The 114,435-nt window shown below is 71.1% G+C and carries 102 protein-coding genes, 1 tRNA gene, 1 pseudogene and 1 CRISPR repeat array (1 of these 105 only partly in view); of the genes and pseudogenes, 31 read left to right on the top strand and 73 right to left on the bottom strand.

The features are described from left to right. Positions 1-759: 759 nt before the first annotated feature. The 6 genes from rdgB to ACFW3L_RS14880 all read right to left on the bottom strand — a co-directional run bounded on the left by rdgB (position 760) and on the right by ACFW3L_RS14880 (position 5,260). Entirely contained in the window at positions 760-1,365 is a 606-nt protein-coding gene (gene rdgB, locus ACFW3L_RS14855; RefSeq protein ID WP_378740514.1) for an RdgB/HAM1 family non-canonical purine NTP pyrophosphatase, read from the bottom strand. An 85-nt stretch (positions 1,366-1,450) separates the two neighbouring features. Then, positions 1,451-2,176 (bottom strand): ribonuclease PH, encoded by a 726-nt coding sequence (gene rph / locus ACFW3L_RS14860; protein ID WP_378740516.1) that lies wholly within the window; start codon positions 2,174-2,176, stop codon positions 1,451-1,453. Between the two features lie 195 nt (positions 2,177-2,371). After that, on the bottom strand, positions 2,372-3,124 hold the full coding sequence (locus tag ACFW3L_RS14865; RefSeq protein ID WP_378740518.1) for an MBL fold metallo-hydrolase: 753 nt from the start codon (positions 3,122-3,124) through the stop codon (positions 2,372-2,374). A gap of 370 nt (positions 3,125-3,494) precedes the next feature. Continuing rightward, complete coding sequence (locus ACFW3L_RS14870; RefSeq protein WP_378740520.1) at positions 3,495-4,442, bottom strand: PLP-dependent cysteine synthase family protein; 948 nt, start codon at positions 4,440-4,442, stop codon at positions 3,495-3,497. 7 nt (positions 4,443-4,449) lie between these two features. Beyond that, positions 4,450-4,728, bottom strand: a complete 279-nt coding sequence (locus ACFW3L_RS14875; RefSeq protein WP_378740522.1) for a MoaD family protein — start codon at positions 4,726-4,728, stop codon at positions 4,450-4,452. A 100-nt stretch (positions 4,729-4,828) separates the two neighbouring features. Beyond that, positions 4,829-5,260 (bottom strand): M67 family metallopeptidase, encoded by a 432-nt coding sequence (locus tag ACFW3L_RS14880; protein WP_352388708.1) that lies wholly within the window; start codon positions 5,258-5,260, stop codon positions 4,829-4,831. Between the two features lie 133 nt (positions 5,261-5,393). On the opposite strand from ACFW3L_RS14880, the gene ACFW3L_RS14885 reads away from it, so the two are divergent. Both ACFW3L_RS14885 and ACFW3L_RS14890 read left to right on the top strand, forming a co-directional pair. After that, a complete protein-coding gene (locus ACFW3L_RS14885) occupies positions 5,394-6,695 on the top strand; it encodes a nicotinate phosphoribosyltransferase (protein WP_378740524.1) in 1,302 nt (433 codons plus the stop codon). A 59-nt stretch (positions 6,696-6,754) separates the two neighbouring features. Further along, positions 6,755-7,327 carry a nicotinamidase gene (locus tag ACFW3L_RS14890; protein WP_378740526.1) on the top strand — a complete coding sequence of 191 codons (573 nt, stop codon included), beginning with the start codon at positions 6,755-6,757 and terminating at the stop codon, positions 7,325-7,327. A 173-nt stretch (positions 7,328-7,500) separates the two neighbouring features. On the opposite strand, the gene ACFW3L_RS14895 is transcribed toward ACFW3L_RS14890, so the two are convergent. The 8 genes from ACFW3L_RS14895 to ACFW3L_RS14930 all read right to left on the bottom strand — a co-directional run bounded on the left by ACFW3L_RS14895 (position 7,501) and on the right by ACFW3L_RS14930 (position 15,976). Then, positions 7,501-8,508 (bottom strand): tryptophan--tRNA ligase, encoded by a 1,008-nt coding sequence (locus tag ACFW3L_RS14895; RefSeq protein WP_378740528.1) that lies wholly within the window; start codon positions 8,506-8,508, stop codon positions 7,501-7,503. A 98-nt stretch (positions 8,509-8,606) separates the two neighbouring features. Beyond that, on the bottom strand, positions 8,607-9,644 hold the full coding sequence (locus ACFW3L_RS14900; protein WP_378740530.1) for a zinc metalloprotease: 1,038 nt from the start codon (positions 9,642-9,644) through the stop codon (positions 8,607-8,609). A gap of 137 nt (positions 9,645-9,781) precedes the next feature. Further along, entirely contained in the window at positions 9,782-11,506 is a 1,725-nt protein-coding gene (locus ACFW3L_RS14905; RefSeq protein ID WP_378740532.1) for a DEAD/DEAH box helicase, read from the bottom strand. A gap of 244 nt (positions 11,507-11,750) precedes the next feature. Further along, positions 11,751-12,005, bottom strand: a complete 255-nt coding sequence (locus ACFW3L_RS14910) for a hypothetical protein (RefSeq protein ID WP_378740534.1) — start codon at positions 12,003-12,005, stop codon at positions 11,751-11,753. A 16-nt stretch (positions 12,006-12,021) separates the two neighbouring features. Continuing rightward, positions 12,022-12,804: a class E sortase gene (locus ACFW3L_RS14915; protein WP_378740536.1), complete on the bottom strand. Its 783-nt coding sequence runs from the start codon at positions 12,802-12,804 to the stop codon at positions 12,022-12,024. A gap of 6 nt (positions 12,805-12,810) precedes the next feature. Next, positions 12,811-13,674 (bottom strand): heme ABC transporter ATP-binding protein, encoded by an 864-nt coding sequence (locus tag ACFW3L_RS14920; protein WP_378741011.1) that lies wholly within the window; start codon positions 13,672-13,674, stop codon positions 12,811-12,813. Between the two features lie 113 nt (positions 13,675-13,787). Further along, complete coding sequence (locus ACFW3L_RS14925) at positions 13,788-14,888, bottom strand: FecCD family ABC transporter permease (protein ID WP_378740539.1); 1,101 nt, start codon at positions 14,886-14,888, stop codon at positions 13,788-13,790. Beyond that, a complete protein-coding gene (locus tag ACFW3L_RS14930) occupies positions 14,885-15,976 on the bottom strand; it encodes a hemin ABC transporter substrate-binding protein (RefSeq protein ID WP_378740541.1) in 1,092 nt (363 codons plus the stop codon). The genes ACFW3L_RS14925 and ACFW3L_RS14930 overlap by 4 nt, the downstream gene beginning before the upstream one ends. 246 nt (positions 15,977-16,222) lie before the next feature. Between ACFW3L_RS14930 and ACFW3L_RS14935 the strand changes: the two genes are divergently transcribed. Beyond that, positions 16,223-17,698 (top strand): cell wall protein, encoded by a 1,476-nt coding sequence (locus tag ACFW3L_RS14935; protein ID WP_378740543.1) that lies wholly within the window; start codon positions 16,223-16,225, stop codon positions 17,696-17,698. A 181-nt stretch (positions 17,699-17,879) separates the two neighbouring features. Continuing rightward, the gene (locus tag ACFW3L_RS14940) at positions 17,880-19,766 is read left to right on the top strand and encodes an HtaA domain-containing protein (RefSeq protein ID WP_378740545.1); all 1,887 of its coding nucleotides are present in this window, start codon (positions 17,880-17,882) and stop codon (positions 19,764-19,766) included. A gap of 94 nt (positions 19,767-19,860) precedes the next feature. Here ACFW3L_RS14940 and ACFW3L_RS14945 read toward each other — a convergent pair whose 3' ends face one another. From ACFW3L_RS14945 to ACFW3L_RS14975, 7 genes are all read right to left on the bottom strand, one after another. Continuing rightward, entirely contained in the window at positions 19,861-20,103 is a 243-nt protein-coding gene (locus ACFW3L_RS14945) for a DUF3039 domain-containing protein (protein ID WP_357758318.1), read from the bottom strand. Between the two features lie 76 nt (positions 20,104-20,179). Continuing rightward, positions 20,180-20,761, bottom strand: a complete 582-nt coding sequence (locus ACFW3L_RS14950; RefSeq protein ID WP_378740547.1) for a YqgE/AlgH family protein — start codon at positions 20,759-20,761, stop codon at positions 20,180-20,182. Positions 20,762-20,825: 64 nt separating this feature from the next. Next, positions 20,826-22,223, bottom strand: coding sequence for an NAD-dependent malic enzyme (locus ACFW3L_RS14955; RefSeq protein WP_378740549.1), 1,398 nt, complete (start codon positions 22,221-22,223; stop codon positions 20,826-20,828). Positions 22,224-22,603: 380 nt separating this feature from the next. After that, complete coding sequence (locus ACFW3L_RS14960) at positions 22,604-23,305, bottom strand: AAA family ATPase (RefSeq protein WP_378740551.1); 702 nt, start codon at positions 23,303-23,305, stop codon at positions 22,604-22,606. 180 nt (positions 23,306-23,485) lie between these two features. After that, positions 23,486-24,430, bottom strand: coding sequence for a tetratricopeptide repeat protein (locus ACFW3L_RS14965; RefSeq protein WP_378740553.1), 945 nt, complete (start codon positions 24,428-24,430; stop codon positions 23,486-23,488). An 80-nt stretch (positions 24,431-24,510) separates the two neighbouring features. Then, positions 24,511-26,238 (bottom strand): methylmalonyl-CoA mutase, encoded by a 1,728-nt coding sequence (locus tag ACFW3L_RS14970; protein ID WP_378740555.1) that lies wholly within the window; start codon positions 26,236-26,238, stop codon positions 24,511-24,513. Between the two features lie 77 nt (positions 26,239-26,315). After that, on the bottom strand, positions 26,316-26,837 hold the full coding sequence (locus tag ACFW3L_RS14975; protein ID WP_378741013.1) for a MarR family winged helix-turn-helix transcriptional regulator: 522 nt from the start codon (positions 26,835-26,837) through the stop codon (positions 26,316-26,318). 468 nt (positions 26,838-27,305) lie between these two features. Here ACFW3L_RS14975 and ACFW3L_RS14980 point away from each other — a divergent pair, with 468 nt between their 5' ends. Together ACFW3L_RS14980 and ACFW3L_RS14985 are read left to right on the top strand one after the other, a co-directional pair. Next, positions 27,306-29,255 carry a glycosyl hydrolase family 18 protein gene (locus ACFW3L_RS14980; RefSeq protein ID WP_378740557.1) on the top strand — a complete coding sequence of 650 codons (1,950 nt, stop codon included), beginning with the start codon at positions 27,306-27,308 and terminating at the stop codon, positions 29,253-29,255. Positions 29,256-29,582: 327 nt separating this feature from the next. Continuing rightward, positions 29,583-31,253, top strand: a complete 1,671-nt coding sequence (locus tag ACFW3L_RS14985) for a glycosyl hydrolase family 18 protein (RefSeq protein ID WP_378740559.1) — start codon at positions 29,583-29,585, stop codon at positions 31,251-31,253. A 150-nt stretch (positions 31,254-31,403) separates the two neighbouring features. Here the strand turns inward: ACFW3L_RS14985 and meaB are convergent, their stop codons facing one another. Next, a complete protein-coding gene (meaB, locus tag ACFW3L_RS14990; protein WP_378740561.1) occupies positions 31,404-32,363 on the bottom strand; it encodes a methylmalonyl Co-A mutase-associated GTPase MeaB in 960 nt (319 codons plus the stop codon). A 106-nt stretch (positions 32,364-32,469) separates the two neighbouring features. Beyond that, positions 32,470-33,657 carry an acetyl-CoA C-acetyltransferase gene (locus ACFW3L_RS14995; RefSeq protein WP_378740563.1) on the bottom strand — a complete coding sequence of 396 codons (1,188 nt, stop codon included), beginning with the start codon at positions 33,655-33,657 and terminating at the stop codon, positions 32,470-32,472. 84 nt (positions 33,658-33,741) lie between these two features. Between ACFW3L_RS14995 and mce the strand changes: the two genes are divergently transcribed. Both mce and ACFW3L_RS15005 read left to right on the top strand, forming a co-directional pair. Beyond that, positions 33,742-34,200 carry a methylmalonyl-CoA epimerase gene (gene mce, locus ACFW3L_RS15000; protein ID WP_378740565.1) on the top strand — a complete coding sequence of 153 codons (459 nt, stop codon included), beginning with the start codon at positions 33,742-33,744 and terminating at the stop codon, positions 34,198-34,200. A gap of 409 nt (positions 34,201-34,609) precedes the next feature. After that, entirely contained in the window at positions 34,610-35,893 is a 1,284-nt protein-coding gene (locus tag ACFW3L_RS15005) for a DivIVA domain-containing protein (RefSeq protein ID WP_378740567.1), read from the top strand. Between the two features lie 561 nt (positions 35,894-36,454). Here the strand turns inward: ACFW3L_RS15005 and ACFW3L_RS15010 are convergent. The 4 genes from ACFW3L_RS15010 to ACFW3L_RS15025 form a co-directional block, all read right to left on the bottom strand. Beyond that, complete coding sequence (locus ACFW3L_RS15010; RefSeq protein ID WP_378740569.1) at positions 36,455-37,186, bottom strand: alpha/beta hydrolase; 732 nt, start codon at positions 37,184-37,186, stop codon at positions 36,455-36,457. Positions 37,187-37,203: 17 nt separating this feature from the next. Continuing rightward, positions 37,204-37,533, bottom strand: coding sequence for an ATP/GTP-binding protein (locus ACFW3L_RS15015; protein WP_378740571.1), 330 nt, complete (start codon positions 37,531-37,533; stop codon positions 37,204-37,206). 106 nt (positions 37,534-37,639) lie between these two features. Then, a complete protein-coding gene (locus ACFW3L_RS15020; protein ID WP_378740574.1) occupies positions 37,640-38,848 on the bottom strand; it encodes a 3-hydroxybutyryl-CoA dehydrogenase in 1,209 nt (402 codons plus the stop codon). A gap of 56 nt (positions 38,849-38,904) precedes the next feature. Then, positions 38,905-40,098 carry an MFS transporter gene (locus tag ACFW3L_RS15025; RefSeq protein ID WP_378740576.1) on the bottom strand — a complete coding sequence of 398 codons (1,194 nt, stop codon included), beginning with the start codon at positions 40,096-40,098 and terminating at the stop codon, positions 38,905-38,907. A 105-nt stretch (positions 40,099-40,203) separates the two neighbouring features. Between ACFW3L_RS15025 and nucS the strand changes: the two genes are divergently transcribed. The 9 genes from nucS (at position 40,204) to ACFW3L_RS15070 (ending at position 48,752) form a co-directional block, all read left to right on the top strand. Next, the gene (gene nucS, locus ACFW3L_RS15030; RefSeq protein ID WP_378740578.1) at positions 40,204-40,881 is read left to right on the top strand and encodes an endonuclease NucS; all 678 of its coding nucleotides are present in this window, start codon (positions 40,204-40,206) and stop codon (positions 40,879-40,881) included. 139 nt (positions 40,882-41,020) lie between these two features. Beyond that, on the top strand, positions 41,021-41,887 hold the full coding sequence (locus ACFW3L_RS15035; RefSeq protein ID WP_378740581.1) for an ABC transporter ATP-binding protein: 867 nt from the start codon (positions 41,021-41,023) through the stop codon (positions 41,885-41,887). Further along, a complete protein-coding gene (locus ACFW3L_RS15040; protein ID WP_378740583.1) occupies positions 41,884-42,738 on the top strand; it encodes an ABC transporter permease in 855 nt (284 codons plus the stop codon). The genes ACFW3L_RS15035 and ACFW3L_RS15040 overlap by 4 nt, the downstream gene beginning before the upstream one ends. A gap of 9 nt (positions 42,739-42,747) precedes the next feature. Next, positions 42,748-44,052 carry a sensor histidine kinase gene (locus tag ACFW3L_RS15045; protein WP_378740585.1) on the top strand — a complete coding sequence of 435 codons (1,305 nt, stop codon included), beginning with the start codon at positions 42,748-42,750 and terminating at the stop codon, positions 44,050-44,052. Between the two features lie 25 nt (positions 44,053-44,077). Then, on the top strand, positions 44,078-44,713 hold the full coding sequence (locus tag ACFW3L_RS15050; protein ID WP_378740587.1) for a response regulator: 636 nt from the start codon (positions 44,078-44,080) through the stop codon (positions 44,711-44,713). Positions 44,714-44,791: 78 nt separating this feature from the next. Continuing rightward, a complete protein-coding gene (locus tag ACFW3L_RS15055) occupies positions 44,792-45,472 on the top strand; it encodes a DUF1707 domain-containing protein (RefSeq protein ID WP_378740589.1) in 681 nt (226 codons plus the stop codon). Between the two features lie 338 nt (positions 45,473-45,810). Then, complete coding sequence (locus ACFW3L_RS15060; RefSeq protein ID WP_378741016.1) at positions 45,811-47,235, top strand: M28 family peptidase; 1,425 nt, start codon at positions 45,811-45,813, stop codon at positions 47,233-47,235. Between the two features lie 307 nt (positions 47,236-47,542). Further along, complete coding sequence (locus ACFW3L_RS15065; protein WP_378740592.1) at positions 47,543-48,139, top strand: cob(I)yrinic acid a,c-diamide adenosyltransferase; 597 nt, start codon at positions 47,543-47,545, stop codon at positions 48,137-48,139. 151 nt (positions 48,140-48,290) lie between these two features. Continuing rightward, positions 48,291-48,752 carry a hypothetical protein gene (locus ACFW3L_RS15070; RefSeq protein WP_378740594.1) on the top strand — a complete coding sequence of 154 codons (462 nt, stop codon included), beginning with the start codon at positions 48,291-48,293 and terminating at the stop codon, positions 48,750-48,752. A gap of 38 nt (positions 48,753-48,790) precedes the next feature. On the opposite strand, the gene ACFW3L_RS15075 is transcribed toward ACFW3L_RS15070, so the two are convergent. From ACFW3L_RS15075 to ACFW3L_RS15195, 25 genes are all read right to left on the bottom strand, one after another. Next, positions 48,791-49,096 (bottom strand): MTH1187 family thiamine-binding protein, encoded by a 306-nt coding sequence (locus ACFW3L_RS15075; protein WP_378740596.1) that lies wholly within the window; start codon positions 49,094-49,096, stop codon positions 48,791-48,793. Positions 49,097-49,156: 60 nt separating this feature from the next. Continuing rightward, positions 49,157-49,612 (bottom strand): DUF2550 domain-containing protein, encoded by a 456-nt coding sequence (locus tag ACFW3L_RS15080; RefSeq protein ID WP_378740598.1) that lies wholly within the window; start codon positions 49,610-49,612, stop codon positions 49,157-49,159. Positions 49,613-49,667: 55 nt separating this feature from the next. Further along, the gene (locus ACFW3L_RS15085) at positions 49,668-50,057 is read right to left on the bottom strand and encodes a F0F1 ATP synthase subunit epsilon (RefSeq protein ID WP_378740600.1); all 390 of its coding nucleotides are present in this window, start codon (positions 50,055-50,057) and stop codon (positions 49,668-49,670) included. 129 nt (positions 50,058-50,186) lie between these two features. Then, positions 50,187-51,632 carry a F0F1 ATP synthase subunit beta gene (atpD, locus tag ACFW3L_RS15090; RefSeq protein ID WP_017546083.1) on the bottom strand — a complete coding sequence of 482 codons (1,446 nt, stop codon included), beginning with the start codon at positions 51,630-51,632 and terminating at the stop codon, positions 50,187-50,189. A gap of 5 nt (positions 51,633-51,637) precedes the next feature. Beyond that, positions 51,638-52,558 carry a F0F1 ATP synthase subunit gamma gene (locus tag ACFW3L_RS15095; RefSeq protein ID WP_378740602.1) on the bottom strand — a complete coding sequence of 307 codons (921 nt, stop codon included), beginning with the start codon at positions 52,556-52,558 and terminating at the stop codon, positions 51,638-51,640. Between the two features lie 3 nt (positions 52,559-52,561). After that, positions 52,562-54,202 (bottom strand): F0F1 ATP synthase subunit alpha, encoded by a 1,641-nt coding sequence (gene atpA / locus ACFW3L_RS15100; protein ID WP_378740604.1) that lies wholly within the window; start codon positions 54,200-54,202, stop codon positions 52,562-52,564. Positions 54,203-54,267: 65 nt separating this feature from the next. Further along, positions 54,268-55,086, bottom strand: coding sequence for a F0F1 ATP synthase subunit delta (locus tag ACFW3L_RS15105; RefSeq protein WP_378740606.1), 819 nt, complete (start codon positions 55,084-55,086; stop codon positions 54,268-54,270). Further along, the gene (locus ACFW3L_RS15110; RefSeq protein WP_378741019.1) at positions 55,086-55,628 is read right to left on the bottom strand and encodes a F0F1 ATP synthase subunit B; all 543 of its coding nucleotides are present in this window, start codon (positions 55,626-55,628) and stop codon (positions 55,086-55,088) included. The genes ACFW3L_RS15105 and ACFW3L_RS15110 overlap by 1 nt, the downstream gene beginning before the upstream one ends. A 56-nt stretch (positions 55,629-55,684) precedes the next feature. Further along, positions 55,685-55,906 (bottom strand): ATP synthase F0 subunit C, encoded by a 222-nt coding sequence (gene atpE, locus ACFW3L_RS15115; RefSeq protein ID WP_378740608.1) that lies wholly within the window; start codon positions 55,904-55,906, stop codon positions 55,685-55,687. Positions 55,907-56,032: 126 nt separating this feature from the next. After that, on the bottom strand, positions 56,033-56,860 hold the full coding sequence (gene atpB / locus ACFW3L_RS15120) for a F0F1 ATP synthase subunit A (RefSeq protein ID WP_378741022.1): 828 nt from the start codon (positions 56,858-56,860) through the stop codon (positions 56,033-56,035). 105 nt (positions 56,861-56,965) lie between these two features. Next, entirely contained in the window at positions 56,966-57,196 is a 231-nt protein-coding gene (locus tag ACFW3L_RS15125; RefSeq protein WP_378740610.1) for a hypothetical protein, read from the bottom strand. A gap of 105 nt (positions 57,197-57,301) precedes the next feature. Then, entirely contained in the window at positions 57,302-57,724 is a 423-nt protein-coding gene (locus ACFW3L_RS15130) for a hypothetical protein (protein ID WP_378740612.1), read from the bottom strand. A gap of 224 nt (positions 57,725-57,948) precedes the next feature. Further along, a complete protein-coding gene (locus tag ACFW3L_RS15135; protein ID WP_378740614.1) occupies positions 57,949-59,115 on the bottom strand; it encodes an MraY family glycosyltransferase in 1,167 nt (388 codons plus the stop codon). Between the two features lie 12 nt (positions 59,116-59,127). After that, complete coding sequence (locus ACFW3L_RS15140) at positions 59,128-59,925, bottom strand: L-threonylcarbamoyladenylate synthase (RefSeq protein ID WP_378740616.1); 798 nt, start codon at positions 59,923-59,925, stop codon at positions 59,128-59,130. Between the two features lie 86 nt (positions 59,926-60,011). Beyond that, positions 60,012-60,875, bottom strand: coding sequence for a peptide chain release factor N(5)-glutamine methyltransferase (prmC, locus tag ACFW3L_RS15145; protein WP_378740618.1), 864 nt, complete (start codon positions 60,873-60,875; stop codon positions 60,012-60,014). Beyond that, on the bottom strand, positions 60,872-61,939 hold the full coding sequence (gene prfA, locus ACFW3L_RS15150; RefSeq protein ID WP_378740620.1) for a peptide chain release factor 1: 1,068 nt from the start codon (positions 61,937-61,939) through the stop codon (positions 60,872-60,874). The genes prmC and prfA overlap by 4 nt, the downstream gene beginning before the upstream one ends. Before the next feature lie 119 nt (positions 61,940-62,058). Further along, the gene (gene rpmE, locus ACFW3L_RS15155) at positions 62,059-62,268 is read right to left on the bottom strand and encodes a 50S ribosomal protein L31 (RefSeq protein ID WP_378740622.1); all 210 of its coding nucleotides are present in this window, start codon (positions 62,266-62,268) and stop codon (positions 62,059-62,061) included. A 197-nt stretch (positions 62,269-62,465) separates the two neighbouring features. Then, the gene (locus ACFW3L_RS15160) at positions 62,466-64,292 is read right to left on the bottom strand and encodes an L-lactate permease (protein ID WP_378740624.1); all 1,827 of its coding nucleotides are present in this window, start codon (positions 64,290-64,292) and stop codon (positions 62,466-62,468) included. Positions 64,293-64,507: 215 nt separating this feature from the next. Then, positions 64,508-66,511: a transcription termination factor Rho gene (gene rho, locus ACFW3L_RS15165; RefSeq protein WP_378740626.1), complete on the bottom strand. Its 2,004-nt coding sequence runs from the start codon at positions 66,509-66,511 to the stop codon at positions 64,508-64,510. Between the two features lie 438 nt (positions 66,512-66,949). Continuing rightward, positions 66,950-67,888: a homoserine kinase gene (thrB, locus tag ACFW3L_RS15170; RefSeq protein WP_378741024.1), complete on the bottom strand. Its 939-nt coding sequence runs from the start codon at positions 67,886-67,888 to the stop codon at positions 66,950-66,952. Between the two features lie 516 nt (positions 67,889-68,404). After that, on the bottom strand, positions 68,405-69,463 hold the full coding sequence (gene thrC / locus ACFW3L_RS15175) for a threonine synthase (protein WP_378741026.1): 1,059 nt from the start codon (positions 69,461-69,463) through the stop codon (positions 68,405-68,407). A 233-nt stretch (positions 69,464-69,696) separates the two neighbouring features. Then, complete coding sequence (locus ACFW3L_RS15180) at positions 69,697-70,983, bottom strand: homoserine dehydrogenase (protein WP_378740628.1); 1,287 nt, start codon at positions 70,981-70,983, stop codon at positions 69,697-69,699. 71 nt (positions 70,984-71,054) lie between these two features. Next, a complete protein-coding gene (gene lysA, locus ACFW3L_RS15185) occupies positions 71,055-72,440 on the bottom strand; it encodes a diaminopimelate decarboxylase (RefSeq protein WP_378740630.1) in 1,386 nt (461 codons plus the stop codon). 149 nt (positions 72,441-72,589) lie between these two features. Continuing rightward, positions 72,590-73,720 (bottom strand): DALR anticodon-binding domain-containing protein, encoded by a 1,131-nt coding sequence (locus ACFW3L_RS15190; RefSeq protein ID WP_378740632.1) that lies wholly within the window; start codon positions 73,718-73,720, stop codon positions 72,590-72,592. Then, positions 73,717-74,115 (bottom strand): response regulator transcription factor, encoded by a 399-nt coding sequence (locus ACFW3L_RS15195; protein WP_378740634.1) that lies wholly within the window; start codon positions 74,113-74,115, stop codon positions 73,717-73,719. Before ACFW3L_RS15195 ends, ACFW3L_RS15190 begins: the two co-directional genes overlap by 4 nt. A 131-nt stretch (positions 74,116-74,246) precedes the next feature. On the opposite strand from ACFW3L_RS15195, the gene ACFW3L_RS15200 reads away from it, so the two are divergent. Beyond that, positions 74,247-74,318, top strand: a tRNA-Arg gene (locus ACFW3L_RS15200). Position 74,319: 1 nt separating this feature from the next. Here the strand turns inward: ACFW3L_RS15200 and ACFW3L_RS15205 are convergent. The 3 genes from ACFW3L_RS15205 to ACFW3L_RS15215 form a co-directional block, all read right to left on the bottom strand. After that, the gene (locus ACFW3L_RS15205) at positions 74,320-74,568 is read right to left on the bottom strand and encodes a hypothetical protein (protein ID WP_378740636.1); all 249 of its coding nucleotides are present in this window, start codon (positions 74,566-74,568) and stop codon (positions 74,320-74,322) included. An 83-nt stretch (positions 74,569-74,651) separates the two neighbouring features. Then, positions 74,652-75,594: direct repeats of the CRISPR family, unit length 28 nt; unit sequence GGTCCATCCCCGCGTCTGCGGGGCTCAC. Between the two features lie 791 nt (positions 75,595-76,385). Then, positions 76,386-77,090 carry an exonuclease domain-containing protein gene (locus tag ACFW3L_RS15210; protein WP_378740638.1) on the bottom strand — a complete coding sequence of 235 codons (705 nt, stop codon included), beginning with the start codon at positions 77,088-77,090 and terminating at the stop codon, positions 76,386-76,388. Beyond that, entirely contained in the window at positions 77,087-78,022 is a 936-nt protein-coding gene (locus tag ACFW3L_RS15215; RefSeq protein WP_378740640.1) for a LysR family transcriptional regulator, read from the bottom strand. Before ACFW3L_RS15215 ends, ACFW3L_RS15210 begins: the two co-directional genes overlap by 4 nt. 121 nt (positions 78,023-78,143) lie before the next feature. Between ACFW3L_RS15215 and ACFW3L_RS15220 the strand changes: the two genes are divergently transcribed. Further along, entirely contained in the window at positions 78,144-79,073 is a 930-nt protein-coding gene (locus tag ACFW3L_RS15220; RefSeq protein WP_378740642.1) for a DMT family transporter, read from the top strand. A gap of 186 nt (positions 79,074-79,259) precedes the next feature. Further along, positions 79,260-79,766 carry an LURP-one-related/scramblase family protein gene (locus ACFW3L_RS15225; protein WP_378740644.1) on the top strand — a complete coding sequence of 169 codons (507 nt, stop codon included), beginning with the start codon at positions 79,260-79,262 and terminating at the stop codon, positions 79,764-79,766. Between the two features lie 94 nt (positions 79,767-79,860). Here the strand turns inward: ACFW3L_RS15225 and ACFW3L_RS15230 are convergent, their stop codons facing one another. From ACFW3L_RS15230 to ACFW3L_RS15245, 4 genes are all read right to left on the bottom strand, one after another. Then, positions 79,861-80,619 carry an ABC transporter permease gene (locus ACFW3L_RS15230; RefSeq protein ID WP_378740646.1) on the bottom strand — a complete coding sequence of 253 codons (759 nt, stop codon included), beginning with the start codon at positions 80,617-80,619 and terminating at the stop codon, positions 79,861-79,863. After that, a complete protein-coding gene (locus tag ACFW3L_RS15235; RefSeq protein WP_378740648.1) occupies positions 80,619-81,332 on the bottom strand; it encodes an ABC transporter ATP-binding protein in 714 nt (237 codons plus the stop codon). Before ACFW3L_RS15235 ends, ACFW3L_RS15230 begins: the two co-directional genes overlap by 1 nt. 108 nt (positions 81,333-81,440) lie before the next feature. Then, positions 81,441-82,124 (bottom strand): response regulator, encoded by a 684-nt coding sequence (locus ACFW3L_RS15240; protein WP_378740650.1) that lies wholly within the window; start codon positions 82,122-82,124, stop codon positions 81,441-81,443. Continuing rightward, the gene (locus tag ACFW3L_RS15245; RefSeq protein ID WP_378740653.1) at positions 82,121-83,332 is read right to left on the bottom strand and encodes an ATP-binding protein; all 1,212 of its coding nucleotides are present in this window, start codon (positions 83,330-83,332) and stop codon (positions 82,121-82,123) included. The genes ACFW3L_RS15240 and ACFW3L_RS15245 overlap by 4 nt, the downstream gene beginning before the upstream one ends. Before the next feature lie 249 nt (positions 83,333-83,581). Here ACFW3L_RS15245 and ACFW3L_RS15250 point away from each other — a divergent pair, with 249 nt between their 5' ends. Both ACFW3L_RS15250 and ACFW3L_RS15255 read left to right on the top strand, forming a co-directional pair. Further along, positions 83,582-84,799, top strand: coding sequence for a sensor histidine kinase (locus ACFW3L_RS15250; protein WP_378740656.1), 1,218 nt, complete (start codon positions 83,582-83,584; stop codon positions 84,797-84,799). Then, on the top strand, positions 84,787-85,434 hold the full coding sequence (locus ACFW3L_RS15255) for a LuxR C-terminal-related transcriptional regulator (protein ID WP_378740658.1): 648 nt from the start codon (positions 84,787-84,789) through the stop codon (positions 85,432-85,434). The genes ACFW3L_RS15250 and ACFW3L_RS15255 overlap by 13 nt, the downstream gene beginning before the upstream one ends. Positions 85,435-85,471: 37 nt before the next feature. On the opposite strand, the gene ACFW3L_RS15260 is transcribed toward ACFW3L_RS15255, so the two are convergent. The 4 genes from ACFW3L_RS15260 to ACFW3L_RS15275 all read right to left on the bottom strand — a co-directional run bounded on the left by ACFW3L_RS15260 (position 85,472) and on the right by ACFW3L_RS15275 (position 89,404). Next, positions 85,472-86,362: a bile acid:sodium symporter family protein gene (locus tag ACFW3L_RS15260; RefSeq protein WP_378740660.1), complete on the bottom strand. Its 891-nt coding sequence runs from the start codon at positions 86,360-86,362 to the stop codon at positions 85,472-85,474. Positions 86,363-86,504: 142 nt separating this feature from the next. Beyond that, positions 86,505-87,056: an ATP-binding protein gene (locus tag ACFW3L_RS15265; RefSeq protein WP_378740662.1), complete on the bottom strand. Its 552-nt coding sequence runs from the start codon at positions 87,054-87,056 to the stop codon at positions 86,505-86,507. Positions 87,057-87,236: 180 nt separating this feature from the next. Then, positions 87,237-88,769 (bottom strand): glycerol-3-phosphate dehydrogenase/oxidase, encoded by a 1,533-nt coding sequence (locus tag ACFW3L_RS15270; protein WP_378741028.1) that lies wholly within the window; start codon positions 88,767-88,769, stop codon positions 87,237-87,239. A 56-nt stretch (positions 88,770-88,825) separates the two neighbouring features. Further along, positions 88,826-89,404, bottom strand: a complete 579-nt coding sequence (locus ACFW3L_RS15275) for a TetR/AcrR family transcriptional regulator (RefSeq protein ID WP_378740665.1) — start codon at positions 89,402-89,404, stop codon at positions 88,826-88,828. 17 nt (positions 89,405-89,421) lie between these two features. Between ACFW3L_RS15275 and ACFW3L_RS15280 the strand changes: the two genes are divergently transcribed. After that, positions 89,422-91,062: an FAD-binding oxidoreductase gene (locus ACFW3L_RS15280; RefSeq protein ID WP_378740667.1), complete on the top strand. Its 1,641-nt coding sequence runs from the start codon at positions 89,422-89,424 to the stop codon at positions 91,060-91,062. Between the two features lie 60 nt (positions 91,063-91,122). Here ACFW3L_RS15280 and ACFW3L_RS15285 read toward each other — a convergent pair whose 3' ends face one another. Beyond that, positions 91,123-92,091, bottom strand: a complete 969-nt coding sequence (locus ACFW3L_RS15285) for a hypothetical protein (RefSeq protein WP_378740669.1) — start codon at positions 92,089-92,091, stop codon at positions 91,123-91,125. A 151-nt stretch (positions 92,092-92,242) separates the two neighbouring features. On the opposite strand from ACFW3L_RS15285, the pseudogene ACFW3L_RS15290 reads away from it, so the two are divergent. Both ACFW3L_RS15290 and ACFW3L_RS15295 read left to right on the top strand, forming a co-directional pair. Then, positions 92,243-94,775, top strand: a pseudogene (locus ACFW3L_RS15290) (ATP-binding protein); the annotation flags it as partial. Next, complete coding sequence (locus ACFW3L_RS15295; RefSeq protein WP_378740671.1) at positions 94,759-95,436, top strand: response regulator; 678 nt, start codon at positions 94,759-94,761, stop codon at positions 95,434-95,436. The pseudogene ACFW3L_RS15290 and the gene ACFW3L_RS15295, both read left to right, overlap by 17 nt. 197 nt (positions 95,437-95,633) lie before the next feature. On the opposite strand, the gene ACFW3L_RS15300 is transcribed toward ACFW3L_RS15295, so the two are convergent. After that, entirely contained in the window at positions 95,634-96,557 is a 924-nt protein-coding gene (locus ACFW3L_RS15300) for an aminoglycoside phosphotransferase family protein (RefSeq protein ID WP_378740673.1), read from the bottom strand. Positions 96,558-96,777: 220 nt separating this feature from the next. Further along, entirely contained in the window at positions 96,778-97,455 is a 678-nt protein-coding gene (locus tag ACFW3L_RS15305; RefSeq protein WP_378740675.1) for a sirohydrochlorin chelatase, read from the bottom strand. Positions 97,456-98,205: 750 nt separating this feature from the next. Between ACFW3L_RS15305 and ACFW3L_RS15310 the strand changes: the two genes are divergently transcribed. The 3 genes from ACFW3L_RS15310 (at position 98,206) to ACFW3L_RS15320 (ending at position 100,787) form a co-directional block, all read left to right on the top strand. Next, entirely contained in the window at positions 98,206-99,018 is an 813-nt protein-coding gene (locus ACFW3L_RS15310) for an aminoglycoside adenylyltransferase domain-containing protein (protein WP_378740678.1), read from the top strand. Between the two features lie 43 nt (positions 99,019-99,061). Beyond that, positions 99,062-99,619, top strand: a complete 558-nt coding sequence (def, locus tag ACFW3L_RS15315; protein WP_378740681.1) for a peptide deformylase — start codon at positions 99,062-99,064, stop codon at positions 99,617-99,619. A 196-nt stretch (positions 99,620-99,815) separates the two neighbouring features. Then, positions 99,816-100,787, top strand: coding sequence for a coiled-coil domain-containing protein (locus ACFW3L_RS15320; RefSeq protein ID WP_378740684.1), 972 nt, complete (start codon positions 99,816-99,818; stop codon positions 100,785-100,787). Here ACFW3L_RS15320 and ACFW3L_RS15325 read toward each other — a convergent pair. From ACFW3L_RS15325 to ACFW3L_RS15335, 3 genes are read right to left on the bottom strand one after another with little or no spacing between them, the layout of a single operon-like run. Then, positions 100,774-102,060, bottom strand: a complete 1,287-nt coding sequence (locus ACFW3L_RS15325; protein WP_378740686.1) for an MFS transporter — start codon at positions 102,058-102,060, stop codon at positions 100,774-100,776. The genes ACFW3L_RS15320 and ACFW3L_RS15325 overlap by 14 nt on opposite strands. A gap of 49 nt (positions 102,061-102,109) precedes the next feature. Continuing rightward, the gene (locus ACFW3L_RS15330) at positions 102,110-102,907 is read right to left on the bottom strand and encodes an alpha/beta hydrolase (RefSeq protein WP_378740688.1); all 798 of its coding nucleotides are present in this window, start codon (positions 102,905-102,907) and stop codon (positions 102,110-102,112) included. A gap of 17 nt (positions 102,908-102,924) precedes the next feature. Next, complete coding sequence (locus ACFW3L_RS15335; protein ID WP_378740690.1) at positions 102,925-104,235, bottom strand: CPBP family intramembrane glutamic endopeptidase; 1,311 nt, start codon at positions 104,233-104,235, stop codon at positions 102,925-102,927. A gap of 176 nt (positions 104,236-104,411) precedes the next feature. Here ACFW3L_RS15335 and ACFW3L_RS15340 point away from each other — a divergent pair, with 176 nt between their 5' ends. Next, positions 104,412-106,505: an elongation factor G-like protein EF-G2 gene (locus ACFW3L_RS15340; protein ID WP_378740692.1), complete on the top strand. Its 2,094-nt coding sequence runs from the start codon at positions 104,412-104,414 to the stop codon at positions 106,503-106,505. Between the two features lie 428 nt (positions 106,506-106,933). Here ACFW3L_RS15340 and ACFW3L_RS15345 read toward each other — a convergent pair whose 3' ends face one another. Both ACFW3L_RS15345 and ACFW3L_RS15350 read right to left on the bottom strand, forming a co-directional pair. Further along, the gene (locus tag ACFW3L_RS15345; protein ID WP_378741031.1) at positions 106,934-107,659 is read right to left on the bottom strand and encodes a M48 family metallopeptidase; all 726 of its coding nucleotides are present in this window, start codon (positions 107,657-107,659) and stop codon (positions 106,934-106,936) included. 84 nt (positions 107,660-107,743) lie between these two features. Continuing rightward, complete coding sequence (locus ACFW3L_RS15350) at positions 107,744-109,612, bottom strand: amidohydrolase (protein ID WP_378740695.1); 1,869 nt, start codon at positions 109,610-109,612, stop codon at positions 107,744-107,746. A gap of 464 nt (positions 109,613-110,076) precedes the next feature. Between ACFW3L_RS15350 and ACFW3L_RS15355 the strand changes: the two genes are divergently transcribed. Continuing rightward, the gene (locus tag ACFW3L_RS15355; RefSeq protein ID WP_378740697.1) at positions 110,077-111,234 is read left to right on the top strand and encodes an acyltransferase family protein; all 1,158 of its coding nucleotides are present in this window, start codon (positions 110,077-110,079) and stop codon (positions 111,232-111,234) included. 96 nt (positions 111,235-111,330) lie between these two features. On the opposite strand, the gene ACFW3L_RS15360 is transcribed toward ACFW3L_RS15355, so the two are convergent. Continuing rightward, complete coding sequence (locus ACFW3L_RS15360) at positions 111,331-112,257, bottom strand: CDP-alcohol phosphatidyltransferase family protein (RefSeq protein WP_378740699.1); 927 nt, start codon at positions 112,255-112,257, stop codon at positions 111,331-111,333. Between the two features lie 244 nt (positions 112,258-112,501). Here ACFW3L_RS15360 and ACFW3L_RS15365 point away from each other — a divergent pair, with 244 nt between their 5' ends. Continuing rightward, a complete protein-coding gene (locus ACFW3L_RS15365) occupies positions 112,502-113,941 on the top strand; it encodes a GuaB1 family IMP dehydrogenase-related protein (protein ID WP_378741033.1) in 1,440 nt (479 codons plus the stop codon). Positions 113,942-114,017: 76 nt separating this feature from the next. On the opposite strand, the gene ACFW3L_RS15370 is transcribed toward ACFW3L_RS15365, so the two are convergent. After that, positions 114,018-114,435 carry the 3' portion of an endonuclease V gene (locus tag ACFW3L_RS15370; protein WP_378740702.1) on the bottom strand. Its footprint extends 362 nt past the window's final position, so 418 of the gene's 780 nt are visible here — the last part of the coding sequence; its start codon lies off the right edge, out of view; it ends in the stop codon at positions 114,018-114,020.

Genomic DNA, 114,435 nt, shown 5'->3' on the forward strand with positions numbered 1-114,435 from the left:
GTGCGTCGGGGCCAAAACAAACATGGCTTAAAGAAAATCAAACACGCGCTGTTGAGTTCTCAAGAAACAATCGCTCTTCCCGTACAAGCGCCAGAGTCCGAGACTCTGTCTGCTCTTCCGGAGAAGGCTTTCTGCGTTTCCACCGCCTGAGCGGCTTCTACGCTTTGTTGTGTCTTTACTTTATCAGGTGTTCCGCGCCCCGCCAAATCGGCGGTTTCGCTTTCAAACCTGATCCGGAGAAAGAATTCCCGGTGCTTCTTCCGCCTCGCGTTTCCGCTGGGCTTTCGAAGCAACTCCCCGAGCCTACATGCCCCGAGCGACTGCTCGAACCACTCTGTTTCGGGAGGACGTCGTGATCGCGGCCCGGTGCCGAGCCGAAACCGTGAAGGTTCCGCTCGCCGTCCCGCAGCGACTCGCTGAGTCTAGGTAACTGCTCCGGAGACGTCAAATCCGCCCGGACTAGGGGAACCCCGGTCTGCCCGGACCTTCCGCGTGGACCCGAAAGTCCCCGTGATCCAGGGTCCTTCGCCGGTCCGCGGAGCGACGCCCCTTCGGCTCGGCCCCCACGGACGGAGACCGGCGCTTGGCGTGGCTTGCTTGTCAGACACCAACCGTCATGCCCAACCCGGAGTCCGGTCAAACACCGGTCAGGGATTCGTTTCCCCGCCATGGCCCGGACCGGCTGAGGGCGGGTGCGGGACCCCTCCGGATCCCGCACCCGCCCTCACCCTCGCCGACGCGACCGGCCGGCCTTCGGGCTCAGACGATCTCGGCCAGTTCACGGGCGAGCTGCCGGAAGGCGATCCCCCGGTGGCTGATCGCGTTCTTCTCCTCCGGCGACAGTTCCGCCGCGGTGCGGGTCTCCCCCTCGGGAACGAAGACCGGGTCGTAGCCGAACCCGTTGACCCCCCGACGTTCTCCGACCAGACGTCCGCGCAGCACGCCCTCCGCCACGGCCTCGGTACCGTCCGGCATCACCAGGACCGCCGCGCAGACGAACTCCGCTCCCCGACGGTCCGCCGGGGTGTCCGCGAGCTGGTCCAACACCAGGTCCAGGTTGGCCCTGTCCTGGTCCCCCTCACCGAAGCGCCCGGCCCAGCGCGCGGACAGCACTCCGGGCATCCCCCGGAGTTCGTCCACGCTCAGGCCCGAGTCGTCCGCGACGGCGGGGAGACCCGTGTGCGCCGCGATCGCCCGTGCCTTGAGCAGAGCGTTGCCGATGAAGGAGGGTTCGGTCTCGGGGACCTCGGGTGCGTCCGGGAACGCGTCCAGGGCCAGGACCTCCGCCGCCACCCCGGCCTCCGCCAGGATGGCGCACATCTCCGGCACCTTCTTCGCGTTGCGCGTCGCCAGGACGAGCTTCACCGTGCCTCCTCCGCTCTCACCGTTGCACTTCCCGGGGAGCTCCCCCGGGGAGCGGTACCGGTTCGGTCCGGTCCGCTCACGACAGTCACTCCGACAGCGCCTTCTTCTGGATGGCGGTCAGCTCCTCGCACCCGCCGGAGGCGAGGTCGAGGAGCTTGTTCAGCAGTTCGCGGTCGAAGGCGGCTCCCTGGCCCTCGGCGGTGCCCTGCACCTCCACGAACTTCCCGTCACCGGTGAGCACGACGTTCATGTCGGTGTCGGCGACCGAGTCCTCCAGGTAGTTCAGGTCCAGCCGGGGCTGCCCCTGCACCACACCGACGCTGACAGCGGCCACCGAGCCGGTCAGCGGGTTGTTCTTGAGCTTGCGCCGCTTGCGCAGGTGCTTCATCGCGTCGGCCAGGGCCACGTAGGCGCCGGTCACCGCGGCGGTGCGGGTGCCGCCGTCGGCCTGGAGCACGTCGCAGTCCAGGGTGATGGTGTGTTCGCCCATCGCCTTGAAATCGACGACGGCGCGCAGGGAGCGGCCGATGAGGCGGGAGATCTCGTGGGTGCGCCCGCCGATCTTGCCGCGCACCGACTCACGGGCGCCTCGGGTGTCCGTGGAGCGCGGGAGCATCGCGTACTCGGCCGTGACCCAGCCCTCGCCGGTACCCCGGCGCCAGCGGGGCACACCGTCCTCGACGGTGGCCGCGCAGAGCACGCGCGTGTCCCCGAACTCGATGAGGGCGGAGCCCTCCGCGTGGCGGAGCCAGTTGCGGTGGATGTTCACAGGGCGAAGTTGGGTCGGAACGCGTCCGTCAGGTCGAGCCATGGACACGAGCGTATATCGGCACGGTGTTCCACGGTGTTGGGGCCGGGCGCTACCGGTCGGGTGGGACCCGCGCCACACGGGCCCCACCCGTCTCCCCTTTCACTGTCACGGTCCCGCCCCAGGGGTGAACCGGCGTGTCCGTGACCCTCCGTGTTTCGGTCGGGTCCGAGTACCGGTCTCGCGGAACGGTCAGGCTCAGGCGCCGACCTCGCGGACCTCGCCGCCCCGGGCCAGTTCGATGGGGCCCTCATACGTACCGCGCGCCTCGGCCAGCGTGACGTCGTCGTCGTTCCACGGCACCAGGTGGGTCAGCAGCAGCTTGCGCGCCCCGGCCCTGGTGGCGTGGTCGCCGGCCTCGCTGCCGGTGAGGTGCATGTCCTTCGGGTGTTCCACGTGGTCGTGGAAGGCGGCCTCGCAGAGGAACAGGTCGGTGTCGCGGGCGAGGTCGACCAGGGAGTCACAGGAACCGGTGTCGCCGGAGTAGACGAGGCTGACGCCGTCGTGTTCCAGGCGGATACCGAAGGCGTCGACGGGGTGGTTGACGCGGGCGACACGGGCGGTCATGGGACCGATCCGGAACTCACCCGGGGTGAGTTCGTGGAAGTCGAAGACCTCGGTCATACCGGGGTCGGGGTCCAGCCCGTAGATCTCCGCGAGGCGGTCCGCGACGCCCTCGGGCCCGTACACGGGGATCGGGGGCTTGGCGCCGCCGGGGGAGTACATCCGGGCGACCCAGTAGGCACACATGTCCGCGCAGTGGTCCGTGTGCAGGTGGCTGAGGTAGACGGCGTCGACGGAGTACAGGTCGGCGTGGCGCTGGAGGGCGCCGAGGGCGCCGTTGCCCAGGTCGAGCAGGAGCCGGAAGCCGTCGGCCTCCACCAGGTAACAGGAGGCCGGACTGTCCGGCCCGGGGAAGCTCCCGGAGGACCCGATAATCGTGAGTCGCACGTCGTCGTCGCCTTTTCGATCGGCCGCACTGCTTCCGTGGCCCCTTGGTGACGTGTGCGGGGAGAGCGGTGGGCGGCTGGTTCTGCGGATGTCCCGTTGTTACGGGTGTACCCCAATGGCCGCCTGGGTGGTACAAAATGTGGCCCGCATCTCAGGCGACGTGCATCACGTGTGAATTTTTCACACCGATTGACCAGATATGACCGGTTCACCGTTCCCGAGTTCAGGACAGGAACCGACCTGTGGGGGAACGTACCGGAGGCCGGTTCCCCGTGGGAAACCGGCCTCCGTGACACTGCGGCGGTCCCGGGACGGGCACCGGACGCGTCCACCCCGGACACCGCCCGGTCCGCGCCGTCCCGGCCCCCGGTCAGGCCCAGAGCTGGCCCTCCAGGCGCTCCTCCGCCTCCTCGACGGTGCCCTCGTAGGCGCCGGTGGAGAGGTACTTCCACCCGGCGTCCGCGATGACGAACGCGATGTCGGCGCTCTCCCCCGCCTGTTCGGCCTTGCGGGCCATGCCCAGGGCCGCGTGGAGGGCTCCGCCCGTGGAGATGCCCGCGAAGATCCCCTCCTTGTGCAGGAGGTCGCGGGTCCGACGGAGCGCCGCGTCCGAGGGGACGGAGAAACGGGTGGTGAGCACGGACTCGTCGTAGAGCTCCGGAACGAAACCCTCGTCGAGGTTGCGCAGCCCGTAGACCAGCTCCCCGTACCTCGGCTCGGCGGCCACGATCCGCACGTCCGGCTTGTGTTCGCGCAGGTACCTACCGACCCCCATGAGGGTTCCGGTGGTACCGAGCCCCGCCACGAAGTGCGTGATCTCCGGCAGGTCGGCCAGCAGCTCGGGCCCGGTCGTCTCGTAGTGGGCCCGCGCGTTGGCCTGGTTGCCGTACTGGTAGAGCATCACCCAGTCGGGGTTCTCCTCGGCCATCCTCCTGGCGACCCGGACGGCCTCGTTCGAACCGCCCGCGGCGTCGGAGTAGTGGACCTCGGCGCCCCACATGGCCAGCAGCGTCTTGCGTTCGTCCGAGGTGTTCTCCGGCATGACGCAGACCATGCGGTAGCCGCGCAGCTTGGCGACCATGGCCAGCGAGATCCCGGTGTTCCCCGACGTCGGCTCCAGGATGGTGCATCCCGGGGAGAGCAGCCCGTCCTTCTCGGCCTGCTCGATCATGAAGAACGCGGCGCGGTCCTTGATCGAGCCGGTGGGGTTGCGATCCTCCAGCTTCGCCCACAGCCGGACCTCCGGCGAGGGCGAGAGCCGAGGCAGGCCGACCAGCGGCGTGCCTCCGAGGGAGTCGAGCAGGGAGTCGTAGCGCATTACTTCCTCAGCGAGAGCCGCCCGCGACGGCGGGCAGGACGGTCACGTTGTCGCCGTCGGAGAGCTTGGCCTCCAGACCGCCGACGAAGCGGACGTCCTCGTCGTTCAGGTAGACGTTGATGAACCGGCGCAGCTTGCCGCCGTCCACCAGGCGCTCGGCGATGCCGGGGTACTGCTGGTCCAGGTCGGTGACCAGGTCACTGAGGGTGTCGCCGGACCCCTTGACGACCTTCTCGTCGTTGGTCAGGTTGCGCAGGATGGTGGGGATGCGGACCTCGATGGCCATGAAGGTGACTCCGTAAACGGTCGTTGTTGTGCGTTCAGGTCCAACAGGCGGCCCGCCGGTGGCATTCCGTGGGCCGTCGGGGCGTCCAGTGGACGCGTACCTACCGGTCCGCGCCGGAGCCGCCGCCGTCGACGATCTCGACGGGCTCCTCGGTGACCTCACCGTCGATGATCCGGAAGGAACGGAACTCGGCGGTGTCCGGCTCGCGGGTGGACACGAGGACGTAGTGGGCCTGGGGCCACTGCGCGTACGTGATGTCGGTGCGCGAGGGGTAGGCCTCGGTCGCGGTGTGGGAGTGGTAGATCACGACGAACTCCTCGTCGCGGTCCCACAGTTCGTCGTAGACCTTCTTGTACTCGGTCGAGTCGAACTCGTAGAACGTCGGGGAGCGTGCCGCGTTCAGCATCTCGATGATCCGCTCCGGGCGGTCGGAGCCCTCGGGCCCCGCGACGACACCGCACGCCTCGTCGGGGTGGTCGCGTCGCGCGTGGGCGACGATCTGGTCGTGGATGGAGCGGTCGATCCTCAGCATGGCTCCAGGGTACCCACATCCGCTTCTCTACCAACCAAGTGGGTATTAATGGGTGCGAGGTCACCCCGCGCACCGCCCCGACGCAGGTGGGGCGCGCGTACCCGCCCAGACCGGAACACGTAGGCTCGCCCCTATGAGCGAGGACAGCAGCAGCGCGCTGCTCACCGACCACTACGAACTGACGATGCTCCAGGGAGCCCTGCACAGCGGGGCCGCCGCACGCCGGTCGGTGTTCGAGATGTTCGGCCGACGCCTGCCGGAGGGCCGACGCTACGGCGTCGTGGCGGGGACCGGCCGGTTCCTGGACCTGCTGGAGCGCTTCCGCTTCGGGCGGGAGGAACTGGACTTCCTGTCCGACCACGGCGTCGTGGACGAGACCACACTGAACTGGCTCTCGGAGTACCGCTTCTCCGGGGACGTGTGGGGATACGGCGAGGGCGAGGCCTACTTCCCGGGGTCACCGATCCTGGTCGTGGAGGGCACGTTCGCCGAGGCCGTGATCCTGGAGACCCTCGCGCTGTCCGTGTACAACCACGACAGCGCCATCGCCTCCGCGGCCACCCGGATGCGCGTGGCCGCCGGAGACCGGCCCCTGATCGAGATGGGTTCCCGGCGCACCCACGAGCGCTCGGCCGTCGCCGCGGCCCGCGCCGCCTACGTCGCCGGGTTCTCGACCTCCTCCAACCTGGAGGCGGGACGCAGCTTCGGGGTGCCGACCGGCGGCACGGCGGCGCACGCGTTCACCCTGCTGCACGACAGCGAACGGCACGCCTTCAGGGCCCAGCTGGAGTCCATGGGTACCGGGACCACACTCCTCGTCGACACCTACGACGTCGAACGCGCGGTCCGGCACGCGGTGGACCTGGCCGGGCCCGAACTCGGCGCCATCCGGATCGACTCCGGGGACCTGGGCACGACCGCCTCCCGGGTCCGCAGGCAGCTGGACGACCTCGGCGCGACCGGGACCCGCATCGTGGTCACCGGAGACCTGGACGAGCACTCGATCCAGGCGCTGGCGGTGGCCCCGGTGGACGGCTACGGAGTGGGTACGTCCCTGGTGACGGGGTCGGGCGCGCCGACCGTGTCCCTGGTGTACAAGCTGGTGGCGCGGGCGCGCGGTCTGGAGCCGGACGCTCCACTGGAGCCGGTCGCCAAGCGCTCCGTCGGCAAGCCGAGCCGGGGCGGCCGCAAGTGGGCGGTCCGGCGGCTGGACGACAAGGGGATCGCCGTGGCCGAGGAGGTGTACCCGCACGAGCCGTCCGACCAGGTCGGCACCCGTCCGCTGCTGCGTCCGCTGGTCGCCGGCGGCGAGGTCGTGGGTCACGAGAGCGTGCACGACGCGCGGGAACGCCACCGCGCGACGGTGGCCGAGCTCCCCGAACAGGCGTTGAGGATGTCCCGGGGGGACGTCGCTCTGGCGACCGTCTTCCACTGATCCGGGCCACCCCGCCGATCCCCACCGGTTTCTCGACGACAAGGAAGTGAGGTGCCGACATGACCAGGGCACTCATCGTGGTGGACCTGCAGAACGACTTCTGTGAGGGCGGGAGCCTGGGTGTGACGGGGGCGGCCCGTACCGCGGCCGCCGTCACCGAGCTCGCTCGGACCGGCGACTACGACCACGTGGTCGCCACCCGTGACCACCACATCGACCCGGGGGCGCACTTCTCGGACGACCCCGACTTCGTGGACAGCTGGCCCCGGCACTGCGTGGTGGGAACCCCCGGCGCGGAGTTCCACGCCGACTTCGACGCCTCGGTGGCCGAGGAGGTCTTCAGCAAGGGCCAGTACGAGGCGGCCTACAGCGGCTTCGAGGGCACGGCCGGGGACGGCGAGACGACTCTGGCGGACTGGCTGCGTGAGCGCGCCGTGGACGAGGTGGACGTGGTGGGTGTGGCCACCGACCACTGCGTGCGCGCGACCGCTGTGGACGCCGCGGGTGAGGGGATCCGGACCCGGGTCCTGCTCGGTCTGACCGCGGGCGTCTCCCGGCCCACGGTGGACGCGGCGCTGGAGCGGCTGCGGGAGGCCGGTGTGGAGCTGGAGGGCGAGCCGCTGGTGGGCTGAGCCCGGTGGCGGTCCCGTCCGGGGCCCGTGACGACCGCGGGGGGCGGTGGTGACCGGGTCACCGCCGCCCCCCGGTGTCCGGCCAGGGAGAGTTTTCTCGGATGCTTTCGCCGGTGGCGGCGGAGCCGCCATCGATGCGAGCGGCCGCGAGCGCGGAACTAGAAGGACACGGTCTAGTCGATGCCGATGGCGGCGCGGACGTCGCCCAGGACGCGGCGGGCGCGTGAACGGGCGCGTTCGAGACCCGAGTCGAGGATCTCGTCGAGTTCGGTCTCCGAGGCCATGAGCTCCTCGTACCGCTCGCGCTTGGGGCCGAGCTCGGTGTTGACGGCCTCGAAGAGCTCCTTCTTGAGGTCGCCCCAGCCCATGCCGCCCGCTTCCAGGCGCTGCCGCACGTCGGCCACCTTCTCCGCGTCGGCGAAGTGCGTGAGCAGCTGGAACGGGATCGAGGTGTCCGGGTCCTTGGGGTCCTCGACGGGGGTGGAGTCCGTGGGGATGCGGTTGATGGCCTTGCGGAGCTTCTTCTCCGGCAGGAAGAGCGGGATGTGGTTGTCGTAGGACTTGCTCATCTTGCGGCCGTCGGTCCCCGGCAGGATGCTCGCTTCGCTGTCGTCGATGACGCCCTTGGGGACGGGGAAGCTGTAGCTGTCGCCGTACCGGTGGTTGAAGTACCCGGCGATGTCGGCGGTGTACTCGATGTGCTGGGACTGGTCCCGCCCGACGGGGACGCGCTCGCCCTCCATGATGAGGATGTCGGCGGCCATGAGCACCGGGTAGTTGTACAGCCCCATGTTGATGCCGGAGTCGAGCTCGGCGATGCCCGCCTCGGTGTTGCGGTCGCGCGCGGCCTTGTAGGCGTGCGCGCGGTTCATGAGGCCCTTGGGGGTGAGGGTGCTCAGGATCGTGGTGAGCTCGAAGGTCTCGGGGATGCTGGACTGGCGGTAGAAGACCGTGCGCTCGGGGTCCAGGCCGCAGGCCAGCCAGGTGGCAGCGCCCGACCGGATGCTCTGGCGGAGCTCGTCCGCGTCCTTGATGATGTTGAGCGCGTGGTAGTCCGCGATGAAGTAGAAGGTGTCGTAGCCCTCGGCCGCCGCGAGGGCGGGCTTGATCGCGCCGACGTAGTTGCCCAGGTGGAAGTCGCCGGTGGGCTTGATCCCGGTCAGATAGGTGTTCGCTGCCATGTCTCCAGCCTATCGACGCCGCCCAGCGACCCGGCCGCCCCGGACACGCCTGCGGCGCCCCGCCGGGCGGGGCGCCGCAGGCGCGGGAACCGGACCGGTCAGACCCGGGCGGGCCCGCTTCGGAAGGCCGCCCAGTGTTCGGCCATACGTTCGGTCTGGCCCTGCGTGAAGTGGGTCATGCAGGCGTCGTCGCTGTAGTTCATGAAGTTGGTGACGGGGTCGAGTCCCGGGAGTTCGGGGCAGCTGTCCCGGCCCTCCGGGCAGCCCGCCGCCGCCTCGCGCTCGTACGGGGTGTCGTCCACGTAGTCCCCCGGGCTCTGGCAGCCGTTCTGGAACGTGTGGAACAGGCCCAGCCAGTGGCCGACCTCGTGGGTGCCGGTGTGCCCCTCGTTGAAGCGGTCGCGCGTCCCGCCCGGGAGGGTGTCGTGGGCGATGACGACGCCGTCCGCGTCGGGGGCCTCGGCGTAGTCCTGGGGGAAGGTGGAGTAGCCGAGCAGACCGGAGCCGAGCTGCGTGGTGTAGACGTTGAGCGTCTCGGGGCCGCCCTGGCGCAGCTCGGACCGGATGGTGTCGCGGTGGCGGTCGAAGTCACTGAACCAGGCGTCGTTCACGGTGCGGGTGACGTCCGAGAGCTCGAAGCGGAAACCCGTGTCGGTGCCCTCGGATCCGAGCGCGTAGCCGCCTTCGTAGGCCTTGTTGAGGACGTCGACCTGTTCCTGGATCCGCTGGTCGGTGACGTCGCCCCGGCCGTCCTCGGCGGAGATCACGTGCACGGCCACCGGCACCGTGGTCTGCTCGACGATCTCGCGGTCGTGCTCGGCCGCCAGGGCGTCGCGCAGCCGCTCCTCGTACTCGGCCGCCTTCTCCGGGGTGATCTCCACCTCGGAGCCCTCCCCCGCCCCGGGGTCGGAGACCCTGGTGGAGGCCGCGCGGGCGGCGGTGTCGACGGCGTCGGTGTCCCGGTCCCCCTCGGGGGGACAGTACTGGTCCGAGGCGAGCGGCCCCCCGGCCCGCTGTGGTTCGGGGTGGGCGGGTTCTGGCAGCGAGCTCGCCACCAGACCGGTCAGCGCGAGTGCGCACAGGGACAGGCCGGTCCAGGTCGCGGCTGAGCCTCCGCGTGGGCTTCGTCCAATCACCTCACGGACTGTAGTGGTCCGATTGCTGAGCGTTTGGTGAACTTGCCCGACCTTGCGAAGTGTTTGCCGTCCGACCTTCGGGCGGGGCCCGGGCCACAGCGACCGGGGCCGTCCCCGCGCCCCTCTCCCGCCGTGGGCTACTTCTGGCCCACGGCCCAGGCTCTGAGCTTGGCGATGCGCTCACGGATCTGCGGCGGTGTGGCCTGCGCGACCGGCGGTCCCCCGCAGGCGCGGCGCAGCTCGTTGTGGATGACGCCGTGCGGCTTGCCGGTGCGATGGTGCCACGCGCCGACCAGGTTGCTCAGGTCCTTGCGCAGCTCGGCCAGGACCTCGTGCGTGGGCCCCGACTCCTCCTCCGGCTCCGTCGTCCCCCGGGCCTTGAGCTGGCTCGCGTGGATCTCCGCCTTGCGCTTGCGCAGCAGCTGGGAGACCTGGTCCGGCTCCAGCAGCCCGGGCAGTCCGAGGAAGTCCTCCTCCTCACTCGACCCGGCGGCCCCTCCCCCGTACTCCAGACCGTCGTACAGCGCGCGGTCGAACTCGGCGGCGGACTCCATGGTCTCGAAGGGGAGCTCCTCCCCCGCGTCCGGAGAGTCCTTCTTCTTGTTGGCCTCCTTGAGGAGGTCCTCCTCGGGGTACTCGTCGTCCGAGGGCTGCTTGTCCAGGACGTGGTCCCGCTCGCGCTCCATCTCCCCCGCGTACTCCAGCAGGGTCGGCACCGAGGGCAGGAACACCGACGCCACCTCGCCGCGCTGGCGGACCCGCACGAAACGGCCGATGGCCTGGGCGAAGAACAGCGCGGTACTGGTGGATGTGGCGTACACGCCCACCATCAGCCGGGGGACGTCCACCCCCTCCGAGACCATGCGGACCGCGACCATCCAGCGGTCGTCGCTCTTCGAGAACCGGGTGATCTTCTTCGAGGCGGTGGGGTCGTCGGACAGGACCACCGTGGCGCCCTTGCCGGTGATCTGCCGCAGGATGCGCGAGTAGGCGCGGGCGTTCTCGTGGTCGCTGGCGATCACCAGCCCGCCCGCGTCCGCGTGGGTCTTGCGGACCTCGGTCAGCCTGCGGTCCGCGGCCTGGAGGACCTTCTTGATCCAGTCGCCCTTGGGATCGAGCGCGGCCCGCCACGCCTGGGACAGCGCGTCCTTCGTGAGGGGTTCGCCGAGTCGGGCGGCGAGTTCGTCACCCGCCCGGGTCCGCCACCGCATCTCGCCGGAGTAGGCCATGAAGATGACCGGGCGGACGACCCCGTCCTCCAGGGCGGGCGCGTACCCGTAGCTGTAGTCCCACGAGCAGCGGCGCACCCCCGCCCCGTCCTGGACGTAGTCCACGAAAGGGATGGGGTTGATGTCGGACCGGAACGGGGTCCCGGTGAGCGAGAGCCGCCGTGTGGCCGGGTCGAAGGCCTCCCGGACGGCGTCGCCCCAGGAGAGGGCGTCGCCCGCGTGGTGGACCTCGTCGAAGATGACCAGGGTCTTGCGCGCCTCGGTGCGGTTGCGGTGCAGCATCGGGTGGGCGGCGATCTGGGCGTAGGTGACGGCCACGCCGACGTACTGGCGGCCGAGGGCGCCCTGCCCGTTCCTGAAGTCGGGGTCGATGGCGATCCCGAACCGGGCCGCCGCCTCCGCCCACTGCTTCTTGAGGTGCTCGGTGGGGCAGACGATGGTGATCGCGCGTACGGCGTGCCGCTGGAGGAGCTCGCTCGCCAGCGTGAGGGCGAAGGTGGTCTTGCCCGCCCCGGGCGTGGCCACGGCGAGGAAGTCGCGTGGCTGCCTGCGGAAGTACTCCTCGAAGGCCTCCCGCTGCCAGGCCCGAAGGCCGCTCAGGCGGCTCTCCGTCGTGGTCTGCGTCACCGTCATTCGTTCCGTCCCCCGTTACTCACCTGCTTGAGGTTAGCGGCCGCCGGAGACCGTATCGGGAGCTCCGGCGGTGGCGCCGGGCACAGCGGTCACCCCGGGCGTGTCCGGCGATCGGGGCGCGGGGTCGGCCCCCGTGCCCGCCGCACCCCCCACGACGAGGCGGCACGGTGCCTGCCGCACCGCGCCGCGCCGTCGTTCGGGATCCGTGCCGGGCCCCCTCTCGGGAAGGCCCCCGTTCCCTGGTTCAGTCCGCCCCCTCGCCGGAGACCTCCGTCCCCTCGGGGTCCGCCTCACCGGTCGCCGGGTCGGTCTCCCCGGCGGGGGCCTCGCCCCCGACCCCGGACATGTCGACGGCACCGTCGTTGAACGGCATGTGCGGGGAGAGCGCCGGGAAGGCGAAGAACCACAGCAGGGCGGCCGCGCCCGCCAGGAGGCCCACCGACATGATGAACTTCGAGGCCCAGGGGCCGGGCAGGATACGCCAGATCAGACCGTACATTCGTGCGTCCCTTCCCCTAGGCGTCCGGTGCCATGTGGGCGATGCTGTCGGGCATGCCCTCGGACTTGGGTGTGGTCTCGGTGAGTTCGGCCCAGACGATGAGCCGGTGCGTGTTGTTGAGCTTGGGCGCGCACGTGGTGAGGGTGAGCAGGGCCCGTTCGGGGTCCTCCTCGGAGGCCTCCTCGAAGGGGTCCGGGTTCACCACCCAGAAGTCCTCGGGCAGCACGGTCTCCTCACGGAAGACCTCGTAGGTGTAGAAGTTCTCGCCGTCCTCCAACACCATGACGTCGCCGTCGTCGAGCAGGTCCAGGTCCCAGAAGAGACCGGGCGTGCGGTGCGCGGCGACGCCGTAGTTGCCGAGCTGGCCGGGCGCGCTGTCGAACTCCGTGTAGCGGCCGGGGCTGTACCGGATGTCGTCGGGGGTGGTGCCGTTGACCACCACCCAGTCCAGGTCCAGGCTCGGGACGTACAGGCGGCTGTCGGCGCTGCCCGGGAGGGGTTCGGAGTCCGGGCCGCGCTCGTCGGCGGCGGCCCAGGCCTCGTCCAGTCCGTCGGCCAGCCCCTGCTGCTCCCGGTCGGTCTCCCACTGGGAGCCGTACACCTCGTAGGAGGCGTAGAAGAGCATCAGCAGACCCACGGTCAGGAGAACCTCGCCGAAGAAGCGGACGACGCCCCGGACGACGTCGCCGGGGGTGGCTCGTGGTTTGGGACGGCGCCGACGGCCCCGTGGGGGCCGCTCGCGCCCTTCGCCCGAGGGGTGGGGCTCATCATGGGACTGCCGTTCAGTTGTGGACACCAATACGACCTACTCCTGTGGACGCTTTCGTGTGCACCCGGGCGGCCGGAGGGGGACGACGAGCGGGACCCCCGTACGCGGATGCGGCAGAACTTCGACCTCGTGTCGGTACACAGCGCTGAGGAGTGACGAGCTGAACACGTCGGTGGGGGTTCCCCGCGCGGCGACCTGTCCTCCGGAGAGTACCGCCACACGATGGGCGTACGCGGCCGCAAGCCCCAAATCGTGCAGGACCACGATAACCGCCCCACCGCGGGCCGCGAGGTCGCGCGCGACGGAGAGTACGAGTTCCTGGTGGCGGATGTCCAGCGCGGCGGTGGGCTCGTCGAGGAGGAGCAGGTGGGTGTCCTGGGCCAGGACCCGGGCGAACATCACGCGGGCCCGTTCTCCCCCCGAGAGCGTGGGGAACCGGCGGTCGGCGAGGTGGGTGACACCGACCTCCGCCATGGCGGACCGGACCAGTGCGTCGTCCCGGTCCGGGGAGCTCAGCCCGGCCCAGGGCGCGCGGCCCATGGCGACGAGTTCGGTGACGGAGAACGGGAAGCTGACCGCCGCCTCCTGCGGCAGGACGGCCCGGCGCAGAGCGAGTTCGGGCGGGCTCCACTCCGGCAGCGGGCGGCCGAGCAGGCGCACCGTCCCGAAGTCGCGCTCACCCCGGGTCGGGCCTCCGGTGACGTCGCCCGACAGCGCGGACAGCAGGGTGGACTTGCCCGCGCCGTTCGGTCCGACCAGGGCGAGGAGCTCACCGGCGCGGACGGTGAGGTCGACCCCGTCGAGCAGGGCGCGCCCGCCCCGGCGGACGGTGAGGCCCTCCGCGCGCACGACCACGGAGCCGGGTTCGGATGGTGCGGGTGGGGCCGGTGCGCGGGTCAGGGGGGCGACGGCCGCCGCCCAGCCCCGCGCGAGGGCCGAACGCCGTGGGGCGCCCCCGGAGGGGGTGTCGGGGCTGGGGCCGGTGGTGTCGGGGGTACGCGTGGTGTCGGCGGTCACGACCACCCTCCCTGCTTGGCGCGGGTGCGGTAGAGGAGGAAGAAGAAGAACGGTCCGCCCAGGGCGGCGGTGACCACACCGAGCGGGATCTCGGCGGGCGCGGCGACCGTGCGGGCCAGCAGGTCGGCGGCGAGCAGCAGCAGTCCGCCGCCGAGCGCGGAGGCGGGCAGGAGCACCCGGTGGCCGGGTCCGGTCACCATGCGGATGATGTGCGGGACCACGAGCCCCACGAAGGCGACGACACCGGCGAAGGCGACCGCCGCCGACGTGAGCAGGGCCATGGCGCCGATGAGCACCAGGCGCATGCGTTCGACGTCCACGCCCAGGTGGCGGGCGGGCCCCTCCCCGAGGGCGAGCAGGTCCAGGCGGCGGGCGTAGACGGGGATCACCGACAGCCCGAGGAGCAGGCAGGGCGTGATCGCCGCGACCTTGGACCAGGTGGCGGTGGAGACGCTGCCCAGCTGCCAGAACGTGATGGTCTGGATCTCGGAGTCCTGCGAGAAGTTGGTCATCAGGCCGATCGCGGCACCGGCGATGGCGTTGACCGCGATACCGGTGAGCAGGAGGGTGACCACCTCGGTCCGGCCGCGTGAGCGGGCGAAGACGTACACGAACAGGGTCGTGGCCAGGCCGAACACGAAGGACGAGGCGATGACGGTCCAGTGGCCGAGCACCGTGATCCCCGTGAAGATGACGACGATCGCGCCGACCGCCGCTCCGGCGGAGACGCCGATCACCCCCGGTTCCGCGAGGGGGTTGCCGAAGACGCCCTGCATGATGGCGCCCGCGCTGCCCAGGGCCGCGCCGACCATGACGGCGAGGACGACGCGGGGCAGTCGTACGTCCCACAGGACGGTGCGGGCGATCTGGTCGGGTTCGGGGCCGACGTCGAGACCGGCCTCCTGGAGGAGTGACGCCGCCACCTGGACCGCCGGGATGGGGTAGGCGCCGGTCCCGGCGGCCACGACGGCGACGGTCACGAGGGTGGCGGCGAGCCCGCCGAGGAGAAGCCCGGCGCGCAGGCGGCGCGGGGCGCGGCCGTCGCCGTCCGGCGGGCTCGCGGTCGCGGTGGCGGGTCGTCGGCCGAGCGCGGTCACGCGGTGCCCCCGTCGTCGGGGATCGCCGCCAGCTCCTCGGCCAGGGCCACGATGACCTGGGGGGTGCGTGGCCCGAAGTTGAGCAGGACGCCGTCCTCGAAGTCGATGACGGCACCGTTCCGTCCGGCCGGGGTCTGGGCGACGCCGGGGATCTCGACCAGGCCCTCCACACCGCCCACCGACTCCAGGCCCTTGGTCATGACGAGGAGGACGTCCGGCTGGGCCTCGATGAGCGCCTCGGTCGTGATCGGTGTGAAGGGTGTGGTCAGACCCATCTCGACCCCGGCGTCACGGGCGCCGATCTCGGAGAGCATGGCGTCCGCGCCCGATCCGGGCCCGCCGAGGAGGTAGACCCCGGCGGTGCCGCGCAGGTAGAGGAAGGCGACGAGGGGGTCGCCGCTGGCCTCCAGGGAGGTCTCGCGCACCCCGGCCATCTGCTCCCGGGTGCGTTCGACCAGGCGGGAACCCGCGGCGGGGACGCCGAGCGCCTCCGCGACCCGCTCGAAGCGGGGGTACATCTCGTCGAAGGACCAGGCCTCCTCGACGATGACGACGGGGACGCCGCTGCGCTGGACCTGTTCGATCACCTCGGGCGGTCCGGTCTGGGTGTCGGCCAGGACCACCGTGGGCCTCAGCGCGAGGACGGACTCGGCGGAGACGTCGTGGCCCTCGCTGACCACGGGCAGGTCGGCGGCCTCGTCGAAGGTGGCGGCGACGTCGCGGCCGACCACCCGGTCGCCGAGGCCGAGGGTGAAGACGATCTCCGCGAGCCCGCCGGTGAGCGGGAGGACGCGGCTGGCGTCGGTGACCTCGACCTCCTCGTACTCCAGGGGGTCGGTGCTGGTGCGGTAGGGGTCGAGGACGACCGAGTCGACGGTGACGGGGAGTTCGGGGTCGGGGACGTCCGCCAGGATCTGGAGCCGGTTCTCGGCGAGTGCGGGGATGTCCTCGCCCGCCGACGCGTCCTCGGGGGCGGGGGATCCGGTGCAGGAGGTCAGGGCGAGGGCGCAGGCCACGGCGAGCAGGACGGCGGCCGGTCCTGTTCCTGGGTGTCCACGCAGGGGGGATCGGGGGACGGCGTGAGGCATGGCGGTCGCTTTCGATGTGGTCCGTGTGCCGGGGTGTCGCCGGGGAGCGGGGGCGCGACACGGCACTTTTCACGACAGGTCGTCATCTTCTTGACAACCGTGGCGGTGTGGTGTTCCACTGTTCCAGCGCGGGATCAAGTTAGGTAAGGCTCACTTTGCCAAGGTAAGCATAACCTCAACTCCATTCCCCAGGTCCCGCGGGTGCCGGACACCGTCCGACCGCCCGCACGAACGCGAAGGCCCCCGATGCAAGCAGCGGTATCCCTCCGTGGGTTCCTCCCCTCCCTGGCCGCCGTCGCCGCAGCGACGGTCCTGTCCACCGCCCTGCCCGAGACGGCGCTCGCCGCCCCGACCGAAGAACCCGTCCCGCCCCGGACCACCTCCGTCGACCGCACCGAGGGGCTCGATCCCCGGGGTGACACCGTCACGGTGACCGGGACCGGGCACGACCCCGGCAGCCGGATCGAGATCACCACCCGGGCCGTGCCCGCCGAGGCCGCACCGGCCGCGGACCCTGGAGCGACCGCCGTCCTGGACGACGAGAACGCCGTCCTGGTCGAGGTCGACGAGCACGGCCGGTTCGGCACGGATCTCTCCCTCGCGGCCGCGTTCGCGGCCGAGGCCGGACTCGACTCCGCCGAGGACGTCTTCGAGATCGTCCTGACCGAGGTCGCCGGGGCTCCGACCCCCGAGGCGACCGTCCCGGAGACACCCGAACCCTCCGCTCCCGGCTCCCCGGAGCCCGGGGACGACACCGGGCCGGACGCCCGGGACGGGGAGACGACCGAGGTCGTCTCGGCCCCCGGCCCCGGGCGGAGTGCGCCGGTGACCGCCCCGGCGCGGCCCCGGAGCGCCCCCGTCGTCGGCGTGGTCCCCGTGAGCTTCGCCGCGCCCGCCGCACCGGCGGCACCGCGCGCCCAGCCCCAGGCCCCGGCGTCCGTCCCGGCGCCCGCCGCCCCCCGGCCCCAGTCCGCGCCGCAGACCCTGCCCCGGACCCCGGGCGCACCGACCCTCACGGTCTCCAGGACCAGCGGGCTCGATCCCTCCGGCGAGAGGGTGACCGTGACCGGAACGGGCTACGACACCGCCAAGGGCGTCTACGTCGCCCTCTGCGACACCGCTAACGCCAGCTCCACCCAGGCGCCCAGCCCGTGTATCGGCGGCGTGGACATGGAGGGCGAGGGCGGCGCCTCCGTCTGGGTCTCCAGCAACCCGCCGCCCTACGGCGAGGGCCTGGCCACCCCCTACACCGGTAGCGGTACCGACGGCGGGTTCACCGTCGAACTCACGGTCAAGGGGTCCGACGAGCACACCGACTGCCTCTCCGCCGCCACGGACTGCGCCGTCGTGACCCGCAACGACCACACCCGCTCCAGCGACCGGGGCCAGGACGTGTTCGTCCCGGTGACGTTCAGCGGGCAGACCGGTGATCCCGGAGCGACCAGCGGGAACGGCGGGAACGGCGGCGCGTCCGGGAACGGCGGCGCGTCCGGGGACGGGGCGACCGGTTCCGGGAACACCGGCGGAACCGCGGCCTCCGGCTCGGGCGGCGCGGGTTCCGGTGGGGCCTCGGGAGGCGGCGCCGGTCCGCTCGCCACGACCGGCTCCTCCCTGGCCGGCCTGGTCCTGGCCGCGGCCGTGGCCGTCCTGGCCGGTGCGGTGGCGCTGTTCGCCGCGCGCCGCCGTGGCTCCACCCCGACCCCGCTCCCGACGACCACCTAGGCACGCTCCGGGCCGGGATCGACCCCCCGGTCTCCTCGGCCCGACTGACCACGTTCTCCCTCAGCGGTCCCACCAGCACCCGCTCAGCCCTCGGGTCCGCTGCCCCACTGCCCGCCCGGAACCGGTGCGCGACCGGAACCGGCACCCGTCCATCCCCCGAGTCGACAGGAACAGTCACCCCATGAGCACCACATCCACGAGAGCGGGAGGGGCGGACGCACTCCGTCGCCCCCTGCGCTCCCTCCTCTCCCTCACCGGAGCGGCCGCCCTCGGCGCCTCGCTCACCCTGGCCGCCGCACCGGCGCTGGCCGACGAGGCCCCCGTCTCCGTCACCCAGGGTTCCGCCACCTGGGGCGTCAAGCAGTCCTTCCGCAACTACGTCTCCAGTCCCATCGCCCACGGCGGCTACGAGGCGGTCGACGGCGCCACCCGCAACACCGACGGCACCCTGGACTTCCCCACCGCCAGCGGCACCGTCTCCAAGGAGGACTCCTCCGGCGAGGTGAGCTTCTCCGGCGGGGCGGTCTTCACCGGCCACGACTACGGCCGGGGCCCCGTCCTGGAGATCCGCGTGGCTGACCCCCGCGTGGAGTTCGACGGCCAGGGCGCGGCCACCGTCCACGCGGACGTCACCAGCCGCGAGTTCGCGGGCGCCGACCCGTCACTGCCCCCGGGCGACCTCGTCGAGTACGGGGAGGTCGCGGTCGCGGAGCTGACCGGCGCCGAGATCGGTGTCGACGGTGACGTGGTCACCTTCACCTCCGAGGCCGGGACCCTGCACGCCGACGCCGTGGAGCCCTTCGCCAGCTTCTACGCGGCGGGCGACCCCATGGACCCGCTGTCCTTCACCACGGAGGTGGTCGAAACCACCGACCCGACCGATCCCGAGGGCCCCGAGGAGCCCGTCCTCGACCCCGAGGTACGGGTCAGCCCGACCAGTGACCTCGACCCCGAGGGTCAGACCGTCCGGGTGGACGGCACCGGATTCCGCCCCGGGGCGGGCGTGTACGTGGCGCTGACCGGCATCGCCCGGTCGGACACCGCGTATCCGCAGCACTGGTACGGGAGCGGCGTGTGGCTGCGTGAGGGCACCGCGCCCGACGCGGACGGCGCGTTCGGCACCGACCTCGACGTCGTCGGCGCCTTCGAGAAGGGCGGCACCGCCTACGACTGCCTGGAGGTCCAGTGCTACGTGGCGGTGTTCAACGACCGCAACGACCTGGACAACCGCGACCAGGACGTGTGGACCCCCGTCTCCTTCGCCACCGCCGACGACGGCGGGGACGATGACGGGGACGACGGCGGCGAGACCCCCCAGGGCGACCTGACCGTGTACAACGGCCGCGCCGACTGGGGTGTGAAGGAGTCCTTCCGCACCTACATCGAGGGGAACATCGCCAAGGGCACCATCCGCACCGAGGACGGCGCCAGCCGCAACGAGGACGGCACGTTCGCCTTCACCGACGGCACGGGCAGCGTGAACCTGGAGGAGGAGGTCGCGGAGATCGACTTCGCCGGGACCGTGCTGTTCGAGGGCCACGTCCACGGTGGCGCCGATCCCCTGCTGCACATGACGGTCTCCGACCCCCGGGTCGAGATCGACGGTGACACGGGCACACTCTACGCGGACGTGGTCAGCAAGTCCCTCACCGACGAGGAGCTCGTCACCTACGACGACGTGGCCTTCGCCGAGCTGGACCTGACCGGCGTCGGGCACGAGCTGGACGAGGGCGTCCTGTCCTGGGACCCGATCCCGGCCACCCTGACCGCCGACGGCGTCCCCGCCTTCGCTGACTTCTACGGCGCGGGCGAGGCGCTCGACCCGATCACCCTCACCGTGAGCGTGGACGAGGACGTCCAGGTACCCGGCGGCGGTACCGGCGGTGGCGACGGCGGGACCGCGCCGACCCCCGGACCGACGCCCGGTCCCGGTGAGGGCGGCGGCAAGCCGGGCCTGCCCAACACCGGTGTGGCCCTGACCGGCCTCCTGGTCGCCGCGGGGGTCGCGGTGGCCGCGGGCGGCACCGCGCTGGTCGCCACCCGCCGACGGGCGGGCGCCGCGGCCTGATCCCCGGGGGCTCCCACCCCGGACTGCACGAAGGGCCCCGGCTCACCCCGTGGGGTGGGTCAGGGCCCTTCCGCGTACCGGCCACGAGGGGCCGTCACTTCATCATGTCCTCGTACGCCTTCTTGCAGTCGGGGCACACGGGGAACTTCTTCGGGTCCCGGTTGGGCACCCAGACCTTGCCGCACAGCGCGATCACCGGGTCGCCGGTCACCGCGCTCTGGGTGATCTTGTCCTTCTGCACGTAGTGGGCGAACCGTTCCCGGTCGCCGTCGTCGTGCGAGATGTCCGGCCTGGTCTCGCTGTCCGGAAGAACCTTGTTCAGGACATCCATCGACATCGTCCTCACACCTTTCAACGTCCGTCTACCACGGTATAGGGTGACGCGCCCCACTTCGAAGCCCGCGGCAAACCGCTCAGTTCATGGTGGGATCGTCAGGATAGGTGGACAACAGGGCCATCTCGCCACCTTGGCGGCGCAGCACCCGCGACCACAGTGTCTCCGGGGAGCCCCCGAAGAGGTCGTCGGCGAGGGTGTCCACCACGTACCAGGCACCCTCCGCGACCTCCCCCGCCAGCTGCCCCGCACCCCATCCGGCGTACCCGGCGAACACCCGCAGGGAAACCAGGGCCGCGCCCAGGACCTCGGTGGGGGCCTCCAGGTCCACCAGGCCCACGCCGGCCAGCTCCGGGCCCGGCCCGACCCCCTCCAACGGGGCCCAGCCCGGTGGCGCCTCGTCCGGGGACGCGGTGCCGAGGGCGATCCCCGAGTCGGTGCCGACCGGCCCGCCCGAGAACATCACCCGGGGCGCGCTCGCGTAGGCGCCCCAGTCGGTCACCACCTCGTCCACCGGCAGCTCCAGCGGACGGTTGAGGATGACCCCGAGGCTGCCGTCCTCGGCGTCGTCCACGACGAAGACCACCGATCGGCGGAAGGAGTCCTCCTGGAGGAGGGGGGCGGCCACCAGCAGGCGCCCGGTCAGTGTCGACTGGTCCATGCTCCACACCTACCCGGAAAACCGGCCCGGTGGTCGCCCTTCGCCCGGGCCGGTCGCCGAACGGCTACTCGGCCTGGCCGCGCTGGGCCACCTCGCGCACGGCGGTGGCCACGTGGGTGGACAGGTCCGCGTGGAACACGCTCGGAATGATGTAGTTCGGGCCCAGCTCGTCCTCGGTGACGACGTCGGCCAGGGCCTCGGCGGCGGCGACCATCATGTCGGAGGTGACGTGGTGGCTCTGGGCGTCCAGCAGGCCCCGGAAGAAACCGGGGAAGACCAGGACGTTGTTGATCTGGTTGGGGTAGTCGCTGCGGCCGGTGGCGACCACGCCCGCGTGCAGGTGGGCGACCTCGGGGTCGACCTCGGGGTCGGGGTTGGCCAGCGCGAAGATGATCGAGTCCTCGTTCATCTCCGCGATGTCGTCGCCGCCCAGCAGGTTCGGTGCGGAGACGCCGATGAAGACGTCGGCCCCGGCCACGGAACCCTTGAGGTCGCCGCTGTAGCCCTCGGGGTTGGTGTTCTCCGCGATCCAGCGCAGGTTGTCGTCCAGGTTGTCGCGGCCCGCGTGCACGGCGCCGTGGACGTCGCTGACGATGATGTCGCGCGCACCGGCGTGCATGAGCAGCTTGAGGATGGCGGTACCGGCCGCGCCCGCGCCGGACATGGCGATGCGGACCTCGGAGAGCTTCTTGTTGACCACGCGCAGGGCGTTGCGCAGGGCGGCGAGCACGACGATCGCGGTGCCGTGCTGGTCGTCGTGGAAGACGGGGATGTCGAGGAGCTCACGCAGCCGGGCCTCGACCTCGAAGCAGCGCGGGGCGGAGATGTCCTCCAGGTTGATCCCGCCGAAGCCGGGGGCCAGCAGCTGGACGGTGCGGACGATCTCGTCGACGTCCTGGGTGTCCAGGGCGATGGGCCACGCGTCGATGTCAGCGAAGCGTTTGAACAGGGCGGCCTTGCCCTCCATGACGGGCATGGCGGCCTCGGGGCCGATGTTCCCCAGGCCGAGGACGGCCGAGCCGTCCGTGACCACGGCGACGCTGTTGCGCTTGATGGTCAGGCGGCGGGCGTCGTCCTTGTTGGCGGCGATGGCCTGGGAGACGCGCGCGACACCGGGGGTGTAGGCCATCGAGAGCTCGTCGCGGTTGCGCAGCGGCACCTTGGACTTCATCTCGATCTTGCCGCCGAGGTGCATGAGGAAGGTGCGGTCGCTGACCTTGTGGACCACGACCCCCTCGACCCCGCCGAGGGCGTCGACGATGGCCTGGGCGTGATCGGTGTCGCGGGCGGCGCAGGTGACGTCGATACGGATGCGCTCGTGCCCAGCGGCCGCCACGTCCAGGGCGGTGATCATGCCGCCGACCTGCTCCACCGCGTTGGTGAGGCTGCCGACCGCGCTGCCTCCGGCGTCCAGTTCGAGGCGGACGGTGATGGAGTACGAAACGCTGGGAAGGGTGGCCACGTATTGCTCCTTGGCTTTTGCTGATGTCATGCGTCCGCGGGGCACACCGGCGGCCCCTCCCGTGGACGTACGGACCGACGTCGGGACTCCTCCACCGGGGGATCGGGCGCACGGCCTGCACTCCGTGGCCGGACCCGGTGGAGCCTCGTCGGCGCCTGCGCGCCGATCGGACCCGGGTCCGTGACGGTTGCGCTTCCCGCCGTGGAACACCCGGTCATCGGGCGTCCGGCGCGGGCCTCGGTTGCCGGGCGGGGGCGGTACTTGGGATCCCACAACCGAGTCGCCTCACCTTACCCGAGTCAAGCGGGTAACGTCAGCACAAGGTGACAATTAACGCCTTCGGAAAAAATCGCATTAATTCCGAGGATTTCCCGGGGGTCTCAGGCCCGCGCGCGGTCGGTGGCGGCGCGCACCACCACGTCCGCGCAGGCGTCCGTGGAGAGCGCCGTGGAGTCGACCACCAGGTGGTAGAGGCCGGGGTCGGCCGCGTCGGTGCGGTAGAAGCGGCGCACGTAGGCCGCGCGGGCGCGGTCGTTGTCGTCCAACAGCCGGAGCGTGGGCGGGTTCGCGCCCCAGGCCTCTCCACCGAACCCCTCCGGGTCGCCCCTCTCCCACAGGCTCCGCGCCCTGCGCAGGCGGGCCTGCCGGTCCCCGTCGAGGCGTACGTGCAGCGCGCCGGGGTGGTCGGCCAGGACCACGGCCGCGGCCCGCCCCAGGACCACACCGCCGGTCCCGGCGACGTCGCGGATCACCCGTTCGGTCTGCTCGACGAACTCGTGGTCGTAGAGGAGGCGCCCCTCGTCGTCGGTGGTGCCGATGAATCCGGTGTCCACACTGCCGAGGGTGACCGTGGGCAGGCGGGCGGCGCTGGCGAGCAGCCGCTCGAACCCGCCGGGGGCGCGGTCGTCGCGTTGGAGCACCTCGTCCAGGGAGCAGCCAATCTCGGCCGCCACCGCGCTGGGGACCGCGCGGTCGAGGAAGGGGACGTGGAGGCGGGCGGCGACGGCGGGGCCGACCACACTGCCGCCCGCGCCGAAGGTCGCGGAGATCGTGACCACGGGCACCGCCGCGTTGTTCGTCATGGAACACCTGCCGGGTTCGCCGAACGGAACTTCTCCCCAGCTTCTACCCTGCGACGGGGTCGCTATCCCCCCATCTTCAAATCGGTAAATACGCACCGATTTACCACCCTTAGTGACACAGAGGGAGGAAAACCCCATAAAGAAACCGGCCCCGGGACTCCCGGGGCCGGTCGCGACGTCCTAGAACAGGGCCGAGGTGAGCTTGCGGCGGGCCGCGTTCACCCTCGGGTCACCCGCGGGCAGCAGGTCGAAGAGGGAGATCAGGTGCCCGCGCACCCGGTCGCGGTCGTCGTCCGACGTCCGCCGGACCGTCTCGACGAGCCGGTCGAAGGCGGCCTCGTACTCCCCGCCGTAGACCTCGATGTCCGCGACGGTGATCTGCGCGTCCACGTTCGCGGGGTCCTCGTCCGCGGTCCGCCGCACGGCGGGGCCGTCCACGTCCTGGAGTCGGCCGACGAGGCGGACCTGGGCGAGGTTGGCCCTGAGGTCGACGTTCCTGGGGTCGTCCTCCAGGGCCTTCTCGAAGACCGCCGCCGCGGCCTCGAAGTCCCCGCTCTCCAGGGCGGCCTGGGCCCGCGCGGCCACCGGGTCCTCCTGGGGGACGGGCTCGGACTCCTCGGGGAGGTCGGAGGGGTCGCCGTCCACCGTGCCGGGGTGACCGGGGGGCAGCATGCCCTGCTGGGCGAGCGCGCCGAACACCTGGGTGAGGGCGTCGCGCAGCTGCTCCTCGTTGGCGGGACCCTGCATCAGGGGCATCACCTGCCCCTGGACCGCGATGATGATCGTGGGGGTCCCGGACACGCGCAGCGCCTGCACCAGCTGCGGGCTCGCGTCACCGTCGATCTTGGCCAGGAGCCAGTTGCCGCCGGAGCCCTGGGAGAGCTTGTCGAGGGCCGCCTCGACCTGCTTGGACTGCTCGGACCAGCTCGCCAGAACCGCCATCACGACCGGGGCGGCCATCGACCGTTCCAGCACCTGCTGGAAGTTGGACTCGTCGGCGTTGACGGAGTAGGGGTTGGTTCGACCGGCCGACACCTCGGCACGCTGCTTGGCCTCACGCTCCAAGGCCGCCTTGCGCGCCCCGAGGTCAACCGCACTGTTCGGTGAAAAGTCCGAAGGCTGCATGTTCCCTATCCTGCCGCATCCCGGAGCGGTCCGAGGACCGCCCCGGGATCTCTCAGCCACGAGCGGAGAGGAGGCCCGATTCAGAACTGCGGGTCCTCCGTGTAGGTGCCGAACTCCTCGCCCATCGTGGCGCAGATCTCTCCGAGGGTGGCCTCGGCGCGGGCGGCGTCCATGATGAGCGGGATGAGGTTGCCGTCGTCGGCCCGGACCCCCTCCAGGAGACGGGCCAGGGCGCGGTCCACGGCGTCCCTGTCGCGGTGGGCGCGGCGCTCGGTGAGGGCGCGCTTCTGTTCGTGCTCGACCTCGTGGCTGATCTTGAGGATGTCGAGTTCGCCGGAGACGGTGTTGGTGTGGCAGTTGACACCGACGATGCGCTTGTCGCCCTTCTCCAGGGCCTGCTGGTACTGGAAGGCGGACTCCGCGATCTCGGAGCTGAAGTAGCCGTTCCCGATTCCGGCGAGGATGCCCGAGGTCATCGGGCCGATGGCGTGTTCGGCGTCCTCTCCCCCGCCCATGCGGAGGATCTGCTCGAAGATCCGCTCCGCCTCGGCCTCGATCTCGTCGGTGAGGGCCTCCACGTACCAGGAGCCGCCGAGCGGGTCGGCGACGTTGACCACGCCCGTCTCCTCCATGAGGACCTGCTGGGTGCGCAGGGCGATCTCGGCGGACTGCTCGGTGGGCAGGGCCAGGGTCTCGTCGAGCGCGTTGGTGTGCAGCGAGTTGGTGCCGCCGAGCACGGCGGAGAGCGCCTCGACGGCGGTGCGCACCACGTTGTTGTAGGGCTGCTGCGCGGTGAGGGAGACACCGGCGGTCTGGGTGTGGAACCGCAGCCACTGGGCCTTCTCGGTCTTCGCGCCGTAGGTGTCGCGGATCCAGCGGGCCCAGATGCGGCGGGCGGCGCGGAACTTGGCGATCTCCTCGAAGAAGTCGATGTGGGCGTCGAAGAAGAAGGAGAGCCCGGGGGCGAAGCGGTCGATGTCCAGGCCCCGGGACAGACCGAGCTCCACGTAGCCGAACCCGTCGGCCAGGGTGTAGGCGAGCTCCTGCGCGGCCGTGGCCCCCGCCTCACGGATGTGGTAACCGGAGACGGAGAGCGGTTTGAAGGCCGGGATGTGCTCCGCGCAGTACTCCATCAGGTCACCGATGAGGCGCAGGTGGGGCTCGGGCGGGTACAGCCACTCCTTCTGGGCGATGTACTCCTTGAAGATGTCGGTCTGGAGCGTGCCGTTGAGGCCGCCGATGTCGACGCCCTGGCGTTCGGCCGCGACCAGGTACATGCAGAAGGCCGGGATGGCCGGCCCGCTGATGGTCATGGACGTGGTGGTCTCACCGAGCGGGATCCCGTCGAAGAGCAGGTCCATGTCGGAGACCGAGTCGATGGCGACCCCGCAGTGCCCGACCTCTCCGAGGGCGTGGGGCGAGTCGGAGTCGTGGCCCATGAGGGTGGGCATGTCGAAGGCGACCGAGAGCCCCCCGCCGCCCTGGGCGAGGATCATCTTGTAGCGCTCGTTGGTCTGCGTGGCGTTGCCGAACCCGGCGAACTGGCGGATGGTCCAGGCGCGCCCCCGGTAGCCGGTGGGGTACAGGCCGCGGGTGTAGGGGTACTCGCCGGGCCAGCCGACGCGCTCGAACCCGGGGACCTCCGCACCGGGCCGGGGCCCGTAGACGGGCGCGAGGGGGCGGCCGGACAGCGAGGTGAAGTCGGCGTCGCGCTTGCGCGCCGCGTCGTACCGGCGCTGCCAGCGGTCGCGTCCGGCCTCGATCTCCTGGGCCCCGCCGCCGCTGGGCTCTCCTGTGGTGTTCGCCATAGGAAGATAGTAGGACGTCCAACTATATATGTACAGACACGGAGCCCCCGGCGCGCGAACGCCGGCGAACGGCCCGGTCAGCCCCGGTCGGCGGCCCCGGCCACGGGGGCGGGGAAGTCACCGAAGTCCACCCGGAGCCGGGTGAGCGCCTCGTGCATGCCCCACAGCTCCTCACCGGAGTAGCAGCCCAGGCCGAAGTCCATGCCGAGGAGCGCCTGGGTGGCCTCCTCCGTGACCTCGCGCCCGGCCTCGGTGATCTCCGCCAGGACTCCGCGCCCGTCGCTCGGGTTGGGGAGGCGGACCACCAGGCCCTGCCCCTCCAGCCGGTCGATGGTGTTGGTGACGCTGGTGGGGTGCACCATCAGGCGCTCACCGATCTTGCCCAACGGCAACGAACCGGAGGAGCTGAAGGTGAGCAGGACCAGCGCCTCGTACCGGGCGAAGGTCAGGCCGAACGGCTTGAGAGTGCCGTCCAGCTCACCGATGAGGATCTGCTGCGCGCGCATGAGGGAGGTGACCGCCGCCATGGCGGGCGAGGCACCCCATCTCTCACTCCAGTTGTCGTGAGCGCGTTCGATCGGGTCGAACGGAAGGTTCAAAGGGTTTCCCACGCCGTCACTCTAACGGCGCTCCCCCGCCCTCCGACCCCGAGCGGAAGGCGGTCCGCCCGCCCTCGTCCGGCACCGCACGCCTCGGACCCACCCGGCTGCACGATCGACCGGGGAGGGCAAGGGGGTTCCTCTGGCCGGAAGGGGACAGGCGGGCCATTCGGTACTGGTCCGGTACCCCAACTCGGAAAAGCCGTTCCGGGGCGGGGCGGACGCCTTCCCCGCGTAGGAAAGGCGAAGAAATCCGGCGTACGCTCATTGACTCCGGGAAAACTATTAGTTAACTTTCCTAAAAATTGGTTTCCCCACTTCAGAGGCGCTATGGCTCGCTCGCCACCGTCCTTGGAACCCCTCACTCGGATTCGACGCACCTCCACTCCGCAAGGACTCCTTCCGCCGCCGGAGCTCCCACTCCCCCGCGGTTCCCTCCCCCACTCCTCCCCCAATGGAGACCCCTCCGTGAGAGCACGCCATCTGAGAAACCGGCTCGCCGCGTTGGCCGCCGCACTGCTGGTCGCACCCCTTCTGTCCGCCGCCCCGGCTGCCGCCGCACCGGGCGAGCTGTCCGTCACCTACGTCGAGACGTCCCGGTGGGACAGCGGCTACGGCGGACAGATCACCATCCGGAACGAGACCACCACCGACCTCACCGACTGGTCGGTCAGCTTCGAGACCCCCGCCGGGGTCCGGATCACCAGCCTGTGGAACGCCGTCCACACCACGAGCGGCGCCACCCACACCCTCACCCCGCCGTCGTGGGGCGCCACGGTCCCCGCGAACGGCTCGTACCAGATCGGCTTCAACGGCACCCACGGCGGCGGGGAGACCACGCCCGTCAACTGCACGGTGAACGGCGCCTCCTGTTCCGGCGGAACCACCGAGCCCGACACGGAGGCCCCCTCCACGCCCGGTGGACTGACCGTCGGAGAGATCACCTCGAACACCGTCGCCCTGACCTGGGACGCGGCCACGGACAACGTCGCCGTCGCGGGTTACGAGATCGTCTCCGACGGCCAGGTCGTGCGTTCCGTCGGCGCGGACACGCTGACCGCCACGGTCGGCGGCCTGGCGCCCCTGACGCGGTACGACTTCACGGTCCGGGCGTTCGACACCTCCAACAACCGAGGCGTCGAGAGCACGGCGGTCACCGCCACCACTCTGGAGGGGGCAGGCACCTCACCGACCGGCGAGCGCCGCGTCGCCTACTTCACCCAGTGGGGCATCTACGACCGCGGCTACCTGGTGCGCGACCTGGAGACCTCCGGCACGGCCGCGAAACTCACCCACATCAACTACTCGTTCGGCAACGTCAACGCCAACGGCGAGTGCTTCATGGCGAACCAGCTCGGCCAGGGCGACGCCTGGGCCGACTACGGCCGCTCGTTCCGCGCGGACGAGAGCGTGGACGGGGTCGCGGACACCTGGAACCAGGACCTGCGCGGGAACTTCAACCAGCTGCGCAAGCTCAAGGAGACGTACCCAGACCTCAAGGTCCACATCTCCCTCGGCGGCTGGACGTGGTCCGAGCACTTCTCGGACGCGGCCCTGACCCCCGAGTCACGCCAGCGGATGGTCAGCTCGTGCGTGGACCAGTTCCTGCGCGGCAACCTGCCCCTGTTCGACGGCGCGGGCGGCCCGGGCGCGGCGGCGGGCGTCTTCGACGGCGTCGACCTCGACTGGGAGTGGCCCGGAAGCGCCGGGCACGAGCACAACGTCGTCCGTCCCGAGGACCGGGAGAACTTCACCGCCCTCGTCCAGGAGTTCCGCACCCAACTGGACGCCCTGGGTGCCGAGACCGGTCGGCCCTACGAGCTGACCGCGTTCCTGCCCGCCGACCCGGAGAAGGTCGAGGCCGGCTTCCAGATGGACCGGCTCATGCCCCACTTCGACTTCGTCACGGTGCAGGGGTACGACTTCCACGGCGCCTGGGAGAACGCCACCGCCCACCAGTCCAACACGGTGTTCGACGTCGACGACCCCAGCCCGCGACGGTTCTCCAGCGAGATCGCCGTCCAGGAGTACGTCAGCCGGGGCGTCGACCCCGCCGACATGGTCCTCGGGCTGCCCTTCTACAGCCGCGGATGGACGGGGGTCGCCCCCGGGCCGAACGGGAACGGCCTCTTCCAGAGCGCGACGGGCCCGGCTCCGGGCACCTACGAGCAGGGCATCGACGACTGGAAGGTGGTCAGGGACCTGCCGGGCTTCACCCTGCACAGGGACGACGCCCTGGGCACGGCCTGGCTCTACGACGGCACCACCTTCTGGACCTTCGACGACGAGATCGCGCTGACCCAGAAGACCGACTGGGCGCAGACCCAGGGCCTGGGCGGGGTGATGATCTGGTCGATCGACGGTGACGACGCGAACGGCACCCTGATGGCCGCCGTGGACGCCGCGCTGGCCTCGTAGCCCCACTCCACCCACCTCAGAAGCAGGAGTCCCGACTCACCGAGTCGGGGCTCCTACCTTTTCGTGGCACACGGCGTCAAGAGCTGTCCGTGGCCACAAGGGGACACTTCTCCTCGCACCGAACTGGTCCGGCCCGTCAACTCGGCAGACTCGTCGAACCGACCGGTCGGCGCCCAGGGAATCCGACGAGGTCGGGGAAAACTTCGCGGCGGGGCGTTGACGGGGGCCGTAATTATTAGTTAAGTTTCCTAAAAATTTATCCCCCCACGTCAGGGACGCGGACAGCACCCAAAGCCCTGGCACCCTCCCCCCAGGAGAACTCGCGACGTGAGCTCACGACGACTCAGAAACCACCTCTCGGTGGCGGCCGCCGCCGCGCTGGTGGCGCCACTCGCCCTCTTCGCCCCGCCCGTGGCCGCCGAGAGCGCCGAGCCCTCCGACCTCCGGGTGACCTACGTCGAGTCGGCCCGGTGGGACAGCGGCTACACCGGCGAGATCACCGTCCACAACACCTCCGGGGCGGACCTGACCGACTGGACACTGGAGTTCGACCTCCCCGACGGCAGCCGCGTCCACGAGCTGTGGAACGCCTCCCTCTCCGGCACCGCCCAGGACGGCTACACCGTGACCCCGCCGCGCTGGGGCGCCGCGATCCCCGCCGGTGGCAGCTACCGGTTCGGGTTCAACGGCGTCCACACCGGCGGCAACAGCCACCTCCTCGGCTGCACCGTCAACGGCGCCCCCTGCGCGGGAGAGCCCGACCAGGGGCCCGAGCACGGCAGCCGCAGCATCGCCTACTTCACCCAGTGGGGCGTCGAGGAGCGCGGCTACACCGTCCGCGACCTCGTCGACTCGGGCAGCGCCGAGAAGCTCACGCACATCAACTACGCGTTCGGCAACGTGGGCCCCGACGGCGAGTGCTTCATGACCAACGAGCCCGAACAGGGCGACGCCCGCGCCGACTACGGCCGGGCCGTCCCCGCCTCGGAGAGCGTCGACGGCGCCGCCGACGGCCCCGGCCAGCCCCTGCGGGGCAACTTCAACCAGATCCGCAAGCTGAAGGAGCAGTACCCCAACCTGATCGTCAACATCTCGTTGGGCGGCTGGAACTGGTCGAAGCACTTCTCCGACGCCGCGCTCACCCCCGAGTCCCGTGAGCGGCTGGTCAGCTCCTGTGTCGACCTGTACCTGAAGGGCGACCTGCCGGTCATCGACGGGGCCGGCGGCGAGGGCGTCGGTTACGGCGTCTTCGACGGCATCGACCTCGACTGGGAGTGGCCCGCCTCCGACGGCAACCCGCACAACGTGGTCCGCCCCGAGGACCGGGAGAACTTCACCGCCCTGGTCCAGGAGTTCCGCGACCAGCTGGACGAGCTCGGCGCGGAGACCGACCGCCACTACGAGATCAGCTCGTTCATGCCCGCCGGTCCGTGGCGCATCGACACCGGCTTCGAGCTGGACGAGATCATGCCCAACATGGACTTCGTGACCGTCCAGGGCTACGACTACCACGGCACCTGGGAGTCGGTCACCAACCACCAGTCGAACCTGGCGCCGGACCCGCGCGACCCGGGCGACGTCATCTCCACGCAGACCACCATCCAGGCCTACCTCGACCGCGGCGTCGACCCGGACAAGCTGGTCCTGGGTGTGCCCTTCTACGGTCAGGGCTGGACCGGTGTGGAACCGGGCCCCGACGGCGACGGGCTCTTCCAGCCCGCGACGGGCCCAGCCCCCGGCACCTACGCCGACGGCAGCGAGGAGTACCGCAACCTCAAGGAGCTCTCCGGCTACGAGCTGTTCCGTGACAACGACCTCGGCACGGCCTGGCTCTACGACGGCGAGACCTTCTGGACCTACGACGACGAGACCGCCATGACCCAGAAGACCGACTGGGTGACGGAGAACGGCCTCGGCGGCGTCATGATCTGGTCCATCGACGGCGACGACGGCGACGGCAGCCTCATGGCCGCCATCGACTCGGCGCTCGGCGGATAGGACCGAGGACCCCCGCCTCCGGTCCAGGCCGGTGGCGGGAACCAGCGGCGTCGGTGCTCTGATCCGGGGAGCACCGCCGCCAGGCCGGGGTGGACCGACGTGCGACGGTCCACCCCGGCCGCCCCCTTTTCCGGGGCGTCGCCCCAGGGGCTACTCCCCCGTGGTGGCGCCGAGCTCCTTCAGGAGCAGGTCGGCGGCGGCGTACGGATCGCGCTCACCCGTCGCGACCTCCCCGGCCAGCTCGTCCAGGCCGTGCTCCGAGCCCACACCGCCCATCCGGGCGCGCAGCAGGTCCAGCACGATCGCCTCCACCTCGTCGCGGGCTCGCCGGCGGCGCCGCGACACGAGCTCGCCGGAGGCCTCCAGGTGGGCGTGGTGCTCCTCCACCCGCGCCCAGAGCTCGTCGATCCCCTCGTCCTTCGCCGCCACCGTCATGACGATCGGCGGCTTCCACTCGTCGTCCGAACGGTCCTTCATCGCGATCATCTGGCGCAGCTCCCGCAGGGTCGCCTTGGCGCCGTCGCGGTCCGCCTTGTTCACCGCGAACACGTCGGCCACCTCCAGGACCCCGGCCTTGGCGGCCTGGACCCCGTCGCCCATCCCGGGGGCGCTCAGCACCACCGTGGTGTCGGCCAGACCGGCGATCTCCACCTCGGCCTGGCCCACTCCGACCGTCTCCACGAGGATCACGTCGAACCCGGCCGCGTCCAGGACCCGCAGCGCGTGCGGGGTCGCCCAGGTCAGCCCGCCCAGGTGCCCCCGGTTGGCCACCGACCTGATGTACACGCCCGCGTCCGTGGCGTGTTCCTGCATCCGCACCCGGTCCCCGAGCAGCGCGCCGCCGGTGAAGGGCGAGGAGGGGTCCACCGCCAGGACCGCGGCCGACAGGCCCCGGGCGCGCACCGCGCGCACCACGGCGTTGGTGGTGGTGGACTTCCCCACCCCGGGCGAACCGGTGAACCCGACCACGCGGGCCCGGCCGGTGTGGGGCGCCAGCCCCGCCATGATCTCGCGCAGTTCGGCGGCACCGTTCTCGACCAGGGTGATGGCGCGGGCCAGCGCCCGGCGGTCACCCCCGCGAACCCGATCGACCAACTGGGGGGCGTTCATGCGACTCCTCGACTTCGACCCGCGGACATGTGTCGGGGCGGGGGCCCAGTGCCCCCGCCCCGTACGATCTCACCCCGGACCGGCCCGCGCACGGACCGGGTCGGTACTACTCCCCGGGCACCGTGAACAGCAGGGCGTCGCCCTGGCCACCGCCGCCGCACAGGGCGGCCGCGCCGAGCCCGCCGCCGCGACGGCGCAGCTCGTGGATCAGGTGCAGGGCGATGCGCGCCCCGGAGGCGCCGATCGGGTGACCGATCGCGATGGCGCCGCCGTCGACGTTGACGATGTCCTCCGAGACGCCGAGGTCCTTGGTGGACTGGATACCGACCGCCGCGAAGGCCTCGTTGATCTCGATGAGGTCCAGGTCCCCGACCTCCTTGCCCGCCTTGGTGAGCGCGTGCCTGATGGCGTTGGAGGGCTGGGAGTGCAGGGAGTTGTCCGGACCGGCGACGTTCCCGTGCGCGCCGATCTCGGCGAGGATCGGGACACCCAGCTCGTCGGCCTTCTCCCGGCTCATCACGACCACGGCGGCGGCGCCGTCGGAGATCTGCGAGGAGGATCCGGCGGTGATGGTGCCGTCGCTGTCGAAGGCGGGACGCAGCCGGGCCAGGCTCTCGACGGTGGTGTCGGGTCGGACCCCCTCGTCGTGCGCGAACACGACCGGGTCGCCCTTGCGCTGCGGGATCTCCACGGGGACGATCTCCGCGTCGAACCGGCCCTGCTCGGCGGCGGCCGCCGCGCGCTGGTGGGACCGGGCCGCGAAGGCGTCCTGCTCGGGGCGCTCGATACCGAGCTTGCCGTTGTGGCGCTCGGTGGAGGCCCCCATCGAGTCACCCTCGAAGGCGTCGGTGAGCCCGTCGTGCGCGGTGGCGTCCAGGACCTCGACGGAGCCGTACTTGTAGCCCTTACGGGACTTGGGGAGCAGGTGGGGGGCGTTGGTCATGGACTCCATGCCGCCCGCGACGACGACGTCGAACTCGCCCGCCCGGACGAGCTGGTCGGCCAGGGCGATGGCGTCCAGGCCGGAGAGGCAGACCTTGTTGATGGTCACGGACGGGACGTCCATGGGGATGCCCGCCTTGACGGCGGCCTGACGGGAGGGGATCTGACCGGCGCCCGCCTGGAGCACCTGTCCCATGACCACGTATCCGACCTGGTCACCACTGATCCCGGCGCGCTCCAGGGCGGCCTTGATCGCGAAGCCCCCCAGGTCGGCGGCGGAGAAACCGGCGAGGGAGCCGAGGAGACGGCCGGTCGGGGTGCGGGCCCCACCGACGATGACGGAACCGGGCATCTGACTGGCCTCCAGGTGATGAGTGTCGCAGTTGGTCTGCAACGATACCCACACAGGTCCCAGCGACGTTCGGGAGGTTCGCCAGTGAGTGACACACCCATCCCCACCGGCCCATTCGGCGGTCTGACCCGGTTGGACCACGTGGGGATCGCCTGCCGCGACCTCGACGCGTCCGTCGAGTTCTACCGGAGCACCTACGGCTTCGAGGTGGAGCACGAGGAGGTCAACGAGGAACAGGGCGTCCGTGAGGCCATGCTCCGAATCAACGGCACGGACGACGGCGGCGCGACGTATCTGCAACTCCTGGAGCCCACACGGGAGGACTCCCCCGTGGCGAAGTTTCTGGCCCGCAACGGCGAGGGCGTGCACCACATCGCCTTCGGCACCGGCGACGTGGCCGCCAGCGCGGCGGGTATCGGGGAGCGCGGCGTGCGTGTGCTGGACGACGAGCCCCGGTCGGGCACGGCGGGCTCCCGGATCGTGTTCCTGCACCCGAAGGACTGCGGCGGCGTCCTCACCGAGTTGGTGCAGAGCGCCCACTAGCGCCATGCTGAGGGAAGCGGCCGACCGATTCACGTCACGGGGACGTTCCGGACTCATCACAGCTTGAGCTCCCGAGGTGCGGTTGACCACCCACCCCGCCGGAAGTTACCCGAAACCCCCTTCCCAGGGGTGTCACGCTTGATAAAGTCGGCTAGCTGCCGGATCCGCTTTCCGGCGTTGGTCCATGTCTTGCAGTCCGGTCAGTGAGCCGGGACGGTCGCACCCGGGTGTCCACCAGCGCCCAGGCGTCCGTCGGAGGCGGTCAGGGTCATTTCTGGAACCCCACCAATCCGCCCGCGCCCCGGCCACCCCGGCGACAACCCCGTCCACCGGGGGCACAGCAGCCGCCCTCCCGTCGCCCCCGGCGGTTCGCACGTAGCCGTCTCGTACCCGTTCAGGATTCCGCCACATGTCGTCAAACAACATTGACACCCAGCTCAACAACATCTTCGACGAGGACAACACCCCGCCAGAGTTCGACGTGGTGCTGCGTGGCTTTGACCGCACCCAGGTGCAGGACTACCTGGACGGGCTGCGCAACGAGGTCAAGCAGTCCAACAAGCAGCTCGAGAAGGCCAAGTCCGAGCTGAACGCCAAGAACCGCCAGCTCCAGGAGCGCGAGCGCCCCTCCTACTCCGGTCTGGGCTCGCGCATCGAGGAACTGCTCCGCCTCGCCGAGGAGCAGGCCAACGAACTGGTGCAGAGCGCCCAGATCGACGCCAACGACATCCGGTCGGCCGCCCAGATCGAGGCCGCCGAGATGCGTGCCGCCGCCGAATCGGAGGCCACCGAGGTCCGCACGCTGGCCCAGCGTGAGGCCGACGAGCAGCGCCAGGCCGCCGAGACCGAGGCGGAGGAGATCAGCACCACCGCCCGCCGCGAGGCCGACGAGCTGGCCTCGACCACCGAGCGCGAGGTGCAGAAGAAGCGCTCGGCCGTCGACCACGAGATCGCGGAGAAGCGCGCCACCTTCGAGGGCGAGATCGCGAAGCTGCGCACCACCACCGAGCGCGAGTGCGCCCAGGCCCGGGCCGCCGCCAAGCGTGAGCGCGACGAGACGATCCAGTCGGCCAAGAGCCAGGCCGAGGAGCTGCGCAAGAACGCCGAGCGGGCCTACGCCGAGTCCGAGGCGCGCCGCACCGAGACCGAGGACCAGTTCGAGCTTCAGCTGGCCGACCGCCGCGCCGAGGCCGAGCGTCAGGACGCGGAGCGTCTGGCCGCCGCCCAGGCCGCCACGCAGAAGATGGTCAACGAGGCCGAGGAGCGCGCCTCCAGCGCCGAGCAGCGGGCCACCAAGGCCAGCCAGCAGGCCGAGCAGACCCGCCGCGACGCCGAGAACCACGCCAAGCAGCTGGTCAGCAACGCCAAGAAGAACGCCGGTCAGATCGAGACCGAGGCCAAGTCCAAGGCCGACCACCAGCTGAGCGACGCCAAGTCCGAGGCCAACCGGATCATGACGGCCGCCAAGAAGGAGGTCGACGAGCTCAACCGCCAGCGGGACAGCATCCAGTCGCACCTCCAGCAGCTGCGTCAGCTGCTCGGTGGTGGCGGTGGCGCCCCCGCCGCTCCGGCCGCTCCCGCCGCGATCCAGCAGGAGGCCCCGGCCGCTCCCGCCGCCCCCGTGGCGGAGGAGCCGAAGCAGCCCGCGCACTCCGGCAAGGGCTCCGACGACGAGGACTGGTGGCAGGAGTAACGACCGGCCTCGGCTGAGTCGTCCTGACATGACGAAGGGCCCGGCCCCGGGGGTTCACCCCGGGACCGGGCCCTTCGTCATGCCCCTCAACCACAGCCGTGAGTCCCGCCCTGGCACCCTCACCACAGGCGTGAGCCCCGCCCACCCGTCCCCTCAACCACAGCCGTGAGTGCTGCCCTCACACCCCCTCCACAAGGGGGTGCCCGTTCGGGCGCCGCCAGGGTTCTGCAAGACGAGTCAAGCCGCCAGCGAGGAACGAGCCAGGCACAGACGAGGATGAAGAATCCCTGGCTTCTTGGGCGCCCGAACACGGGCCGAAGCGAAGCGGAGGCCCCAAGCAAACACGTCTGAACCCCAACCACAACCACGAGCCCCACCCACACACCCGCACCACAAGGGGGTGCCCGTTCGGGCGCCGGGGCGCCGGGGCGTCCGGCGTTCAGCGGACACCGTGCAGAGGGAACCGAGCCGCCGGCCTCAGCCACAGGCGTGAGCGCTACCTGCACGCCTCACCACAGGAGGGCGCCCGAACACGGGCCGAAGCGAAGCGGAGGCCCAGGACTACGGAGTGTCCTTCTCCCACGGCCCGTCCCACTCCGTCGGCAGCGGGTACGCCTCCGGGTTGACCCGCTTCACGACCTCGTCGAGGACACGGCGCACGTAGGGTTCGCCCACCCACAGGTGCTTGGCTCCGTCGACACCGATGATCTCGGCCTGGGTGAGGGGCGCGAAGCGTTCGCGGGCCTCGTCGGGCCTCAGGTAGTCGTCGTGTTCGGGGACCAGGGCCACCACGGGCTTGCCGGAGTCGGCCCACACCCGCATGTCGGACTCGTCGGCGCGGTGGAGCGGCGGGGAGAGCAGCAGCGCGCCCCTGATCTGCGGGTCGCAGCCCCACTTGAGGGCCAGTTCGGTGCCGAACGACCAACCCAGCAGCCAGGGTGCGGGCAGGTCCTCGAACTCGGTGAACTCGATGGCGGCCATGACGTCGTGCTGTTCGGTCTCGCCCTCTCCGAACTCGCCCTGGCTGGTGCCGTGGCGGGAGGTGGTGCCGCGGGTGTTGAAGCGCAGCACGGCGACGTTGGCGAGCGCGGGGAGCCGGAAGGACGCCTTGCGCAGGACGTGGCTGTCCATCATGCCCTCGGCGGTGGGCAGCGGGTGCAGACAGACGAGGGTGGCGACGGGCCTGCGCCCTTCGGGCAGGGCCAGTTCCCCGACCAGCTCCAGCCCGTCGGCGGTGTGCAGGGTGATGGGCCGTCGGACGGCGGGCAGCACCGTGGTGGCGCGGATCTCCATGGGTCCTCTTCGTCAGGTCAGTGTCTGGGGGCCCTGGGCGAGCGGTGGGTGCGCCGGTCCCAGCAGGAGGTGTGCCAGTGCCGCCGGTCACCGCCGTCGCCGTACGGGCGCCAGGCGACGACGTGGGGCATCCCGGCGGGGATCTCCTGGGCGCAGCCGGGGCAGCGGTAGACCTTGGTGGCGGCCGCGCCGCTGATCCGGCGCGTGACCCACTCGCCGTCGGGTCCGGTCTCCCGGCGTTGCCCTCCGGTGACGCGCAGCATGAGCGCGTCGTCGTCCGGGGGGCCTCCGGGGGTGTTCTTGCCCCGGGCGGTCTTGCGGCGGGGGCTGTTACGGCGCGGGCTCACCCTCCAAGGGTAGGAGAGAAAGAACAGTGGCCGCCGTCACACTGGCGTGACGGCGGCCGAGGTCCCCGGGGACGCCGCATCAACCGAGAGCATCCACGGAACCGCCCTAGTGGCAGGCGCAGCCGCCGTGCGGGGCGCTCTCCTCGGTGTCGGGGAGCTGGTCCATGAGCAGCGGGGCGGGCACGGCGATGGTGGTGAGGCCGTACTCGGCCATGGCCACGAGCGTGGTGATGACGGACTCCGCGCCGCGCTCCTCCAGGAGCTCGGTGGGGCCCTTCGGGTAGCCGCAGCCGAACCGCATGGCGGTGTCGACGTCCTTGGCGGAGGCGTAGCCGTCTCCGACCATCCGCAGGGCGTCGTCGATCTGCGGCGCGATGAGCATCTCGCCCAGGTCGAGGGTCTCCTCCTCGCGCACCATCTCGGCGAGGCGGCCGGTGGGGCGGGGCTCGGGGGCCTCGTCACCGGAACCGTAGAAGCCCTGGCCGGTCTTGCGGCCGAGGCGGCCCGCGGCGACCATGCGGCGGATGAGCGGCGAGGCGGCGTAGCGGGGGTCCCGGAACTCGTCCCAGAGGACGTCCATGACGGCGAGGCACACGTCCAGGCCGACGAGGTCGGCGAGGGCGAGCGGGCCCATCGGAAGGCCGGCGGCCTTCTTCGCGGACTCGTCGATCTCCTCGCGGGTGGCGATCCGGCGCTCGTAGAGCCGCACGGCGTCGTTGATGTAGGGCACCAGCAGGGCGTTGGCGACGAACCCGCCGCGGTCGGCCACCGCGATGGGGGTCTTGCCGACGCGCTTGGCGACCTCGGTCACGATGTCGGCGGTCTCGGCGCTGGTGGAGACGGTGGTGATGACCTCGGCCAGCTTCATCACCGGGGCCGGGTTGAAGAAGTGCAGGCCGACGACCTTCTCGGGGCGGTCGGTCAGCGCCGCGATCTCGGTGACCGAGAGCGAGGAGGTGTTGGTCGCCAGGATCGTGCCGGGCGGGCAGATCCGGTCGAGGTCTCCGAACACGTCGCGCTTGATGTCCATGCGCTCGGGAACGGCCTCGACGACGAAGTCGGCGTCCGCGAGGTCCTCGCGGGACGTGCTGAACGTGAGGCGGGCGTCGATCTCCGAGCGCTCCCCCTCGGTGATCTTGCCCTTGCTCACCGCGCGCGAGAGGGACTTGTCCACGTGGCCACGGCCGCGGTCGAGGGCGGCCTGGTCGATCTCGACCCCGACGACGTGGAACCCGGCCCTGGCGAACACCTCAGCGATGCCCGCACCCATCGTGCCCAGTCCTACGACGCCGACCTTGTCAAATTCCTGCACCATGGGCCCCAGCCTAGACCTCCCGGGGGCCCCGACCGCGCACCGGGACCAGATCTTTACTACTGCCCGGTAACGCGTCCGTCCCGGCCAGGGGCCACGGCGAGGGCCAGCGCGGAGAAGACGGCGCTCACCGCGAACACGGCGGGCAGCCCCGCGAGCGTGATCACGGCGGCCATCAGTACGGGGGTGAGGGTGGTGCTGACCGACTGGAGCCAGTTCTGCACGGCCAGCGCCCGCCCGGCCCAGGCGGTACCGGCGATCTCCGCGACTGAGAGGAAGGTGAGGCCGTTGTGCCACATGGTCAGGACCAGGCAGACCAGGACCAGGGGGACCGCCGCCCCGCCCCAGACGTCCGGCAGGAAGGTGAGCAGGACCAGGGCCACTCCGGAGACCACGGCCAGCCACCGGACCGGACGCATGCGGTCGCCGGTCCGGTCCGACCAGGCGCCGAGGAGGAGCCGCCCCACCGCCCCGGGGATCTGCGCGGCGGCGACCACCGCTCCGGCCGAGGGCGGGCTCCACCCCTGTTCCTGGACCAGGTAGATCACCGTGTAGACCATCAGCGTGACCTGCGGGACCCCGAGGAGCATGCTCACGCCGTGCACCCGCCAGATCGCCCACCGGCGGTAGGGGGACTCCGTCCGGACCGGTGCGGCGGGGACCTCCGGGGAGCCGGTCTCCCGAACGGTCTCCGGCGGGGCCGAGGGCGTCGCCAGCACCAGCGGGACGGCGATCAGAGCGAGCCCCGCCGGGAGCGTCATCGCCCCGACGAAACCCCACGCGTCCGCCGCCCGGGGCAGCACCAGGGCGGCCAGCCCCACGCCCAGGGGCAGGGCGGACTGGCGGATCCCCATCGCCAGTCCGCGTTCCCGGCGCGCGAACCAGGTCATGACCAGCCGCCCGCTGGCGGCGTTGACCGGACCGCCGACCGCCCCGGCCAGCAGCAGGACCACCGCCGCGCCCCACAGGTCCGTGACCGTCCACAGCAGCCCGAGCGCGCCCGCCGTGAGGAGCAGGCTCAGCGCCATGGTCGCCCGCTCCCCCGCACGGTCGATGACGACACCCCAGGCCAGGAGGGTGATCAGCAGCCCGAACGAGGGCAGGCCCGCCAGCATCCCCGCCTGTGCGGTGGAGACCCCGAAGGCCTCGCGCAGCTGCGGCAGCACGACCGGCACCCCGAACATCACCGAGACGCTGGCCACCTGAGCGACCATGCTGACCGACAGGACGACCCAACGATTGCGCACGAGCATCCCGCCAGCCTAGGGAGTGCCGCCGCCGTCGACCCCGCGCCCCCGTACGCCCCTCCCCTCGGAAGGGGGTTCGCGGGCGCGGCGGAGGCGGTAACGTGACGTCCCGTGCGTCTCGTCATCGCGCGGTGCAGTGTCGACTACGTCGGCCGACTCACCGCCCACCTGCCCATGGCTCCCCGCCTGATCCTGATCAAGGCCGACGGGAGCGTGTCCATCCACGCCGACGACCGGGCGTTCAAACCCCTGAACTGGATGAACCCGCCGTGCAAGCTCCGCGAGGAGGCGGTCGAGGACGGTCCCGACGTGTGGACGGTCACGCACAGCAAGTCCGGTGAGAAGCTCGTGCTGACCATCGAGGAGGTCATGCACGACTCCTCGCACGAACTCGGCAAGGACCCCGGCCTCCAGAAGGACGGCGTGGAGGCCCACCTCCAGGAACTGCTCGCCGAGCACATCACCACGCTGGGCGAGGGCTACACGCTCATCCGCCGCGAGTACCCGACCGCCATCGGTCCCGTGGACATCCTCTGCCGCGACGGGCAGAGCAACACCGTGGCCGTGGAGCTCAAGCGGCGCGGGGACATCGACGGCGTGGAGCAGCTCACCCGCTACCTCGAACTCCTCAACCGGGACCCCTCCCTCGCCCCGGTGACCGGTGTGTTCGCCGCCCAGGAGATCAAGCCCCAGGCGAAGGTCCTCGCGGAGGACCGGGGCATCGCCTGCGTGGTCCTCGACTACGACGAACTGCGCGGCATCGAGCCCGACACACTGCGCCTCTTCTGACCCGGCTCCTCCGAGCCGGACCGACGCCCCGGGGGCGTGCCCGCGTGCTGGCACGCCCCCGTCTGTCCTCCGTTCGGAGGACAGCGGTCGGTCCCCCCAGCGGACACCCCGCCCGCCCCGTTCACGGAACGCTAGGGGTATGAGCGGAACAGTCATCGAGGTCGAGGGCCTCACCAAGCGCTACGGCGACAACCACGCGGTCGCGGGGATCGACCTGAGCGTCCCCCGGGGAGAGGTCTTCTCCTTCCTCGGGCCCAACGGCGCGGGCAAGTCCACGGCCGTGGAGATCCTGGAGGGTTTCCGCACTCGCAGCGGCGGCGACGTCAGCGTGCTGGGTGAGGACCCGGGCAGGGCGGGCCGGGTGTGGCGCTCCCGGATCGGCATCGTGTGGCAGAAGGAGACCATGGTCCCCAAGATGCCGGTGCGCGAGGTCGTCCGGCACTTCGCGGGCTACTACCCCCGGGCGCTGGGCAGCGACGAGGTCCTGGAGATGGTCGGCCTCTCCGAGAAGGCCGCTTCCCTGCCCGACGCGCTCTCCGGTGGTCAGCGGCGCCGCCTCGACGTCGCCCTGGGGATCGTCGGCCGCCCCGAACTGCTCTTCCTCGACGAGCCCACCACCGGCTTCGACCCCCGGGCGCGCCGGGAGTTCTGGGACCTCATCCAGGGCCTGGCCCGTCAGGGCACCACCATCGTGCTCACCACGCACTACCTGGAGGAGGCCGAGTTCCTGGCCGACCGGGTGTGCGTGATCGCCAACGGCCGCATCCGCGCGGTGGACGCCCCCGGGCAGCTGGGCGGCCGCGCCTCCGCGCAGGCCACCGTCTCCTGGACGGAGGACGGGCGCAGGCACGAGAGGCGCACCGACACCCCCACCCGGCTGGTGGCCGAGCTGAGCGCGCGCATCCCCGGGGAGATCCCCGAGCTGAGCGTGCACCGCCCGACGCTGGAGGACATCTACCTCGACATGATCCAGGACGACCAGGCCCACGAGGAGGTCGCGGTATGAGCACCGACACCGTGGCGGCGGCCCCCGCCTCCCCCGCCCCCGAGGCCCACGGCCGCCCTCCGGGTGCCGTGCGTGTCGGCCTGTCCCGTGGCTGGATGGAGATCCGCACCTTCTCCCGCGAGTGGGAGAGCCTGATCTTCACCTTCTCGCTGCCCGCGCTGATCCTGGTCATGTTCGCGTCGATCTTCGACGGCATGTTCGACATGGAGATGGCGGCGGTCGACTACTACCTGCCCGGGCTCATCGCGATGGGCCTGATGTCGGTGAGCTTCCAGACGCTCGGCATCGCGATCGCGGTCGAACGCGACCAGGGGGCGCTGCGCCGCCTGCGCGGAACCCCCATGCCGCCCAGCGCCTACTTCGTCGGCAAGACGCTGCTCGTGCTCTTCCTCGCCGTGGGTCAGGTGGCCCTCCTCCTCGCGGTGGCGACCCTGTTCTTCGGCGGCACCATGCCGTCCACGCTCGCCGCCTGGTCCACCGTCGCCTGGGTGTTCGTGCTCGGGACCGTCGGCTGCTCCCTGCTCGGGATCGCCATGAGCTCCCTGGCCCGCACCGCGCAGACGGCCTCCGCCGTGGTCGTGATCCCCTTCCTCCTGCTCCAGTTCACCTCCGGGATCTTCGTCCCGGTGCATCTCATGCCGGACTGGATCCTGACCGGCGCCTCGCTCTTCCCGCTGCTGTGGATGGCGCAGGGCATGCGCGCGGCGTTCTTCCCCGACGAGATGGCCGTGATGGAACTGTCCGGGGCCTGGGACCTGCACATGGTCGCCCTGGTCCTGGGGGGCTGGTGTGTGGTGGGCTTGGTCCTGACACTCCTGACCTTCCGCTGGAAGACCCGCAAGGACGGATGACGAGGACGGATGACCATGACGACGGACCGGGCCCCGGGGCCGGAGACGACGGTGCCCCCGGGGTCCGATCCCACCGGACCCGTTCCCACCGGGTCGACCCCGACCGGGACCGACCCGTCGTCGGACCGGGACGAGCGGCACGCGTGGAACATGGGCGCCTGGTGGCACGTGGCCTTCACCGTCGCGATGGCGGCGGTGATCGTGCTGGCCCTGGTCACCGGCCCTCCGGAGTGGCGGTGGCTGACGGCGGCGCTGATGGTCGCGGTCGTGGTCGTCTACCTGGTCTTCGCCCGGCCGCTGATCAGCCCGGAGAAGGACTTCCCCAGCACGGGCCGGGCCCTGGGTCTGATGGGCCTGTTCCTCCTGCCCAGCGTGCCCGCCGTCATCCTCAACCCGACCCTGGTGTTCGCCCTGATCGCCATCGCCCCCGTCTGCTTCATGACGGTGGGCAGCGTGCTCGCCGTCGCGACGGTGGGCGTGATCCTCCTCTTCCCGACGGTCCTGGGCGGTCTGCTCGGGTGGGAGGACTGGGCCTCGGTCGGTGTCAGCCTGCTCATCAACGGCGCGATCCTGGGCTACGCGCTGTGGTTCGGGACCTGGATCGAGCGGATCGTGGTGCAGAGCGTCGAACGGTACGAGCTCATCGAGGCGCTGCGGCGCAGCCGCGAGGAGGTGGCCCGGCTGTCCGAGGAGGCCGGGGCCCTGGCCGAGCGCGAGCACCTGGCCCGGGAGATGCACGACACCCTCGCCCAGGGGTTCACCAGCATCGTCACCCTGGCCCAGGCGGTGGAGTCCGAGCTGGACAGCGACCCCGTGACCGCCCGCCGCCACCTGGCGCTGATGCGGGAGACGGCCGCGGAGAACCTGGCCGAGACCCGTGCCATGGTGGCCGCCCGTCAGTCGCTCCGTCTGGAGGACGAGGGCCTGGACGCCTCCCTCCGGCGCATCTGTGAGCGGCTCGGCCGCGAACTGGGCATCTCCGTGAACGCGGAGGTGACCGGTGAGCCGGAGGAGCTCCCCAACGACCTCCAGATCTGTCTGCTGCGCACCGCGCAGGAGGCGCTGGCCAACGTCCGCAAGCACGCCGGCGCCCGCGCCACCACGGTCACCCTCGCCTACACGGACGTCGGCGTGCGGCTGACCGTGGCGGACGACGGGCTGGGCTTCGACACCTCCCTGCCCGCCCACGGCAACGGCCTGGCCAACATGCGCCACCGTGCCGCGACGGTGGGCGGACTCCTGGACCTGGAGAGCGTTCCCGGACGGGGCACCACCGTCCGCCTGGCCATCCCCCACGACGACGCGGACGAATGATCCGCACCGGAGAGGAAGCCGTTCCATGATCCGTGTCCTTCTGGTGGACGACCATCCCGTGGTCCGCGAGGGCATTCGAGGCATGCTCAGCGCCGAGCCCGACCTGGACATCGTCGGTGACGCCGGTTCGGGCCCCGAGGCGGTGGCCCGGGTGGCGTCCCTGGTCCCGGACGTGGTCCTGATGGACCTGCGCATGCCCGGTGGGGACGGCGCCGAGGCCACCGAACGCATCCGCGCGGAGCACCCTGCCGTCCACGTCCTGGTGCTGACCACCTACGACACCGACACCGACATCCTTCGCGCGGTCGAGGCGGGAGCCACCGGCTACCTGCTCAAGGACACCCCGAGGGCCGAGCTGGCCGACGCGGTGCGCTCGGCGGCCCGGGGCGAGACCGTGCTCAGCGGCAGACTGGCGGGCAAGCTGCTCACCGGGGTGCGGCAGCGCACCGAACCGGAGGGCCCCGCGCTCTCCCCCCGTGAGGTCGAGGTGCTGCGTCTGGCGGCGGACGGACTCACCAACGCCGCGATCGGCCGTGCCCTGCACATCAGCGCGACGACGGTGAAGACCCACCTCATGCGCGTCTACGAGAAGCTGGGAGTGGGTGACCGGACCTCGGCGGTGTCCCAGGCGATGCGCCGGGGCCTGCTCCCCCAGACGTAGCCCGGGGCGCGGTTCTCAGGGTCGTCCCGGGGGTTCTCCCCGATCCCGTGGACCTCCACGGAGGGGCAGAATCGGCATATGGTGGAACAGATGAGTCAACTCACCCCCCACGACGACGGCAACGGCCGGATGCGCGCCTCCGACGCCGACCGTGACGCCGTCGCGCACCTGCTCCGGGAGGCCCTCGCCGAGGGCCGCCTGGACCCCGACGAACACAGTGACCGGCTGGACGCGGTGTACCGCGCCAGGACCGTCGGTGAGCTGGTCCCCCTCACCGAGGACCTGCCCGGCTCCGATCCGGTCCCGTCCCGTCTCCCTGCCCCCGCCGACTTCCGGTCCCCGCGTCCCGTCTACGGCGCGAGCCGGATCGTCGACCAGCCCGCCACGAGCCACAGCGCGATCGCCCTCATGGGTGGCGCCCACCGCTCCGGCAACTGGGTCCTCCCCCGCCGGTTCCTCGCCGTGGCGACCATGGGAGGAGTCGAACTCGACCTGCGCGAGGCCCGGTTCACCCATCGCGAGACGACGATCTGGCTCGGCGCGGTCATGGGCGGGGTCGGCATCATCGTCCCCGACGACATCCAGGTGCGCGTGCACGGACTGCCGATCATGGGTGGCTTCGGGATCGAGGGCGACACCCCCAGCGTCGTGGATCCGGGAGCTCCGATCGTGCACATCCGGGGCGTCGCGCTGATGGGCGGAGCGGGTGCCAGCTACCGAGCGCGCAAGCACCAGGAGCACGACGGGGACGAGGAGTGACCGGGCCTCCGACGCGCCTCCGGTGACTCCACGCGAGAAGACGATCCGGGCGTTTCGGGCCGTCCATCAAATCACAGTGTGCACCCTCTCGTAAGGTCTGTGGCTGATTGTGGCAATGTCCCGCGCCATGCCTTGCCGTGACCGGAACCTCCTGCGAGGCTTCTCCGGTACCTCGCCCACCCCTGGCGTCCATCCCCCACACCACGGCACGATGGACCCCCGCGAACCGGAGGAAGTCCGTGCATCCGACCACCCCAGGGAGCCCGCGCGACAGAGCGGCGGGGCTCCCCTCCTCCAGGCGGCGCACCACCGCCACCGCAGGTCTGGCCGCCCTCGTGATGACGGCGGGCACGCTGGCGGGCTCACCGGCCCACGCCGAGCAGGCCGACCTCCCCGACCTCGTGACGGCCGGGGCGATCGAGGGCCACATGGCCAACCTCGCCACCATCGCCCGCTACAACGGGGGCAACCGCGCGAGCGGAACCCCCGGGTACGACGTCGCCGCGCTGTACGTCGAGGACCAGCTCAAGCGAGCCGGATACGAGCCCTACCGCCACGAGTACGAGTTCGAGGCCTGGCGCGAGAACTCCCCCGCGGTGCTGGCGCAGGCCGCCCCGAAGGAACACGTGTACGAGCTCGACCAGGACTTCGTCACCATGAGCTACTCGGGCTCCGGTGACGTCACCGCCCCGGCGGTCGCGGTCGCCCCGGACAGCGCCGCGAGCGGCTGCTCCCCGGACGACTTCGCCGACTTCCCCGAGGGCGCCGTCGCCATCACCGTGCGCGGCAGCTGCGCCTTCGAGGACAAGGTGACCCACTCCGCCGAGGCGGGCGCCTCGGCGGCCGTCGTGGTCAACAACGAGGACGAGGTCTTCCTCGGCACCGTGGGCGAACTGTCCGCCATCCCGGCCGTCGGCGTCTCGGGGCTCGTCGGCGCTGACCTGCTGTCGATCCCGGACCTGGAGCTCCGGGTCACGGTGGACTCCGAGGTGCGCCAGGAGAGCTCCTACAGCGTGCTCGCGGAGACCCCCGGAGGCAGGGACGACAACGTGGTGGTCGTGGGCGCCCACCTCGACGGCGTCGAGGAGGGTCCGGCCATCAACGACAACGGCAGCGGGACGGCGTTCCTGCTGGAGACCGCCATCCGGATGGCCGAGCAGCCCGACCCGAACAACCAGGTCCGCTTCGCCTTCTGGGGCACCGAGGAGTCCGGTCTGGTCGGCTCCAGCGAGTACGTGGCCGGTCTGGACGAGCAGCGGCTCGACGACCTCGCGCTCTACCTCAACTTCGACATGATCGGCTCGCACAACTACGGCCGCTTCGTGCTCGACGGCCGCATGGACCTGCCGGAGTCCGGCGGGGCCCCGTCCGGCTCCGGCGCCATCGCCAAGGTCTTCGAGGACTACTTCGAGGAGCAGGGCCAGGTCAGCGAGCCCGGCGTGCTCAGCGGCCGCAGCGACTACCTCGCCTTCATGCAGGCGGGCGTGCCCTCCGGCGGCCTGTTCAGCGGCGCCGACGGCGTGAAGTCGGAGGAGCAGGCCGAGTGGTACGGCGGTACCGCCGGGCAGACGTTCGACCCGTACTACCACACGGCCGACGACACCATGGAGAACGTCAACTGGGACTCGGTGGCCGAGCTGTCGGCGGCGGGCGCCCACGGCGTGGAGTTCTTCGCCGAGAGCACCCTCCCGGTCAACGGCGTGCTGTCGATGTCCTCCGTGACGGTGGACCTGCCCCGCAAGGGCGACGCCTGGCTCCGCTAGGCGTCTGAACGCCCGCTGACCCCGCGAGCCTGAGGGGCGGGTGGCGTGAACCCCCCGGTTCCACGCCGCCCGCCCCTCGCGATGTCTCCCCCTCGTACGGGCGTCCGGGCGACCCCCCTCAGTCCCGCCCGGGTGTCCGCGCGTGAACACCGCCGGAAACTACGGTGCGTAGCTTCCTCGTGCCTCAAGGTATCAGTGAGCCACATCACCACCACCCCATGAGACTGAACAGTTATCCTCCGTGACTCGCCCGTGCCCAGAGCCCCGCCCCGGGACCCGAACCGCGCCCTCCCCTAGGCTGAGGCCCATGAGCACAAGGGACACGGACACACCGGTCGTACTGTCGAAGATCTACACGCGTACCGGTGACTCCGGCACGACGGCGCTCGGTGACATGAGCCGCACCTCCAAGAACGACACCCGCCTGGTCGGCTACGCCGACACCGAGGAGGCCAACGCGGCCATCGGCGTCGCGCTCGCCCTGGGCGACCTCCCCGAGGACGTACGGGTCCTCCTGCTGCGGATCCAGAACGAGCTCTTCGACCTCGGCGCGGACCTGTCCACCCCGGTCGTGCCCGACCCCGAGTACCCTCCGCTGCGCGTCCTGCCGGAGTACGTCACCCGGCTGGAGGAGGCCTGCGACACCTACAACGCGGACCTGCCGACCCTGCGCAGTTTCATCCTGCCCGGGGGCTCGCCCACCGTCGCGCTGGTGCACACGGCCCGCATCGTGGTCCGCCGCGCCGAGCGCGCGGTCTGGGCCGCCATCGAGGAGCACGGGGACGGCGTCAACCCGCTCACGGCGCAGTACCTGAACCGTCTCTCGGACCTGCTGTTCATCCTCGGCCGCCACGTCGCCGGAGACGGCGACGAGATCCTGTGGAAGCCCGGCGGCGAGCGCTAGGACGCGCTCCCCGGACGAGACACCACGGTCCCGCTTCCCTCGGGGCACCACTCGACCTGCGACAAGGCAACTGTTTCCCGATGACAAGTGTTGTCGCGGAAAAATCGGCTAGGTCTCGGTGCGAGCGACTCCCCCAACAGGAAGCAGAGACATGAGCAAGCACGCCAAGCCCGGCAGTGTCACCGCCGTCCTGGTACTCCTCATCCTCATCGCGGTGTACCAGCTCGTCGTCGGAGCGACCGCGATCGTCGGCGCCGTCGCGATCGACGCCACCAACATGGCGGACGAGGCCCCCGCTGAGGCGGGGGCCATGCTGGAGGCGGCGGAGGACAACATCGCGGGCATCTACTTCGGCGCCGCGCTCTGTCTGGTCTACGCGGCCCTGGCGACCGCCCTCGCCGTGATGGTCGGCAGGGGCACCCCGCGGGCACGCCCTTGGACCATCGCGGTGAACACGGCGTTCGCCGTGGCCGGGCTCGCCCTGATGATCCCGATGATCTACGGGCTGGGCGCCGTGCTCTCGGCGGTCTTCGCCTTCGTCGTGGTGGGTCTGATGTTCACCAGCGGCGCGAGGTCCCACTTCGCCGCGACGGGCGCTCCCACGACGGGTTGATCCGACCCGCCGGCTCCCGGGCCGTGCCCGGAAGGGCGTCAGTGGAGGTCGCCGAGTTCGCGCTCGACGGCCTCCACCTTGCTGTGCAGTCCGTCGGTGACGCCCTCGCGGACGTCGGCCTTCAGGGTCAGGCTGACCCGGGCGGCGCCCTCGCCAGCGGCCTCCACGGCACGCTTGACGACGTCCATCACCTCGTCCCACTCACCCTCGACGGTGGTGAACATGGCGGAGGTCTCGTTGGGCAGTCCGCTCTCGCGCACGACCCTGACCGCGCGGGCCACGGCCGGGGCGACGGACTCGCCCGTACCGAGCGGGGACACTGAGAAAGCGACGATGGTGCTCATGGGCCCATGCAAACACACGGGCCCCGCCCCTGTGAACCTCAGGGGGACCGACGCGCCGGGTCAGGCCTGCCACTGGGTGCCCGGGGGCATCGACTCGATCCACGACAGGAACCCGGTGAGCGCGCTCTCGCCCATCGCGACCTCGAAGGTCGCCTCGCTGGGATCACTGCCGTCCGCGCCGGCCCAGCCGATCTCCAGGACGGTCACGTCGGCGGGCAGGGGAGCGTCTCCGCCCCCGGGGGCGCGGCGCCCCACAACGACGAGACCGCGGCGCGACAGTCGCACTGTCGGCCGCGGTCTGAGGGAGAGGACGGGGAACCAGCCGAGGTCACCCGATCCGTACCGGCCGAAGCCGATCCGCCAGGACCCCCGGCGCCCCTTCTCCCCACGCGCGCGCAGGTAACACTCGACGGCCCCGCCGCTGCGCAGCAGCACGAACCGTCGCATCCAGCCGGTGCCGAGCACCAGCACGACGAGCAGGACGATGGCGAGGACCACCCACCACAAGGACTCCAACCACGGCGTTCCCTGAAGCGGTGCCACTCCCACGTCTCGTCGCCTCCCGGCTTCGCTAGGCGACTTCCTCGCCAGCAGCGCGCAGGCGGCTGCGGGCACGGGCGGCGGCCAGGTTGTCACCCGACTCGCCCGCGTCCTTCAGCGCCTGACGCGCACGGTCCACATCGATGTCCTCGGAGAGCTCCGCGGTCTCGGCGAGGATGGAGATACGGCCCTCACCCGAAACCGAGACGAACCCACCGTGCGCGGCGGCCCGGATCTCACCGGTCTCACGCGCGCCCAGAACGCGAACGACCGCGTCCTCGGCCAGAAGCGACAGCACCGGGACGTGCCCGGGCTGGACGCCGATCTCGCCCTCGACGGTCTTCGCGATGACCATGTCGCCCTCGCCCGCCCAGACCTCGCGGTCCGGAGAGACGATCTCGACGAAAAGCTTCTTCGACACTGCCACAAACTCCTCGGCTAGCGGGTGGGTTCGGCGGGGCCGAGTACGAATGGATACTCGGCCCCGCCTCGGGTCTAGCCCCGCCCGTCGCCCTCCGCTCCCAGAGCGGGGGGACACTGACGCGCAGTACTAGCCTTCCTGCAGCTTCTTGGCCTTCTCCACGACCATGTCGATGTTGCCGACATCGAGGAAGGCCTGCTCGGGAAGGTGGTCGTACTCGCCGTCACACAGACCCTTGAAGGACGCGATGGTCTCCTCCAGCGGGACGAACACACCCGGGGTGCCGGTGAACTTCTCGGCCACGAACATGTTCTGCGAGAGGAAACGCTCCAGGCGACGAGCCCGGTTGACGATGATCTTGTCCTCCTCGGACAGCTCGTCCATACCGAGGATGGCGATCTGGTCCTGGAGGTCGTTGTTGCGCTGGAGGATCTCCTTGACGCGCTGCGCCACCTGGTAGTGCTCCTCGCCCACGTACTGCGGGTCCAGGATGCGCGAGGTGGAGGCCAGCGGGTCGACCGCCGGGTAGATGCCCTTCTGCGAGATCGGGCGGGAGAGCTCGGTCGTCGCGTCCAGGTGGGCGAACGTGGTCGCCGGCGCCGGGTCGGTGTAGTCGTCCGCGGGGACGTAGATCGCCTGCATCGAGGTGATCGAGTGACCACGCGTCGAGGTGATCCGCTCCTGGAGCTGACCCATCTCGTCAGCCAGGTTGGGCTGGTAACCCACGGCCGAGGGCATACGGCCCAGCAGCGTGGAGACCTCCATACCGGCCTGGGTGAAACGGAAGATGTTGTCGATGAAGAGCAGCACGTCCTGACCCTGGACGTCACGGAAGTACTCCGCCATCGTCAGAGCCGAGAGCGCCACGCGCAGACGGGTGCCCGGGGGCTCGTCCATCTGGCCGAAGACGAGCGCGGTGTCCGGGAGGACGCCCATCTCGTCCATCTCCAGGAAGAGGTCCGTACCCTCACGGGTGCGCTCACCGACACCGGCGAACACGGACACACCACCGAAGTTGCGGGCGATACGGGTGATCATCTCCTGGATGAGCACCGTCTTGCCCACACCCGCGCCACCGAAGAGGCCGATCTTCCCACCGCGCACGTACGGGGTGAGGAGGTCGATCACCTTGATGCCCGTGACCATCATCTCGGTCTTGGACTCGAGCTGGTCGAAGGCCGGGGCCTTGCGGTGGATCGGCCAGCGCTCGGTCACGCCGAGCTCAGCCGTGGGCACGTCCATGGACTCGCCCAGGGTGTTGAACACGTGGCCCTTGACGACGTCGCCGACGGGCACGCTGATGGGCGCGCCGGTGTCGCGGACCTCGGCGCCACGGACCATGCCGTCCTGCGGGGCGAGGGAGATGGCGCGGACCAGGTTGTCACCCAGGTGCTGGGCGACCTCCAGGGTCACGACCTTCTCCGTGCCACCGATGCTCACGTCGGTGTGCAGGGCGTTGTAGATGCCGGGCAGGGAGCCGACGGGGAACTCCACGTCGACGACCGGGCCGGTGACCCGGGCGATGCGGCCGGTGGCGGTGCCAGCGCCGGCCGTACCTTCAACTGTCGCAGTCACTTCTGTTACTCACTTCCCGCGCTGGACCCAGAGAGCGCATCGGCACCGCCGACAATCTCACTGATCTCATTGGTGATCTCGGCCTGACGAGCCTGGTTGGCCAGACTGGTCAGGTTCTTGACGAGTTCTTCCGCGTTGTCGGTCGCGGCCTTCATGGCCGCCCGACGGGACGCCTGCTGGGAGGCTGCCGACTCCAGGAGGGACGCGTAGATCCGGTTGACCACGTACTGCGGAAGCAGCTGGTCCAGGACCTCCTCCGCGGAGGGCTCGAACTCGTACAGCGGCAACGCCTCGCCGCCGACGCTCTCCTCGAGCTCCTCGGCGTCGACCTCCTCCACCTCCAGCGGAAGGGCGCGGACCGCACCCGCCCGCTGGGTCAGCATCGACACGAACTCCGTGGAGACCACGTGGATCTCGTCGACACCGCCCTCGGCCGTGTCCTGGGAGAACCTCTCCATGAGAGTGGAGCCGATCTCCTGGGCGTGCGCGTAGGTCGGACGCTCGGTGATGCCTTCCCAGGACTCCTCGACCGGACGGTCGCGGAACTTGTAGAAGGCGGCACCCTTGCGGCCCACCATGTAGGTGAGGACCTCCTTGCCCTGCTCACGCAGGAGCTGGGTGAGGGCCTCGGCCTCCTTGATGACGTTGGTCGAGAAGGCGCCGGCCAGACCCTTGTCACTGGTGACGACCAGGACGGCCGCACGGGTGGGGTTCTCGGCCTCGGTCAGCAGCGGGTGATCGGTCACCCGGCTGGCCAGGGCAGACACCGCCCGCGTGATCTCCCGTGCGTAGGGTCCGGCAGCCTCGGCCGCGCGCTGCGCCTTGGTGATGCGCGTGGCGGCGATCAGCTCCATCGCACGGGTGATCTTCGCCGTCGCCTTCGTCGCACGGATCCTCCGGCGATAGACGCGAAGCTGTGCACCCATGAGTTACTTCCCGCCCTTGGCGACCTTGATGGTCTCCTGGCCGACCTTCTCCTCAGCGAGCGCCTCGGCCTCGGCCTCGGTGCCCAGCAGGGTACCGGCGGAGGTCTGGAAGCCCACCTTGAACTTCTCGATGGCGGCCTGGAGCGTCTTCTGGCTGTCGTCCTCGAACTTGCCGGTGTCCCGGATGGTGTCCAGGACGGCCTTGTGCTCACGGTCCAGGTAGGACAGGAAGTCCTCCTCGAAGCGACGGACGTCCTCGACCGGGACCTCGTCGATCAGGCCGGTGTTGCCCATCCAGATCGAGACGACCGTCTTCTCCATGGAGAAGGGCGAGTACTGCCCCTGCTTGAGCAGCTCCATCATCCGGGCACCGCGCTCCAGCTGCTGCTTGGAGACGGCGTCCAGGTCCGAACCGAAGGCGGAGAACGCCTCCAGCTCGCGGTACTGGGCCAGGCTCAGACGCAGCGTGCCGGAGACCTTCTTGGTGGCCTTGGTCTGGGCGGCGCCACCGACTCGGGAGACGGACACACCGACGTCGATCGCCGGACGCTGGCCCTGGTTGAACAGGTCCGAGTTCAGGAAGACCTGACCGTCGGTGATCGAGATGACGTTGGTGGGAATGTACGCCGAGACGTCGCCCGCCTTGGTCTCGATGATCGGCAGGGCCGTCATCGAGCCCGCGCCCAGCTCGTCGGAGAGCTTGGCGCAGCGCTCCAGGAGACGGGAGTGGAGGTAGAAGACGTCACCCGGGTAGGCCTCACGCCCCGGCGGGCGGCGCAGCAGGAGGGAGACCGCACGGTAGGCCTCGGCCTGCTTGGTCAGGTCGTCGAAGACGACGAGGACGTGCTTGCCCTCGTACATCCAGTGCTGGCCCAGGGCCGAACCGGTGTACGGGGAGAGGTACTTGAAGCCGGCCGGGTCGGACGCCGGGGAGGCCACGATGGTGGTGTACTCCATGGCGCCGGCCTCTTCGAGGGCACCGCGCACGCTGGCGATGGTCGAGCCCTTCTGACCCACCGCGACGTAGATGCAGCGCACCTGCTTCGTGGGGTCGCCGGTCTCCCAGTTCGCCTTCTGGTTGATGATCGCGTCGATACCGATCGCGGTCTTGCCGGTCTGCCGGTCACCGATGACCAGCTGGCGCTGGCCACGGCCGACCGGGGTCATCGTGTCGATCGACTTGATGCCGGTCTGGAGCGGCTCGCCCACGGGCTGGCGCTCCATGACCGTCGCGGCCTGGAGTTCGAGCTCGCGGGTCTCGGTCGTCTCGATCTCGCCCTTGCCGTCGATGGGGTTACCCAGGGGGTCCACCACACGGCCGAGGAAGTTGTCGCCCACCGGGACCGAGAGGAGCTTGCCGGTGCGACGCACCTTCTGCCCCTCCTCGATGCCGGTGAAGTCACCCAGCACCACGACACCGATCTCACCGATCTCAAGGTTCTGGGCCATGCCCAGGGTGCCGTCCTCGAACTGCAGCAGCTCGTTCGCCATCGCCGAGGGAAGGCCACCGACGCGGGCGATGCCGTCACCGGAGTAGGTGACGGTACCGACCTCTTCAGCGCGGGTGGCGTCAGGCTCGTACGACTGGACGAAGCGCTGTAGCGCGTCCCGGATCTCATCCGGCCGGATCGTCAGCTCCGCCATCTCTACGTTGTCCTTGCTCTCAAATGGCGCCGGGCCGGCGCCGTGCGTGCTTGCTTGTCTTCGCGTCAGCCGGCCAGGCGGCGCTGGACCTCAGCGATGCGCCCGGCGATCGTGCCGTCGATGACCTCGTCGCCCACCTGGATGGAGAGTCCACCCAGGATTTCCGGGGCGACCTCGATGTTCAGGTGGATCTCGCGGCCGTACTTGCGGCTCAGCAGGGTGCGCAGGCGCGTCTGCTGGGTCTCGTTCAGCGCGTGGGCGGTACGGACGACGGCGATGAAGCGCTTCGCGCGCTCGGCCACCAGTTGTCCGAAGTTGTCGAGCGCCTGCTCCAGCGTACGTCCCCGGGGGTGGGTGACCGCCTGGCTGACCAGAGCCAGCGTCGCGGTGCTCACCTTGCCCGAGAGCAGGTTCTCGACCAGCGAGCGCAGGTGAGCGTCGGCCACGCCCTCACGGGTGAGCGCCGAACGCAGCTCGGGCTGGGCGACGACGATCCGCTGGAAGCGGAACAGCTCGTCCTCCAGCTCGTCCAGCCGGGTGCCGTCGACGGAGGCGACGGTCGCGTAGACCGCCGTCCGCTCCAGGGCGTCCAGCATGTCGCGCCCGGTGGACCAGGGCTGCGAGACCACGTCGCTGACCACGAGGACCGTGGACGGCGAGACCTTGCCCTCGAGGATCTGACCGATGAGAGCGGTCTTCTTCTCGGGGTCGTTGGCCGGGTCCGCCAGCCAGCGGCGGAGCGAGTGCTCGCCGCTGATCAGGGCGACGACCTCGAAGAGCTCGCCACCCAGCGAGACCGCCTGCTCGGCGCTGGCCGACGCCAGGACGTTCTCGTCCAGGCGCCGGATCGCCTCAGCCAGGGAGCTACGGCTGATACCACGCATCAGCGCACCCCGGCTTGCTTCGCGCTCTCGTCCTGGTCCAGCTCCTCCAGGAACCGGTCCACCACACGGGTCTGAGCGGCGTCGTCACTGAGCGTCTCGCCGACGATGCGGCTCGCGAGCTCGGTGGACAGGGCGCCGATCTCGCCGCGGAGCTGGACGAAGGCCTGCTGCCGGTCCGCCTCGATCTGCGCCTTGGCGGACTCGATGATGCGCTGGGCCTCGGCCTGGGCCTCCTCGCGAGCCTCGGCGATGATCGCCGCACGCTGCTCCTTGGCCTTCTCGAGCTCCTGCGCGTACTCGCGGTGGGACTCCTCGAGCTTCTCGCGGTACTGCTGGCGGATCTCCTCGGCCTCGGCCTCGGCCCTCTTGGCCCGCTCGATGCCGCCCTCGATGGCGTCGTGACGCTCGTCGAGGACCTTCATCACCTTCGGGACCGACTTGCGGACCACAAAGAAGTAGACCACGGCGAGCGCGATCGCGCCGAAGGTGAACTTCACCCAGTCGATCCGCAGAATGTTTGGTTCGGCTGCCAACTCCAACAGCATGGTCAGCCCTCCTTCGCGTCAGTTGCCATCAGGAAACGGTTGACGAATCCGGATTACGGAGCCGCGAAGGCGAGGACGAAGCCCAGGATGGCCAGGGCCTCGATGAGGGCGAAGCCGAGGTAGATGTTGGTCTGGAGCGGGCCGCGGGCCTCGGGCTGGCGGGCGATGGCCTGCATACCGAGACCGAAGACGATACCGACACCGATACCGGCGCCGATGACGCTGATGCCGTAACCGATGGTGTTGATGTTGCCGGAGATCGCGGCGATGTCCATGGTGTTTCCCTTTACTCGACGTCCGGCGTCGCGTTCTGCGATTGGTCAGTTCGCCGGTGTGGACGGGTCTGAAACTCTCCGCGCCCTGGTCCGATCACGGGATCGGGGGAACGTGGAGGGGGTCTTTTAGTGCGCCGCTTCGAGCGACTGGTTGAGGTACAGGCTCGCGAGCAGCGTGAACACGAAGGCCTGGATCAGCATGATCGCGATCTCGAAGACGAAGAACGCGACGTAGCCGATCAGCGCGGCTCCGGAGTAGAGCACGGAGACCGCGGCGAGCATCGGCTCGGCCGTCAGGTTCAGCATGTACCAGCCGCCGTAGGCGAACACGGCCAGCAGCAGGCTGCCCGCGAACATGGTCGCGAACAGACGCAGGGCGTGCGTCACCGGGCGGATGAGGAAGACCGAGAGGATCTCGATCGGGGTGACCAGGACGTAGATCCACTTGGGCATGCCCGGGGGGAAGATCTGGTTCCGGAAGTAGCCCCAGCCGCCCTGGTGCTTGATGCCGATCACGATCGTCATCACGTAGATGGTGAGGGCGAACATCACCGTGAAGGCGAGGTTGCTGTTGACCGGAAGCATGCCGGGGATGAGCCCGGTGAAGTTCATGGCCAGGATGAGGGTGAAGATGCCCGTCATGAACGGGATGAACTTGTCACCCTTCTCACCCATGGTCGGCCGGGTGATGTTGTCCCGGATGAACAGGATGAGCATTTCGCCGACACTCTGCCTGCGGCCGGGGACGAGGCTCAGCTTCCTGCTGAACCACGACCACAGAAGCAGGACCGCACCGACCGCGACGAGCAACAGAACCAGGTACAGGTCGATGCCCGCGCTGCCGGGGATGTTGGCGATCCACGGCTCCGGGAAGAACATCTTGATGGTGGGAGCCTCGAACGCGCAACCGCTGTCGCCGAGATGGCAACCCGGGTCGGCCGCGAGAATGCGCACGTCAGCACTCACGGCGAATCCTTTCGTCGTGACGCAAGAAAGCCTCGTTGATGGTTGTGACTGCTAGCGTCGTCGCGAGATGGGCGACGCGGAACTGCGGGGAGCTCAGAGGTGGCGTGTCCTGGCGACGATCAGATAGATCGCGCCGATCATGCCCAGAACGGCCCCGATGGGCAGGAAGAGGGCCTGGAATCCCAGGAGCCTGTCCGCGCCCCAGCCGATCGCGCTCCACACGAGCACACCCGCGAGCAGAGTGGAGAAGAGCGCCCAGCCGTCGGCCTCGCGTGGCGCCGGGGGCGCGCTGGAGTCCTTCTTCCTGGCTGGTTCGCTGCTCATCTCGCTCCGGAATATAGCATGTGGGGCTTGACTGGACCGTGGCCGTCCGCCCGCCGTGGATCAGGGTAGTACGCCCGTTCCCACGGGTCGCGGCGGGGCACCCCATCACGTGTTCTCCGAGCTCTCGCTCGGGTCCACGTGAAGGATCTTCGCCCGGGAAGTGGCCCAGGTCTGCCCACCCAGCCAGGCCAGTACGACGGCCAGCGCGCTGTAGACGAAGGCGTTGCTACTGAGGTCCGTGACGAGGGGGCTCCGGCCCAGGGTCACCAGCAGAATGCCCAGCAGCGCCATCTTGACGACGAAACCGAGCAGGTTCGCGGCGAGGAACAGGTCCTTGTTCCTCCGGGTGACCATCATGACCGCCCACTGCCCCAGGCCGAAACAGGCGAGGATGATGCCCACCGCCAAGGCCGAACTGAGAGCTCCGGCCGCTCCGGCGAGAAGGGCCGAGACCGCGATGGCCAGGACCCCGCACGCGGCGCTCGGAAGCGCGGCGCCGCGGAGAATCCGGGCGTCGTGTTCCTGCATGACGAAGCTCCGTGGGGTTCAGTGAGTACCTGCTCGTGAAAGCTATCACAAGGTTTTTGGTGCCAAATCCAGGGTGCCCTTAACGCGGTCTTAACGCCTCGCGAAAGCACCGTTCCACGGCCACTTCGGCCCTTGTGTCACCTTGCCCACACTTGCCGCGAGCTTCACACCAGCGCACATTCCGAACACACTGCGGGACCTCCGTCCCGAACGTGACGCCACGTTTATCCATCGGTTGACCGATGGTGATCCGCGCTCCTCGGGGCCCTGTTCCCCCGGTCCCAGGGCAGGAGTCCCCGACGGCGCAGACGCGGCAGCGCGATGAGACCGACCGCACACGTGGCCACCAGCACGGTGACCGTGAGGACGATGAACGCGGAGTCGAAGATGGACAGCGAGACGGCCGCGAAGGCGACGATCCCCGCCCACAGGTACATGAGCAGCACCGCGCGCGTGTGGGTGTGCCCCATGTCGAGGAGCCGGTGGTGGAGGTGGCCCCGGTCGGGCGCGAAGGGGGACTTTCCCGCCAGCGTCCTGCGCAGGACCGCCAGGACCAGGTCGGCCAGGGGGAGCGCGATCACCAGCAGTGGCAGCGCGATCGGCAGGAAGACGACCAGACCGGAGGAGTTGAACTCCTCCCGGGCGGTGTTGGCGTCGAACTGGCCGGTGACCGTGATGGTGATGGAGGTCAGCAGCAGGCCGAGCAGCATCGAGCCGGTGTCGCCCATGAACACGCGGGCCGGATGGAAGTTGTGGAAGAGGAAGCCCACGCAGGTCCCGGCCAGGATGATCGCGATCATCGCCGGATAGGACTGGCGGACGAAACCCTGCTCCACCGCGACCACGTAGTAGTAAGCGAAGAACGCCAGGGACGAGATTCCGACGATGCCCGCGGCGAGGCCGTCCAGGCCGTCCGCGAAGTTGACCGCGTTGATGGTCACAACGATGAGCAGGATGGAGATCATCGCCCCCAGCCAGGGCCCCAGCGACAGCTGGGTTCCGGGCAGCGGCAGCCACAGCAGCTGGACGCCCTGCCACACGAGGATGCCCGCCGCCGCGACCTGACCGGCCAGCTTGCTCAGGGCGTCCATCCCCCACCGGTCGTCGATGACGCCGATGACCGTGATGAGCCCGCCCGCCAGCAGCAGGCCGATCCACGTCTTGGCGACGAAGACGTTCTGGAGGTGCGGCAGCTGCGCGGAGATCAGCAGCGCCGCCGCGAACCCGCCGTAGATCGCCAGCCCGCCCAGCCGTGGGATGGGCTCGGTGTGCACGTCGCGGTCGCGCACGGGGGGCGCGGCGCCGAAGGCGATGGCCAGTCGGCGTACCAGTGGGACCAGCAGGTAGGTCACCGCGGCCGCGATGACGAAGGTGAGCGCGTACTCCCGCACTGCCTGATCCCTCTAGCTCTCGGAGCGGTCGGTGTCCCTGGACCCGGGGGTCTCTGGCTCGGCGGGCCCGGGCCCGGGCGCCTCCGGTGACTCGGGCTCCCCCGCGGCCTCCTCGGTGCCGGGTGCGCCCTCCTCCGCCTTCTTCGGCTTGGTGCGGCCCTTGCGCAGCTCCCCGATGACGGTGCCGCACACCGAGCGCAGCTGCTCGATGGAGATCGCGCCGGAGCGCAGCACGCGCGGGACGGCGTACGTGAGGTCGACGATCGTGGACGCCACCGGGCTCTCGGCCTCGCCGCCGTCCAGGTACACGGCGACGTCGTCACCGAGCTGCTCGATCGCCTCCTCCGCCGTGGTCGCGGCGGCCTGACCGGACTTGTTGGCGCTGCTCACCGCCATCGGACCGGTCTCCTTGAGCAGTTCCAGCGCCACCGGGTCCATCGGCATCCGCACGGCCACGGTGCCCTTGGTGTCGCCCAGGTCCCAGGAGAGGCTCGGGGTGGCGGTGCACACCAGGGTGAGCGGGCCGGGCCAGAACTCCTCCATGAGGTCCCGGCCGTGGTTGCCCAGGTCCTCGATGAGCGCGGAGGCGGCACGCATGGAGCCCACGAGGACCGGCGGCGGCATGTCCCGCCCACGGCCTTTGGCCTCCAGGAGTCCGGCCACCGCCTTCGGGCTGAAGGCGTCGGTACCGATGCCGTACACGGTGTCCGTGGGCAGCACCACGAGTTCGCCTCGGCGTACCGCGGACGCGGCGTCGGCGATGCCGTCCTTGCGGGCGGTCTCGTCCGCGCAGTCGTAGATGCGGCTCACCTGCGTCACCTCAATCTCGGTCGACCGGGCCTGGTTGCCGGTCCTGCGGTGGGGATGGGGGGTGTGGCTCTGCGGACACGGTGCCGCTAACCGTCGTCGTCGGCACGACGCATGACCACGAAGCGGTCGCGCCGGGCCATGTCCTTGCGGTTGAGGACGTCGCGCCAACCGCGGTCCTCGGGGAACAGCCGGGGGATGTCGATGCCCTGGCCGTCGTGGTGTTCGACCGCCATGGCGCCGCCGGGACGGAGGAGTCTGCGGCCGACCCCCTCCAGGTCGCGGATCATGTCCAGCCCGTCCTCGCCGGACCAGAGGGCGGGCGCCGGGTCGTAGTCGCGCACCTCGGGCGGGATCAGGCCCGCCTCGCTGGTGGGGACGTAGGGCGGGTTGCTGATGAGGAGGTCGACGCGGCCGTTGAGCTCGGGCAGGGCGGTGCGCATGTCGCCCTCGTGGGAGGTGACGCGGTCGGCGTGTCCGGTGGCCTCGATGTTGCGCCGGGTCCAGGTCAGGGCGCCGGGGTCGATCTCCACGGTGTGCACTCGGGAGCGGGGGACCTCCTGGGCGATGGAGATCGCGATGGCGCCGGAGCCGGAACCCAGGTCCACGACGAGGGGGTCGGCGACGTCCATGGAGCGCAGGGTCTCGATCGCCCAGTCCACCATGATCTCGGTCTCCGGCCGGGGCACGAAGACCCCCGGCCCCACCTGGAGTTCGAGGTACCGGAAGTAGGCGCGGCCGGTGATGTGCTGGAGGGGTTCGCGCGCCTCGCGGCGGGAGACGCACTCCCAGTAGCGCGCGTCGAAGTCGGCGTCGGCGACAGCGTGGAGTTCCCCTCGACGGACACCGTGCACGAACGCCGCGAGTTCCTCGGCGTCCGTACGGGGTGAGGCCACGCCCGCCTCAGCGAGCCTCAGTGTGGCGCGGGCGACCTCGTCGAGCAGGAAGTTCATGACTGGGCGGCTTCGAGCCTCTCCTTGGTGTCCGCGTCCACCAGGGCCTTGACGACCCCGTCCAGCTCCCCGTCGAGGACCTGGTCGAGGTTGTAGGCCTTGTAGCCGACGCGATGGTCGGAGATACGGTTCTCCGGGAAATTGTAGGTGCGCACGCGCTCGGAGCGGTCCACGGTGCGGACCTGGCTCTTGCGCTCGGCGGAGGCCTCGGCGTCCGCGCTGGCCTGGGCCTCGGCGAAGATGCGGGCGCGCAGGATGCGCATGGCCTGCTCCTTGTTCTGGAGCTGGCTCTTCTCGTTCTGGCAGGAGGCCACGATGCCGGTCGGCAGGTGGGTGATCCGGACGGCGGAGTCGGTGGTGTTGACGCTCTGTCCGCCGGGGCCGGAGGAACGGTAGACGTCGATGCGCAGATCGTTGTCGTTGATGACGATCTCGATCTCCTCGGCCTCGGGGACGACGAGGACGCCCGCGGCGGAGGTGTGGATGCGCCCCTGGGACTCGGTGACCGGGACGCGCTGGACCCGGTGGACGCCGCCCTCGAACTTGAGCATGGGCCACACGCCGGTGCCGGGCTCGGGGGTGCCCCTGTTCTTGAAGGCGATCGTGATGTCCTTGTAGCCGCCCAGGTCGGAGTGGGTGGCGTCGATGACCTCGGTCTTCCACCCCTGCCGCTCGGCGTAGCGCAGGTACATACGGACGAGGTCGCCCGCGAACAGGGCGGACTCCTCGCCGCCCTCGCCGGCCTTGACCTCCATGATGAGGTTCTTGTCGTCGGCGGGGTCGCGCGGGACGAGGAGGACGCGCAGGCGCTCGGTGAGGCGCTCGGCCTCCTCGGTCAGGCGGTCGGCCTCCTCCGCGAAGGAGGAGTCCTCGGCGGCCAGCTCACGGGCGGCGTCGATGTCGTTCTCGACCTCCTTGAGCTGACGGTAGGCCTCGATGATCGGGGTGAGCTGTGAGTAGCGCTTGCCCAGCGTGCGCGCCTTCGCCTGGTTGGCGTGCACCTCGGGGTCGGCGAGCTGCTGTTCCAGCTCGTAGTACTCCCCAAGGAGGTCGTCCAGCTTCACTTTCCCACGTTCCCGTCTGTCGCTCGCCCTGTCCGTCTCCCCCGTGCGGGGGACCGCCTGGATGCCCGGTGGTGCCGCCCTCTCCGGGGAGGAGCGGCGCCACCGGGCGACGGGCAGCGCTACTTGCGCTTGCCGAAGCGCTTCTCGAAGCGGGCGACACGGCCGCCGGTGTCGAGGATCTTCTGCTTGCCGGTGTAGAAGGGGTGGCACGCGGAGCACACGTCGGCGCGGATCTTGCCCTCGGAAACCGTGCTGCGCGTCACGAACTTGGCCCCGCAGGTGCAGGTCACCTCGGTCGGGACGTACTCGGGGTGGATGTCGGCCTGCATGTGTGTCTCCTTGCTAGTGCGCGACCGCCGGACGCATGACGACCGCACCACCGTCGGAGGTGGGGCGGTGTTCGTTGACCATGCGCGAACCGGTGCCGCGGCGATCCAGGTAAGAGGGCGGCGTGCACTCCCCCTCGGGAGGACGGTCGTTCCCTGATACCAGTTTGCCAGACCATCAACCGTGCCGGGACCAGTACCTATTCCCGCCCCCTCTCCGACGCCCCCGGGGCCGGTGTCCGGACCGACGCGGACGCGCGGCGGTCGTGGCGCCACAGCCACAGCAGGGTGCCGGCGGTGGCCGCGAGGGTGAGGCAGAGCATGAGGAACCCCGCGTTGGCGCCCGGCCCGTGGATGAACAGGTACGCGAGCGACCCGGCCATGAGCAGGTAGTAGGTCAGCGGGAACACCGTCTGGCGGAGGATGTCGCCCTCCCGCCCGGCGAGGCCGACCACGGCGGAGGCGGCCACCACGTTGTGCACCGTGATCATGTTGCCCGCCGCGCCACCGGCCGCCTGGGCGGCGACGACGTTCTCGGGCGGGACCCCGATGCGTTCGGCGGTGGAGTGCTGGAACAGGGAGAACATCAGGTTGGAGACGGTGTTGGACCCGGCCACGAAGGCACCCAGGGCTCCGATCCAGGGGGCCAGCAGCGGCCACTGGTGCCCCCCGAGTTCGGCGGCTCCGGTGGCCAGGGTGAGGGGCATGCTCTCCAGGTCGGTCGTGCCGAACCCCGTGCCGGTGTTGATGAAGACCCGGACCAGCGGGACGGCGAAGAGCAGGGCCACGGCGGCTCCGGCCAGCTGGGATCCGGCCATCCGCCAGGAGTCGAGGATCTCCCGGGGCCGCATGCGGTGCAGCCCGTAGGTGACGAGGCAGATCAGGATGAACGTGGCCCCGGGCGAGTAGAGCGGGGCCACGGAGTCCCCGATCGAGGTGCCGAGGATGTCGGTGGCGCCCACGGTGACGCCGGACAGCCAGTCCTTGACCGGCTCGATGGTGCGGGTGGCCACGAGCAGGGCGGCGACCAGGAGGTAGGGGGCCCAGGCGTTGAGGAAGCCGACGCGGCGGCCGGTGTCGACCGCCTCGTCCGCACCGCCGGACTCGATCCGGCCGGTCCAGCGGGCCAGCCAGTCCTCCCGGGGCGGGAAGTCCCAGACCCGCTTCGGCATGAGGAAGCCGCGTCGGGCGGCGAGGACGACGATGACCAGGCCGGTGAGCCCGCCGAGGAGACTGGTGAACTCGACGCCGAGGAAGTAGTTGTACAGGAGCGAGGGGACGGTCAGGGCCAGCCCGCTGAAGAGGGCGAACCGCCACACTTCGAGACCGTCGGAGAAGCGCCGCCGGCCACCGTAGAAACCGCAGAGCATGCAACAGATCAGCAGGGGGACGAGAGTCCCGGTGATCGAGTGCAGCAGGACGGTCTGGAAGCCGATCTCGGTCACGTACTCGGGGAAGCTCAGGCCGAGTTCGGAGGCGCGCGCCGCCACCCCTCCCCCGCCGTCCAGGCCGCCTCCGACGCCGACGAGGATCGGGGTGCCGACGGCCCCGAAGCTGACCGAGGTGCTCTGGATGACCATGCCGACCATGACGGCGGCCATGGCGGGGAAGCCGAGGGCGAGCATGAGGGGCGCGACGACGGCGGCGGGGGTGCCGAAGCCGGAGGCGCCCTCGATGAAGCTGCCGAACAGCCAGCCGATGATGATGGCCTGGATCCGCCGGTCCGGGCTGATGTCGGTGAACGTCCGTCGGATGGTGGCGACCGCCCCGCTCCTGGTGAGCGTGGAGAGCAGGAGCAGCGCGCCGAAGATGATGTAGAGCAGGCCCGCGGCGAGGATCAGGCCCTGGAGGGTGGAGGCGACGACGGTCGTCGGGTCGGTCCCCCAGACGAGGACGGCGATCGAGACCACGACCACGTAACCGGCGGGCATCGCGTACATGGCGGGGAGGCGGAATCCGACGAGCAGGACTCCGACGACCAGGATCGGGGTGAGCGCGAGAAGGCTGAGCAGGGCGAGGTTGTCCATCCAGGCGGCTCCCTGGTAGGGGGTGTGCACTCTGGCCCGCGTGACCCTACGTTCGCGGGCGACCACCCACCAGCCCCCTTGTGTGATCCGAGACACATAAGTGATCATCGGCTTCCGCACTCCGGAACACGCCGCCTCCGCGCCACCCCGGACACACGGAGGGCCCCCTCCCCGAACCGGGAAGGGGGCCCTCGTGAGACGGGCTCCGGAGCGGTCTACGAACGCTCGGGGCCCACCGTGGTCTTCTGGATCTGCATGAGGAACTCGGCGTTGCTCTTGGACTCCTTCATCTTGTCCAGGAGCAGCTCGATCGCCTGCTGCGTGTCCAGGGCGTGCAGCACCCGGCGGAGCTTCCAGACGACGTTCAGCTCCTCCGGCGACATCAGGATCTCCTCCTTACGGGTGCTGGAGGCGTCCACGTCCACGGCCGGGAAGATCCGCTTGTCCGCCAGGGACCGGTTGAGCTTGAGCTCCATGTTGCCGGTGCCCTTGAACTCCTCGAAGATCACCTCGTCGGCGCGCGAGCCGGTCTCGACCAGCGCGGTCGCCAGGATGGTCAGCGAGCCGCCGCCCTCGATGTTGCGGGCCGCACCGAAGAAGCGCTTCGGCGGGTAGAGGGCGGTGGAGTCCACACCACCGGACATGATGCGTCCGCTGGCGGGGGCGGCCAGATTGTAGGCACGGCCCAGACGGGTGATGGAGTCGAGCAGGACGACCACGTCCATGCCCATCTCCACGAGCCGCTTGGCCCGCTCGATCGCCAGGTCGGCGACGACCGTGTGGTCCTCGGCCGGGCGGTCGAAGGTCGAGTGGATGACCTCGCCCTTGACCGTGCGCTGCATGTCGGTGACTTCCTCGGGACGTTCGTCCACGAGGATCACCATCAGGTAGCACTCGGGGTTGTTCTCGGTGATCGCGTTGGCGATCGACTGCATCACCATCGTCTTGCCCGCCTTGGGGGGCGAGACGATCAGACCGCGCTGGCCCTTACCGATGGGCGCGACGAGGTCGATGATGCGCGTGGTGAGGATGTTCGGCTCGGTCTCCAGGCGCAGACGCTCCTGGGGGTAGAGCGGAACCAGCTTGGAGAACTCCTGACGGCCACGGGCCTGGTCCGAGGACATGCCGTTGACCGAGTCCAGACGCACGAGGGCGTTGAACTTCTCGCGGCGCTCGCCGTCCTTGGGCTGGCGGACCGCACCGATGATGTGGTCGCCCTTGCGCAGACCGTGCTTGCGCACCTGGGCCAGCGAGACGTACACGTCGCTCTGCCCGGGCAGGTAGCCGGTGGTGCGGACGAAGGCGTAGTTGTCCAGGATGTCCAGGATGCCCGCGACCGGCAGCAGGACGTCGTCCTCACCGATGACCGGCTCCGGCTCCTGGCCGCCCCCGCGTCCGCCGCGACGGTCCCGGCGGTCCCGACGGCGCCCGCGGCGGCGGCCGCCACCGAAGTCGTCGTCGTCGTTGTTGTTCCCGCTGTTGCCGCGGCCGCCCTGGTTCTGGCCGCCACCGCCACCGCCGGTCTGCTGGCGTTCGGAGTTGTTGTTCGCGTTCTGGTCGTCGCCGCCGCGGTTGCGGTTGCGACGGTTGCGCTGGCGCTCGCGACCCTGCCCGGACCTGGTGTCACGGTCCTCGGAGTCGGGGCCGTTCTTCTGGGGGGTGCTGGATGTCTTGGTCACGCTGCTCGCGGAGGTAGAGGAGTCGGTGCCGTCCACCGAGCGGGTCTGGTCACCGGACTCGTCGCCGCGCCTGCGGGACGAGCGGCGGTTACGGGAGGGCTTTTCGCCCTTCCCACCCTGGGTCTCGGTCACGGCCTGGTCGGACGACCGCTCACCGGCGCTCTTGCGCGGTGCCTCGTCCGTGCCCGACTGGGCGGGAGACTGGGCTTCGGCCGGGCCGTCAGTTGGTTCGACCTTACCGGCCTTGGGGGCGGTGTCGGCTTTCTTTGCGGATTTGGCCGTCGTGGGTCCGCCGACGGGGCCGCCCTGCTTGGCCTCGATGGCGGCGATGACGTCACTCTTGCGCATGCGCCCCGTGCCGGTGATGCCCATGCTCGACGCGAGCTTCTGGAGCTCGGGGAGCTTCTGGGCGGAGAGCCCGGTACCGCGCGAGGCCGTGCGTGACCTCGCGGTCGTGGCTTCGCCGGCCTCCGAGGAGGCGTCGGCGCTCTTCTTGCTGTCGACCGCCGCGTCCGTTCGGAGTTCGGTGGTGTCGCTCACTAAGGGTCCTTCCCAAGGAGCGGGCTTCGGCCGTCAGCGGTTTGCTTGAGCGGCCGGCCCGGTGGTGCGAACCGGCAGGGGCCGGGTAGGGCGTGCCCCACGTGGATGTCGGAAACCGGCGAAGACGGTCCCCTACCCAATCGCGGCGGGCTCTGGGTACAGCCAGACGTCGGGGCGAGTGGCTCGGAGGTACTGCCTGTCTACCCTGAGGACACACTCGACCATGACGGAGGAGAGTACTCGGGAGACGTGGGCACAGCGGGAGATCCGCTGGATCGACACTTGGGCCACCGCTTCCAACAGGTCGAGAGATCGGACCGCCGGAGTATGAGACGCGGAAGCCGTTGTGGCGGATGAGCACACGCCCCGCAACGGGGCATCTGGTGCTTCACCAAGCCTAACATCACCAGAGGCCACGGCTATTCCTCGACACAGATGCTACGGATGGGGAGATGGGGTCCGCACCCCCACCGGCTCGATGTGCAGGGGGCGTATGTCCCAATCATTACCCGCCCGCAGGCGAATCGAATCAACCTGTCGGGTGATTTCCGGTGAATCCGCCCGCGCGTGTCCCTCCGAGACGGAACACAGGACGAGGACCGTGGGGCCCGCGCCGGAGACCACCGCCGGGAGTTTCTCGTATTCACGCAGGTCACGGATGAGATCCAGGGTGCGCGGCATCGCCGGGGCCCGGTACGCCTCGTGTAGCCGATCCTCGGTGGCCGCGTACAGGGATTCGGTCTGGCCACAAACGGCCGCGGTCATCAGCGCGGCGCGCCCCGCGTTGAAGGCGGCATCCGCGTGGGAGACGGACTCGGGCAGGAGTCCCCGCGCGCGCTCCGTGGACAGCCGCCACCCCGGCACGCACAGCACCGGCAACACCCGGGGGTCCGGTGTCAACCGGGCCGCCCCCCAGGAGTCACCGTCGCGGTAGGCGACCGTGTAGCCGCCGTGGACACACGGCGCCACGTTGTCCGGGTGGCCCTCGATGTCCGCCGCGACCTGGTAGATCCACTCCCGGTCCGGGCCGCCCCCGGGGCCCGACCGGCCCAGCAGCGCCGAGGCCGCCGCGACCCCGCCCACGATCGCGGACGACGAGGACCCCAGCCCACGCGCGTGCGGAATCCCGTTCACACAGTGCAGGTCCAGCCCGGGCAGCTTCTCCCCGGCCCGCTCGAAGGCCTCGCGCATGGCGCGGACCACGAGATGACGCCCGTCGAGCGGCACCTCACCCGCGCCCTCCCCCTCCACACGGATGTGGAGCTCGCCGTCCGTACGGAGCTCGACGTGGAACTCGTTGTACAACCGGACGGCCAGGCCGAGAGCGTCGAAGCCCGGCCCGAGGTTGGCACTGGTGGCCGGGGCCCGGACCGACAGGCGTGGTGGGGTCATCTTTCCTGCTTTCATTGGGCCTCCACACTTCCTTCGGCCTCCGCTTCGCTTCGGCCCGTGTTCGAGCGCCCCCTCATGGCGGAGGTGTGGGTGGGACTCATGGTTGTGGTTGGGGTTCAGACGTGTTTGCTTGGGGCCTCCGCTTCGCTTCGGCCCGTGTTCGGGCGCCCAAGAAGCCAGCTGTTCTTCATCCTCGTCCACGCCTGGCTCGTTCCTCGCTGGCGGCTTGACTCGTCTTGCAGAACCCTGGCGGCGCCCGAACGAGCACCCCCTGGTGGCAGGGGTGAACGGGCAGCGCTCACACCTGTGGTGGAGGCGTGTGGGCGGGACTCATGGCTGTGGCGAGGGGGTGCGGCACAGCTGCCCCGGACTCACCGGCGCTCGAACGGGCACCCCCCTGTGGCGGAGGCGTGCGGACGGACTCATGCCTGTGGCGAGGGTGTCGGGTCAGGGACTGGCTGTGGCCGAGGTGACCCGGTCCAGCGCTCCACTCGGTCGGGATCAGGCCAGGCTGAGGGCCTTGGCGGCGGCCAGGGCGTCCACGGGCACGGTGGTGGCGGAGGAGGCACCGGCCAGGGCCCAGTCCGGGTCCTTGAGGCCGTTTCCGGTCACCGTGCACACGATGCGGCTGCCCCTCGGGACCAGTCCCGCCTCGGCGGACTGGAGGAGTCCGGCCACGCTGGCGGCGGAGGCGAGTTCGACGAACACGCCCTCCTCGGCGGCGAGGAGCTTGTAGGCGGCCATGATCTGCCGGTCGGTGACCTTGTGGATGAGGCCGTCGGACTCGTCGCGGGCCTGCTCCGCGAGCTTCCAGGAGGCGGGGTTGCCGATCCGGATCGCGGTGGCGATGGTGCTCGGGCTGGTCACCGGGGCGCCGTCGACGATGGGTGCGGAGCCGCTGGCCTGGAAGCCGAACATGCGCGGGGCCTTGGAGGAGACGCCGTCCTTGGCGTACTCGGAGTAGCCCATCCAGTAGGCGGTGATGTTCCCGGCGTTGCCGACGGGGATGCAGTGGATGTCCGGGGCGTCCCCGAGGGCGTCCACGATCTCGAAGGCGGCGGTCTTCTGCCCCTGGAGGCGGTAGGGGTTGACCGAGTTCACCAGGGCGACCGGGTAGTCCACGCTGAGCTTGCGGGCCAGCTCCAGGCAGTCGTCGAAGTTCCCGTCGACCTGGAGGAGGCGGGCGCCGTGCACGAGGGCCTGGGCGAGCTTGCCCATGGCGATCTTGCCCTGGGGCACCAGCACGGCGCAGGTCATACCCGCACGGATGGCGTAGGCGGCGGCGCTCGCGCTGGTGTTGCCGGTGGAGGCGCAGATGACGGCCTTGGCGCCGTCCTCGGCGGCCTTGGTGATGGCCATGGTCATGCCCCGGTCCTTGAAGGAACCGGTGGGGTTGAGGCCCTCGACCTTGAGGAGGACCTCGCATCCGGTGAGCTCGGATACGCGCGTGGCGGGCAGCAGCGGAGTGCCGCCCTCCTGGAGGGTGACGACGGGGGTGTTCTCGTTGACGGGAAGGCGGTCGCGGTACTCCTCGACGATGCCTCGCCACGCCCGTGCCATGCTCACGACGGTGTCCCTTTCGGGTGGGTGTTGTTGACGCGCGGCCGGACCGGCGCGCGTGGGGATGCGGCGGGGCGTCGCGGAGGCGATCCGCCCCCACCAGCTACGAGTCTATGACCAAGCCCGAGTCGTCTTGCATCTCGGGATGACTTCTCACAATGTGGACATTCCGGCCCCGTGTGGCGTGGACACCTCCCCCCTGGGGCGAGGAGGAAGGATCCACGGAACACGGCCTAGTCCTGGAAGGTCTCCACGCGCATCACGCTGGCGACGTCGCGGACCATCGGGTGCGCGCTGAGCAGTTCGACGGTGCTGCTCAACGCGGAGTCGGGCGCGGGGTGGCTGACCAGCACGAGCTGGGCGTCGTCCCCCGTCCCCTCCTGGCGCACGTTCTTGATGGACACCCCGTGGTCGGCGAAGATCTCCGCGACCTTGGAGAGCACACCCGGGCGGTCGGCCACGTCCAGCGCCACGTGGTAGCTGGTGATGGTGTGGCCCATGTCGTGCACCGGGAGACCCGTGTCGTGAGCGCCCTCGGACACGGACGTGTCGGCCAGGCGGTTGCGGACCACCGCGACCAGGTCACCCAGGACCGCGCTGGCGGTGGGTGTCCCCCCGGCCCCGGCCCCGTAGAACATGAGGCGTCCGGCGGACTCCGCCTCGACGAACACCGCGTTGTAGGCCTCCTTGACGCTGGCCAGGGGGTGTTCGACCGGCAGCATCACCGGGTGGACGCGCACACCCACGGACTTCCCGTCCTCGGAGCGCTGGCAGATCGCCAGGAGTTTGACGACACAGCCCATCGCGCGGGCGCTGGCGATGTCGGCGGCTGACACCCCGGTGATGCCCTCGCGGTGGACGTCGGCGGCGGTCACCCGCTGCGTGTGGAAGGCCAGCCGGGCCAGGATCGCGGCCTTCGCGGCGGCGTCGAAGCCCTCGACGTCGGCGGTCGGGTCGGCCTCGGCGTAACCGAGGGTCTGCGCCTCCTCCAGGGACTCGGTGAACCCCGAGCCCAGGGAGTCCATGCGGTCCAGCACGTAGTTCGTGGTCCCGTTGACGATCCCCAGGACCCGGTTGACCCGGTCCCCGGCCAGGGAGTCACGCAGCGGGCGCAGCAGCGGGATCGCCCCGGCCACGGACGCCTCGTAGTAGAGGTCGACCCCGGCCTCGCGGGCCGCCGCGTGGAGCGTCTGACCGTCCTCGGCGAGCAGGGCCTTGTTGGCCGTCACCACGGACTTGCCCGACTTGATCGCGGCGAGCATCAGCGAACGGGCCGGTTCGATCCCGCCGATGACCTCCACCACGACGTCGATGTCCGGGCGGGTGACCAGCGCCGTGGCGTCGGTGGTCAGCAGCGCCGGGTCGACGCCGCGGTCGCGGTCCAGCCGACGGACCGCGATGCCGCCGATCTCGATCGGCGTGCCGATCCGCGCGGCCAGTTCCTCGGACTGCTCGTTGACCAGGCGGACGACTTCCGAACCCACAACGCCGCATCCGAGCAGCGCCACCTTCATCGCCATTTGGGCGTGACTCCCACTTCTCTCGTGTCCGAACTGCCGGGCGCCGGTGCGGCGCCCGGAGGGCGGACGGTTCAGCCTACGTCGAGGCGGAGGAGGTCCTCCTCGTTCTCCCTGCGCACGATCACCCGTGCGTTCGCGTCCCGGACCGCCACCATGGCGGGGCGGGGCAGGTGGTTGTAGTTGCTCGCCATGGAGTAGCAGTAGGCGCCCGTGGCGGCGACCGCCACCAGGTCGCCCGGCCTCAGGTCGGCGGGCAGGTGGAGGTCGTGCACGATGATGTCACCGCTCTCGCAGTGCTTGCCGACCAGGCGGGAGAGCATCGGCTCGGCGACGCTCTCCCTGGACACCAGCTGGCTCGTGTACTCCGAGCCGTAGAGGGCCGTGCGGATGTTGTCGCTCATGCCGCCGTCGACGCTCACGTAGGTGCGGATGCCCTCGACGTCCTTGACGGTGCCGACCTCGTAGACGGTGATCCCGGCCGGACCGGCCACGGCGCGCCCCGGCTCCACGGCGATGCGCGGCATGGGCAGGCCCGCGTCCTGGCACTCGCGGCGCACGATCTCGGTGAGGCTGGCCGCGATGGTCCTGGGGTCGAGCGGGTCGTCCCCGGCGGTGTAGGCGATACCCAGGCCGCCGCCGAGGTCGAGCTCCGCGAGGGTGATGTCCAGTTCCTCGTGGATCCGGGTGAGGAACCGGGTGACGCGGCGGGCGGCGACCTCGAAGCCGGAGGTGTCGAAGATCTGCGAGCCGATGTGCGAGTGCAGCCCCACCAGCTCCAGGTGGTCGGCGGCCAGGACGCGGCGGACCGCCTCGGCGGCGGCGCCGGTGCTCAGCGCGAAGCCGAACTTCTGGTCGTCGTGCGCGGTGGCGACGAACTCGTGGGTGTGGGCCTCCACGCCGGTGGTGACGCGGATGAGCACCCGGGGGTGCGCGCCGGACTCGGCGGCCACCGCCTCCAGACGGTCGATCTCGTCGAGGGAGTCCAGGATGATCCGGCCGACTCCGGCCTCCACGGCGCGGCGGAGCTCGGAGACCGACTTGTTGTTGCCGTGCATGGCGACGCGGTCGGTGGGGACCCCCGCGGCCAGGGCCACGGCCAGCTCCCCTCCGGAGCAGACGTCGAGCTTGAGCCCCTCCTCGACCACCCAGCGGGCGACCGCCTTGTTCAGCAGGGCCTTGCCCGCGTAGTAGACGTCGGCGTCCGCGAAGGCCGTGGAGTAGGCGCGGGCACGGGCCCGGAAGTCCGCCTCGTCCATGACGAAGAGCGGGGTGCCGTACTCGGCCGCGAGCGCGCGCACACCGACGCCGCCGACGGTGAGTTCACCGTCCGAGCGGTGCGCCGTGGCGGGCCAGATCCGCGGGTTGAGGGCGTTGAGGTCCTCCGGCGGCAGCGGCGGGTTGTCCTCCGGCAGGACCTCCGCGTGGCGGGATCCGGCGGGGTGGGCGTAGCGGCTCATGAGGGTCTTTCGGCTGGGACTGCGGTGCGTCTTGGCTGTGCTGTGTTCGGTGCGGCGCGGGGGGCCGGAGCGGTCGCTCCACTCATTGTCCACCAAGCCGATCGGAACACAGGGGTTGGGCTGGCCCCACCGGGGTCCGCCTCGGGTGTCTACAGCCTTGTGGGCGCTGACACCCCGAGCAGGAAGAGTCCGGTGCCGACCACACCGGCGACGGCGGCGGGCAGCGCGGGATCGAGCGCGGCCCAGGTCGGTTCCGGCTCCGCGTCCGGTTCGGCCCCGGCGGTGGAACCGGTCCGCCACTCATCGTAGGCACTGGTCAGCGCCTCCAGGTATCTCACCAGGATATGGGGTTCCTCTCGGCGGGCCGCGGTGTCCAGGACGCTGGGGCCGTCGAAGAGGAGTCCGCGCACCCGGGCACCGTGTGCGTGGTGGCAGCGCGTGCGCGGGGGAACCCCTCCGGTGGCGGCCCGCTGTTCCTCCGCCCAGCGCGTGCTGCTGAGCGCGTGCGCGTGGGCGTAGCGGAGCCGGAAGGCGGGGTTGGCGTCGGTGAGCCGGGCCCAGGAACCGGCGTTCTCCGCCGAGGGCAGCACCGGCAGGTCGCGGCCGGTGGTCTCGTTCTCCCGGGGGCGTTCGGGGACCGACCGGCAGAAGGCCACGCGGGCGCTGGCCTCACCGATCCGGCCGAGCGCGCGACCCGAGGCCGTGAAGAGCGTCGACTGGTCGGTGTCCAGGTAGCGGTCGCGCCAGGAGACCTCGCCCTCGGGGCCGGGCGGGGGGTTCCCGCCGACGGCCATGGCGATGCGGGCCCGGGCGTCGGCGCGGGCGTAGCGGCGGGCCTGGGCGAGGGGTCCGGCCTCGTGCAGGTCGGAGCGGGGCCACTCCCCCGTCCCGGTCCAGGCCCGGCCGGTGAGGTAGGCGGGGCCGTCCGCCGCCGCGTGGAGGAGGCTCTGGCGCTGTTCGCAGGTGAAGGTGAAGTTGGCGAAGCCGCGCTGGTCCGCGTGCACGCGCGCGAACCCGGCGTCGGGCTCGCCCTCGTCGGCCATGTCCTCGATCCGCGCGACGATGCGTCCGGACACCATGAGCCGGTGGGAGTCCTCCCGTCCCCGGGGGAGTTCGTCGCGGACCCGGCCGACCAGGCGGGGCGCCAGGGCGATCGCGGCGTCGGCGCCGTCGTCCGCGTGGTCGGCGCGCGGCCACACGAAGGGGACGTCGGCGTCAGCGAGTCCGAAGGCGGCCAGGGCGGCCCTGCGGACGAGGGTCTCCAGCTTCCGGGGGGTCACGCCGCGCCCCCGATCCCGCCGTCGCCCTCCCCGAGGAGCGCCCGGATCAGGTCGACCAGCTCGTCGGGGTCGAAGGGCTTGGTCAGGTAGTCGTCCACGCCGATCCGCTCCCCGCGCCTGCGGTCGTCCGCCTGCGCGCGGGCGGTCACCATGACGATGCGGCGCGCGAAGCCGTCGGATCGCAGGCGTTCGACCGTGGACCAGCCGTCGAGGCGGGGCATCATCACGTCCATGGTGATGACGTCGGGGTCGACGTGGCCGACCCGGTCCAGACAGTCCTGACCGTCCATGGCGGTGAACACCTCGAACCCCTCCAGTTCGAGGTTGAGGCGGATGAGTTCGCGGATGACCTCGTCGTCCTCGACGACGAGAACCCGTGCGGGAAGGGCGTTCACGCCCGTGACACTACCGCCGCCGAGTGTGGCCGCACCACTGGAATCCAGTATCTGAGGGGGGTCGGAGGCGGGTCCGGCGCTCGGGTGGTCAACCCTCCCGGAACCCCTGCTACAGTTGTTCTCGCAGCAGCGCCCCCTTAGCTCAGGGGATAGAGCACCGGCCTCCGGAGCCGGGTGCGGAGGTTCGAATCCTCCAGGGGGCACCTAGCAGATGGGAACACTCTTTTGAGGGTTCCCATCTTTTCGTTTCTGATCCTTCTCCGGCGTCGGCGACCTGTCTGGCCGCCTGAACGGACCTTTCCAAGGCCTCCCCGCGAGGGTGACCCGGATGTGTGCGCGGTTGGACCGCTTGTCGTGAACGACCTCCAGCCGGAACGCCTCGAAGAGACGTCGCAGCGCCTCCTCGGGAACCTCCTCCAGCTCCACCGCCCCGATCGGGATCTCGTCCAGCAACCCGGGGACGATGCGGGCGGGGGGTCGGGCTCGGAGGGTCCTCAGCTCCTCGGCCGGATGTAGCCGGTGTACGTGGGATTGATGAGCACCCCTCCGCGTCTGCGGGGCTCACCGGCTGCTGAATCTCGGGCATGAGGTCCGCTCCGGTCCATCCCCGCGTCTGCGGGGCTCACCCCCGCCCCCTCGTTGGCGTCGGTGCGGGTTCCGGTCCATCCCCGCGTCTGCGGGGCTCACGCTTCCGGTCGAAGGCCTCCGCTACGGCCGTGCGGTCCATCCCCGCGTCTGCGGGGCTCACTGGAGGTGACCGGCCCACACGGCTCACACCGGCGGTCCATCCCCCGCGTCTGCGGGGCTCACCCTGCTGGGGGCGCTCGGGGTGGGGGTGGCGGCGGTCCATCCCCGCGTCTGCGGGGCTCACCGCCTCGGGAACGTCGACATCGTTGCTGATCACGGTCCATCCCCGCGTCTGCGGGGCTCACGGATGGACGGCACCACGTCCCCGCCGCCGAGCGGTCCATCCCCGCGTCTGCGGGGCTCACGGATGGACGGCACCACGTCCCCGCCGCCGAGCGGTCCATCCCCGCGTCTGCGGGGCTCACGGCCACGGGTCCCTGCCCGGCCCGCTCTCCCACGGTCCATCCCCGCGTCTGCGGGGCTCACACGGGCCAGCCCGTAGCGGCCCATCAGCACCTCGGTCCATCCCCGCGTCTGCGGGGCTCACACGTACTCCAGCCACGTCCGGGAGTGCTCGGCCGGTCCATCCCCGCGTCTGCGGGGCTCACTCCACGTCCATCTGCCCAACGGCCTCGGACACTGGTCCATCCCCGCGTCTGCGGGGCTCACTAGCGCCGCGTCCAGGACCCCGTCCACCAGGCAGGTCCATCCCCGCGTCTGCGGGGCTCACCGCGATGGACAGCCCGTCCGCGCGGAGCTGGGCGGTCCATCCCCGCGTCTGCGGGGCTCACTTGATCGCCGCCCACGCGGCCATGAGCCCGCCCGGTCCATCCCCGCGTCTGCGGGGCTCACAGCAAATGACCTACAACAACGCCAAGCGTTATCTTCCCGCAACATCAGTTTGCGGTGACAGGACCGCACACCACTCGGGTTCGCCGTCGCACAGCGCGAACTCGAACATGTGCGAGTAGAACGCCACCGCTCCGCCCCCACGAATCGAAGGACTCCAGCCCCATCACCCTTTCATGACGCCCAAGGGATCTCCACGGAGAGAAAGCCACCATGTCAGACGGGCCGGGGGATCTCCGGGTGCACCGCCCCCAGCGTTCCTTGTGGCCGAAGGGCACCGCGATCAGCTCTTCCGTCGGCAACGCCCATCCGCCCTTGGGTTCTCCAGAGCCCACCTCCACCTGGACGCCGGAGAAAGTAACTGTCTGTCGCTCATCCACAGCATCCGAGGTCTCACTCCCGGTATGAGCGTCCAGCTCGGGAACGACATGGAGGCGCCCCGGCAACCCGCCTTCGTCCTCCGGGTCCGAGCCCACGTGCTCCTCGACCCCCGTGTCGAGGAGGAGCTACTCATCGACTGCGGGCATACTTCGTACGCTCCGGGCCACCGCGCGGAACACTCGTATCAGCAGCTCATACGCCCCGATCAGCTCGACCAGCGGGCGGCCATCACTCCTCACCGCCCCCTCTCCGCGGCACGCACTCCGCGCCCACGCTCGGGCGGCTCCGCGGTCTCCTCCATGACCAGCCGCGCGTTCCCATCTGCCACGTGTCCCGCAGGGGACACAGCGAGGAAGACCGGCGGAGACACTGTCCCGCCGGTCTTTTCGGTGCGCGGGGTCGGGACGGCGGGCTCAGGCGGGGATCAGTGGCCAGGAGCCGTCCACCACCGCTTCGGGGTTCCGGCGGCGCAGGTACTCCTGGAAGCTGGCGGACTGCTCCGACTTCCACGTGATCTGGGCGGCGTGCAGCTCCTCGGCGGTCAGCGCCGCGATCTCGGGGTGCTGGGCCGCGATCTTCCAGGCGAGGCGGGCGGCGGCCAGGGCGTCGGCGGCGGCCCCGTGCGCCTCCTCCTGGGCGAGCGGCACCTCGTAGTGGGCGCAGACGTCGACCAGCTTGCGCGAGCCACGGCGGAAGGTGTCCACCTCCTTGTCCAGGACCAGGGGGTCCACCACCAGGGGTTGGTCGGCCAGGGGACGGCCCGGGCGGTGGAGCGCGAGCTCGCGGTCGAGGAGGGTGAAGTCGTAGGGCGCGTTGTAGACCACCACGGGCAAACCCTCCGCGATGACCGCCTCCAGGGCTGCGGCGATCTCGGTGACCACCTCGGCGGCGGGTCGCCCCTCCGCACGGGCCTGTTCGGTGGTGATGCCGTGGATCTCGGTGGCCTCCTGCGGGATCTCGATCCCGGGGTCGGCCAGCCAGGTGGTGACGTCCTTGGTCCGGTTGCCGGGGTCGATGCGCCACAGGGCGGCGGTGACGATCCTGTCGCCCTCGACGTCCAGGCCCGTGGTCTCGACGTCGAAGGCGGCCATGGGCCGGGTGTGCCAGGAAGTGTTCACGTGACTCCTCGAGTGTTCGGTTCGGTGCCGGGTGGGGCCGTGTGTTCGGTGAGCGCGGTGACGCAGGCGCGGATCGCCGGGGTCTCGGCGTCGGCCCGCCACACCGCGTTGATCGTCCTGCGCAGGGGCGGGTCGGTGGGCAGGAACAGCACACCCTCGGGTGCGGTGCGTCGGCCGAGGTCAGGGACGAGTGCCATGGCCAGACCGGAGGCCACCAGTTCCAGCTGGGAGGGGATCTCGGCGAGCGTGTACCTGATGTCGGGTTCGACGCCCCGGGAGCGCAGTGCCTGGAGGATCGCCTCGTAGGGCTCGGTGCCCGCCGGGCAGCTGGCCCAGGGCAGGCCGCCCGGGGCGGCCAGTGACGCGAGGTCGACGGGGGGCGGGTCCGCGAGGGGGTGCCCCCTCGGCAGGGCCAGGCAGACGCGTTCCTCCAGGAGTTCCACCGTACGGACCCCGGCGGGCAGCGCGACCGGGCGGCTGGACCAGCTCTCGGCCAGGACCAGGTCCAGTTCCCCGCGCAGGAGCGGGGGGATCAGGGAGACCACCTCGCCGTCGCGGACCGTGGGGACCAGCCGGGGGTGTTCGGTGAGCAGGGCGGACAGCGCTCCGGGGAGCAGGTTGCGCACGGCGCTGCCCACGCCGCCCAGGCGCAGCGGTCCGAGGATCTGCCGGTCGAGGGCGGCGAGGTCGGTCTGGGCCTCGCTGAGCTGGGCCAGCACCCGGTCGGCGTGCGCGGCCAGGACACGGCCCGCGTGGGTGAGCCGTACCGTGCGCCCCTCGGGTTCGAGCAGGCGCTGCCCGGCCTCCCGCTCCAGTTTGGCGAGCTGCTGGGACATGCCCGACGGCGTCACGTGGAGGACCCGTGCGGCGCGCGCGATGGAGCCGTGGGTGCGCACGGCGGCCAGCGCCCTGAGTCGTTCCATGCTGAACACGGAAGCAACACTACCGACTACCAGCGACAAATCATCGCTTTTGTTTCAGGGTCGGAGACGCCACCCTGGATCTGTGACTCGCGCGTGGCGGGTCGGCAGCGACGGAGGGGGCGCGGGGCGAGTGGCGGGAACGGACACGAGGCGGACGGGGCAGGGGTCGGTGCTGGACCGGGCCAACCCCGTGGTCCTGGCCGTCGTGGGGTCGGCCACCACCTCCGCCACGGGGGTGTTCGTGAAGCTGTCCGGCGCCAACACCGGGACGGCGGCCTTCCTGCGGTGCGCGCTGGCGCTGTTCGTGCTGGTCCCGATGGCCCTGACGGAGATCCGCCGGGTGGGGCCCCGAGCGCTCCGGCTCGTGGGGATGGACCTGGTGGCGGGGCTGCTGCTGGGCGTGGACTACGTGTTCTGGGTGGCGAGCATCCAGCACGTGGGCGCGGGGATGGCGACCGTGCTCCTCAACATCCAGGTGGTGGTCTTCCCGCTGTTGGCGTGGGTGTTCCTGGGCGACCGCGCCCCGCTGCGGTTCCTGCTCGCGGTCCCGGTGATGCTGACCGGAGTGGCCCTCACGGCGGGGGTGGTCGGTCCGGGCACGGACGGCGCCGCCTCCGGCGGTGACCCGTGGCTCGGCCTGCTCTACGGCTGCGCCGCCGGGGTGACCTACGCGGGCTATCTCTTCCTGTCCCGGCTCGGCGGCGGGCAGGGGCACACGGTGACCCCGGTGTGCGTCTCCACCGCCTCCGCCGCGCTCGCCGCCGGTGTGCTGGGCGCGCTGTGGAGCGGGATCGACCTGGCCTCGTTGGACGCCATGGCCTGGCTGTGGCTGTCGCTGCTGGCGCTGACCGGTCAGGTGCTGACCTGGCTGCTCGTGGGCTCGGCCCTGCCTCGGCTGACCGCGAGCACCGGGGCGGCGATCCTGGTGCTCCCGCCGGTGCTCGCGGTGGCCATGAGCGCGGTCTTCCTGGGCGAGCGGGTCACGCCCGTCCAGTTGGGCGGTTGCGTGCTGGTGGTCCTGGCGATCTGGTTGTCCCAGCGCCAGGGGACACGGCGCTGACACCGCGGGCACGCCCTCCCAGGGCCACCGAGCGCGCCTCCCCTGCTCCGGGCGCCGGGCGACGCCGCCCGCACCCCCGGACTCGCCCCGCTCGTGGAGGCCCTGCGGGAGCTCGCACCGGGCCCGGCCGCCCTCACGCCCCGACCGGGTACCGGCCCTCCGACGCGGATGCCCTACCGTCGGGGCATGAAGTTTCTGGTACGTGAACGCGTGTTCGACATCGGCGACGACTTCTGGGTGACCGACGAACAGGGCACCAAGGTGTTCTGGGTGGACGGCAAGGCCCTGAGACTGCGCACCACCTTCGAGCTCAAGGACCCCAAGGGCGAGGTCCTCATGGTGATCCGCAAGAAGCTCTTCAAGGTCCGTGACCAGATGCGCGTGGAGCACGACGGCTCGACCGTCGCCACCGTGCGCAAGCGGCTCTTCAACCCCGTCCGGGACAAGCTCAACGTCGAGGTCAAGGGCGGCGACGACTGGGAGGTGGTCGGGAGCTTCTTCGACAAGGAGTACTCGATCAGCGACAAGGAGGGCACCGTCGCGGTCGTGTCCCGCAAGTGGTTCCGGATGCGTGACACCTACGCGGTGGACGTCAACACCCACCGGCGCGACCTCGCCGGGGACCCCGCCCTGGTGATCGCGGTCGCCGTGGCCGTGGACGCCCTCACCGGCGACGACGGAGACGACGACTGACGCGAAGGGGCCGGGACGGCCCCGCCGCCCCGGCCCCGGGAGGACGCGCGCCGTCCACACGCGCCCTCCCGATTCTCGGGTGGAGCCCCGGTGTTCAGGCGTCCCTTCGAACGAAGCGCACCGCGGCCACCAGCCACACGGCCACCACCCAGGTCACCATCACCAAACCGCCCTGGACCGCGCCCAGTCCGAAGGTGTCCTCCGAGGCCTCCATGTACATCAGTGCACCGGCCCGGTCTGGAAGGAGGTCGGCCAGGTCGGTGACCATGGACAGGAACTGCGACAACGCCAGCACCAGAGCCACCAGGATCGCCAGCGGGGCCACCGCGCTCCGTGCCAGCACCGTGCAGCCAGCGGCCAGCAGGGCAAGCAGCACCCAGTACAGGACGGCACCGGCCATGGGCACGAGGATCGCACCGTCGAGCACGTCCGAGAACGGCAGTCCGTGGTCTCCCAGGCCGAGCTGGGCCGCCATGAAGGCGGAGGGCACGGTGACCAGCGCGACCAGGACCGCGAGGAGCGCCACCACGGCGGCCTTGGCGGCCAGGAAGCGGAGCCGCCCGGGCACGGCCAGCAGCGACGTGCGTACCTGCCCGCCGACGAACTCGCCGCTGACGGCCAGAACCCCCAGCACCACCATCCCGGCCTGGCCGAAGTACACGGCCTGGAAGCCCTCCCCCTCCGGTGTCACGTGCAGACCGTTTCGTGCGGGGTCGTCGTCCAGGTGGCCGGCGATGGTCCAGCTCGCCAGGGCGGCGAGCCCCACGGTGATCACGAAGGTCGCCACCATCGACAACCGCACCACGGGCAGGGTGCCCAGCTTGCGCCCCTCCGAGCGCACGTCGAGCAGCATCAGAACTCGCCCTCCTTTGTCATGGAGGTGAGCGCGAAGAACGCGTCCTCCAGGGAGTCGTGACCGACGGTCAGCTCGTCCGGCCCGCCGCACGCGACCAGCCTCCCCCGGTCGATCACCACCAGATGGTCGGCGATCCGGGCGATCTCGTCCATGAGATGGCTGGACAGCAGCACGGTGCGTCCCTCCTCGGCCAGTTCCCGGGTGAAGGATCGCATCCACCGGATGCCCGCCGGGTCGAGCCCGTTGACCGGCTCGTCCATGATCACCACCTGTGGGTCACCGAGCAGGGCGGCGGCGAGGTTGAGCCGCTGTCCCATGCCCAGGGAGAAGGTGCGCACCCGAGCGCGGGCGACCCGTTCCAGGTCGACCCGGCGCAGCACCTCGTCCACACGACGCAGCGGAAGGCCGTTCGCGCGGGCGATCCACGCCAGATGGGCGCGGGCGGTGTGTGAGGGGTGAGCGCCCCCGAAGTCGAGCTGGGCTCCGACGACCCTGCCCGGCCGGCGCAGCGAGGTGTAGGGGACCCCGGTGACGGTCGCGGTTCCGGCGTCGATCCGGTCCAGACCCAACAGCATGCGCAGGGTGGTGGACTTGCCAGCCCCGTTGGGGCCCAGGAATCCGGTGACCTGACCGGGGGCGGCGGTGAAGGTCAGGCCGTCCACTGCCGTGTGGGCACCGTAGCGCCTGGTGAGTCCGCGTATCTCGATCATGGCCCCCATGGTCGTCCGCACGGGTGGTTCGGCACATCGGCCCGTGGTGGACATTCGGAACGTCAACCCTGGGGGACACACGGATCGCCACCGAACGTGACTGAGGGGTCAGCCGACTCGCACGAGGCCGCTCTCGTAGGCGAAGACGACCAGTTGGGCGCGGTCGCGGGCGTCGAGTTTGCTGAGGAGGCGGCTCACATAGGTCTTGACGGTGGCGTGGCTGAGGGTCAGGTCGGCGGCGATCTCGGTGTTGGAGCGCCCCCGGCCGATCAGGGTGACGACCTCGCGCTCGCGCGGCGTCAGACCGGCGGCGTCCAGCCGCCAGGGGGCGGCGTCGGAGAGAGGACGCTCCGAGCGGACGACGTGGGCGATGAGGCGCCCGGTGATCTCCGGAGCGAGCAGTGCCTGCCCGTCCGCGACCAGGCGCAGGGCGCGCAGCAGCTCCTCGGGGCGGGTGTTCTTCAAAAGGAAGCCGCTGGCACCGGCCCGCAGCGCCTCGTACACGTACTCGTCGAGGTCGAACATGGTAAGGACGATGACGCGCGTGGTGTCGGAGTTCGCGCAGATGTGGCGGGTGGCCGTGAGTCCGTCGAGGTCGGGCATGCGCACGTCCATGAGCACGAGGTCGGGTGCGGTGCTCGCGACGAGGTCGAGGGCTTCCTGACCGGTGCGGGCCTCGGCCACCACGGTCATGTCGGGGGCGTGGTCGACGAGCATGCGCAGGGAGCCGCGCAGCAGTTCCTGGTCGTCGGCGATGAGCACGCGGACGGGGTCGCTCCGTGTGTGGGTCATCGTTGCCCTTCCGTGGGGTGAGAGTCGGGCGTCGGGGTCTTCGTGGAGCCCAGGGCCAAGGGGAACCGCGCGTGGACCCTGTGACCGCCACCGGGGAGGGGGCCGGTGCGCAGGGAGCCCCCGTGCAGTGACACGCGTTCGCGCATGCCGATCAGACCAGTCCCACTGCCGGGAAGCTCCGCGGTCGAGGTCGGCTCGTGCCCGCCCGGGTTCCCGGCCCGGCCGGTGTCGAGGACCCTCACCTCCACGGCCCCGTCGTCGGCGGTGACCGTGACCGTGCAGGTCGATCCGGGTGCGTGCCGAACAACGTTGGTGAGGGACTCCTGGACGACACGGTGCACGGCGGCGGCCACGGTCGCGGGCAGCCCCTCGGTTCCGTGGGTGTGCAGTGAGCATTCCACGCCGGCGGCGCGCGCGGTCTCCACCAACGAAGGCAGCTCGGCCAGTCCGGGCCCTGGTGCCCTGGGCGCGGTCTCCCCCTGGCGCAGCACCCCGAGGACGAGGCGGAGTTCGTCGCTGGAGACACGGCTGGTTCTCTCGATCTCGGCGAGGGCCCCCGCCAGCGCGCGTGGATCGTCCCGGTGCACGTGCAGGACCACACCGGCGCGCATGCCGATCACTCCCAGGGTGTGCGAGACGATGTCGTGGACCTCGCGGGCCACGCGTAGTCGTTCCTCGTTCTGGATGCGTGCGACGGAGTGCTCGGCGTCGCGGAGCTCCCTCAGGTGGCGTTCACGTACCACCCGTCCCAGCAACCACGACAATCCGAACGGGGCCAGGAACGCGATCGGGAAGAGCAGGACGAGGGGAGAGATGTCGGCGATCGGTGCGTACATCCGCTCGGGGACCCAGAGCGTCGCGCCGACCAGCACGGCGCACGGCGCACCAAGGGCGAGGGCGAGGAGGGTCGGCCGTGGAAGCGACGCGCTCCCCCGCCAGGTCAGGGCCAGGGGGTACAGGGTCCAGGCGGCGGCCAGGGGCGGGGCGGCACCCCAGCCGCCGAGCAGTGTGAGGACGCTGGCGGCGAGAACCGTGGCGAACGCACCCGCCGGGTACTTCCAGCGCAGCACCATCCCCGCCGGGATCACGAGGAGCAACACCAGCGCGACCCCTTCCCACGGGTCGGCGCCCAAACGGTCCGGCGATGTCAACCGCCACCAGGTGGAGGGGTCCACGAACACGTACGCCAGGGCGACGGCGACGTCCACGGCGTATCTCGGGCCTGTGGCCCCTCCGGTCCCGCCCAAGGCGGTCCAGTGGCGAGTGAGGCTCACGAACGGGTGCGGCCTTCCTGTGCAGGGTGCGGAACGGCCCCTCACGGTAGCCGGACGGCGGCGCGCGCGGCGGGGCGTGGCCGGTTCCGGTAGCCAGCTGTAGTGCCCCCGGTCTCCCGTTGGCCCAGACTGGTCCGTGACGGCGATCGGCGCCGTCACGGACACTCGGCTGAGGAGAACGGAATGCGGAAGGTGTGGGATCGGCCGTTACGGGCGTGCGGCCGCCTGCTGGCGGCGCTGGTCTTTGGGATGCTCACCCTCGTGATGGCGCCCCTGACCCTGGTCGTGGCGCTGGCGCTTCCGTTCAGCGGGGTCGGTACCTACCTGGCGTCCCGGTGGGTGCGGCTGGTGACGCGTTGGGCGGACTGGAACCGGCGGCGCGCCGCGCGGTGGCTCGGGGTGGACGTCCCCGACCTCCCGTACCCGCCCGACCGTGGCTTCCGCGCGCTGGTGGGCGCACCCGCCACCTACCGGGTGCTCCTGTGGATGCCGCTGTTCTCGGTGGTGAGCATCCTCCTCGGCTGTCTGGCCCTGATCGGCCCCGGCATGCTGGTCAACACCGTCGACTCACTGCTGTGGTGGGCGTACCCGGCCGAGTTCCGGCCGGAACAGCTCGGGTTTCCGGTGGACGGCTGGGGTGCCGCCGTGGTCTCCGCCGTGGTCCAGTGCGCGGTCGGCCTCGCGATCCTGCGATGGGCGATGGTCCCGATGTGCGACGCGCACGCCCGGATGTGCGTCCGGTCCCTGGCCCCCTCCGAGCAGGAGGTGCTCGCGCACCGCGTGGACGAGCTCCAGCGCACGCGCGCCGGGGTGGTGGACGCGCACGGGGCCGAGCTGAGACGGATCGAGCGCGACCTGCACGACGGCACCCAGGCCCGCCTGGTGGCGATCGCCATGCAGCTGGGCGTGGCCAAGGAGTCCGCCTCCGACCCGACAGTCGCCGCCCTCCTCGAACAGGCGCACACCGGGACCGAGGAGGCGATGACGGAGCTGCGCGACGTCATCCGGGGCATCTACCCCCCGATCCTCGCGGACCGGGGCCTGCCCGGCGCGCTCACCGCGCTCGCCGGGCGGACCACCCTGCCGGTACGGCTGGACGTGGCCGACCCTGGCACGCTGCCGGTGGCGGTGGAGACCGCCGCCTACTACGCGGTCACCGAGTCCGTCACCAACGCGGTCCGGCACAGCGGCGCGGAGGCGATCTCCGTCCGGCTGACCCGTGAGGACGACCTCCTGACGGTCGAGGTGTCCGACGACGGGCACGGCGGCGTGGACGAGTCCGCCGGGAGCGGGGTCCGGGGGCTGCGCCGCAGGGCCGCCGCGCTGGACGGGAACGTGACCGTGCACAGTCCCTCGGGGGGACCGACGACGATCAGGGTGGAGCTGCCGTGCGGATCGTGATCGCGGAGGACAACGTGCTGTTGTCCGAGGGCCTCAAGCTGCTGCTGTCCACCCGGGGGCACGAGGTGGCGGCCGTGGCCGTGGACGTGCCCGCCTTCGCGGCGGCCGTCGACGAGCACCGGCCCGACCTCGCCCTGGTGGACGTGCGGCTGCCGCCGAGCTTCCGCGACGAGGGCATCCACGCGGCCATCGCCGCGCGGAGCGCCCACCCCGGGCTGCCGGTCCTGGTGCTGTCCCAGTACGTCGAGCGCGACTACGCGGGCGAGCTGCTCTCCGACGGCCAGGGCGGGGTGGGCTACCTGCTCAAGGACCGGGTGGGCCGGGTGAGCGAGTTCGTGGAGGCGCTGGACCGGGTCGCCGGGGGCGGCACCGTGATGGACCCGTCGGTGGTGCAGCAGCTGCTGACCTCGCGTCGGCGGGACCCGTTGGAGACCCTGACCGCGCGGGAGCGCGAGGTGCTCGCGCTCATGGCCGAGGGGCACGACAACGGTGAGATCGCCGCGCGGCTGGTCGTCACCACCAACGCGGTCCACAAGCACATCGGCAACATCTTCCAGAAGCTGGACCTGGCCCCCACGGACAGCGGCCACCGCAGGGTGCGCGCGGTCCTGGCCTACCTGAGCCACCGCGCCTGAGGCCGGGGCCGGACCCCGGTCCGCGCGTCCGCCCGGGTCAGGCGGCCCGGGCCGCCCGGTCCTCCCGGGCGCCGCGCCGGTTCAGCAGGGCGCCCGCCGCCGCCGCGGTGAAGAACATCAGCACACCGTAGACCGCCGAGGGGATGGCGATCTCGGTGCTGTTGAGGACGGTGACGGCGATGGTGAGCGACAGCGTGGTGTTGTGCAGGCCGATCTCCATGCAGGAGGCGACGGCCTCGGGTCGCTCGGTACCGACCAGGCGCGGCGCCCAGTAGCCGATGACGAGACTCACCACGTTGAAGACCAGGACCATCAGGCCGACCGAGACGATGTACTCCGGCAGGTTGGCCCACTCGGCGGCGATGGCACCCACGATGACGGCGACCAGCACGAGGACGGAGCCGAGCTTGACGGGCTTCTCCATGCGCTCCGCGAAGGAGGTCAGCTTCGCTCGGACGAGCATGCCGAGGGCGACGGGGACGAGGATGACCGCGAAGACCTGGACCATCTTGTCGGTCTGGAGGCCGATGGTCCCGCCCTCGGTGAAGTAGCCGAGGGAGAAGCCGGTGACCAGCGGCAGGGTGACCATGGCGGTGAGCGAGTTGATCGCGGTCAGCGAGATGTTGAGCGCGACGTTGCCCTTGAACAGGTAGCTGTACAGGCTCGCGGTGGTGCCGCCGGGGGACGCGGCCATCATCATCATGCCTACCGCCAGCAGCGGCGAGAGGTCGAAGCGGGTGACGAACAGCAGGACGAGGCCGAAGCAGAAGAGGGGCAGCAGGACGATCTGGCAGCCCAGGACCAGGACGATGGTCCAGGGCATGGCGAGCAGCCGGGTGAAGTCGCGGACGGTCAGTGACAGTCCCAGTCCGAGCATGATGACGCCGAGGGCGACCGGCAGGCCGACCGTCGTGAGGGCGGAGTCCATGGGGGCACCTTGGGGGAGGGCCGCGGGGGCGGCACGGGTGGTGGGGGCGGCCGCGTGACCTGCGCCACAAAGCTGCCTACAAGGAGGAGATAGTGGCACGGGTCACCCGGACTGACAAGACCAGGGCCCCCTCCGCTCCAGGTCAGGCGGCGGGCCAGGAGCTCCCGGTCATGTCGTAGGCCAGGTGGAACCACACCTTGCGGATGCTGGGATGTCCGTTGTCCCCCCACGTGGTGGCGAAGCTGTCGATCAGCGCCAGTCCCCGCCCGTCCTCGGCGGTGAGTCGGTCCTCGGGGGGCGAGGCGAACAGCTGACCCCCCTCGTCTCTCAGCGCGTTGAGGGGGGTCCCGTTGTCCCGGCAGGTGACCGTCAGCCCGTTCGGCCCCCGGTCCACGCGGATCACGAAGCTCTGGCCCGGCTCCCCCGACCTGCTGTGCCGGATCGCGTTGGTGGCGAGCTCGGCGCCGAGCAGGGTGAGGACGTACCGGTAGTCGGAGTCCCGTCCGGCCGCGCAGGTGTCCAGGAAGGCGCGCACCATCGGCACGCTCACGGGCTCACCCGGGAACTCCCAGCGGCGCTTGGTGAACGGGACCGGGACACGGCCGTTGAAGTAGTGCCGGTACTCGTCCGGGACCCTCGCGAGAACACCTTCCTCGTTCTTGGTGAGGGTGGGCACGGCAACGAGCGTGGGCATGACTGACTCCTTCGGCGGGGCGGCTCAGTGGACGGGCGCGCCGGAACGGGGGCGGCTGCGGGAGTGTCCGAGGGGGGAGGGAGGGCTCGAACCGGTATGACCTTACGCGATCACATCGTCGCGGAACAGGGGAGTCCGGTGTGGTGAGTTCCCGAATTCACCGCATCCGTCCCCCTCCCGTCACTCGTCCCGGGCCAGGGCCTCCTTGGCCGCGTCCTCGGCGCGCTCCCGCTCGGCGTCGACCAGAGCCAGCCTGCTCCGGCGTTCCAGCAGGTCCGCGACGTCCAGCGCCCCCTCGTGCCGGACACCGAAACGGAGCTCGGCGGGGGTGATGCCCCGCACGACCGGTGTCAGGGCGGCCGGGTCTCCCCCGGCCTCCGCGACCACGTCGAGCGCCTCGGTCCCGTACCGGGCCACCAGGTGGCGCGGTGCGTCCAGTCCGTCGAGCTCCTCGTGGGAGGCGGCGCCCACGAGCGGGATCGTGCGGGTGCGGCAGGGCCCGGCGGGGAGGCGGTGCGCGGCCACGAGCGTGTCCACGGTCTCCTCCGCCATCGCGCGGTAGGTGGTGAGTTTGCCGCCCACCACGGTCACCGTCCCGTTGGGCGCGACCGAGACGGAGTGCTCGCGGGAGAGGTTCGCGCTGGAGCCGTCCCCCTGGAGCAGCGGGCGCAGCCCCGCGAAGGAACCGAGGACGTCCGCCCGGGTCAGCCGGGTCTCCAGGGCCCGGTTGAACTGGGTGAGCAGGAAGTCCACGTCCTCCTCGGGCACCTCGGGGACGCGGGCCGCGGGGCCGTCCACGGGTTCGTCGGTGAGACCGGCGAAGACCCGGCCGTCGGGCTGGGGAAGCGCGAACACGAAGCGGCTCACGCTGCCCTCCAGAGGGACGGTGAGCGCGGCCGTGGGGTGGCCCAGGCTCGCCCCGTCCAGTACCAGGTGGGTGCCCCGGCTGGGGCTCAGCCGGACGCTGGGGTCGAGGGCGTCGGCGTGCACGCCGGTCGCGTTGACCACCGCGCGCGCCCGGACCGGGATGATCCGGCCGGTGGTCTCGTCGCGCACGACCACCCCGTCCGCGCTGACGCTCTCGGCGGAGCAGCGCGTGATGATCCGGGCGCCCTCGCGGGCGGCGGTACGGGCGATGCCCACCACCAGGCGGGCGTCGTCGACGAGCTGTCCGTCGAAGGACAGGATGCCGCCGAGCAGCCCCTCGGCCCGTACCCCGGGCAACAGGCGGGTGGTCTGCCGGGCGGTGAGGAGGCGCGGGGCGCGCAGCACCGTGGAGGGGGTGCCGGACAGCACGCGCAGGAGGTCGCCCATGCCCATCCCGGCACGGACGAACAGGGAGCGGGTCAGGCCGGACTCCCGGAAGACCGGCACCACCATGGGCATCGGCCGGACCAGGTGGGGGGCGGTGACGCGCATGAGGACGTCCCGTTCGCGGGCGCTCTCGTAGGCGATGCCGACCTGCCCCTTGGCGAGGTAGCGCAGCCCGCCGTGGACCAGTTTGGAGCTCCAGCGGCTGGTGCCGAACGCCAGGTCCTCGCGTTCGACGAGCACCGTGGACAGACCGCGCGCGGCGGCGTCCAGGGCCACTCCGGCGCCGGTGACTCCCCCGCCGACCACCAGGACGTCCACCTCGGGGCGTGCCTCCAGTTCCGCGAGGTCGGCGGCGCGCCGAGCGGCGTTCAGGGATGCGGGCCGGTCGTGCTGACGCATCATGGCGTCCTTTCCGAAGAGTGGGTGGCCGGGGAGCAGGGGCCGGGGGCGGTACTTCAGGGCCGGAGGTAGCCGTCCAGCAGGGTGGAGAGCTCCTCGACCAGGCCGTCGTGGTCGAGGACGTCGGTGAGGAGGCGGTGCGAGGTGACGGTGTTCTGCACGGTGACCATGATCAGGTGTGCGAGCACCGCGGGGTCTCCGCCACGCACGGAGCCGTCGGCCTGTCCCTCCGCGACGGCGGGTTCGAGGAGTTCGAGCGCGGCCCGGTGGCTGCTGCCGAGGCGGTGGAAGGTGTAGGTGGCCAGGAGCTCGGGTTCGGTGTCCACGATGCGGGTGACCAGCGGGTGGGCGAGCATCGCCCGGGCGACCCTGGCGGCGTGCCGGACCAGCTGCGCGCGGATGCTCGCCGCCCCGCCGGAGCCGACCTCCTCCGCGACGAGGATCCGTCGGAGCTCACGGGTGAGCAGGTCGGCGACCAGGGCGGTCACGTCGGGCCAGCGCCGGTAGACGGTGGGGCGGCTGACCCCCGCGCGCCGTGCCACGTCGGTCAGGGTGGTGCGGCGGACTCCGAAGGCCTCGACGCATGCGCGCGCCGCGTCGAGGATGTCGTCCTCTACGTTACGTTTTGACGCCATGTGTAAAACTGTAGAGCATGACCCACGATGCTCGCACTGAACCCGACGTTGTCAGCCTCACTGACACCGCCCGCACCGCTCCGGACATGAGCTGGTACGCCTGGGGCGACCCCGCCAAGGCCAAGGAGCTCGACCCCGGACTGCGGGAACTGGTCTCCCAGGTGCTGCGTACCAGGACCACGGACATGCCCCCGGTCGCCGAGTCGGACGTGGAGCTGTCCCCCTCGCGCCTGGACGGCCGGTTGCTGGCGGCCCTCACCGACGTCCTCGGCGCCGGGCACGTGCTCACGGACGACGCCACCCGTCTCGTCCACGCGGGAGGCAAGAGCACCCCCGACCTCCTCGCCCGCCGGGCCGGTCGCGCCACCGCCACCGACGCCGTGCTGTACCCGGCCGACCACGAGGAGGTGGAGCGGGTTCTGGCGCTCTGCTCGGCCGAACGCGTGGCCGTGGTGCCCTTCGGCGGGGGCACCAGCGTGGTGGGCGGGGTCTCCCCCCTCGACGGCGGCTTCCGCGCGGTCGTCACCCTCGACCTGCGCCGCCTGAACCGGTTGGTCTCCCTGGACACCACGTCCCTGACCGCCGTCCTCGGCGCGGGCGTGCGCACCCCGCACGCCGAGGCGATGCTGGCCGAGCACGGACTCACCCTCGGGCACATGCCGCAGAGCTACGAGTACGCGACCATCGGCGGGTACGCCGCCACACGCTCCAGCGGGCAGGCCTCCGCCGGGTACGGACGGTTCGAGGACATGGTGGTGGGCCTGCGGGTCGCCACCCCGCGCGGCACCCTGGACGCGGGCGGCCCCCCGGCCTCCGCCGCCGGACCCGACCTGCGCCGCCTGCTGGTGGGCTCGGAGGGCACACTGGGCGTCATCACCGAGGTGGCCGTCCGGGTCCGCCCGAGGCCGGAGCGGGTCCTGGACGAGGCCTGGTCCTTCCCCGACTACGCCACCGGGGTGGACGCGCTGCGCGCCCTCGCGCAGTCGGACACCCGGCCGACCATGGCGCGGCTGTCCGACGAGACCGAGACCTTCGTGAACGCGGCCCTGGGCGGGCGCGAGGCCGTCCCGGGCTGCCAGGCCGTGCTCGGCTTCGAGGGCACCGAGGCCGAGGTCGAGGCACGCGCGGCCGTGGTCCGGGAGGTCATGGTGGCCGCGGGCGGCACCCCGCTCGGGCCGGACCCGGTGGCGCACTGGCGCGAGACCCGCTTCCACGCGCCGTACCTGCGCGACACCCTGCTGTCGGCGGGGATCCTGGCCGAGACCCTCGAGACCGCCGCGTCCTGGAGCGACCTGCTGCCCCTGTACACGGCCGTGGTGGGTACCCTGACCGGCGCGCTGGACGACGACGAGAGCGGGGCCGTGGTGCAGTGCCACGTCTCGCACACCTACGCCACCGGCGCCTCGCTGTACTTCACCGTGGCCACGGGGGCGGGCGAGGACCCGGCCACGCGGTGGGACCGCGCCAAGCGGGCGGCCTCGGACGCGATCGTGGCCAACGGCGGCACCATCACCCACCACCACGCCGTGGGCACCGACCACCGACCGTGGATGGCGGCCGAGCTGGGTCCGCTGGGCACCGACGTGCTGCGCGCGGTGAAGTCGGCACTGGACCCGGAGGGTGTGCTCAACCCGGGCAAGCTCATTCCCGAGGCGTAGACCGACCGGGGCGCGGGCTTCGAGCGGGCCCGCGCCCGGTGCGGGGGTCGGGGCGGGCGCCTACTTCTCGGCCGACCGTGTGAGCTGGCGGGAGACGTCACCGCTGACGGACTCCACGGTGTTGAACAGGTCCTGCACCTCACGATCGCCACCGGCGCCGGCCACGGCCACGGTGCCGGCGATGTTGTCCGTGAGGAAGGCTCCGACACCCATGGAGCCCGAGGCGCTGAGCATGTCGCCGCCGCCCTCGACCACCGAGGCCATCACGAGGCTCTCGGTGCCGATGGAGGCGAAGTCCCACAGCACCTGGGAGGTCACGCCGTAGTCCTCCCTCTCCGTGATCTCGCCGGGCGGGAACGACTCGCCCAGCTCCTCGTTGACCATGTCCCCGCTGAACAGCTCGTCCAGGTCCCGCTGGGTCTCCGGGTCGTCGGGGTCGATGAGCTCGGCGGCGACCTCGACGTAGACGCCGTCGGACTCGATCGAGCACGAGAGGGTGCCGAACGACTCTCCGATGGACCGGTCCTCAGGGTCGAAGCCGCCGGACGCCGAGGGGACGTCCCCGTCGAAGAAGGGGCTCAGCACGCCGTTGTCGAAGGCCTCGGCGCAGTCGTTCGGCATGGCGGTGTACACCGAGCTGGAGTTGAGCGCGATCACCACGCCGCCGATGGCCGCGACCAGTACCACGGCGCCGATCGCGCCGCCGACGATCAGACCGGTCCTCTTCCTGGGGGCGCCCGGCGGACCGTAGCCGGGCGGCGGGCCCTGGGGAGGCATCCCCGGCGGCGGGAACTGGCCAGGAGGACCCTGGGGAGGTTGCTGACCGAAACCCGGGGGCGGACCCTGGGGCGGCTGCTGTCCGTACCCGTGGCCGTACCCGGGTGGCGGACCCTGAGGGGGCATCCCCTGCGGGGGGAACTGGCCGGGAGGACCCTGGGGCGGCTGCTGCCCGTACCCGTGCGGCGGCCCCTGGGGCTGCTGGCCGGGGTAGGGGCCCTGCGGGCCGTTCGGGGGCGGGGGCTGTCCCATGGGGGTACCTCGTGGTCTGATCCGTGGAAATCGGGCCCTTCAAGTTCTACCGGACACAGGACGTGAGGAATCTGCCCGCGTCCTCTTTCGGTCACCCAGGGTCGCCGGGATCACATCCGAACGACGGCGTTCGCGGCTCCGGGCACCCACAATGGGACACGTGAAAGGAACACTCCGTATCCACCTGGGTTCGGCCCCCGGGGTGGGGAGCACGCACCACGCGCTGGCCGAGGCACGCCGCCGGGCCGAACGCGGGACCGACGTGGTGGTCGGCGCGGTCCACACCCACCGCCGCGCCCAGACCTCCGCGCTGTTGGAGGGTCTGGAGACCGTCCCGCCCCTGTCCACGGGGGCGGTGGACACCGCCGCCGTGATCACCCGCGCGCCCCGGCTGGTCCTGGTGGACGACCTCGCCCGGCCCAACGAGCCCGGCTCCCCCAACCCCACCCGCTGGCAGGACGTGGAGGAACTCCTGTCGGCGGGGATCGACGTCCTGGCCACCGTGGGCATCCACCACCTGGACTCCCTCTACGACGTGGTCCACCAGATCACCGGGGTCCGGCCCGAGTACACGGTCCCCGACCGGGTGGTGCGCGCCGCCGCCGAGATCGAGCTGGTCGACGCCACACCCCAGGAGTTGCGCCGCCGGATGGCCCACGGCGACCTGCACCCCGCCGAGCGGGTGGACGCCGCGCTGGCCGACTACTACCGCGAGGGGAACCTGGCGGCCCTGCGCGAACTCGCCCTGCTCTGGACCGCTGACCGGGTCGAGGAGGGGCTCAGCCACTACCTGGGCGAGCACGAGATCCGCGACACCTGGGAGGCCCGGGAGCGGGTCGTGGTGGCGCTCACCGGGGGCCCGGAGGGTGAGACCCTGATCCGCCGCGCCGCCCGGGTCGCGGCCCGCTCACGCGGCGGCCGCCCCCAGCCGAGCCACCTGCTGGCGGTGCACGTGGTGCCGCCGAGCGGGATCGGAGAGCGCCCCACCGGAGAACTGCTGCGGCAGCGGCACCTGCTGGCGGAGCTCGGCGGTACCTACCACCAGGTGGTCGGGGCGGACGTGCCCTCGGCGCTGCTGGAGTTCGCGCGCGGAGCCCACGCCACCCAGATCGTCCTCGGTTCCTCCCGCCGGCGGCCCTGGCAGTACGTGTTCGGCCCGGGTGTGGGCACGATCGTGGCCCGGGAGTCCGGTGACATCGACGTGCACATCGTCACGCACGAGGAGGTGGGCCGGGGGAGCTGGCCGCTGCCCGCACCGGGCCGGGGCCTGAACGAGCACCGGAGGCTGTGGGGGTGGTCGCTGTCCCTGATGGCCCCTCCCCTGGTCACCCTGGTGCTCGCCCTGCCGGTCTTCTCCGAGGTGGGACCGGCCGCGGACCCGCTGTTCCTGTTGCTGATCACCGTGGCCACGGCGGCCGTCGGCGGGCTGCGGCCCGCGCTGGCCTCGGCGCTGTGGAGCGCGGTCCTGCTCACGGTGCTGCTGTCGCCGCTGCACGGGCGGCCCTCGGTGTCGCTCGACAACTTCCTGTCGATGACGGCGTTCATCCTGGTGGGCGGCCTGGTGGCGGTCATGGTCGAGATGGCCGCCCGGCGGTCGTCCCAGGCCCTGCGCGCCCGGGCCGAGGCGGACGCCGTCGCCCTCCTGGCGGCGAGCGTGCTCTCCGGGAACGAACCGCTGCAGGCGCTGCTGCGACGGATCCGGGAGACCTTCGGGCAGCGCTCGGCGACGCTGCTGGAGCGCCTGGACGACGGGCGCTGGTACCCGGTGCACAGCGTGGGCGCGCCGGCCTGCGAGGCGCCCGAGGAGGCGGACGCCCTGGTGGCGGTCTCCGACACCGTGGCCCTGGCACTGCGCGGCCGGGTGCTGCCCGCGGCCGACAGGGGCGTGATGGAGGCCTTCGCCACGCACGTGGGGATCGCCATGGAGCACCAGCGGCTGGCCTGGGACGCCGCCGAGGCGCGCGGTCAGGTGGCGGGCAACCGCATACGCACCGCGCTGCTGGCGGCGGTCTCGCACGACCTGCGCACACCCCTGACGTCCATCAAGGCGAGCGTGTCCAGCCTGCGGGCCACGGACATCCAGCTCTCCGAGGAGGACCGGGCGGAGCTGCTGGAGACCGTCGAGGAGTCGGCGGACCGGCTGAACCGGCTCATCGGCAACCTCCTGGACATGAGCCGGGTGCAGACCGACAGCGTGCGGCCGCAGCTCCGGCCGGTGGCGCTGGAGGAGGTGATCCCCGCGACGCTCCTGGGGGTGCCGGGCGACGCGGTCGTGGTGGACGTCCCGGACGGCCTGCCCCGGGTACGCGTGGACGCGGGCCTGCTCGACCGGGCCGTGGCCAACGTGGTCACGAACGCCGTGCGGTACAACCCCGATCCCCGGATCCCGGTCCTGGTGGCGGCCAGCGCGCACGGCGACAGCGTCCAACTGCGTGTGGTGGACCGGGGGCCGGGCGTCTCGGACGAGGCCAAACAGCGGATGTTCGAAGCCTTCCAACGCCTCGGGGACGCCCCCCAGGGCACCGGGGTGGGGCTCGGGCTGGCTGTGGCGCGTGGTTTCGTTGAGGCGATGCACGGCACCCTGGCCCCCGAGGACACCCCGGGCGGCGGACTGACCATGGTGTTCACCCTGCGTGCGGTGGACGAGGCGGACGAGTGAGGAGCGGCATGCGGGTCCTGGTCGTCGACGACGACGTGCAGATCATCCGGGCGATGCGAATCAATCTGAGGGCGCGCGGCTACGACGTGGACACCGCTCCGGACGGTGAGAGCGCGCTGCGCCTGGCCTCGGAGCGGCACCCCCACGTGGTGCTCCTGGACCTCGGGCTGCCGGACATGGAGGGCGTCGAGGTCATCCAACGCCTGCGCGGCTGGTCGCAGGTGCCGATCATCGTGCTCTCCGCCCGGCACTCCGCCGGGGAGAAGGTGCGTTGCCTCGACCTGGGGGCGGACGACTACGTGACCAAGCCGTTCGGGATGGACGAACTGCTGGCCCGGATGCGGGCCGCCGAGCGCCGCGCGGTCCCCACCGAGGAGGCCCCGGTGGTACACACCGACTCCTTCGACGTGGACCTGGGCGCCAAGCGCGTGACCCGGGACGGCGAGGAGGTGCGGCTCACCCCCACGGAGTGGCACATCCTGGAGCTCCTGGCCCGCAACGCCGGACAGCTGGTGAGCCAGCGCCAGATCCTGCACGACGTGTGGGGACCCAACTACCAGAACGAGACCAACTACCTGCGGGTCTACCTGGCCCAGCTGCGCCGCAAGCTCGAACCCGACCCCTCCCACCCGCGCCACCTCATCACCGAGGCCGGTCGCGGCTACCGCTTCGAGAGAGAGGGCTGAGCCCCCCGTGCCGCGCGGCGGCGCCCCGTGGTCGACGCGGGGCGTACGGGGCCCCTGAGGAGGGGCGGCCGTTCGAGCACGTCGGGGTGGCCCGGGAGGGGCCGGTGGTGCTGACCGTGCTCTGACCACCGGTCCCGGGGCGATGAGCGCCGGACCGCCCCACCCGCGACCGCGCGGGCGGGGCCTCCGGGAGGAGGTCAGGGTGCGGCGGCTCCGCACAGGTCCATCATCAGGTCGAACTCCACCGAGTCGGTCTGCCCCCGGTTGGCCTTGGCCACCGCGAAGCAGGGGGCGAAGGCGCGCACCCACTCCATCAACCGGTTCGCGTCCACCGACATCGCCCGCGCGAGCGCGTCCACGCGCCGTTCCACCTCGGCCACGTCGGCGGCCCTCCACACCGCCCAGTCGACCGCGTCCGCCGCGCCGTCACCCAGGCAGGCGCGCGGATCGAGGACGACCAGCCCGCGCTCCCCGCCGTCGATCACGTTGCCGGGGTGCAGGTCACCGTGGAGCGGGACGACGTCGACCTCGCCGTGGGCCAGGTCGCGCGCGTTGGCCGCGCCCCGGTGCATCACGGGGGCCGGGACGATGTCCGCCGCTGCGCCCTCCTCGCGCTCTCGTCCCCACATCTCGAACACGAACTGCACCCGGGCGCTGAGCGGGCGCAGTTCCCTGCGTTCGGCCGGGCCGACCTCCACGGCGTGGAGCTCCGCGATGAGGCCGCCGATGGTCTCCATGGACGGGACCACACCGGTGGACGCCACCGTGTGCCCCTCGACCCGCTCCATCAGGAAGGCACCCCGGTCGGCGTCCACCCCCCACACGTCGGGGACGCGCCGCGAGGGCGCCCACATGCGCAGGAGGCCGGCCTCGGAGACCGAGAGGCCGCTGTCCGGGGAGATCTTGAGGACCCCCTCGCCGCCGTCGGAGCGGCGCACGTAGAGGACGACGGAGGTGCGCCCGTGCGGGGCGGGGCCCTCGACGGTCAGTCCCCACTCGGAGGTCAGCTTCTCGACGATCGCGGGCAGCTCCGCGAGCCACTCGGTGACGTGGCCCCCGAAACGCCGTTCCAGGCGGCGACGCTGCCGGTCGTCGACGAACTGCGCTGTTCCGTCGTTCATACATCCACCTTCGGTTCGCTCACGCCGGTGCCCGCCGTGGAGGGGGTCGCGCACCGGGTTGACGTTCGGTACCTCGTGCGGGGGCCGTGGCCGCACCGCCGCCGCGTCGCGGGTGCGGGGAGTTCCCGCCCGTGGGGCACATACCCATCCTCACGGCGACGGTAACGGCGTCGTGGCTGTTCGCGGCGGTGAGATCACGCCGGGCCACGACGCCCGCACGTCAGGTGAGGCGTCCCTTGGCCGCACGGTGCTGGGCGAGGAGCGTGTCCACGACCAGTTCGGAGGGCCAGAGCGGAGCGGTGATCGCCGTGGCGTCGAGTCGGCGGAGCAGGTCGAAGTCGGGTCCGTCGACCAGTCTCCAGGCGGCCACCGCGACCTGGTCGTGCCCGTCACGGCGCAACCGCGCGACGGCGTCGAGCACGGTGGGGGCCCAGGTGCGCAGGTAGCCCACCTGGACCGGGGTGGAGAGTCGGCGGCTCAGCATCCGGGCCACGTCCATGACCACCTGACGCTCCTCGGTGCCGGTGGTGCCGTCGGCCGCCAGGACCACGCCGTCGTCGGGCCTGCGCCCGGAGTCGGCGAGCCGACCGGCGAGGTCCGCGACGATGGACGGGACCGCTCCCAGGGGCGACGTCTGGCAGGAGTCCTCCATGCGGCCGAGGTCCAGTTGGGTGAGCAGGTGGGCGCTGGCGACGTCGCCCCCCGCGACGAAGGCCGGCACCAGCACCTTGGGGCCGCGGACGGCGCGGATCGCCGCCCTGACCTCGTCCGGACTGCCGAAGGCCGCCGAGACCGGCGCCTCGCCGCGCTCGGCCACCGCCTCGGCCAGCCCGCGCAGGGCCTCGCGCCGGTGGGCGTCTCGCGAGTCGTCGGCAACGAGAACCATCGTGGGGACCATGATCGGCTCCTTGGGATCGCAGAGGCGTCAGCCTTGACCACCGAGCGTAGGGAGGCGGGGTTTCGGGGATGCGCCCCGGTGTTACGCGGAGGAAAACAGTGGACAATGGCTGTGATGGTTATCACCAGGGGAAGTCTTGGTGAATCATAACAATCCACCACAGGAGGACGCGTGTCCACTTCAACAGAGAGTGGCGTGCGTCTCCAGAACTCGGGAGTGGAACTCACGACCTTTCCCTTCATCCCCACTGACCTCGTGTGACACGTGAATACGCGCACCGGGAAAACCCACAGGGAACCGGGTCCCGTTTTCTCGCCCACCACGCGGGTTCCACTCGGAACTTTCCCCCGACCTCTCCAGAGAAATCCAGCGTGAATGGACGGCCGAGGCGAATGCACGAGCCGGATGCACGTGCCACGGAATGCGCGCGTTCACCCCGCGCGTCGCCCTTGGCGCGGCCGTCCTATGCCACAGGGGGAGCCCTGTTGTCAAGGGTGCGCACTCCCCCTCTCCCGCAGAACCGCACACCACTTGACGTGGGGAGACAGGGTGCGAGTCCGGCGTGATCACTTGCGATACCCCCGCACCCGAAGCACACTGGGAGGCAAATGGCAGGGACCTCCCGTCCCACCAGCGTCCCGCTGTCCCACCGCTACACCGGTGGACCTCCCCACAGCGCGACGGGGCCGCCCGCCCCACCGTACGGACCACCACCGCAGACCACCGAGCCGTCCCAGACTGGAGTTGAGCATGGCCGTCCACCCTCGGGTGCAGACGCTGACCCAGGCTTTCCTCGCCAACGCCGACCAGGAGGCCCCCGGCCTGGTCCAGGGCCTCTACCTGACCGGTTCGGTCGCCCTCGGCGACTTCCGCCCGCACACCAGCGACGTCGACTTCGTCATCGTGACCGGCCGCCGCGCCGAGCGGGAGGACCTGGACGCCCTGCGCCGCGTACACGCGCGCACCCGGAGCGAGGTCCCCCGCCCCCAGTTCAACGGCGTCCACGTCACCTGGGACGAGCTCAACCGCGACCCCTCGGACTGCGGCCCCGTCCCCTCCGTCATCAACGGCCGGTTCCGCGACCGCGCCTCCGTCGACGTCAACCCGGTGACCTGGCACGTCCTGGCCGACCGGGGTGTCACCGTACGCGGCCCGCACCCGACCGAACTGGACGTGTGGGACGAGCCGGAGAGCCTGCGCACCTGGTCCCTCGGCTCCCTCGACGAGCACTGGCGCCGTTGGCGGGAGAAGGCCGGACGCCTGGTCACCCCGCGCGGCCTGGCCGTCCTCGGCTCGCTGGCCCCCTCCTGGAGCGTGCTCAGCGTCAGCCGCCTGCACTTCACCCTGAAGACCGGGGAGATCACCTCCAAGTCCGGGGCGGGCCTGTACGCCCTGCACGCCTTCCCCGACCGCTGGCAGCGCATCGTCAACGAGTGCCTGCGCGTCCGGCGCGGGGTCCAGGCCCCCTCCCTGTACGAGAGCGCCCTGGCCCGCCGCCGCGCCGCCCTCGACTACATCGAGATGGTCCTGGACGAGTCCCTCCGGCCGGGTCTGGCCACCTGAGCCCACCGGTCCGCCCACCGGGCCGGGCAACTAATCTGGGGGCATGACCATGCGCCCCATCGTCCGCTTCGGCGACCCCGTCCTCGTGACCCGGACCGCACCCGTGACCACCTTCGACCAGCGCACGGAGAAGCTGGTCCGCGACCTCCTCGACACCGTGGACGCCCCCGGGCGCGCCGGGGTGGCCGCCACCCAGATCGGGGTCGGATCACGGGTGTTCAGCTACGACGTCGAGGGCCGTACCGGGTACGTGATCAACCCCGAGATCGTCGAACTCTCCGAGGAGCTCCAGGACTGCGACGAGGGCTGCCTGTCCATCCCCCGGCTCTGGTACCGGAGCCGCCGCGCCCAGCGCGCCGTGGTCCGGGGCGTGGACCTGCGCAACGAGCCGATCACCGTCGAGGGCACCGGACTGATGGCGCAGTGCCTCCAGCACGAGACCGACCACCTGGACGGCATGCTCTACATCGACCGGCTGGACGCCGAGACCCGCAAGCGGGCCCTGCGTGACATCCGTCGCTCCGACTGGTTCCTGCCCTCGGAGACGCCCGCCCCCTCGACCTCCGTCAGCCTGCCCAGCGCGTTCGGCGGCAGAGCCTGACCCGGGCGTTCGGTGCGGTCACCCGGTCCGGGTATCTTCTGGACAGACCCCCGCTCAACCCCCACAGCAACGCGAGTCAACTCACTGTGCACGTATCACCGAGACCTCGTATGGTCCGCTGAGCACCTCCCCTCCCGTGACGGCCCGGCCGTCCCCCCGGCGCAGCGGATGCTCTCGGATCATCCACGGAGCAGACATGACATCCACTCCTCGTAACGCCACTCGTCGCGGCCGGTTCACGGCGTCCGTCGCCGCCGTGACCGCGCTCGCCCTCATGGGCCTGCCCGGTGCGGCCCACGCCGACCCCGACGACGACGTCGACATCGACGAGCTGAACCAGCGGGCCGAGGAGCTGGAGGAGACCTACGACGGCGAGCTGCTCCAGTACACCGAGATCAAGGACCGGGTGGAGACCGCCGAGGCCGAGCTGGAGGAGCTCGACGAGCGCCTGGAGAAGTCCCGCGGCGGGGTGTCGGCCATCGCCGCCGCCCAGTACAAGGGCGACGGCTTCGACCCGACCCTCCAGATCGTGTTCTCCAGCCAGCCCGAGGAGATGTTCGCGGACGCCGCGACCGTCGACTACCTGGGGCAGAGCCAGGCCGAGCAGATCGCGGAGCTCATCACGCTCCGCGACGAACAGGCCATCCTCACCAGCGAGCTCCAGGACGAGATGGCCGAGGCCTCCGAGCTGATCGACGAGCTGGAGGAGCAGCGCGAGGAGGTCACCAAGCGCATCGAGGAGTACGAGGAGGAGCAGGTCCCGGAGGCTCCGGAGAACCCCGGCAACGGCTCGATCCCCGACAGCGCGCGCGGCGGCGGCTGGGAGCAGACCACGCCCCGGATGGCGGCCATCCGCGACGAGATCATCATGCAGTTCGGCGCGCCCTACCCGGTGGGCTGCTGGCGTCCCAGCAACGACGACCACGGCACCGGGACCGCCTGCGACTTCATGATGAGCGCCAACGGCGCCGCGCCCTCAGCCGCGAACCAGGCCCTCGGCCAGCAGATCTCCGACTACGGCATCGCCAACGCCGACCGTCTGGGCATCAAGTACATCATCTGGGAACAGCAGATCTGGCAGTCGACGTCGCGTCAGTGGACCTGGATGAACGACCGTGGCGACCTGACCCAGAACCACTACGACCACGTGCACATCAGCTCGTACTGATCCGGGGCCGCGGCGCCCGGGCCCGCGCGAGCGGCAGGACCGCGACCAGGGCCACGGCCACCACCGCGAAGGCGGGGCCGTACCCCGTGAGCTGGATGAGCAGGCCGAGGCCGACCGCCCCGACGCCGGTACCCGCGTCGAAACCGATGTTCCAGGCCGCGCTGGCCCTGCCGTACCCGGCCGGACCCGCGCGGCCCAGCATCACCGTGACGGTCTCGTTCTGCACCGCGCCGAAGCCCAGGCCGAACAACGCCGACCCGCCGAGCACCAACAGGGCCACGCCCGCGCCCGGCGTCGCGTCGCCGTTGGCCCACAGTCCGGCGGTGATCAGACCCGCTCCCGCCGCCGCCGTCAGGGTTCCGGGCAGCAGCAGGAGGGTGCGCCGGTGGCGGTCGTACAGGATCCCGGCGGTCCACCTCCCGGCCACGACACCGAGCGCGTAGGCGGCCAACAGCGCACCGACCAGCCAGGCTGCCCGCTCCAACGGGATCGCCAGGAAGGTGACCACCCCGCTGGCACCCGAGGACACCACCAGCATGATCACCAGCGGCGCGGCGAGGGCGACCACCAGCGGCAGTCCGCGCGGAGCCCCCGAGGCGTCGGCTGTGCCGCCTCCGTCGTGTCCGGCCCCGCGCAGCGCCGGCCGGTTGCGGCCGCCGTCCGCGAACCAGATGCCGGAGGCGAGCACCGCCGCCACCACGCCACAGACCCCCGTGAGCCAGAACGCGGTGTCGAAACCGAGGCTGAGCGCCAGCGCCACCCCTCCAGGCAGGATCACGATCTGCGGCAGGCCGATGGCCAGCCCGTAGTAGCCGGTGGCGCGTCCGACCTGGTCCCCGGACACCAGGCGGGCGGCGAGCGCCGTCCCGGCCACGGTCACCATCCCGAAGCCGATCCCGCGCACCGCCGAGATGGCCACCAGAGGTCCGAGGTCGGTGGTGAGGGCGAACAGCGGCATGGGCAGGCCCATGATGAGGGAACCCACCGGGAAGGTCCACCGGTAGCCGCCCGCGTGGTCCAGGAGCCATGGCATGGCCAGCTGTGTGAGGACCGTGGTGAGCATGAAGACGGCGGTGGTGCCGCCCGCGCCGAACTCGCCCGCGCCGCCCCGGCTGGCCCACAGGGGTACGAGCGGCAGGACGGCGGCGAACCCGCAGAGACTGATCCCGGTGGCCATGATCAGGAGGGCGAAGCCGCGCCCCCGGAGTCCGGGAAGGTCGTCGTGGGGCACCGGGGCACCGCTCCCGGCAGCGGGGGAGCCAGATCGGATCATCCCCCCTTTCTAACCGAGCCGTGGCGGCCTGTCGACACGGCTCGATGCCCTATTCCGCCTGCTCCGGCCCGGGCAGCCGCTCCCCCAGCCAGTCGCGCAGGCGGACCACGAGTTCGGGGTCGACCGCCCGCTCCGCGTGCCCCATCCCTCGGACGATCCACAGGTCCTTGGGCTGGCGCGCCGCGTCGTGGATGGCGGTGGCGTGGGAGACGGGGAAGTAGCTGTCGGAGTCGCCGTGCACGACCAGCAGCGGCGCCGGGGAGACCTCACCGGCGACCTCGCGCGGCTCGGCCGGGGTGGGGTTCCAGCGCTGGTCGGTGACGCGGACCTTGCGGAAGCGCCGCAGGAAGGCGCGGCCGAAGCTGCGGCCCACTCCGAAGGTGAGCAGGCGCATGGAGCGACTGCCCCGGTAGTACCAGCGGCTGGGGCCGCTCACGGACACCACGGCACTGATCCCGCCGAAGATGGCGGCGTGCCGGATGGCGACCGCGGCGCCCATGGAGAAGCCCAGGGTGGCGATGTGGGTGTACCCGAGCTCACGGAGGCGTTCGACGACCGCTTCGAGGTCGTGGATCTCGGCGTTGCCCACAGTGCTGCGCCCACCCGATCCGTGGTGGCCCCGGAAGTCGAAGGTCATCACGTCACCGACGGGCAGCAGCCCCTGGGCGATGGCGCGCGTGTGCGGGCTCCGGTAGGTACCGGTGAAGCCGTTGGCGAGGACCACCACGGTGGTGCGGGGCAGGGAGCCGCGCAGCAGCACGGCGTCGATCCCCACTCCGTCCGAGGTGGTCAGCCAGAAACGGTTCTCCCCGGGCTGGGCGATGGAGTGGTCAATGGCGTCGGACACCACTCCATCGTGCACGATCAGTCTCGGCGCGGGGAGTGCGGCCCCGGTGTGTCGCCCCCGTACCCCTGGCCCGGATGGGGCCCGGGGTAGGGGCCACCGGGGTAGCCCCGGGGTGGTGCGGGCCGGTGCGGCTGCGGTGCCGGATATCCCGGCGGCGGACCCTGGGGGTGCTGCCCAGGCTGCGGATTCTGCGGGTGCTGCCCCGGCGGCGGACCCTGCGGGTACTGCCCAGGCTGCGGACCCTGAGGGTACTGCCCCGGCGGCGGACCCTGAGGGTACTGCCCCGGCGGCGGACCCTGGGGGTACCGCGCGGGCGGCGGACCCTGCTGGCTCTGCCCGGGAGGAGGACCCTGGGGGTACGGGTCGACCGGCGCGGAACCGTGGGGAGGCGTGCTCCCCGGGGCGCCGTCGACGGCCCCGTGCCCCACGGATGCCGGTTCCTCCCCGACCGCCTCGAACTCGCCCGTGCGTCCGTACTCGTCGTCCGCGTACCCGTCATCCGCGTACCCGTCGTCCGCGTACTCGTCGTCGTAGTAGTCGTCGAGGCGCAGGGCCTCCTCCGCCGCCTCCCGCTCCGAGGCCGGGGGAAAGACCACCGAGCGCAGGTTCAACGCCACGTGCACCAGTACCGGGACGACCAGGCTGCCCGTGCCCAGGTACAGCACGGTGAACAGGGTGCCAGAGAAGCCCGCGCTGAGCAGGCCCCACCAGCCCTGGTAGGCGTGAGCCAACGAGAAGAGCAGGACGGACAGCACCGCGGCGATCCACAGCGGGGCGCCCATGCTGGCGACGAGCGTGATGAACAGACCCCGGTAGAGCAGTTCCCCGAACACACCTCCGGTGACCGCCATCCCCGCCGCCAGCGCCCGCTCGCGACCGGTGCGCGGCAGCAGCAGGTACTGCCGACGGCCGGGTTCGGGCAGGGTCATGGGCTTGGGCGCGCTCCGGCGTCCCCGGTGGCCCTTGCGCCCCCGGGTGGGCAGGCCGTTGACCAGCACCCAGAAGGCGGCCAGCGCGACGGCGCCACCGATCGCGGCGCCCACGATCGGACCGAAGGCGTCCGGGACGCGCAACCCCAGATCGACCAGGTTCAGTTCGGGTGACAACAGGAGCACCGCGAGGATCAGCAGGCCCCACAGCACGTGGATCGCCATCGTGACGGCGTACAGCAGCCCGAGGGCGCGCTCGTCACCGTTCTCACGGCGTGACAGCCACGCGAACGCGCGCCGTCCGAGCAGGGGTTCGCCGAACGCGGCGAAGAACAGCAGCAGGACCGTCAGCAGGGTCCCGGCGAGACTGAATTGAGGAAGACTCTCCGACCATGGCACGGGCACAGCCTAGAAGAACGACCCGGGTCATAGGGACACGGAAGCGCCCATCCCGGATGGGACCGGCATACCCCTTGTGGTCGGAGCCGTGAAGAGCGACCGTGGGTAGTGTCGCAGGTCACATGGCGGTGGCCCGGTCCGGGCGCCGCCCGACCCCGAGGTGGGGGTGGACGAGGATGGTGGATCGAGCCGTGCCCCGGGCCGACGGGCCCCGGGACATCCGCAACGTCGCGCTGGTGGGGCCCACCGGCGCCGGCAAGACGAGCCTGGTCGAGGCGCTACTCCTCGCCGCCGGGGAGATCAGGCGCCCCGGCAGCGTGGAGGAGGGGACGACCGTCAGCGACCGCGACGAGGCCGAGGTCCGCCAGAGGAGGTCGGTGCACCTGACCGTCAACCCGATCATGGTGGGCGACGTCAAGGTCAACCTGTTGGACACCCCCGGCTACGCCGACTTCGTCGGGGCGATGCGCGCCGGACTGCGCGGCGCCGACGCCGCCCTCTTCGTGATCTCGGCCCTGGACGGCGTGGACGGACGCACCCGCATGCTGTGGGAGGAGTGCGCGGCCGTGGGGATGCCGCGAGCCGTGGCCGTCACCAGGATCGACCATCCGCGCGCCGACTTCGACGCCGTCGTCGCGCGCTGCCAGGAGGCCTTCGGCCCAGGAGTGCACCCCGCGTACGTGCCCGCCACGCGGGGTTCGGGGGACCACCGCACCCTGGTGGGGCTCTGGGGGCTGGTCTCGGAGCGCTACCACGACTACTCGGGCGGGGAGGGTCCGGTCTCCGCCCCCGACTGGCTGCGCGAACAGGCGGGCCCGCTGCGGGAGACGCTCATCGAGGAGGTCATCACCGAGAGCGAGGACGAGTCCCTGATGGAGCGCTACATGGAGGGCGGCGAGCTCGATCCGGACCTGCTCATCAACGACCTCAAGGAAGCCGTGGCGGCGGGCGGCTTCCATCCCGTGCTGGCGCTCAGCACCACCCACGGCGTGGGGGTCTCCGAGCTCCTGCGCGAGCTCCCGCTCTCCTGCCCGGACCCGACCCGGCGGCCGTTCCCGCCGGTGACCCGCCCCGACGGCCGACCGGTGGAGGGGTTGACCTGTGACCCGGACGGACCGCTGGTCGCGCAGGTGCTGAGCACGTCCACCGACCCGTACGTGGGCCGGGTCAGCCTGGTCCGGGTGTTCTCCGGGACGCTGCGGCCCGACACCGACGTGCACCTGCACGGGAACGACGAACGCACGGGGGCCCTCTCCGTCCCGCTGGGCTCCGGGGTCCGTCCGGTGGGCGAGGTGATCGCCGGAGACCTGTGTCTGGTGGCGAAGCTTCCCGAGGCCCGGACCGGCGACACGCTCTCCGCGCCCGAGCGGCCGCTCCGGGTGTCGCCGTGGCGCTTCCCGGACCCCACGCTGCCGGTGGCGATCCGCGCCGCCTCCGCAGGTGACGAGGACAAGCTGTCCCAGGCGGTGGCCCGGCTCCTGGCCGAGGACCCGTCCCTTCGGGTGCGGGTGAACGAGGAGACGCACCAGATGGTCCTGTGGAGCCTGGGCGAGGCCCACCTGGACGCCTCCCTGGACCGGCTCGAACACCGCTACGGGGTGCGTGTGGAGACCGAGGACGTGCTGGTCCCGCTGCGGGAGACCTTCACCGTCCCCTGCCAGGGCGAGGGCCGCAACGTCAAGCAGAGCGGCGGGCACGGCGAGTACGGGGTGTGCCGGATCCGGGTCGAGCCGCTGGAGTCCGGAGCCGGTCTGGAGTTCGTGGACCGGATCACGGGCGGCGTGGTCCCCCGCCAGTACGTGTCCTCGGTGGAGAAGGGCGTCCGCGCCCAGATGGCCGAGGGCGTGGCCGACGGGCACCCTCTGGTGGACCTGCGCGTCACCCTGTACGACGGCAGGGCGCACTCGGTGGACTCCTCCGACATGGCCTTCCAGAAGGCCGGGAGGCTCGCCCTGAGGGACGCGGCCGCCTCCTCGGAGCTGTCGGTCCTGGAGCCGGTGGACACGGTGACGGTCGAGGTCGACGACGCCCACCTGGGCGCGGTCCTGAGCGACCTCGCCGCCCGGCGCGGACGCGTGGTGGGCACCGAGACCGCCCCCGGCGGCCGGGTGGTGGTCCGGGCGGAGGTCCCCGAGCTGGAGATCCTGCGCTACGCCGTGGAGCTGCGTTCGGTCGCGCACGGCACCGGGGTGTTCACCCTGGACTACCTGCGCCACGAGCCCCTGCCCGCCCAGGTCAGCCACCGTCTGGCCGCCTCCGGCCACCAGTAGGCCACGCCACCGCCAACCAACCCGAAGCCCGACGTGCTTCCGCCGCAGGGGTGCCCCCGTTCGAGGCGCCGCAGACCCGGGGTTCAGGAGGAGCCGGGCCAACAGCCTCCGCCACAGGCGTGAGTCCCGCCCGCACTCCTCCACCACAGGCATGAATCCCACCCACACACCCCCACCACAGTGGGGTGCCCGTTCGGGCGCCGCCAGGGTTCTGCAAGACGAGTCAAGCCGCCAGCGAGGAACGAGCCAGGCGTAGACGAGGATGAAGAACAGCTGGCTTCTTGGGCGCCCGAACACGGGCCGAAGCGAAGCGGAGGCCCCAAGCAAACACGTCTGAACCCCAACCACGGGCACGAGTCCTGACCTCGCACCCTGCCCCCTGCTACGCCTCCCCTGCACCCCTCCCCCTGCCCCTGTCCCCCCTCCCCCTACAACACCCTCCCCGGCGTGGAGCGGTCGGCCAGGGCGGCGAAACGGAACGTGTTCACCGGGTGGCTGGACAGGAGGTTGACCAGCATCACGAAGAAGCCCGTGTCGGTGTGGGCGCGCGCGGCGATGTCGTCGAAGTCCACGGCCGGGTACAGGTACTTGCCCGCCGCCAGCACGCGGATGCCCTGCACGCCCTCGGGACAGAACTCGTAGGCGTGGTTGTCGGCCGTGTACTCCTGGGCACGGCCCAGGGTGCTGCCCACGCCGGGGATGACCTGGGCGATCGAGACCGCGAACTGGCGCCAGAACGAGGTGTGTCCGGCGGCGATGTGGCCCACCTCGTGGCCGATGACGAACCGCAGCGCGTCGGGGTCGCCCAGTCGGCCACCCACCTCGAAAAGGTCGCTGTGGACGGCCACGTACCGGCGGAAACCGTGCCCGGAGGCGAACGCGTTGATGGTGCCGTTGCCCAGCACGATGTACGCCTCGGGTACCTGGCTCATGCCGAAGGACCGGGCGGCGTCCGCGACCATCCGGTACGCGTCCGGGAACTGCGCCTCGGTGATGCGCACGCCGTTGACCCGCTGCCGCGCGTAGAGCTGCCCCCGGACGAAGAAGACCAGCAGGGGGATGCTCAGGAGCAGCAGTGGTTCGTTGGGGTCACCGGAGAGCGCGCGGCTGACGGCTCCCCCGACGGCGAGCAGGGTGACGGCGACGCAGCCCACCAGGAGGGGGGTCTCCCGGTGGTGGCGCAGGGAGCGGCGGACGCGGGGGTCACCCCATCGCCAGCGGATGGCCCCCACGTGCGGTCAGAGCCGGTACTGGGCGTCGGGGAGGTCGTCGTCCGAGCCGGGGGGCGGAGGCGCGGAGTGGGCGCTGCCCATCGGCGGCGGTCCCCCGAAGGCGGGACCGGCGGGCGGTCCCGACGGCGGCGGCGCGGGGGCCCCGTCCTCGTCCATGATCGCGGCCATGTCGGCGGACAGGGTCGACTCCTCGGCCTTCTCGCTGTGCCACTCGTCGCGGAGTTCCTGGTCCTGGCGGCCCATCATCGACTGCATGTCGGTGTCGTGGGTGGCCTTGCCGGGTTCCTCCGGCCAGGCGGAGGAGGCGGCCAGGAAGGCGCTGTCGTAGGCGTCGTTGGCCTCGTCCGAGAAGCTGGGCTCCGCCGGGCGTGGTCCGGTCAGCGGGTCGGAGGGGTCGTGGACCGGAGCGGGCGCCTCGGTACGGGACTGGGCCTCCCCCGGGTGACCGCCGGGGTCGGTGTTGCCTCGGGCGTCCGCCGCCTCGGCGGGCGCCGGACCCGGGAAGGCCGAGCCCATGGGGGCGGCCCCGGGCGGCGGTGCCATGGCGGCCGGGTTGGGGTTGTCGCTGCCCACGTAGGACAGGGCGGCGATGGTGAGCGCGGCGAGCCCGGCCCGCAGGGTGGGTTCGCGGTCGGGTGAGAAGTACGGCGAGTGGTTGCTCGGGACGTTGCCCATCTTCTCGTAGGGCGTGTCGCCGGGGGCGTTGTCCCACACGTCGTGCGGTGTGGCCCCGACGAACCAGAACACGTACGGGATGGGCTGCGGGTCCTCGGGCAGACCGAAGCGGCAGAAGTCCTCGGTCGCCGGGGAGGGGTCGGGCAGGTGGATCACGTAGTCGCCGCCGAAGTAGGCGTGGTGGGCGGCGGCGACGTCGGCGGTGCTGGCCGGGTCGTTGTGGGTGACCCCGCTGCTCTGGAAGCGCTCGACCTCGGGCTCGCGGCTGGCCCCCGAGGCGGCCGCCTCGGCGCGCACGACGCGTTCGATGGCCCGTTCCAGCTGGTCCGAGACGTTCTCGTTGAGCGCCCGGGTGCTGATCTCCAGGTAGGCCTCGTCGGGGATGATGTTGGCCTTGGTGCCCGCCTGGATCCTGCCGACGGTGAGCACCGCCATCTCGCTGGGGCTGATCTCGCGGGAGACCACGCCCTGGAGACGGGTGACGATGTTGGCGGCGATGAGGACCGGGTCCACGGTGGTGTGCGGCTGGGAGGCGTGGCCGCCCTCACCGAAGACCCGCACCCGGTAGGCGCTGGCCGCGCCGAGGATGATCCCGGCCCGGTGGGAGATGAGCCCGGCGGGCTGCGGCCCCAGGTGCTGGCCGAGGATGACGTCCGGGCGGCCGAAGCGGTCGAAGAGTCCGTCGTCGATCATCCCCTGGGCGCCGTCGAGGGTCTCCTCGCCCGGCTGCGCCACGATCATGATGGTCCCGGCCCACTCCTCGCGGGTCTCGGAGAGCAGGTCGGCGACGCCGATCAGGCAGGCGGTGTGCGCGTCGTGGCCACAGGCGTGCATGACGGGGACCTCGACGCCGTCGGGGCCGTGGGCCTTGGCCGTGCTCGCGTAGGGCAGACCGGTCTTCTCCTCCAGGGGGAGGGCGTCCATGTCCGCGCGGAGCATCACCGTGGGGCCGGGCCCGTTGCGGAGGATGCCGACCACACCGGTGCCGCCGACGCCCCGGTGGACCTCGTAGCCGGTGCGGTTCAGCCATTCCGCGACGACGCTGGCGGTGCGCTGTTCGGAGTGGGAGAGCTCCGGGTTCTTGTGCAGGTCGACGTAGACGCCCTCCACGAGCGGGAAGAGCTCGTCGAGGAGTCGCATGACCACGCTTCCGTGCTGGGCTGCACGGTTGGGGTCCACCGCGTGCGGCACGGTTTCCACCGCCTTCTTCGTTCTCGTCTGGCGGGCTATGACAGGTTGACAGGGGGTTCCGCCGCCTGGGGGCAGCCTATCGGCGTGTCCGTCGCCCGTTCACACCGACACGTTGGTGCCGCCGTGCGCCTTGGCGCCCCGTGGTGGTGCCCATGGGTTAGGGTCTGCACACGGTAAGCCATCCCACACCCGTGTCCACGGGCGGGCGTGCCCTCGTGGATCCCCGTTCCTCGGATCCCGGTACACCCCTGGGGACTTTGCCTGATTTGTGCGAACTACTGGCATACCGCAGTATGTCTCAGTAGGGTAACGGAACTACGTTCGCGCAAACGGATTCGCCGGTGCCCCCCTCGCGCGCCACGCGGCACCACACCATCGGCCCCTGGCCCCCGACCGACGGTCGACCACATCCCGCGCTGAGGGTCGCGGGACCGACGTACAAGCCCCAGAAATCAGTGATCTCGGAGTCCCTAGTGGCCTCATCCACGACCAGTCCGGCACCCCAGTCCACGGAGAACGGGCACGGCGCGACCGGCCCGTCCTCCGAAGCAAGGGCCTCGGCGGCAGCGCGACCGCCGGGCCGTGACGCCCGACTCGACAACGCCAAGTTCATCCTCATCGCGCTGGTCGTCGTCGGCCACGCGATCGAGCCGATCTCCGACTACGGGCCCGCCAGTGCCCTCTACTACTGGATCTACTTCTTCCACATGCCCGCGTTCATCATGATCAGCGGCTATCTCTCCCGTTCCTTCGACTCCTCGTCGATGCGGGTGGAGAAGCTGGTCCTGACGCTGGCCGTCCCCTACCTCATCTTCTGGACCATCCACCAGACCATCTACACGGTCGAACGCGGCGGCCTCCCGGACACCCTGTCCGTGCTGAAGCCGACCTGGACCCTGTGGTTCCTCGTGGCCCTGTTCCTGTGGCGCCTCACCGTGCCGGTCTGGCAGCGGCTGCGCTGGCCCGTCGCGATCGCGGTGGTGATCTCCCTGTTCGCCACCACGGCGGACCTGGGCAGCACCCTCTCGATCGGCCGGGTCCTCAGCTTCCTGCCCTTCTTCGTGCTGGGCCTGAGCCTGCGCCGCGAACACTTCGCCCACCTGGACCGGCTCTGGGTGAGGATCGGCTCCGTGCTGGTGCTGGGCTTCACCGCCCTCCTGGCGGTGCCGGTCTCGGATCGCCTGAGCAGGGACTGGCTCTTCTGGAAGGAGAGCCTCACCGACCGCGCCATCGACCCGCTGATGCCGAGCATCGGCATCCGGTTGGCCTTCATGGGCATCGCCCTGGTCATGACCGTGGCGGTCCTGGCGCTGACCCCGAAGCGGCGGACCTGGTACACGTCACTGGGCGCCTACACGCTCTACGTGTACCTGGGCCACTCGGTCTTCCTGATCCTGCTCAAGGCCAGCCCCTGGTACGACCTGATGTCCGGCCCGGTGGCCCTGGCCACCACCCTGTCCCTGGGCATGGGGGTCACCCTCCTGCTGTGCACTCCGTGGGTGCGCGGCTGCATGCGGTGGGCCGTCGAACCGCAGCCCACGTGGTTCCTGCGCCAGGACGACAAGGGACTGGCCCACAAGGAGGCCGAGGCCAGGAAGCGCACGGCCGAGGCGGAGCGGAGCTCCGTGTAGCCCGGCCAGGCGTCCGGCGACGTGAGGAGGGGGCGTTCCGCACCGCGCGGAACGCCCCCTCCCTCGCCGGGGCACCCGGCTCCGGCCGGGTCGGGCTCAGCTGCCGCCCACGCTCGCCGGGGTCGCGGCGGCCAGTTCCCGGCGACGCGCCTCGAAGCGGCGCGACTCCTTCCAGAGGCGGCCCACCAGGACCACCTCGAAGAAGGCCAGCGCCAGGACGGAGAAGACCGCCACCGGGATGATCAGGCTGTTCAGCGGGGTGAAGAAGGCGACCACGACGGTCGCGGGCGCCACCACGCACAGGAACATCTCGAACTCGATGCCGCTGAACAGGTGCGGGCGCACCCGGTGCCTCAGGAGGGCGTTGCGCACACGGGGGTAGAGGCCACGGGGAGCCGGGGCGTCCGCGTTGGCCGGGGCGTCCGGGGCCTCGTCGTCCTCGGGGTCGGACACGTCGGGGTGGGTGGCCTCGTCACGCAGCCGCTCGGTGTCCCCCGACGCCACGGCGAGCGCCTGCTTCATGGTCTTGCGGGTCTTGGCGACCTGCGAACCGTTGAGGTAGCGCAACAGGTCGAAGAAGACCACCACGGGGGCGACGATCAGGTAGGCGGCCTGGCCCGTGACCAGCCACTGGCCGATCAGCAGAGCCATCACACAGCCGAAGAAGCGGATACGGTCGAAGACGAAGTCGACCCAGCTCCCGAACACCGAACCGGTGCCCTTCAGCCGGGCGATCTTGCCGTCCATGCAGTCCAGAACGAAGCTCAGGTGGAACAGCAGGGCACCCGCCAGCAGCCAGGCCCAGCCCAGGTCACCGGCCCAGACGGGGGCCGCGAAACAGATCGCGGACAGCAGGCCCAGCACGCCCGCGCCCAGCGTGATCTGGTTCGGTGTGATGTTGGTCCGGTTCGCCGTCCACACCACCATCCGACCCGCGAGCGGATCAACCAGGAAGACGGTCCACCAGGCGTCCTTCACCTTGTAGGTCTCGTCCTTGACTTGCGCGAGCGTGAAACGCGACATGCGGGGTTCTCCTGGAGGGCCCTGTGACCCGCGAACGCCTACGGTGCGGGGGAATCGGCACCGTTTGTGGGCAGGGGCGAGGGCCGGGTTGAGGCGGGAATCGAGTCATCATGCCAGACGGGGGTACCCCCAACCTAATCGGTGACGGCATACTTGACAGGTAAGAGGGGGATCAACAGGGTGCCGCCCGCGCGCAGCCGGGCGGAGTGGTCCACCCCCTTCGGTCTTGACCGAGGTAGAGGCATTGCGTTTTCTCAACGACCAGGTTCCCAGCCAGGACCTGACCTACAGCGACGTCTTCATGGTTCCGGGCCGCTCCGCCGTGGGCTCCCGGCTCAGCGTCGACCTCTCGTCCCCGGACGGCACCGGCACCACCGTGCCTCTGGTCGTCGCGAACATGACCGCCGTGGCGGGCCGCAGGATGGCCGAGACGGTCGCCCGGCGGGGCGGCATCGCCGTCATCCCGCAGGACATTCCCTTCGAGGTGGTCTCCGACGTCATCGCCTGGACCAAGCAACGCGACCTGGTCTACGACACCGCCATCACCCTGAACCCGACCAGCACCGTCGGTGAGGCGCTCAACCTGCTGCCGAAGCGGGCGCACAACGCCGTCATCGTGGTCGACGACGCACGCCGTCCCGTCGGCGTGGTCACCGAGGCGGACTGCGCGGGCACCGACCGGTTCGCCCAGCTGCACGACGTGATGTCCGCCGAGCTGCTGACCATCCCCGAGGGCACCGACGCGCAGGCGGCGTTCGGGATACTGCACGAGAACCGGCACCGGCTGGCCCCGGTCGTCGACGGGAACGGTGCCCTGGTGGGGGTCCTCAGCCGCACCGGCGCGCTGCGCTCGACCCTGTACCGGCCCGCCGTGGACGACCGGAACCGGCTGCGTATCGCCGCCGCCGTCGGCATCAACGGCGACGTGGCCGGCAAGGCCGCGGAGCTGCTGGAGGCCGGGGTGGACACCCTGGTGATCGACACCGCGCACGGCCACCAGGAGAAGATGATCTCCGCGATCCGCAAGGTCCGCGCGCTGTCGCCGGACGTGCCGATCGTCGCGGGCAACATCGTGACCGCGCAGGGCACCCGGGACCTCATCGAGGCCGGGGCCGACATCGTCAAGGTCGGTGTGGGCCCGGGCGCGATGTGCACCACCCGGATGATGACCGCCGTGGGCCGTCCGCAGTTCTCCGCCGTGCTGGAGTGCGCGGCCGCCGCCCGCGAGCTGGGCAGGCACGTGTGGGCGGACGGCGGTGTCCGCCACCCGCGCGACGTCGCCCTGGCTCTGGCGGCCGGTGCCTCCAACGTGATGGTGGGGTCCTGGTTCGCCGGGACCTACGAGTCGCCCGGCGACGTCATGCGTGACGCCCAGGGCCGCCAGTACAAGGAGAGCTTCGGGATGGCCTCGGCGCGCGCGGTGCGCCTGCGCACGTCGGAGGACTCCCCGTTCGAGCGGGCCCGCAAGGCGCTGTTCGAGGAGGGCATCTCGACCGGCCGGATGTACCTGGACGCCGAGCGTCCCGGCGTCGAGGACCTGATCGACCAGATCATCGCCGGTGTGCGCAGCTCCATGACCTACGCGGGCGCCACCTCGCTGGCGGAGTTCCACGAGCGCGCCGTGGTCGGCGTGCAGAGCGCCGCCGGGTACAACGAGGGCCGCCCCGTGGAGAACGGCTGGTAAACGCCGACCGGTCGGAACACGGTGAAGGGGAGGGGTCCTCGGCCCCTCCCCTTCCGTGTGCCTGGCTAGGGCGTGTCTAGGCGGAGCCGTCGTCCCTGAGCCTGGCCTCGTGTTCCTTGCGGTACTGACCGCAGAGCCGGTCCGCGTGCCGGATGGGTTCGGGGACCCGGTACCTGGGAGACACCCGCAGGACGAGCTCGGCGGAGCCCGCGAGGTCCACGCGGTGGCCCACGGAGACGTAGACGGGCTTGGTACGGGCGCGGGTGCGCAGCACCCGGCCGATGACCTCCGCCCCCTCGGCCGCGAGGGTCTCGGTGTCCTCGACCACCTCGGAGCGCCCGGCGACCATGGGGGTCCACGAGCCGCGCTCCTCCCCGGGCGGGGAGTTGCGGCCGTAGAGCACGGACTTGGCGGAGCCGACCACCGGCGCGTCGATGAGGACGCCCAGGTGGCTGGCGATCCCGAAGCGCCGAGGGTGCGCCAGGCCGAAGCCG

Source organism: Nocardiopsis sp. NPDC058789, assembly GCF_042745575.1.
GTDB lineage: Bacteria > Actinomycetota > Actinomycetes > Streptosporangiales > Streptosporangiaceae > Nocardiopsis > Nocardiopsis eucommiae.

Excerpts from the sequence above, each read along its gene's own strand:
- ACFW3L_RS15130 (WP_378740612.1), bottom strand. The coding sequence starts at position 57,724 with ATGCAGGAACACGACGCCCGGATTCTCCGCGGCGCCGCGCTTCCGAGC.
- ACFW3L_RS15240 (WP_378740650.1), bottom strand. The coding sequence starts at position 82,124 with ATGACCCACACACGGAGCGACCCCGTCCGCGTGCTCATCGCCGACGAC.
- ACFW3L_RS15105 (WP_378740606.1), bottom strand. The coding sequence starts at position 55,086 with ATGCGTGGTATCAGCCGTAGCTCCCTGGCTGAGGCGATCCGGCGCCTG.
- ACFW3L_RS15295 (WP_378740671.1), top strand. The coding sequence starts at position 94,759 with ATGCGGGTCCTGGTCGTCGACGACGACGTGCAGATCATCCGGGCGATG.
- atpE (WP_378740608.1), bottom strand. The coding sequence starts at position 55,906 with ATGGACATCGCCGCGATCTCCGGCAACATCAACACCATCGGTTACGGC.
- ACFW3L_RS15310 (WP_378740678.1), top strand. The coding sequence starts at position 98,206 with ATGGCCGTCCACCCTCGGGTGCAGACGCTGACCCAGGCTTTCCTCGCC.
- ACFW3L_RS15270 (WP_378741028.1), bottom strand. The coding sequence starts at position 88,769 with ATGCGTCAGCACGACCGGCCCGCATCCCTGAACGCCGCTCGGCGCGCC.
- ACFW3L_RS15025 (WP_378740576.1), bottom strand. The coding sequence starts at position 40,098 with ATGCTCGTGCGCAATCGTTGGGTCGTCCTGTCGGTCAGCATGGTCGCT.
- ACFW3L_RS15265 (WP_378740662.1), bottom strand. The coding sequence starts at position 87,056 with ATGCCCACGCTCGTTGCCGTGCCCACCCTCACCAAGAACGAGGAAGGT.
- ACFW3L_RS14995 (WP_378740563.1), bottom strand. The coding sequence starts at position 33,657 with ATGCCCGGTTCCGTCATCGTCGGTGGGGCCCGCACCCCGACCGGCCGT.
- ACFW3L_RS14895 (WP_378740528.1), bottom strand. The coding sequence starts at position 8,508 with ATGGCAGCGAACACCTATCTGACCGGGATCAAGCCCACCGGCGACTTC.
- ACFW3L_RS15045 (WP_378740585.1), top strand. The coding sequence starts at position 42,748 with ATGACCATGACGACGGACCGGGCCCCGGGGCCGGAGACGACGGTGCCC.
- ACFW3L_RS15020 (WP_378740574.1), bottom strand. The coding sequence starts at position 38,848 with ATGGTGCAGGAATTTGACAAGGTCGGCGTCGTAGGACTGGGCACGATG.
- ACFW3L_RS15070 (WP_378740594.1), top strand. The coding sequence starts at position 48,291 with ATGAGCAAGCACGCCAAGCCCGGCAGTGTCACCGCCGTCCTGGTACTC.
- ACFW3L_RS14880 (WP_352388708.1), bottom strand. The coding sequence starts at position 5,260 with ATGCTGAGGATCGACCGCTCCATCCACGACCAGATCGTCGCCCACGCG.
- atpA (WP_378740604.1), bottom strand. The coding sequence starts at position 54,202 with ATGGCGGAGCTGACGATCCGGCCGGATGAGATCCGGGACGCGCTACAG.
- ACFW3L_RS15300 (WP_378740673.1), bottom strand. The coding sequence starts at position 96,557 with ATGAACGACGGAACAGCGCAGTTCGTCGACGACCGGCAGCGTCGCCGC.
- lysA (WP_378740630.1), bottom strand. The coding sequence starts at position 72,440 with ATGAGCCGCTACGCCCACCCCGCCGGATCCCGCCACGCGGAGGTCCTG.
- ACFW3L_RS15260 (WP_378740660.1), bottom strand. The coding sequence starts at position 86,362 with ATGGACTCCGCCCTCACGACGGTCGGCCTGCCGGTCGCCCTCGGCGTC.
- ACFW3L_RS15250 (WP_378740656.1), top strand. The coding sequence starts at position 83,582 with ATGCGGAAGGTGTGGGATCGGCCGTTACGGGCGTGCGGCCGCCTGCTG.
- ACFW3L_RS14965 (WP_378740553.1), bottom strand. The coding sequence starts at position 24,430 with ATGCAGCCTTCGGACTTTTCACCGAACAGTGCGGTTGACCTCGGGGCG.
- ACFW3L_RS15040 (WP_378740583.1), top strand. The coding sequence starts at position 41,884 with ATGAGCACCGACACCGTGGCGGCGGCCCCCGCCTCCCCCGCCCCCGAG.
- ACFW3L_RS15275 (WP_378740665.1), bottom strand. The coding sequence starts at position 89,404 with ATGGCGTCAAAACGTAACGTAGAGGACGACATCCTCGACGCGGCGCGC.
- ACFW3L_RS14930 (WP_378740541.1), bottom strand. The coding sequence starts at position 15,976 with ATGCCTCACGCCGTCCCCCGATCCCCCCTGCGTGGACACCCAGGAACA.
- ACFW3L_RS15060 (WP_378741016.1), top strand. The coding sequence starts at position 45,811 with ATGACGGCGGGCACGCTGGCGGGCTCACCGGCCCACGCCGAGCAGGCC.
- ACFW3L_RS15095 (WP_378740602.1), bottom strand. The coding sequence starts at position 52,558 with ATGGGTGCACAGCTTCGCGTCTATCGCCGGAGGATCCGTGCGACGAAG.
- ACFW3L_RS15285 (WP_378740669.1), bottom strand. The coding sequence starts at position 92,091 with ATGGGACAGCCCCCGCCCCCGAACGGCCCGCAGGGCCCCTACCCCGGC.
- ACFW3L_RS14885 (WP_378740524.1), top strand. The coding sequence starts at position 5,394 with ATGAGCGAGGACAGCAGCAGCGCGCTGCTCACCGACCACTACGAACTG.
- ACFW3L_RS14950 (WP_378740547.1), bottom strand. The coding sequence starts at position 20,761 with ATGGACCAGTCGACACTGACCGGGCGCCTGCTGGTGGCCGCCCCCCTC.
- ACFW3L_RS15340 (WP_378740692.1), top strand. The coding sequence starts at position 104,412 with ATGGTGGATCGAGCCGTGCCCCGGGCCGACGGGCCCCGGGACATCCGC.
- ACFW3L_RS14935 (WP_378740543.1), top strand. The coding sequence starts at position 16,223 with ATGCAAGCAGCGGTATCCCTCCGTGGGTTCCTCCCCTCCCTGGCCGCC.
- ACFW3L_RS15325 (WP_378740686.1), bottom strand. The coding sequence starts at position 102,060 with ATGATCCGATCTGGCTCCCCCGCTGCCGGGAGCGGTGCCCCGGTGCCC.
- prmC (WP_378740618.1), bottom strand. The coding sequence starts at position 60,875 with ATGAACTTCCTGCTCGACGAGGTCGCCCGCGCCACACTGAGGCTCGCT.
- meaB (WP_378740561.1), bottom strand. The coding sequence starts at position 32,363 with ATGAACGCCCCCCAGTTGGTCGATCGGGTTCGCGGGGGTGACCGCCGG.
- ACFW3L_RS15005 (WP_378740567.1), top strand. The coding sequence starts at position 34,610 with ATGTCGTCAAACAACATTGACACCCAGCTCAACAACATCTTCGACGAG.
- rph (WP_378740516.1), bottom strand. The coding sequence starts at position 2,176 with ATGGCTCGACCTGACGGACGCGTTCCGACCCAACTTCGCCCTGTGAAC.
- ACFW3L_RS15235 (WP_378740648.1), bottom strand. The coding sequence starts at position 81,332 with ATGATCGAGATACGCGGACTCACCAGGCGCTACGGTGCCCACACGGCA.
- ACFW3L_RS15180 (WP_378740628.1), bottom strand. The coding sequence starts at position 70,983 with ATGGCGATGAAGGTGGCGCTGCTCGGATGCGGCGTTGTGGGTTCGGAA.
- ACFW3L_RS14940 (WP_378740545.1), top strand. The coding sequence starts at position 17,880 with ATGAGCACCACATCCACGAGAGCGGGAGGGGCGGACGCACTCCGTCGC.
- ACFW3L_RS15320 (WP_378740684.1), top strand. The coding sequence starts at position 99,816 with ATGACATCCACTCCTCGTAACGCCACTCGTCGCGGCCGGTTCACGGCG.
- ACFW3L_RS15075 (WP_378740596.1), bottom strand. The coding sequence starts at position 49,096 with ATGAGCACCATCGTCGCTTTCTCAGTGTCCCCGCTCGGTACGGGCGAG.
- ACFW3L_RS15055 (WP_378740589.1), top strand. The coding sequence starts at position 44,792 with ATGGTGGAACAGATGAGTCAACTCACCCCCCACGACGACGGCAACGGC.
- ACFW3L_RS14870 (WP_378740520.1), bottom strand. The coding sequence starts at position 4,442 with ATGCGCTACGACTCCCTGCTCGACTCCCTCGGAGGCACGCCGCTGGTC.
- rpmE (WP_378740622.1), bottom strand. The coding sequence starts at position 62,268 with ATGCAGGCCGACATCCACCCCGAGTACGTCCCGACCGAGGTGACCTGC.
- ACFW3L_RS14970 (WP_378740555.1), bottom strand. The coding sequence starts at position 26,238 with ATGGCGAACACCACAGGAGAGCCCAGCGGCGGCGGGGCCCAGGAGATC.
- ACFW3L_RS14905 (WP_378740532.1), bottom strand. The coding sequence starts at position 11,506 with ATGACGGTGACGCAGACCACGACGGAGAGCCGCCTGAGCGGCCTTCGG.
- ACFW3L_RS15360 (WP_378740699.1), bottom strand. The coding sequence starts at position 112,257 with ATGTCGCGTTTCACGCTCGCGCAAGTCAAGGACGAGACCTACAAGGTG.
- ACFW3L_RS14890 (WP_378740526.1), top strand. The coding sequence starts at position 6,755 with ATGACCAGGGCACTCATCGTGGTGGACCTGCAGAACGACTTCTGTGAG.
- ACFW3L_RS15035 (WP_378740581.1), top strand. The coding sequence starts at position 41,021 with ATGAGCGGAACAGTCATCGAGGTCGAGGGCCTCACCAAGCGCTACGGC.
- ACFW3L_RS15280 (WP_378740667.1), top strand. The coding sequence starts at position 89,422 with ATGACCCACGATGCTCGCACTGAACCCGACGTTGTCAGCCTCACTGAC.
- ACFW3L_RS14875 (WP_378740522.1), bottom strand. The coding sequence starts at position 4,728 with ATGGCCATCGAGGTCCGCATCCCCACCATCCTGCGCAACCTGACCAAC.
- ACFW3L_RS15010 (WP_378740569.1), bottom strand. The coding sequence starts at position 37,186 with ATGGAGATCCGCGCCACCACGGTGCTGCCCGCCGTCCGACGGCCCATC.
- ACFW3L_RS15125 (WP_378740610.1), bottom strand. The coding sequence starts at position 57,196 with ATGAGCAGCGAACCAGCCAGGAAGAAGGACTCCAGCGCGCCCCCGGCG.
- ACFW3L_RS15050 (WP_378740587.1), top strand. The coding sequence starts at position 44,078 with ATGATCCGTGTCCTTCTGGTGGACGACCATCCCGTGGTCCGCGAGGGC.
- ACFW3L_RS15230 (WP_378740646.1), bottom strand. The coding sequence starts at position 80,619 with ATGCTGCTCGACGTGCGCTCGGAGGGGCGCAAGCTGGGCACCCTGCCC.
- ACFW3L_RS14945 (WP_357758318.1), bottom strand. The coding sequence starts at position 20,103 with ATGTCGATGGATGTCCTGAACAAGGTTCTTCCGGACAGCGAGACCAGG.
- ACFW3L_RS15160 (WP_378740624.1), bottom strand. The coding sequence starts at position 64,292 with ATGGACAACCTCGCCCTGCTCAGCCTTCTCGCGCTCACCCCGATCCTG.
- ACFW3L_RS15225 (WP_378740644.1), top strand. The coding sequence starts at position 79,260 with ATGAAGTTTCTGGTACGTGAACGCGTGTTCGACATCGGCGACGACTTC.
- ACFW3L_RS15305 (WP_378740675.1), bottom strand. The coding sequence starts at position 97,455 with ATGGTCCCCACGATGGTTCTCGTTGCCGACGACTCGCGAGACGCCCAC.
- def (WP_378740681.1), top strand. The coding sequence starts at position 99,062 with ATGACCATGCGCCCCATCGTCCGCTTCGGCGACCCCGTCCTCGTGACC.
- thrC (WP_378741026.1), bottom strand. The coding sequence starts at position 69,463 with ATGGCACGGGCGTGGCGAGGCATCGTCGAGGAGTACCGCGACCGCCTT.
- ACFW3L_RS14960 (WP_378740551.1), bottom strand. The coding sequence starts at position 23,305 with ATGACGAACAACGCGGCGGTGCCCGTGGTCACGATCTCCGCGACCTTC.
- ACFW3L_RS14910 (WP_378740534.1), bottom strand. The coding sequence starts at position 12,005 with ATGTACGGTCTGATCTGGCGTATCCTGCCCGGCCCCTGGGCCTCGAAG.
- ACFW3L_RS15065 (WP_378740592.1), top strand. The coding sequence starts at position 47,543 with ATGAGCACAAGGGACACGGACACACCGGTCGTACTGTCGAAGATCTAC.